The organism is Aequorivita aquimaris, assembly GCF_001573155.1.
In the GTDB taxonomy this organism is placed as follows: Bacteria; Bacteroidota; Bacteroidia; order Flavobacteriales; family Flavobacteriaceae; genus Aequorivita; species Aequorivita aquimaris.
In genome coordinates this window covers 288,358-403,700 of the sequence record NZ_JRWG01000003.1, presented here as the reverse complement: position 1 = coordinate 403,700, position 115,343 = coordinate 288,358, and the positions used below count along the sequence as shown (strand labels likewise).

Genomic DNA, 115,343 nt, shown 5'->3' with positions numbered 1-115,343 from the left:
TTCCGAAGTAAACATTTGGGAACGCCAAAATGATGTGAAGATGCTTTGAAAAGTATAAATAATTCAGAAAAACAAGTATTCCCAAAATGTGAAGCCACCATGCTCCGCGCTCAATGGCAATTAGCGTTGCTTCAGAAAAACTATCCAAAAATGGAACTATAAATTGGCTTACAGGATAGGAACCCGCCTCTACATAATGGGCCGCGCCCAATGTTTGCAATTGCTGATCTGCCGCGTTCATGGTCAAAAACAGAATCATTAGGACCATTTCAAAATAAAGAATATAATTGGCGTCATTTTTGGGCCAACCCTTCATTTCATTTGCCCAAAACCTTCGTAATTTTTGAAGATTTCTTCGAGTCCAAAAAAGTATGACACCCACCAAAACTAAAAGTGCCAAAATTTCAAAAGAAGCGATTAAAAAGTTATACAGCCCAATGGGCAGGACGGTTGAAAGTACTCTATGGGTTCCGAAAATACCGTCGATAATAATTTCAAGTACTTCGATATTGATTATAATAAAACCTACATAAACAATTATATGAAGAAGCCCTGGGATGGGGCGTACAACCATTTTTGACTGCCCCAGCGCAATGCGCACTACATTGCCCCATCTTTCCGAAGTATGGTCTGAAGCATCTACTTGATGGCCAAGTTTTATGTTACGGATTATCTTGCGAATGTTAAGGGTGAAATACCCGATACCTGCCGCAAGGGCAATAATAAAAAGTATATTCGGAATGTACTGCATGGTTTATTATTCGTCTGGGTTGGCTGGTGGTTCGTATTCTTTATTCTTCTTTCCAAAAACTGAAATGTGCACATAACGTTTCGGGTTTAGTTTAACGTCTTGCAACAGCTGCTCTAGCTGCCTGGAAGCACCTTCTAAATTTTGGTAAAGTTTATCGTCCTTTAAAAGTTTGCCGATGGAACCCTCGCCGTTATCGACGCCTGCAACAATTTTGTCCATTTTATCAACCACATTTTGCAGATCTGAAACCAATTTACCAGTTTCCAATTGTGCCAAGGAATCTGTTAATTTAGAAAGGTTTCCAGCAGTTTTGTCTAGGTTGGTAAATGTATTGTCCAGTTTACCGGTGTTGTTGGAAAGTATGGTATTCAAATTTTCTGAAACCCCGGCGAATGAATTAAGTGTAGTATTTAGATTTTTTATAGCCTCCTTTAAATTTTGACGGGTTTGCTCGTCTATTATGGCATTCACGCTCAACAATAATGTGTCAACGGTGGCTAAGGTGTTGTTCACTTTTTTCTCCAAAGGACCAAGAGCTTTCGTAACGGCCGTAAGCATTCCATCTTCAACATCGCCTCTAAGGGTATCGCCACTTTTTGCGATATTGCCAGCATCATACTGTGGAAAGATTCCCAACGATTTTCCACCAATGAGCCCAGTACTGTAAATTCTGACAATACTGTTTTTTGAAAAATCGAAATCTTTTTCAACAGTGAATTTTACCACGAGTCCTCCCTTGGAATTAGCAAAGGAAATATTCTGCACCTTGCCAACGGTAAGTCCATTTATGGTAACGGGTGCGGCTTGGGCCAAACCTTCCACATTGTCATATTTTACATAGAATTCTCTGTTTTTGTCGAGCAAATTAGTGCCCTTTAAAAAACTGTAACCAAAGATTAACAGCAATATAGCCCCTATGGCGAGGATTCCGGTTTTAACTTCTTTCGATAGTCTCAAGAGTATAGTTTTAGTTTGTGAACAAATTTAAATGATAAATATAAAGAATGCACACTAATTGGCTTTCGATTTTAACACTTCAGGTAGATTAACTTTTTTTCCTTTTTTAAAAGCGACAATATATGCTGAAGGATATCCTTTTTGCTGCACATAGGTTTTCATAACCTGGATTTTGTTATAGTCTGAGGTTTCACCATAGTAATACTTAAAAAGTCCGCTTTCCTTTTCGCGGGCTATATCTTTGAGTCCCTTGAAGTTGTTGGGCTTTGGGTCTATTTTTTTACTGGTTGCGGCTAGTTGAACTTTAAATATTATGCCTTCGTAAATGTCTTCTTTTGTTACCTCTATTGCTTTTTCAACCTCGAGCTCCTTTACTTCGGGATCCTTTATCTTTTCAGTTGAAACCGAAAGACTGTTGATGTAAGATTTTATGGCATTGCTAATTTCCCGGGCCATTTCAGACTGTCCCTTGGCTGAATTTAGATAAGCGCCTTCGCTTTTATTGGTAAGAAACCCCGTTTCAATCAAAACACTGGGCATATACGTATTGTGAAGTACCCAAAAACCAGCTTGTTTCACACTTCTATCCTTTCGTTTTAAATTATTGATAACGTTGTTCTGTACCAAACTTGCCAGCAGTATGCTTTGGTCCAAATATTCCTCTTGCATCAGCACCATACCTATCAATGATTCCGGCGCATTTGGATCAAAGCCGCCGTATTTTTCCTGATAATTTTCCTCCAGATAGATTACCTCGTTTTCCTTTTTTGCAACCTCAAAATTTGCTTGACTTTTATGAAGTCCCAAAACAAAGGTCTCGGCACCATATGCGTCTGAATTATGGGCGTTGCAGTGGACAGACACAAAAAGATCGGCATCTGCTTTGTTTGCTATTGCCGCCCGTTCGCGGAGCTCAATAAACACATCGGTTTTTCGTGTATAAATTACTTTTACATTAGGCAACTTTTCCAGTTCCGCTCCCACTTTTAAGACGATATTTAAAGATATTTCAGATTCCTTGTAGCCATTGCCCTTGTTTCCGTGGTCGTGCCCACCGTGACCAGCATCAAGTACAACAACAAATGGTTTTGTAGGGTTTTCGGCAGCTGAAGCTGCAAAAGGGAAACATGAAATTGCAATAATTAATACGAAAGAAGAAAAAAGTTTCGTTTTCATCTGTACAAGAATAATTGATAAAATGGAAGATGGAATGCCTAGCTTATTCATTTTTATTGTTCTGCAAATAGTTAATGGGCATTTCATATAGCTGTTAACGATTAAGAATATTTGATATTTTAAAAAAATGATTTAAAAAAACGTACCCGAAAAAATATGTTTATTTTTGACCGTTTCAAATACTAAGCCAAATCTACAAAATAATAGCATCTAAGCATTGCAGACAAACAGGCATTACTTAACAATCTTCTTAACATTTCTGCTACTTTGCAGCGCTCTTCTGCATGCACAGGATATTCCGCCAAAGAATGAAACAAATCTGCCAAAAACTACTCAGGATGATACGCTTACGGTAATTTTAAAACCCGTTATTGACGAGGTAAATGAAAAAGCACAGGATACCGTAAAAACTGACACCATTAAACCTGAAAAGGAGACTTTAACGGATGTTGTGGACTATTATGGTGAAGATTATGTGTTGCTAAACCGAAAGGAAAACAAGGTGTATATGTATAACAAAGCCTACATTATCTATGGCGATATGCGGATAGATGCAGGTTTGATAATCCTTGATTACAATAAAAACGAAGTATATGCCAAAGGAATAGACAGCGCGGGGGTTTATAGCCAACGCCCTGTTTTTGTACAGGCGAACAATAAAGTTGAGCCAGATTCCATCCGTTATAATTTTGATACCGAAAAGGCCTTGGTTTACAACAGCCGGACCGAGCAAAACGGATTTAGGGTAATTGCAGATGTTACGAAAAAAGTAAACGACTCAGTGGTATATCTGCGCAACGTAAAGTTCACCACTTCAAAAAATATTGATGACCCCGAATATTATTTCTATACCAGAAAGGCCAAATTTGTTCCTAAAAAGAAAGTGGTTACAGGTTTAACAAATATGTACATTGCCGACGTTCCCACGCCTGTAGGTTTACCGTTTGCATATTTTCCGTTGACTGAAGATCGTACTTCGGGATTTATAATCCCTTCATTTGGGGATAACAACAGTCGGGGTTTCTTTTTTCAAAATGGAGGTTACTATTTCGCTATAAGTGAATATCTGGATTTGAGCCTCTTGGGAGATTATTATACCAACGGTAGCTATGCCTTGCGGGGAGAAACATCATATGCGCTTCGGTATAAATTTAAAGGAAATGTAAGTGCAAGATTTGAAAAACTTGTGGAAGAAGAAAGAGGGTTTCCAAATTTTAGCGAGACTAGCATTTACAATATTCGGTGGTCACATTCCCAAGACACTAAAAGTAGTCCCAGCTCTCGTTTTTCAGCTTCGGTAAATATTGGGAGCAGTAAGTATTTTTCACAATCCATCAATCAAACAAACAATGCTAGCGCTCTTGTAAATACCTTAAGTTCTTCTATTTCCTATTCAAAATCTTTTGAAGGTGAACCACAGGTTAATCTTTCTGTAGCGGCAACCCATTCTCAAAACACAAATACCGAAGCCATATCTATGTCGCTTCCCAATCTGAATACAAGCGTTTCCAGAATTTATCCCTTTGCACCAAAAGATGGCGTTAAAAAAGGTATTATCCAGAATATAAATTTTCAATACGACCTTTCTGCAGAAAATCGAATCCAAACTACCGATTCGCTTTTCTTTAAGTCGGAAATGTTCAACAGCGCACAAATTGGCGCCCAACACAATATTCCCGTTACTACAAATTTCAAAATTTTAAAATACCTGAGCGCTTCCGCAGGAACCAATTTTCGTGAAACCTGGGTGCTCAAAAGTACGCGACAGCGTTATGACCAAGCCATAAACAATGGTTTGGGAGGTATTGTAAAAGATACGGTTTCGGGTTTTGAAAGTTACCGGACGTATAATTTTTCCACAAGTTTGGGAACCACGCTTTACGGACTTTTCAACTTTGGAAAAAATAACAAGATACAAGCGGTACGCCATGTGGTTCGTCCATCGATCAGTTATAATATAAACCCTGCTTTTGATAGGTATTATGATGAATTTATCATTCCTGAAACTGCAAATGAGGCTGCTGGCGAAGTTGTAGAATATTCCCGTTTTGAAAACACTCTCTACGGCCCACCCAATAAAGTGTATTCCAGCAGCATCGGGATGTCGCTCAGTAATACATTTGAGGCAAAGGTGCGCGATCGCGATACAACTGCTGTGGAACCCAAAAAAGTTACGCTGCTTAACAATTTGAATTTTTCAACTGCTTATAATCTTGCAGGCGATTCTTTGAATTGGAGCCCATTGCAATTTACGGGAAGTATTCCTATAGTGCCAAAGCTCGATTTCAATTTTAGCGGAAGCTTGGATCCGTATGCATTGGACAACAACAATCAAAAAATTGATGTTTTCAATATTGATAACGGCGGAAGCCTTTTTAGGCTTACAAATGCCAATGTGAGTATCAATTATTCCTTTTCCAGCAAAGATTTTGATGGTAGCGGCAAAAAGGATTTGGATAGAACAGAAAATGAAACCTTCCGAAATGGAGGTCGCCCAGATGATCTTTTTGGGGATGCTACTGATATTTATGACGGACAAATTTATAAAGAAGACGATGAAGATGTAGATAAAACAAATATAGCTTGGTACAACTACAAAATACCTTGGGATATGCGCTTGGCCTACACTATAACGTATGGCAACAGCCAGCGGCAGAATGAAATTTCCAGCCAATCACTTATGGTTAGCACTAATATGGAGCTTGCACCACGATGGACCGTTGGTGTATCCTCAGGTTATGATTTTAAGAACAAAGGCGTTACCCTTACGCAGTTCCGCTTCCAGCGTGATTTGGAAAGTTGGCAAATGAGTTTTAATTGGACACCCATAGGCAGTATAAATACAGCTTGGTATTTCTTTATCGGAATAAAATCCTCAGTACTTAGTGATATCAAATACGATAAGCGAAGAGAAAGTGACAAACAGTTGTAGCGTGTCGCTGGATAATAAAAAAGAATCATATACATATATTTTATGAAAAAAATTATCACAACCTCCAATGCCCCAGCCCCAATTGGCCCTTATAATCAAGCGGTTTTAAAAGGAAATATGCTTTATACTTCTGGGCAAATAGCCATAGACCCAAAAACGGGTAATTTGGTAATTGACGATATAAAGACCGAAACTAAACTGGTTATGGAAAACCTAAAAGCAATTCTAACCGAAGCGGGAATGACTTTTGAGAATGTACTGAAAACAAGCATTTTTATAAGTGATATGCATAATTTTTCAGCTATTAATGAGGTATATGCTGCTTATTTTAATGAGGCCACTGCCCCTGCCCGCGAAACTGTGGAAGTTGCAAATTTACCTAAGTTTGTAAATGTTGAAATTTCTGTAATTGCTTCACTTTAAAAAGAAATATTTGCAAAAACTTCGCTTAACTTATAGTTCCATATTTTAAAACGCTAGCAAATGAAAACTTCATCTCAACTAGCCGAAAGATTTAGAGAGGTTCTTTTGGACGGAAAATGGATTGCGAATACAAATTTTAAAGAATCTCTTTCAAATATCAATTGGCAACAGGCTACACAAAAAACGGGTTCGTTAAATACAATTGCGGCTTTAACCTTTCACGTTAATTATTATATTGCCGGTTTATGTAATTTCTTCGAAAGTGGTAAACTGGAGATCCACGATAAATATAGCTTCACTTTTGCGCCCATTAACTCAGCTGAGGCTTGGGACGTACTTAGGGAAAGCTTGTTTGAAAATTCAGAAAAATTCGCAAAATTCATTGAATCCTTTTCAGATGAAAAACTAAATGAAATATTTGCAGATGAAAAATACGGCACCTATCAGCGCAATATTGAAGGAATGATAGAACATTGTTACTATCATTTAGGACAAATTTCATTGTTAAAAAAACTTACTGCAGATTATTAATAGCTACTCCCCTTCCTCTTCGGTTTGCGTTCCCTTGGGGTTAAAGTCAACAGGGAAGCTATTATCATCCGGAATTACGGGTAGCTCTGTGTCAATGATCACTTTCTTGTTGAAAAGCTTTCTGTAAAGCTCTTGAAAGGTATTAAAATCTACGGAATATGAAATTCCCGTACCCTGTTCAAAAATCTGATCTTCACCTATGAACTGTAAATCTGCTTGTCGGTTGAAGAATTTCATCCGTAAGCTTCCGTCTTCATTTATTAGCCATTGCACTTCCACATCGCCGGCCACTGCCGTTTCGTTAGCACCGCCTACTGGCACCCCCACCTTTCCATTTATAAGAATACGTTCATTTATTTGTGTAGAAAGCGTAATGCCAAAACGATCAGAGGTTTCTTGATTGGGCGTTCTATTGCCAATTGAATAATCCAGACCTACACGAAATTTGCCATCTTGATCAGCAAAAAGGTTGTTTACTAAACCAGAAACCCTATCGGCCACGGTTCCTGCAAAAGCGTTTGAACCTGCGTAATTATCGTTCACAAAAGAATTGGAAGCCAATAAAAACAGCGCTTGGTTCTGCATTTGTTCCTGATTCTGAAGTTTGTATTGCAACTCACTTTTTAAAGTAGAACTAACCCTCGGAAAATCTATATTGAAGCTAAGTTCAGGTTGGGCCAGTTCGCCATTTAAGTCAACATAAACTTCAACTGGTATTTTTGTATTGATAGAAGGATTATCCAATAAAACCGATGGGTTTGCTTGGGTTTTATAAACAGCGCTCAAATCTAAATTGGCCTTTTCGGGAGCGCCATCCCAAGTGATGTTTCCTCCAGGAACTACACCAATTTTTCGCTGGATGATGCCACCGTACCTAAAATCAAATTCTCCTTCGTAAACTTGAAAATCTCCATACATCTGGAACTTCCCGTTAGTATTTATTTCAATAAGAAGAATCCCCGCACCGCGCCCTTTTAGTGTTGAATTATTTTCTTGATCCACCACAACTTCTACTTCAGCATTTTTGTTAATGTCCAATTCAAAGTTTAACGATAAACCTTTCACGTCTTCATTAACAAGAGTTTCTCCATTAATACGTGCTTCTTTCTCTTTGGGTGAAAGGAAATGCACAAATGAGTCATCACCAATTGATTCTGTATCGCTAATTGGAATTTTAAAGGTGGTTCCTTCTTGTGTTGTAGCTTCCACGTCAATCACAAGTTCATCTATAGGTCCTGTAATATCGGCTCTTCCGCTTATAAATGCAGTGCCGTAATACAGCGCGTCTTCTTCTGGCGGTTTGTCTAGAACTACTAATCTTTCAGGAGCTTCGATATGTAAATCCAATTCCCAGTCACTAAAATTATTGTGGGTGGCATTTCCATACAATACACCTACTGTTTCATACTTGGTATCGGTTATCTGGGTACCGTCAATTTCAAATTTATTTTTTGTTACAATTATTTGCGCACCTGTTTCAATGTCAAAATCGGTGTTTAAATAAGGTATTTTTAATCCGCTGTTTTCCAAAGTAAAACGCCCTAAAATATCTGGTGATTTATAATTGCCCGAAACCTTTGCATTTCCAGTTATCAATCCCCTGATATCGGTAATCACATCGGCCCCAAATGGACTGAACGCCTGCATATTAAACTGATTTAAATCAACGTTGAGCTGTATTTGTGGGTTTTGTGCCGAAACATCTATTTCGCCCACAGCATTTATTGATTTTACATTGTTGTTTGTTAATGAAGTATTGATACGGTATTTGGTAAGGTCTTCGTTACCGTCAATTTTCAAATTCAAATCTCCGAAAGGAATTTCATTGATTTCCACATTGTCTATTGTAACAGAGCTGTTGGGGTAATACGCTCCATTTTTCTGAAGAAAATCAAACTTACCGTTCATATTTCCTTTAAGCCGCAAGCTGTCTATTTCTGGAGTAATGTTACCAATGTTTACGTCTTTAAAACGAACTTTCAAATCTTTATATGTAGAATCCCGAAGAACGCCCGCCATTTGTATCAATTCGTCATTATGGCTAAGCTCTAAGGAATCGATACGAACTTCTCTGAAATTATCATCAAAAACTACTTTATTCAAGCGGTTGTTATCTTCATTCAAGTACCAAACGTTGTCTTTGTAAGTAATATCTGATTTTTTAACGCCAATCACAGACTTGCCGGAGGGATTAATTGTGTGGTAAAGTGAAAGATTAAAAATATCTTCCTTTTTTGGGCCACCTGCAAACTCTGAACGCACGTACATAGTATCATTCAAGGTTTTATTAATTACATTTAAATTTTTAATGTTATAAAACCCAGTGTATACCGAATCTGCTGCTATGTATATGTTATACAATGGGTTATCATTATCTACTTGAACATTTAGTTTTCCTATATAATTGTCGAAAAGAAGAATTTCGGGAGAGCGAAAATCGAGTTCAAACTTTGATTCGTCAGAAGAAACCGAACCTTTCACACGGGTATTGTCTCCTAATTTCAACTGTGGCACAAAAACATCCACTATTTTATTATATACTACAAATTCATAATCTATGTATTGATTAGTCGTGACTTCCTGCGGGATATAATTGGTATAAATACTTGCAATCCCATTTTGAAAGAGATTGGGTATATCTTGAATTAAGAACTCTCCAGAAATCTTTCCGTTTAAAATATCGGGGGAGTTTATTTCTATAGTCCTAACTGGCCCCTCAAAAGAAGAAGTGATTGTGAAATCATCAAAGTAAAAATCATCCCGTTCGTTTTGATAAAAAGTTTGACTGAAATTAATGGTTCCCACAACATCATCAATGGTTTTTCCTTCCATATCAACTACTACTTTTCCTGTAAAAACGGCAATGCTATCACGTGTTATCAAATTTAATTTGTTCAATTCTGCATATTCTACATCTGCTTCAAAATCAAGTTGGTTTGTTTCTGAAGATGCATCTATCAGTCCTTTAAAACCTAACTTAAGGTTTGGATCGTTAATTGAAAGTTCTCCATTAAAAAGTGGGTTTTTAAGATTTCCTGAAACTGTAATGTTTTTATAATTATACCCTTCAAAATTAAAAGAAGAAACCGTGCCCGAAACTTCGGTGTTTACGGTATTTTTATTAAACCCGCGCCCATCAAAATCTAAGTCGGCGGTCATTTTTCCGAGGGAAGTGGTCTTGGCTATTTTTCCAAGGTCAAAGTTATTCAATACCACATTGCCTTTATAATATGCATTATCAATATTGGTAATATTTCCTATTTTTAAGTCAAGGGTCGCTTGACCTATGCCGCTCTGTAAATTACTTTTTGTGTTGAGCTCATCACCTACTATTGAAGTATTTCCGCTAAGATTAAAGCTTTTAAGTTCTTTCAATTCAGCAGGAACAACATCTCCCAAAATTCTGGGCATGAACCTTCTTAAATCGTAGTAATTGGTGGCAATATAATGGTTGGTCGCGATTATGGAATAACCATTTTCAGAATTTAGGATATTCTGAAAAGCGTAGTCCCCCTGTATGTTTGTATCACCCGTCTGAAATTTTAAATTGGTAGCGGTGAAATCATTTAAAGTACCTTTCATTTCGGTATCCAGTAAAATCAACTGGTCGGGGCCAAATTCATTATAAAAATCATTTAAATCGTTTGTTGCGATTTTGGAATCTTTTAAAGTTGCTGTAATAATTACATCATTAACAAAATCTGCAAATCCGTTTTTGGAATAATCCAAATCTACATTTCCCAAAATGTGGGATTCAGTAGTTTTTAAATTGAGATTATTTAAAGTGATATTTGTTTCAGTATAAGAAAAGTCCGTCTGCATATCTTCAATCACAAAACCACGTTCGGCAATCAATGAAAGATTCTCAATATTGACTTTTACCTCAGGACCGTTGATTTTTAAGTTATTTGCAGTAACATTTACATTATCTAAAACAAATATTTCCGGATTTTCTAAATTTTCATCAATAATCTTAACGCGACTATTTGTCAAACTCACATCGTTACTGAAAAGTGAAAAAGGCGAAGTACTCGGTTTGCCGGTATCAAACTTTTTCGCAAAAATGGAAAGGTTGTCGGTTTCTTCATCTTTATAAGTTTTTACGTATAGTTTTGCTTGGTCAAGTGCAATATCTCCAAAGCCAAGATCACCCTTTATTAAGTTTTGAAAACTAATAATATTAGTTTGCACTTCCTTGCTATAAATAAGCGTATCGTTGTGGTGGTCTGCAATATATACTTCCCGAATATCTACTTCCCCTTTCCAGTTAAGGCCTAACCTTTTAATGTTTATATCGGTCCCGTAAGTTTCATTAAGATTGGTGGTTACCTTTTTGGCTACCCAAGTTTGCACCGAAGGAATAGAAAAAATAATCACTATAAGCACGAGCAGCAATACAATGATTACAAAGGTGCGAACTATTATTTTTCGAAATTTTTTGATACGTTTTTAATGTTTAATTTTACAACCCAATAAATATACCCTTTTCACTTTGATACAGAAAAATTGCTATATCCTCGGTATTGAATCTTCGTGCGACGACACTGCTGCTGCCGTAATCAACAACGGAAAAATACTCAGCAATGTTGTTGCCACACAGGCAATTCATGAACAATACGGTGGCGTGGTACCTGAACTTGCCTCACGAGCGCATCAACAAAATATTGTTCCTGTAGTCCATCAGGCTTTACACAAAGCAAATATCGATAAAAATCAGTTATCTGCCATCGCTTTTACACGCGGACCTGGCTTGATGGGTTCCTTGCTCGTAGGCACCTCATTTTCAAAATCATTGGCGCTTGGCTTAGGCATTCCGCTAATAGACGTGAACCATATGCAAGCCCATATTTTGGCACATTTCATCAAGGCCGAAGGGCAAACGGCTCCCAACTTTCCATTTTTGGCTATGACAATTAGCGGCGGCCATACGCAAATTGTAAAAGTGACCGATTATTTTGAAATGGAAATAATTGGGCAAACCATTGATGATGCAGTGGGTGAAGCTTTTGACAAAAGTGCAAAAATACTCGGTCTGCCCTATCCCGGTGGCCCTTTGGTTGACAAATATGCCCAACAGGGAAATCTAAAAGCGTTCCAATTTCCAAAACCTAAAGTTGGCCCGATGGATTTTAGCTTTAGTGGTTTGAAGACCTCTGTGCTGTATTTCGTTGAAAAAGAAGTGAGCCGAAACCCCGATTTTATTTCTGAAAACATAGAAGACATCTGTGCCAGTGTTCAATTTACAATTGTTGATTACTTAATGGATAAGCTGAAAAATGCTGTGAAGAAAACAGGTATTAGGGAAGTTGCAATCGGTGGCGGTGTTTCTGCCAATAGCGGTATTCGCAAGGCTTTGAAGGAAGCAGAAAAAAAATACGGTTGGAAAACCCACATCCCCAAATTTGAGTTTTGTACAGACAATGCTGCGATGATTGCCATTGTGGGCGAGTTGAAATATAAATCCCAGAATTTTGCTGAAAATAATGTTGTAGCTTCGGCACGGATGAAATTTTAAAACTATAAATGAATCCCAATTCCGAAGAAATATTAAAACGAATTAGAGTCGCGCTCCAGCCTTGGGGAAAAGACATTGAAGAAAAACGTATGTTTGGTGGCACCTGTTTTCTTTTTAAAGGAAAAATGTGTGTGGGCGAAACCAAAGAACGGCTTATGGTAAGGATTCCGGCGGTAAGAATGACAGAGACAACACAGAGTCGTTTTGTAAAACCAATGGGTTTTACGGGCAAGCCGATGAAGGAATTTATTTTTGTAACTACCGAAGGTTTCAAAACGGAAGAAAAACTTCAACTATGGGCCGAAATGGGCGTTGCGCACGCAAAAACAAAATTGAAATAAATGCAACTCTTTTACAACCCAAATATTTCTGATGGTGCAAAAGAAATAACTTTTGAAAAAGAGGAAAGCCGTCATATTGTAAAAGTATTGCGAATGAAGGAAGGTGATTCTTTCAAAATTACAAATGGCAAAGGCTCCTTTTTTTCAGCTGAAATTATAAGTGCAAGCCCAAAGAGTTGCGTGGTGAAGATAATTTCTAAAGAAAAACAGCCTCCACTGCCCTATCAACTTCACTTGGCAGTTGCGCCTACAAAATTGAATGATCGTTATGAATGGTTTCTGGAAAAGGCTACAGAGATTGGTATTTCAGAAATAACTCCAATAATCTGTGACCACAGTGAACGAAAAACAATAAAGCCAGAACGTTACGAAAAAATTCTGCAAAGCGCTATGAAACAATCCTTAAAAGCTTACCTGCCAATATTAAACGATACTATTTCATTTAAGGATTTCATGGGTTTTGAAAAGACTTTTGATGGTTCAAAATACATAGCACATTGTGAGGAAGACGATAAAAAATCCTTGAAATCTGTACTGCTTCCGAAGGAAAAGGTATTGATTCTCATAGGTCCAGAAGGCGATTTTTCTACTGAAGAAATTGAACTTGCAAAGGCTAATGGGTTTATTCCTGTCACTTTAGGGGAAAGTCGTTTACGCACTGAAACTGCTGCAATTGTTGCTTGCCATAGCGTTGCTTTTAGCAATGAAATATAATACCTATTAGGTTTATCTCTCCTATTTCGTACTTTTGAAAACTATGCAAATAAAACTTTTCACCTTCTTCTTTTTAGTTTTCCTCGGAAATATTTCTGCACAGGAAATTGCACTATTACAATACGGCGGCGGTGGCGATTGGTATGCCAATCCAACTGCCCTGCCCAATTTGGTAAAATATTGTAATCAAAATATAAACACAGCAATAAAGGAAAAACCCCAGACCGTAACTCCCGGAAGTGTAGATATCTTTGATTTCCCTTTTGTACACATGACTGGTCACGGGAATGTTTTTTTCTCTGCCGAAGAAGCCCAAAACCTCAGAAATTATTTAATGAGCGGCGGTTTTCTATACATTGATGACAATTATGGAATGAATGAATACATCCGAAAAGAAATCATTAAAATATTCCCCAACAAAGAACTGAAAGAACTCCCCGCTAATTTTCCAATGTTTAGCTACGTATATAAATTTCCGCAGGGAATGCCTAAAATTCACGAACACGATGGTGGACGCCCTCAAGCCTTTGGAATTTTTGTGGAAGACAGATTAGTGCTACTTTATACTTTTGAAACAGATTTGGGCGATGGTTGGGAAAATCCCGAAGTGCACAACGACCCGCAGGAAGTAAGGCTAAAAGCTTTGCAAATGGGTGCCAATATTATTAAATATGTTTTTGAAAATTGATTTCATAACGCACTCATCTTTCATGCGTCATCTAGCAACTAGCACCCTTAACAAAACTTTGATTTTTTCTACTTTGGAATATAGTATATTTACGAAGTGAAAAAAACTGCAAAAGCTATAACCCTTGGTATTTTAAGAGCACTGGCGGTATTGGTGGGCATAATAATTTTGCTCTGGATCCTGTACCAAATTCAGGCCCTTATCCTTTATATTGGTCTGGCATTGGTATTATCACTAATTGGCCGACCCGTAGTTCTCTTTTTTAAAAAAAAGCTCAAGTTCGGAAATACCCTTGCATCTGTAATTACCTTATTACTTATTATTGGCTCCATAGGAATGGTGCTCAGTATATTTGTTCCAATAATTATTGAGCAGGGCAAGCATATTTCACAAATAGATTTTGAACAAGTAAAGCGTGATTTAAATGAGCTGAACATTCAAGCCAGCGATTATCTTGGCGTAGATCATTTTCAATTGGTAGAAGCCATAAAACGCACCACTTACGTTCAAAACCTCGATGTTGAAATTATTCCCAGCTTTATAGATATTTTCTTCGGAAATATTGCCGGTACTATTATTGGTATTTTTTCAGTATTATTTATTTCCTTTTTTCTTTTGAAGGATGAAAGCCTCATTGCCCGCTCTGTCTTGGTTTTTGCAAAAAGTGGCGACGAACAAAAGTTTAAAAGAATTCTAATAAAAATCAAGGAACTGCTTTCAAGATATTTCATAGGGCTATTGCTTCAAATTTTTATTCTCGCGCTGTTTTATTCTGTACTACTGCTTTACCTGGATATTCGTGATGCTGTTGCGGTAGCCTTAATTTGTGCTTTTTTAAATATTGTACCCTATTTGGGCCCCATCATTGGCTGGGGTTTAATGTTGCTCGTAATAGTATCTAATAATCTTGGCGCCGATTTTTCATCCGGTCTATTGCCACTGCTCTTTATTGCAACCGGCGGATATGCCGTAGCACAAATTTTCGATAATTTTATATCACAACCTGTTATTTTTGGGCACAGTGTACGCTCCCATCCATTAGAGATTTTTATTGTTATACTTACCGCTGGTTTTGTTTTCGGTATCCCGGGTATGATACTTGCCGTGCCTACCTATACTACCTTAAAAGTGGTTGCAAAGGAATTTCTTTCAGAATATAAAATCGTAAAACGTCTTACACATAACCTATAACCCTTGCTTATACCTCCGCTTTTAAATAAAGAAGTACAGCAATTTATACGAAATTTTGAGGGTGATATATCCAAACTCGCTTTTGCGGGAAGTCCCTTTGAAAGCATTTCCGTCCAAGAGCTTATCCAACAAATTGAAAGCCGAAGAAGAATAGAAAAAAAACTACCCACTTGGTTTGGTACTTCAAATATTATATTCCCACCCAAGTTGAATTTGGAGCAGACCTCTTCGGAAATTACCGCAAAATACAAGGCGTCGCTGGTCAAAGGAACAACGATAGCGGATATTACTGGCGGTTTTGGGGTAGATAGTTTTTTCTTCGCTGAAAAATTTGAAACCGTCCACCATTTCGAGACCAATGCAAATCTCGCAGAATTAGCGAAAAACAATTTTAGGGTTTTCGGCAAGGAAAACATCCTTTGCCACGCCGCGGATGGATTGCAAGCTGCTTTGAACAATAAATATGACGTGATATATGCAGACCCCTCCCGCCGCCACGATAGCAAGGGCAAGGTTTTTTTCTTAAATGATTGTGAGCCAAATATACCCGAAAATATTTCAGAGATATTAAACCATTGCAATCAGTTCCTTGTTAAAACTTCACCAATGCTCGATATTACTGTTGGCTTAAATGAATTGCAGCACGTTTCAGAAATTCATATTGTAGCTGTGGATAATGAAGTGAAAGAATTACTATGGTTACTACAAAAAGACGTTTACGACGAACCAAAGATAAAAACCGTAAATTTCACCAAATCTGGCCTTGAATCATTTGATTTTAATTGGGATGAACTTTCATCGGCAAATTACAGTTTGCTTCAAAAATATCTATACGAACCCAATGCTGCAATCCTAAAAAGTGGCGCGTTTGATTTGGTTTCCGAAAAATTAAAAGTGAACAAGCTTCATAAAAATACCCATCTTTACACCAGCAAAAACTTAATTGATTTTCCCGGAAGACGTTTTTCAATTGAGCAAACAGTGCCCTATTCAAAAAAGCAAATGCGTACGGCTTTGAATTTTGGGAAAGCCAATATTGCTACTAGAAACTTTCCGGAAAGTGTGGAAACACTTCGTAAAAAGTGGAAAATTGCAGATGGCGGGGATGTGTATTTGTTTTTTGTGACGAATCTAGAAGAAAAAAAAGAGATGATTCGTTGTTCTAAAATTTAGAGCTCTTTTTTTAAATCAATTTAATCAGCATATACTTGATTTAAACCGCTTTAAAATTTAACTTTAAAAAAGGCTATTTTTTGTTTGCGTTATTACAATTGAAGGCTTACATTTGCAACCGCATTTTAGGATGACACGTTCATAAAAAACTGGAGAGGTGCCGGAGTGGTAACGGAGCAGATTGCTAATCTGTCGACGGGCAACCGTCGCCAGGGTTCGAGTCCCTGTCTCTCCGCATTATAGAGTTTAGACAAAAAAACTCCAAAATTACAGTGAACAATATAATTGCTGTTCACGGGGTGTAGCGTAGCCCGGTTATCGCGCCTGCTTTGGGAGCAGGAGGCCGCAGGTTCGAATCCTGCCACCCCGACAAAAACCGGACACACAGTTCGGTTTTTTTGTTTAACAATGGTCGCGTAGCTCAGCTGGATAGAGCATCTGCCTTCTAAGCAGACGGTCACAGGTTCGAATCCTGTCGCGATCACTGAAACCTCCATTTACTGGAGGTTTTTTGTTTTATAAATATTATTATTCTGGATATTCTACCCGAAGGTGATAAATATTGTTCAGTTTCTTCTTGAGTACCTTTTTTATAGTCTCAATTTCCTTAAAAGTAATGTTTGCGTTTAAAAACTGTCCCTGGGCCATTTGATTGTTGATTATTTTTTCAACAAACTCATCTATAATTGTGGAAGAAGGCTCCTTTAAGCTCTTGCTGGCAGCCTCCACACTGTCGGCCATCATTAAAATAGCCGTTTCCTTTGAAAAAGGAATAGGTCCAGGATAGATGAAATCTTCCTTATTTGCTGAACCTTGCTGCTCCCGCTCCTTTCTGTAAAAAAAGTACACCAAACTCGTTCCGTGGTGGGTCCTGATAAAATCAATCACCCTATCGGGAAGATTATTCTTTCTGGCTATTTCAATGCCCTTAATTACGTGATCTATTATTATTTGCGCACTTTCTTTCGGGTCTAATTCGTTATGCGAATTGATAGAATTTACTTGATTTTCTGTAAACATCGTTGGGTTTAGCATTTTTCCGATATCGTGGTATAGCGCTCCTACCCTAACCAGCATGCTGTTAGCTCCAATTTCGTTGGCCGAGGCTTCAGCCAGATTTGCAACATTCAATGAATGGTGAAATGTTCCCGGAGCCTTATTTGAAAGCTCTTTCAGCAATTTTGAATTGGTATCGCTCAGTTCCAGCAACGACACATCGGAAACCAATCCGAATATCTTTTCGTAAAAATAAATCAGCGGATGGGCAAACAGTGTAGCCAAACCACAAAGAATAAAATACTGGAAATTTTGCCACTGCATCGTTTGAATATTTCCTTCCTGGATTACGAAAAATGCGAAATATCCCAAAATATAAATTAAGGTAATCTGCCCTACGGAAATAAAAAGATTTGCACGTTTATATAGTTCCGAAACGGTAAGAATGGTAACGATTCCCGCTATAAACTGAAGAAACATATATTCAAAACTGTTTGGTACAATAAACCCGAGCAACAGTATGGTTAAAACATGAACAAACAAACCTACGCGTGGGTCAAAGAACGCTTTGAGAATAAGCGGTAAAATACAAATGGGTACCACGTAAACATAATCGGCATGCACCTTTACCACGAGCGTGGTAAGAAAAACCATTAAAAGGACATTGAAAAAGATAAAAGTAACCTTGGTGTTGTTATTATAGATTACGGGCCTGTAATTCTTCAGAAATAGAAAAAGCATTAAAAATACCAAGGAAACCAACATGGAATAACCAACCAACAACCACAGGAAGTTGTTCTTGCTCCAGATCTGGCTATCAAATTCGGCTTTTAGGGAATTTAAAATCTGAAACTTATCGCCTTCAACAACTTCGCCCTTGGCAATGATTCGCCCTCCTTTTTCAATGATTCCACGATTTGGGTTTAACGCCGCAATCTCTGCCTCAATAGCTGCATTTGTCAATCTGGTATTTAGCGATACATTGGGCTCAAGCACTTCATTTAAAAGATTGTAAAGCAGTACTTGTACATCTTCCGTGTTGCTCTTTTCAATCAACTCCCTGACTTTTTTGTTCAAATTTTCTTTCTTGAACAATTGTGAATAGGTTCGTTCCTCTATTTCGTTACCGTTCTTTAAATATATGAGCCTATCGCCTTCATAATTATGTATTTCATCAGTAACACCATTTTTATATACCTCTGAAATTAGGGAACCGCCCAATCTTTCCACGGTTTTATATGGTGTGCTGTAAAGGCTGTCCACATATTTTATTTCGAGATTTTCATTAAAAGTCTCAACAACTCTTAGCTCTGTTTCATCGTTGTATTCAAAATATGGTATTACATTACCTCTAATTTCTTCCCGCTCTTTTTTAAGCGTGTCTTCGTCTTTTTTTATGGTAAAACTAAAGGGTGCGTACAGATTTTCATACTGCCAAGGCTTTCCTTTTTGGAAATTATATTTAAACTGCCCACCTTTCGGAAGAAAATAAATTACTAAAAGCGTTGAGGCTATAAATAGAAAAACCTTATAAATAAGAGACTGGTTTTTCGCAAACAAGGAAAAAAGGTTCTTCATATAATAATAACTTAAAGTAAAGGTATAAATAAGGAATGAGTTATCCCAAAACCAATACTTGCAAAGATTGATATTTAAGTTAGAAATCCGTAATTTCGCAGTCCTTATTTCAAATTAAAAAACAGTAGCATGAACAATAAAGTAGTTATAGTATCTGCAGCCAGAACACCAATAGGAAGTTTTATGGGAAGCCTATCTTCATTAACCGCAACCCAATTGGGTTCAGCGGCCATTAAAGGCGCATTGAATAAAATAAATCTTGATCCTTCTGCCGTTCAGGAAGTATATATGGGCAATGTGGTTCAGGCGGGTGTGGGTCAAGCCCCAGCGCGCCAAGCTGCTTTGGGTGCCGGAATTCCAGATACTGTACCTGCAACCACAGTTAATAAAGTATGTGCATCGGGAATGAAAGCTGTAATGCAAGCCGCACAAGCCATCGCACTTGGTGATGCCGATGTAATAGTGGCCGGCGGAATGGAAAGTATGAGCAATATACCTCATTATGTACATATGCGCAGTGGAACAAAATTTGGCCCCGCTACTTTGATTGACGGAATGCAAAAAGACGGTTTGGTAGATGCTTACGACCACAACGCAATGGGAACCTGTGCAGATCTATGTGCTACCGAATATAATTTCTCTCGGGAAGATCAGGATGCTTTCGCCATCAAATCGTACGAACGCTCCGCAAAAGCTTGGGCCGAAGGAAAATTTAAGAATGAAGTTGTTTCTGTGGAAGTGCCTCAGCGTCGTGGCGAATCGGTAGTTGTTTCCGAGGATGAAGAATTCAAAAACGTAAAGATGGACAAGATTGCTTCTTTACGGCCTGCATTTTCAAAAGACGGAACCGTTACTGCCGCAAACGCATCTACCATTAATGACGGTGCTGGCGCAATGATTTTGATGAGTGAGGTCAAAGCGAAAGAATTAGGTTTAACTCCTCTGGCTTTTATTAAAAGTTACGCAGATGCCGCACAGGAACCAAAATGGTTTACCACCGCTCCCGCAAAAGCACTTCCAAAAGCGATTGCAAAAGCAGGGATTGATATTAAAGATGTAGATTATTTTGAATTTAATGAAGCATTCGCAGTTGTGGGATTAGCGAATATGAAAATTTTAGGATTAAACGATAGCAATGTGAATGTTAACGGTGGCGCCGTATCTCTTGGTCATCCGCTGGGTTGTAGTGGCGTCCGTATCTTGATTACGCTTTTGAATGTGCTTAAGCAAAATGATGCCAAAATTGGTGCAGCAGCTATCTGCAATGGCGGCGGTGGCGCTTCTGCAATGGTAATTGAAAGAATCTAAAAAAAACCGTAACTATCTTCAATAAATTCTGAATGGATTACGGTATCTGTAATTTAAGTGTGGTCCCACTTCGAGCCGAAGCTTCCGATGCGAGTGAAATGGTGACGCAAGTACTTTACGGCGAACATTTCAAAATATTGGAAACCCGTAAAAAGTGGAGTCGAATCCGCTTGGCTTTTGACAAATATGAAGGTTGGATAGACAACAAGCAATTTTTTAATATAGCCGAAGAAGATTATTCCGATTTTGAAAAGAAACCGGTGGGGCTTTCATCAGATTTGGTAGATTTTGTTACCGCGCCGGATAATCAGTTGTTTTCCATTTGTTTGGGAAGTAATATTTCCGCAGCTGCTTATTTAAAACATCATTTCGAAGGAAAATCAGTTTCGGCAAAACATCCGAAGGAACATTTGGTCGAAACTGCTCTACTCTATTTAAATACCCCATATCTATGGGGCGGCAAAACGCCTTTTGGTATTGATTGCAGTGGTTTTACGCAAATGGTCTATAAACTTAATGGCTATAAATTGCTCCGCGATGCAAGCCAGCAGGCAACCCAAGGAGAAGCTTTGAGTTTTATTGAGGAAAGTGAGCCGGGCGATTTGGCATTTTTTGATAATGACGAAGGGAAAATTACCCATGTAGGAATTATTATGAAGGATAACTACATTATCCACGCCCACGGAAAAGTACGCATTGATAGATTGGATCATAGTGGTATTTTCAACTATGAAATGCGCAACCACACCCACAAACTTAGAGTAATAAAAAGAATTATATAAAAAGAAAAACCCCTGATATTTCAGGGGTTTTTGATTATATAGTTATGAAGCTTTTATCCTTGAGCTTCCAATGCTTCAAGTTTGGCCTTAGTTTCTTTGTATTTTGCATCTTCCCCAATCTGACTATAAATATTCATTAAATATTTAAGTACATTTTGGTTGGAAGGATTGATTGCTCTGGCCTTCTCTAAATATGGCAACGCCTCTTTGTATGATTGCTCGCGTTGTTTTTTAAGCTCATCGTATCTTTTATTGTCTGCGGCAGAATTTCCTAAGCTATTCATTTCCTCAACAATTTTATCTTCTCCAGATAGCTTCAAAGCAGCAAGATTAATTAACGCTGCCTCATAATCGGGTCTCAGCTCTAATGCCTTATTGTAATATTCCAAAGCTTTTTCTTGGTTGCCCAATTGGTCGTTGCTAATACCTAGGTTAAAATAAAGCTCAGGATTTTCAGGATCAGAAGCTACAATTTTTTCCATCAATTCGTTATATCTTGCATTATCGCCCATTTTATAACTCATATCAGCATCAGCTCTCATAAGGAAAACATCATCAGGGTTTTCTGCTCTTGCAGTTTTAATTAATGCTTTTGCTTTTTCGGTATCACCTCTTTCAATATAAATAAGTGTCATATTGCGAAGTATTTCTCCTTTTCTGGATTCGGTAACACGAGATTCAGGTTTAATAAATTCACCAGACTTTACTGCAATGTTTCGAATGTTCTCATTTTCAAAAGCTTCTACTTGACCTGTTTCTTTACTTGTAGCTACAAACTCTTTTGTAGCGCCCGTATAGCCAAGATCCAATAGCATTTGGTAGTATTTAATAGCGGTATCATAATCCTGACCATTCACAGCATTTCCGGCTGCAAAATATAAATCAGAAGTATCTTTCTTTGTAACCATATAACTGGTATACAATTTATCAGTTGCCATTTTATATTGTTGCGCATTTTGGTCTTTTATTGCGCTATTGATTAGTGTGGCTCTTAAGTTTTGCAATTGCTCACTTATTTCAGACTCAATTTTTGGGTTTAGGGAAATAGAAGTACTGAACGCTTCAGCAGCACCCTTTAATTTCTTGAAATCACTTCCAGCTGAGCCTAAAAGAGCTTCTCCCTTCACGGCATAAAATTCCGCTTTCATGTCATTATCTGCACTCCCTAGCATAGCTTCTGCTTCTCCCAAATATGTTAATGCTTCACTATACTCATTAGATTTTACGGCTTTCTCGGCTTTTTTGATTTCTTTTTTTTGTCCAAATGAAATAGCAGATACAAAAGCCAGTCCTGTTATTAAAATTCGTGTTTTCATGTGTTAAAGTTTATTCGTTATTTTCGGTTTGAGTTTCGTTATTATCAAGAGTGGTGCCATCATTGGGTTCTTCTAAGATTTCTACATCGTCATCGTCGTCTTTCATAGCTTTTGCTACTGCTGCAATGGCATCATCTTCTCTAACTTTTATCAATCGCACCCCTTGAGTGGCACGACCCATAACTCGAAGATCTGCTACGGCCATTCTAATGGCAATCCCAGATTTGTTGATAATCATTAAGTCATCATCATCGGTTACATTCTTGATAGCTACTAATTTACCGGTTTTTTCGGTAATATTAATAGTTTTTACTCCTTTTCCGCCTCGGTTGGTGATTCGATAATCCTCAATAGAAGATCTTTTTCCGTAACCATTTTCTGAAACAACCAAGATTTCAGAATCGCCATCATCTACTGCAATCATGCCTACAACTTCGTCCTTTTCATTGCCGAGTGTAATTCCACGAACTCCAGAGGCATTTCTACCCATTGGTCTGGTTTTTTCCTCTTCAAAACGAATGGCTTTCCCAGATTTTACAGCTAACATTACTTGGCTGTTTCCAGTGGTCAATTTTGCTTCAAGCAATTCATCGTCTTCTCGAATGGTTATCGCATTGATACCGTTAGTTCTTGGCCTTGAATATTGCTCCAATGGGGTTTTCTTAACCTGTCCTTTTTTGGTGGCCATAATTACATAATGGCTATTTATATACGCTTCATCTTTTAAATCCTGAGTACAGATGAAAGCTTTCACTTTATCATCCGGCTCAATATTTATAAGGTTTTGAATAGCCCTTCCTTTTGAAGTTCGTGTTCCTTCGGGAATTTCAAAAACGCGCATCCAGAAACATTTTCCTTTTTGGGTAAAGAAAAGCATGTATTGGTGGTTAGTTCCTACAAATAAATGCTCCAAGAAATCTTCATTTCGTGTAGCCGAAGCCTTTTGCCCAACCCCTCCTCTATTCTGTGTTTTGTATTCTGAGAGGGAAGTACGCTTAATATAGCCTGCGTGCGAGATAGTTAAAACCACCTGCTCATCTGCAATCAAATCTGTAATACTTACATCCCCTCCTGCATATTCAATTGTAGAGCGGCGCTCATCGCCATATTTATCGCGAATTTCCTCGAGTTCTTCTTTGATAATTTGCATTCTACGCTCTTTACTGGCTAGAATCTCCTTGTAGTCGCCAATGGTTTTCATCAGTTCGTCATACTCACTGCGCAATTTATCCTGTTCCAGACCTGTTAATTGGCGAAGTCGCATTTCAACAATAGCCTTGGCCTGAATTTCTGTAAGTTTGAAGGATTCCATCAACCGCTCCCTTGCTTCATCGGCATTGGAAGAAGCGCGGATCAATCTAATTACTTCATCAATATTATCAGAGGCAATAATTAAACCTTCCAAAATATGCGCCCGTTCTTCGGCTTTGCGAAGCAAATACTCTGTACGACGCACAACAACCTCGTGGCGGTGCTCCACAAAGTAGTGAATCAATTCCTTTAAGTTTAATAATTGCGGCCTTCCGTTCACCAATGCAATATTGTTTACACTGAAACTTGATTGCAATGCAGTATACTTGAAGAGCATATTAAGAACGATATTCGGAATTGCGTCGCGCTTTAATATATAAACAATGCGCATACCCTTTCTATCACTCTCATCGCGGATATTGGAAATACCCTCGATTTTTTTATCATTTACTAGATCGGCAGTTTTTTTAATCATATCTGCCTTGTTCACTTGATATGGAATTTCAGAAACCACAATACACTCCCTTCCGTTTACCTCTTCAAAACTCGCCTTGGCACGCATTACCACGCGACCGCGACCTGTGTGAAAAGCTTCGCGAACCCCTTCATATCCGTAAATTATTCCACCGGTAGGAAAATCAGGAGCTTTAATGTGCTGCATCAGCTCATCAATTTCAATATCGTTATTTTCAATATATGCTATCGTTCCGTTTACAACTTCGGTTAGGTTGTGCGGCGGCATATTTGTAGCCATCCCCACTGCAATACCTGAAGCTCCATTGATCAAAAGCCCCGGAACGCGGGTTGGAAGTACGGTTGGCTCTTTTAAGGTATCATCAAAATTTAATTGATGGTCAACGGTTTCCTTATCAATATCAGCAAGCATTTCTTCAGAAATTTTCTGCATCCTAGCTTCTGTATATCTCATTGCTGCTGGGCTATCGCCATCAACGGAACCAAAGTTTCCTTGGCCATCAACCAACAAATAGCGCAAGCTCCACTCTTGGGCCATACGCACCATGGCATCATAAACCGAGGTATCACCGTGCGGGTGATATTTACCGAGAACTTCTCCCACAATTCTCGCAGATTTTTTATGTGCGCCCGTAGCTCTAATGCCCAGTTCGTGCATTCCGAACAAAACTCTTCGGTGAACGGGTTTCATTCCATCGCGAACATCTGGCAGCGCACGTGACACTATGACCGACATCGAATAATCGATGTAGGCAGATTTCATTTCATCTTCAATGTTAATAGGGATTATTTTATCACCTTCAGCCATAAAAAATAGGTTTAATTATCGTTGTTGAACTAATGGAGCAAGATACACTTTTTCCTAGGTTTAACAGGGGTTTTTGACAGCTGTTATTCACGAATTTATTAACAAATTTAGGGGGTGAAATCGTTAATAAGTATCCTGGAATATCCTTTGAATTCCACTATATATTTTGTCCTTTTACTAAAATGATATCAAAGAGGAACAGTTTTTGTCCTATTTTGGTTAATTTAGTACTTATATTAAGAAGAGAGGATTTTAAATATGGATGATAATTTTTCCCCAAGAGTAAAAGATGTAATTGCCTATAGCAAAGAAGAAGCCCTTCGCCTAGGCCACGATTTTATTGGCACAGAGCACTTAATGCTCGGGCTTTTAAGAGATGGTAACGGTAAGGCTGTAACCATTCTCAACGCATTGGCCATTGACTTGAACCACTTAAGAAGAAAAGTGGAAATTCTAAGTCCTGCCAACCCCGGCATTACTACAAATACAAACGATAAGAAGAACCTACATTTAACCCGTCAAGCGGAAAGGGCGCTGAAGACTACCTTTTTGGAGGCAAAGCTTTTCCAGAGCAATTCCATTAACACGGCGCATTTGCTGTTGTGTATTCTTCGGAACGAAAACGATCCGACGACAAAACTGTTGAACAAAATGAAGGTGGACTATGATGTGGTTAAGGATCAATTTAAACTTATGATTACAAACGACGACGATTATATAGACACCCCGAGTGCAGAATCATTTCCAAATGATGATGATACTTCGGCTGAGGATGCCAACAAGGAAAACTTATTTTCCGGAACTACTGCAAAAACAAACAAAAAGTCCAAAACCCCTGTTTTGGATAATTTCGGAAGAGATTTGACTGCTTTGGCCGAAGAAGGCAAGCTAGACCCCGTTGTGGGTCGAGAAAGTGAAATACAACGTGTTTCCCAAATTTTAAGTAGAAGAAAGAAAAACAATCCGTTGCTAATCGGTGAGCCTGGTGTAGGAAAATCAGCAATTGCAGAAGGTTTGGCATTACGAATAATTCAACGTAAAGTTTCTCGTATTCTTTATGACAAAAGAGTGGTAACGCTAGACTTGGCAAGCCTAGTGGCTGGCACCAAATACCGCGGACAGTTTGAAGAGCGTATGAAAGCCGTAATGAACGAACTTGAAAAGAATGACGACATTATTCTTTTTATCGATGAAATTCACACAATCGTTGGTGCTGGTGGCGCTACGGGTTCTTTGGATGCTTCAAATATGTTCAAACCTGCACTTGCCAGAGGCGAAATTCAATGCATCGGTGCCACTACCCTCGATGAATACCGTCAATATATTGAAAAAGATGGCGCTCTTGAAAGACGTTTTCAAAAAGTATTGGTGGAACCCACAACCGTTGAAGAAACCATCGAGATCCTTAAAAATATAAAAGATAAGTACGAAGCACACCACAATGTAATATATACAGATGAAGCTATTGAGGCTTGCGTGAAACTTACAAATAGATATATGACTGAGCGTTTTCTTCCAGACAAGGCTATTGACGCTATGGATGAAGCTGGTTCTCGTGTGCATATTACAAACATCCATGTTCCAGATAAAATTCTGAAAATTGAAAAACAATTGGAGGAAGTCCGCGAACTGAAAAATACCGTAGTTAAAAAGCAGAAATATGAAGAAGCGGCAAAACTTCGAGATGATGAAAAGAATCTTGAAAAAGAGCTTGCTGTAGAACAAGAAAAATGGGAAGCCGATTCAAAACTTCACAAGGAAACTGTTGATGAGGAAAATGTGGCGGAAGTAGTTTCCATGATGACCGGTGTTCCCGTAAACAGAATTGCACAGACCGAAACCACAAAACTCGCTGCACTCCCCGACCGAATTAAAGGAAAAGTAATTGGTCAGGATGAAGCAGTTGCTAAAGTGGTTAAAGCAATTCAAAGAAACCGTGCCGGATTGAAAGATCCAAATAAACCTATAGGTTCCTTTATTTTCTTAGGACAAACGGGTGTTGGTAAAACACAATTGGCAAAAGTATTGGCCCGTGAATTGTTTGACTCTGAGAATGCGTTGATTCGCATTGATATGAGCGAGTATATGGAAAAATTCGCTATTTCCCGCTTAGTGGGAGCTCCTCCAGGGTATGTGGGTTATGAAGAAGGTGGACAACTTACCGAGAAAATTAGAAGAAAACCTTATGCAGTTGTTCTTTTAGATGAAATTGAAAAAGCGCATCCAGATGTGTTTAATATGTTGCTTCAAGTTTTGGATGATGGTTATTTAACAGACAGCCTTGGAAGAAAAATTGATTTTAGAAATACTATTATCATTATGACTTCCAACATTGGAGCCCGTCAAATAAAAGACTTCGGTCAAGGCGTTGGTTTTGGTACCGCTGCAAAAAAGAGCCAGGAGGAATCGCACACCAAAAGTGTTATTGAAAATGCCCTAAAGAAAACTTTCGCACCAGAGTTTTTGAATCGTATTGATGACGTTATGGTATTCAATGCCTTGGAAAGAGAAGATATCCATAAAATTATTGATATTGAATTGAATAAACTATATGCCCGCATTTCAGATATAGGGTATGAATTAAAGCTAACCGAAAAAGCGAAGGATTTTATTGCCGATAAAGGTTTTGACAAACAATACGGTGCACGACCGCTAAACAGGGCCATTCAGAAATATATTGAAGATGCCCTAGCAGAAGAGATCATAAAAAGCAACCTGCAGGAAGGTGATACAATAACTATGGATCTTGACGAAAAGTCCAATGAACTCACCATAAAAATCAAGAAGCAAAAGAAACCAACGGAATCGTAGGTTCTTTTCCTTTTTAAGGACAACAGATTTTCAAAACAATAATGACTCCCTAAAATTTTGTATTTTAGGGAGTAATATTTTTATTTATGATTAAAGCATTATTTTATGAGTTTGGTGAAATTAATGTCTTCAAAAATTTCGTTATTGCCATAATGAAAGAAGGCACCACAGTTAAACCTGAATACAATGATCATCTTGTTGAAATTGCCCATACTTATTTTCACAATAGACCATTTGCATATATTACTTACCGTAAAAACAGCTATGCGGTAGACCCAATGGTTTATTTGAAAACTTCACAAATTGAAAATCTAGTCGCTTTTGCAATAGTTTCAAATGAGGAACATAAAATAAAGAATGCTGAGATTGAAAGGCTTTTTCTTAAAAAACCATTAGAAGTCTTTTCGAATCTTGATGATGCCAAAAATTGGGTCAATCAACTTATTGAGAATGAGGATTTTTAGTGGTCTAGGCTCTTATTTTATTACCTTAAAAGTTCTTTTTGTATCCGCTATTGAACGTATAACTACAATATACATTCCTGGGCTATAGCCAGATAGATCAATAGCCATCGTCTTATTAAAGCTATTTTGAAGGGTTATCAATTTCTTACCTCTTAAATCATACACATTAGCATCTTTCACGCTCATTGTATTGTTCAACAAATAAACACCGCTATTAGTGGATTTTGAAACAATCACCTCCTCCAGCGGATTCTCCTTCACATTCATATAAACTGGCACACAATCGTCAATAGAATCTAAATTTGCATAAAAAACCTCAGTGTTTTTAAAATAGCAACTCAAAGCACCCACGCCGTTAAGATTAGGATATCCTCCCGGAGCATTAATGAGTGAAAGTGAGCCTGCTCCTTCCACCCAAACTGCATTCTCTGTACTTATAGGGTTTGAAGGTGTTGGTGAAAAGTAGAAATAATCGTAATCTAGGCCATCTACCAATGGTCTTGGCACAATTGAATCTAACCTAAAGTAACCTCCGTCTTGAGGAAATGGCGTTATTGGGTTTTGCATATTTATTGTATCCCCCACTTCAAGAGTAAAATCGTATAACAAATATTCCTCAAGGCCACCACTGGGGCGTATCCTCAAAAAGTATAATTTTCTTTCTGAAACATCTTCCCGTAACAAAAAAGTTCTGGATATAAAATGGTACCCTTCAAGTATTTTATACATCTTTCCATCAACCAAGGTATCTCCATCAGTATAATATTTATCGGTATAACAACCAAAATTACAAGTAGTGAAATGCCATTCGTTTCGGTAATCTAAAATGGGCTTATAGTCTTGTGCAAAAATTGGTTGACAACTTAAAAAAAGTAAAACTATTACTAAGAAAGATTTCATAACATACCATATTTGGTTCAAATGGTTAAGATACCGCTTTTATCCAAAAAGTATTTCCCCATCCACATCCATTGACTGTATATATGCTATACTTGCGTGAATATCATCGGCAAGCAACCTATCGTCTTCAATAAATGGAACAATAGACCTATATGGTTTTAAAAATGATTCTATAAAAGGTGAAGATTTCTTCGGCTCCCTAAATTTTAATGCCTGTGAGGCATTCATTAATTCAATGGAAAGAATAGTTTCTAGGTTTTCAATAATGCGCAAACATTTGGTAGCGCCATTGGCTCCCATACTCACGTGGTCTTCCTGTCCATTTGATGATACTATAGAGTCTACGGAAGCTGGCGTGGCCAATTGTTTGTTCTGACTCACAATACTGGCGGCAGTATATTGCGGAATCATAAAGCCACTGTTTAAACCAGGATTGTTCACTAAAAATGCCGGTAATTCCCGAAGCCCAGAAACCAATTGATAGGTTCTTCTTTCTGAAATATTACCCAATTCTGCCATTGCGATTGCTAAATAATCCAAAGCTAGTGCCAATGGTTGTCCGTGAAAATTTCCACCGGAAATAATAACGTCTTCTTTCACGAAAATATTCGGATTGTCGGTTACCGAATTAATTTCAGTCTTAAAGGTTTTGTGAACAAAATGTATAGTATCTTTTGTTGCTCCATGAACCTGTGGAATGCACCGGAAAGAATAGGGATCCTGCACATTTTTCTTCTCAGAAAGTCCCAGTTCACTACCTTCCAAAAACTCTAATATTTGCTCGGCAGTTTTTACCTGCCCTCGGTGTGGCCGCACCAGATGAACCAAAGCATTAAAAGGACTCATATTACAATCAAAGGCATCAATGGATACGGAGCTTATTAAATCTGCCAAATAGGATAGTTTGTAACTTTTTAAAAGACAATACACGCCATAGGCGCTCATAAATTGAGTTCCATTTAGCAAAGCCAACCCCTCTTTTGCCTGTAGGGTTATGGGTTCCCAATTGAATTTATTCAGCACTTTATCAGCTTGCATACGCTCGCCGCCGTAATATACTTCGCCCTTGCCCAACAGGGGCAATGAAAGGTGGGCCAAGGGCGCCAAATCGCCAGAGGCACCCAAACTTCCCTGCGAGTAAATTACAGGCAATATATCATTATTGAAAAAATCAATCAATCGTTCTACGGTTTCAATCTGAACTCCACTGTAACCATAACTTAATGATTGTATTTTTAGCAAAAGCATCAATTTTATAATTGGTTTTGGAACAAATTCCCCAGTGCCGCAGGCGTGGGACATCACCAAATTTTCCTGCAGTTTTGATAGATTTTCTGAGGAAATCTTCACATTGCACAAAGAGCCGAAACCCGTGTTTATACCATAAACCGGAGTTTGGTTGTCTTTCATTTTATTGATAAGATATTCTCTGGACTTTTTTATATTTAGTTGGGCTTCCTCGGAAAGGGCAAGGTTGGTATGATTTTCAATAATATCCTTGATTGTGGACAAATCGAGGATTTCTGAACTAATATAATGTGTTTTCATTGGGAAGGTATTCTTTCGGCAAAAATAATGTTTTTTAATTGCTATGCCACCTTTCCTCGTTTCAAAAGCTAGGTAGAAGTTCTATATATTAATATGCAGTTACTAAAATTAACTGTCATTGTTAATGGAAATGTAGTTTCTATATGTAATTTTACGGTGAAATTATAAAAAATACAGTAAATGAAAAAAATAGGCTTATTCTTTTTGGTACTTCTAGTAATTGCCTGTGAGCAGGAAGAAAAACCACAATACTCCATACTCAGCGGTACTGTTGAAAATAATACTGCAGAAACCGTATTTGTGCGCGGAAACGATTTTGAACAAAGAACACAAATAGGTGAAAACGGCTCCTTTTTAGATACACTTCATATAAAAACGGACGGTTTTTATGAAATGTATGTAGGCCGTGAACGTACCGGAATTTATTTGGAAAAAGGGAAAACACTTTCAGTAACACTGAACGCTAATGAATTTGATGAAACGCTAAAATATACTGGCGATTTGGGCAACATCAATAACTTTTTAGCTGCAAAATATCTTTGGAACGAGCAAAATCTAGACTATAAAGAAATTTTTTCAATGGATGAAGCTGACTTTTTTAAGCAATTGGACAAGAATCAGAAAAGCTTTGATAGTCTCTACACCGCCAATAGTATAACTAATGAAAATTTCAAAGAAAAACTTTCCGTGGAGGATAAATACGCACGGGCCATAATGTTGGAGAATTACCAAGAGGCACATCGCTATTACAACGGTAATACAGATTTTAAAGTTTCTGATAGTTTTTACGATGAATTGAAAAATGTAAACTATACGGACACCCTTGCGTATCGTAATTCAGTGGCCTACCAGAGCTTACTCGATGCACATTTTAACAGATTGGCAGCTGAGGCAGCCGCTGAAAATGGCAATGTTGATCAAGCCATTCTTTATTTAAAAAAAGTGGATGAAAATCTTCCAGATGGGTATGCCAAAGAACGAATTATGAGTTCTTATCTACAGTTCGGCCTTAAACCCAATGAAAGGTTAGAAGAGGTTTTCAATATTTACAAAAACAGTAATCCAGGTTCTGAAAATTTAGCGGCGCTTACGGAGCGCTACAACAAACTTAAAACTATTACAAAGGGGAACCCTTCGCCTACTTTTAATTTTGAAAATCACAAAGGTGGTTATACCTCGCTTGAGAACCTAAAGGGAAAGTATGTTTATATTGATGTTTGGGCAACTTGGTGTGGCCCCTGCCTCCGCGAAATTCCTTCCTTAAAGGAAGTTGAAAAAGAATACCATAACAATAATATTGAATTTGTGAGTATTTCTATTGACGAACCAAAAGATTACGATAAGTGGAAACAAATGGTTTCTGCTAAGGAATTGGGCGGCATTCAACTTATGGCAGATAATAATTGGAACTCCAAATTTGTAAAGGATTATGCAATATTAGGAATCCCTAGGTTTATTTTAATTGATCCACAGGGAAATATCGTATCAGCCGATGCTCCCCGTCCATCTGACCCAGAACTGAGAAAATTAATTGACGGACTGATGTAAAAATATTTCCCGAAATTTTAGGCCATGAATTCACGGATTACATGTAAAAATTATTCGCGTATTCATGGCTTTCATTTTTCAGCAGATTCTTCTGAAGACAATTCTTCGCGAACAAACAAATCCAGATAGGCTTCCGAAAGATTATCTATAACATCACCAGCCATCACTGCTTCATATCCCAGTTGTCCCGCAGCAATATCACCCGCACGACCGTGAAGATATACCCCAAATACGGAAGCGAGCAAAGCATCATAACCCTGTGAAAGCAAGCCCGTAATCACACCACTCAATGCATCGCCACTGCCAGCGGTTCCCATTCCGGGGTTGCCAGTGGTATTTATATATAGCTTATCTCCATAAACAGTGATTGTATAAGCGCCTTTTATTATTACTACAACTTCATATTTTTCTGAAAATTTCTTTGTTTTTTCAAGTTTCTCATAATCATTTTTCCATTCGCCAATTAGTCGTTTTAATTCCCCAGGGTGTGGTGTTAATATTGAATTCTTCGGAAGAAGTTTTAACATAGCTTTATTTTCCGAAAGAATATTCAATGCATCAGCGTCAATAACAAAAGGAATATCCTTATTCTGCAATATTTTTTTAAAAGCAGCTACAGTAGTATCATTTTTCCCGATGCCCATGCCTATTCCAATTGCTGAAGGTTCAAAATCAAAAGAAATATTACTTAAATAATCATCTTCTTTATCGGTAATTACCATGGCCTCGGGAATCGTGGTCTGAATAATAGCATAACCACATTTAGGTACAAATGCAGTTACCATACCAGCACCAATTCTATAGGCTGAAGTAGTTGAGAGCACCGCCGCTCCCATCTTTCCGTAGCTTCCCGAAACTATTAGGGTGTGGCCATAGGTGCCTTTGTGGTCAAATTTTTCTCGGGGTTTGTAAAAACGCTGTGCTTCCAATTTTGAAATCAGTTGGCCTATGGGTTCGGTTGTTTGTAGAAATTCAATATCCAAGCCTATTTCCAAAACATCAAAATTTGAAACAAAAGAAGCCGTTTCCGGTAAAAAAAAGGAAAGCTTTGGGGTTTGGAAAGTCAAGGTATGGTTGGCTTTCAATACAGCTTCGGTATCTTCCAACGGCAAATTGGAATACAACCCACTGGGTATATCAATAGCAAGTTTAAAAGCCTTGCTTTCATTCAAATACTGGATTAATTTCTTCACCCATCCACCGGGGCAACGATTTAAACCGATTCCAAAAATGGCGTCCACAATAATATCTTCTGGATTTATTTCAGGAAAATCACTTTCGCCCTTCATCAATAGGGGCCATTTTTTTGTTACGTTTTTTATTTTGTCGTAATTGATCAAAAAGTTTTTGGAACGCTTGTCGCTGCAGTTTACTACATATACAATAACATTGTAGCCGTGTTCAATAAGCATCCGCCCTACTACCAGTCCATCTCCACCATTATTGCCAATACCGCAGAATATGCGAATGGGCACGGGCGTTCCATTTAACCGTTGGTGCAACCAATTAAAAATCTGCGTACCGGCGCGCTCCATCAACGCTTCTGAAGTAATCTGTTGTTTTTCAATCGTGATTTTATCTGCTTCGTATAACTGTTCTGCTGAAAATATTTTCATTCGTATAATCGTTTTGTTGATTCAGGAAATTTTTAACCGCCACTTTTATTACGGTCAATTCCAAAGATAACATTCCTTCGCATTGTTGAAAAGAACGTTTATAACTAATTGCACTTCCTTCCAAAAAGCCTTTGATTATTTCTAATTTTAGAAAAAACCATATATGGAAACACGAGATAGTTTACTGCTCCGTATGCGCCCCGAAATTTCCTCTGCTAAAATCAACGCTAACATGTCTGCCGACGAATTTTTTCAAAACAAGACGCTGCGTCCTGTGGCAAAGCTTCAAAATGAACTTTTATTGGCAGTTTTCAGGAATTATGCGGCAAAGCATAAAAACGTTTTTTACGATCTTACTATCGAAAAGAGACTGGACTATATAGAAAACGCCATCCATAAGGATATGAAATTCCGAAATTCATTGAAAGGTATTATCATTGGTCAATTTACACTTGAAGAATTTGAGATTTATATTAAAAATTCCTCAGCACTGAACAAACGGATGATGGATATAGTAAAGGAACGCTTGAAAAGCAACATACAGCTTTTGGAATACGATTTTGCATGATTTAATAAGAATTGGCAAAAACAGACCAGCAAATAGTTGGATTGTTTTGGCAGTCCTAATTCTATAACAAAGATTCCCCGTTTAAATCCGTCGTCAGCACATCGCTCATATAATTGAAGAATGGGCGGAGCAATTGGTAATGGTTAATTAAATTGTCTTTAAAATCTGCTGCAAATACTTCTTCGTCGGAAAAGCTATGGGTTACGAAAAAGCTTTTCAGCCTAATTAAATCAATGTTTTTATCGTCTTTATCAAAACCTTTGGGTGCTGTCTTAACGGCATATTCCTGATTGAAATCTCCGAAGGCATTTTTAAAATCCTTCGTTGCCAAAACCTTCCGTATTTCAGTACTGTCCATTTCAAACTCTTTTCGGATCCGCAACAAATCTGCTGGATTGGGATCAAAAAAACCCCCGGCCATAAAACTGTTTCCGGGTTCCAACCGCAAATAATAACCTCCGCGTCGTTGTGCCCCTGCCCTACTGAAACTAACACTTCGGTGCACATTATAGGGTGTTTTGTCATTACTGAAACGGATGTCGCGATTTATGCGGAATATTTTTGTCTTGGCAATTTCATCGGTGGTATTTAGGCCTCTTTCCACAGCTGCATAAAATTCTTTTAATGCTTTCTCGTTGGCCATATATTCCTTTTTATGTTCCTGCATCCACTCGCGGTTGTTGTTCTTCTTCAGTTGTAACAGGAAATCGAAAGCGGTTTTGGAAATGGTTGGGATCATGTTTTTTGTTTTTGTTTTGGAAAGATAGGGAATATTTGGGTTTGTGGTTTGTTTTGTGTAAAACGTTCAAATCCCCATAACCACTTCACAAAAAATTTTCCTACATTTATACGAACAACCTTAAAACCAATTTATTATGAATGCAACTACAAAACCAAACACGGCCTTTTGGATCATTGCCGTGCTCGCGCTTTTATGGAACTTAATAGGTGTTTATTTTTGGCTTTATGAATATTTCCTGATGACAGAAGAAATAAGAGCCACTCTTCCGCCTGAGCAAGTGGAGATTATGGCAAGTGCTCCCTCATGGAGTATGTATGTTTACGGCTTAGCTGTTTTTAGTGGATTATTGGCCAGCGTATTGTTATTGATGCGCAAAAATATGGCAGTAGGTGTATTTTTACTTTCCCTAATTGCAGTACTTATACTTCAACTGTACTGGATGTTTGGTATGGACATAATAGATAAGATGGGCCCACAATCGTTGATTATGCCACTTATCGTTATAGCTCTAGCAATTTTTGAATATTTTTATAGCAAGGGTGCGGCGCGTAATGGATGGCTTACCTAAGTTTAAAATAAAAGCAAAATATAAAAAAGCTGTAGACTGCCTGATAACCTTATAAGCGAATAAAGTCCAACAATGAATGCTTGTATGATAATTTTTTGAAACGTAGTAAGGGTTTGCTATATACTCAAATTTTGTAAAAGTGACGATCTATGGATTGTAACAGTCATGAAAATAAGGCCGTTTTTTTTCTATTGATCACAATAAATAGTATACTATTCCAAAAATAACAAGTGTGATCAAAATGCTTAGGCAGACAGTTAGTATACGTACCCTTGTTTCTGAACGAACTATACCCTCAACTTTCTTTTTTAGATCTGCCCTTTGTATTTTTGTTAGTTGTTGTTGGTGATTTTCAGGCTTGTTCTTTATAAGTTTGCTATGCTCCTCTCCATTAATAGTTTTAATTCTTTCAAAGGGAGGCCTTGCCTTTCTAGTAATAACGGAAAATTTATTCCCCGCTCCTATATAAGCAGAGGCTGCCATTGGTTTATTTCGTCTTTCTCTAGTCATTTTTCAAGTATGCTAACCAATTTTTTTGTCAATCTGTAAACAGGGAAAATAATGTTAAATTACTATATATAGTGAATTTTGATAAAATGTTTTTTAGTTCAGTTTTTTATTATGCAATGTTTTTTTAAGTTTTCTCTTCATAAATTTTCCCGTTTATACCACATTAATATTCCCGTAACGAGAAGACTTACAGCGAGAAGGCTAACAATAAAAGCTGAGATATTATCGGCTATGCCAACTTATGGGTGCTTGAATTATTTTTTATTTGAAAACTAGATTTGTTTTCAAATTTGATGAATAATAAGATTTATACCATAACTTTTTTAAACCAATCCGTGTTGTGAAGCAAATTTGTAAAGCGCAATGGTATTTCCCTCTATATTAAGCTTCTTAAAAATGTTACGGCGGTGAGTTTGTACTGTAAAACTGGAAAGAAACAATTTATCAGCTATCTCTTGTGAACTGTATCCTTTACAAACCATTTGTATTACCTCTACTTCACGTTTGGTAAGATTATACTTCTTCAAAAAATCATCTAAATAGCTAAAATCATTTACGTATTCTTCTGTCTTTTCACTAAAATTAGGCATCACCGTCTTGCCGTCCAGCACTTCCAAAATGGTGTCCGCAAGCTTATCCAAATTGTCCGACTTCAATATATATCCTTTGGCGCCAGCAGCATGGCATTGCTCTGCCAATTGTTTGGAAAAATAGGAAGTCAACACCAGTATTTGGAGCTTGAGATGCATCGCTTTGATTTTTTCCAATACCTGCAGGCCATCCTTGCCGGGCATATTCAAATCCAGCAAGAGCACATCTGCATCGGGTAAGGATGTGGATTGCATTAGGGTATGGCCGTTATTATAGGTATTAACGATGGTAAACCGTGGGTATTTTTCCAGTATCTCGGTAATTCCTTTTATTATTAATGGATGGTCGTCGGCTATAATTACTTTTATATGCTTTTCTGAAAAGTTGGGGACTTCTTGCATTAGGTCTTTCTTTATAATTAAAGCTCTTAGGGTTTACACACTATTTTGTCTTCTTTGTTATTTCAATGGGCAGTTCAGCCAAGATAAAGGTGCCATTGTTTGAATTGCCGTTAATTTCGATGGTTCCATTTAGGTATGCCACATTGTTTTTTAGCATTTTTAAGCCTATGCCATCTTTTCGTAAGTTGCTGTCTATTCCCTTGCCGTTATCTTCAATATAAACGGTTACGGAATCTTCCAATTCTACCAATTGTAAAAGTACGTGGGTTGCTTGGGCGTGCTTTATTATGTTGTTCATAGCCTCCTGTACTATACGATATACGGTAAGGCAATATTCCTCGCTCCAGCTGCTTGTGTCATCCAGTCCCTCAATTATCTCTTCAACTGTAAGCTTTTGGGATGTGTTTACGGCGTTAACAATATCGTGAATAGCGGCTTTTAAACCATATTTTTCCAAAGCTACCGGCATTAGGGTGTGGCTGATGTTTCTTACGCTTTCGCTTATATCTCCCAACAATTTTTGGGTAGTTTCCAGCTTTTCCTGTGTTTTCCTTTCTCTTTTAAAAACATCAGCTTGTATTTGTTTTAAGTTTAAAATGGCAATGGACAAAATAGAACCCGCTTCATCGTGCAGTTTGTGGGCTATCTTTTTACGCTCTTGCTGTTCTGCGTTTTTTAAAGATTTTGCAAGATATAAGCGGTGTTCCTGTTCAATATTTATTAGCTGTGCTTGATGATGCTCTTTCAGTTGTTTACGGCGAAGCCAAAGAGAAAGCGAGGTTAGAAATAAAATGAGCAATACACTTCCGCCAATCAATAGCAATCGCTGCCTTTCCAGTTCCTGTTTTTGTTTTTGAAGCGACATTTCCATATCGCGTTTTTCCATCTCATACGTGGTCTCGGTCTTTAAGGCATTTATCTTTTCATTTTCAGTGAAAATTGATTTTTCAAGTTCAAGCTCCTGGGTTTGATAATATAGTGCCCTTTCAAAATTTTCCTTTTCGGTATAAAGTGTTTTTAAATAGCCATAAAGTTCTTTTAAATTTCTGTTCTCACGTGCTTTTCCCTTATAAATTGGTTCCGCGGCCAAAAGATATTCTTCGGCTTTTTTCCAATTTTTTTGTTCCATTGCTGATTTCCCCAAAACAGAAAGAGAACTCGCCGCCGCCAGCTCTGCCCCTATTTGTTTACGCAATTTGTAGGCCTTTTCCAGCCGTTTATCTGCTTCGGTATAATTCTTAGAAATTACCAAGAAATTACCATAATTATGGTTGGCAAAAGCAATACCTCCAATGTCTGATGCTTTTTCAAAATACTCAATACCCTGTCGATAAAGGGTGTCCATAGCTTCCAACTGTCCCTTCTCACTGTAAACGGTCGCCAAGTTAACATAATTTAAGCCCAGGGACTTATAATTGGCTGCATCTTTAGCAAGAGCGATGCTTTTTTTGTAATAAGTAATGGCCTTATCAAACTCGCCACCATTTCGGAAAGCAATCCCAAGATTGTTGTAGACGCGCAACAGGCCGGTGGTATCCTTCATTTTTTCACAAAGCCTTATTACCCTAAAATGGGCTTTCACTGCCTCATCAAATTTGGAAAGCCGCGAGAGGGTATTTGCATAATTGGAATATATAAGCGAAACCTGTTTATCGTTCTTGCTGCCTTTGGAAAGTGCTATAGCTTTTTCTATTAGCGACAATCCTTCCAAATAATTTCCTTTAGCGCTTACAATAATGTTATAGCGGTTATATAATTCCGCAAGTCGGTCTTTGTCCAGCGGCTTAAAAGTTTCTTCTATCGCAATGGCTTCCTTAATAAGTGTTTCAGCTTTGTTAAGGTCGCCAAGGTTTATAAACTCCCTGCCCAAGTTACCAATGGCCACAGCCCTGCCTTTTTTATACTGAATGTTTTTGGCCAATTGCATAGCAAGAGAGTCGTAACGTGCAGCCTCATGTGGTTCTCCATAAATAAAATGAAGGTTTCCAAAAGCTATATAGCTATCGGTTTCGCCTTGATCATCACCCTTTTCACTAAAAAAAATAAGTGCCTGTTCAAGATCATCAAAGCCTTTTTGACGTTCGTTCTTACTGAACAAAACCCCACGCTTTAGCAGTAACCCTGCCTTTTGGGATGGATTTGCTTCATCATTGATGAGTTGTGAAAGGCTGTCAATTTCTGATTGGGCGATGCTAGTGGCAAATAGCAATAATGCAGTTGGAAAAAGAAGTGATTTTAAAAGGTTGGCGAAAGGAGTTGAATTTAAAAAGGCAGAATTGGTTTTGGTTAATATCACAATTAGTTGAAGGTTTTTAAATAAATTATTGAGGAATCATAACTATTTTAAGAACATAAATATATACAATTCACTTAAACCCCAAAAGCTTGAAAGCGAATGAAAATCACACTATTTATCTATCAAAACCTATGTGCTTCTTTTTTAAGATGATAGGTTTCAGAAAATAGTTAATTGAATACATCATTCTGTATTTATTTCATTTCATTAAAAACCCGTAAAGACATCCACACCTATATGAGTTATGATTAAATTGATATAAGCTAAGGAAGCTGCAACTTAAAAACTAACTTCACTCAACTAACATTTAAACAACAAAACTATGGGTAACATTTTATGGATTATTGTAGTCCTTCTAGTAATTGGCTGGATATTTGGCTTTTTAGTATTTCCTGCCATAGGCGGAATTATTCACATTTTGCTTGTTATTGCGGTTATAATGATAATTTATCAACTGCTTACGGGAAGGAAAGCGTAATATTTAACAATCAAATTTAAAGAGCGCTTTTTTATATTTTATTCAGAAACGCTCTTTAATATTATATTTCAAAATGCTGCACCCCATGCTCCCAACTTTTTCAAAGTTGCTTCAAAACAATTAAAACTTACCGTTCTTTTTTACTTTACCAGAAAATCTTGGTACCGTAACCGTTGTCTTGGTAGTATTAATGAAGTACACTCCCGTTAAAAGCACGGCGGCGGCGATGATGGATTGGGTGGTGATTTCTTCGTTTAAAATATACCACCCCAAGATTAGGGCGATAATAGGATTTACATAAGTGGAAGTAGCAACTTTATCTGGTGATACAACTTTAAGCAAAAAGTTAAAAGATGTAAAGGCTACAATGCTTCCAAAAACAATCAACAATACCATGCTCCATTGTACGGGGGCTCCCCATTGGCCCGGTGCAATCCATTGTTCCCCAAATAGCAAACTGGCTAATGCTAGCGTAATTCCGGCTGTAAACATTTGGTATCCCGTATTTACAAAAAAGTTTTTAGGAAGGTCTGCTTTACCCACAAAAAGACTGCCGTAGGCCCAACTGAGCATACAGGCAAATATCATCACCATTCCCAATACCGTTCCCTCTTGGGCAATGAGTTGTTTTTGTGCAACGAGCAGAAAAATTCCTACAATTCCCAGGCCCACACCCACCAAGGACATTGGCTTGATGCGCTTGCCCTGCAGTAGCCACATAAGTAGCAAAACCACCAAAGGCTGCGCAGAAATCTCTAAGGCAGCGAAACCACTGTCAACATATTTTAATGCCCACACAATAATACCGTTGCCGAACGATAGAAACAGTACACCCACTATAAAAGCATTCTGAAATTGTTTTCGAGTAATGGCAAGGCTTTTACCCAGTAATTTAGCTATGATAAATATGAGAAGCCCAGCCGATGTAAAACGAATGGACGCCAAAAAGAAAGGTGGCAATTCCGCAACGGCAACCTTATTGAGCATATATGTAGAACCCCAAATAACATAAATGGAGAAAAAGGCAAGGACTATTAAAAGGGTGCTTTGTGCTTTCAGAGTAGTTGGAATGGTTGAAATGTTAGATTTTTCAGATGCTTGGATTAATAAATGGTTACATAAAACTTACTTTCTTTTATTACGCTTGTTGTAATTTTTATCGCCTCTTGTTTTGGGTTTTTTGTATTTCTGTTTTATGATTCGTTTATAGGAACCGCCTTGGTTTTCCTTTCGGTTTTTTTCTTTCTTTTCATGAAAAGCGGGACCTACTTCTTCCACGTTATTAGGGTTGTTGATTTCAACAACTTGTGGTTTTTCCTCATAAGTTAGTTGTTTTGAGATTTCAACTTCTTTTGGAAAATCAAGTTCCTCAATTTGTAAATCCATCAAGCTTTCGATAGCCGCCTTTGCATCCTCTTCCTTTTCGGTGTAGAGCAAAATGGAAGTTCCCTCCTGCTCTGCCCTTCCGGTACGGCCTATGCGGTGCATATAGTTTTCGGGGAAGTTGGGCGCGTCAAAGTTGATAACGTGGCTTATCTGGTCCAAATCCAAACCGCGCGCCATAACATCTGTTGTTACAAGAATACGCGTTTTTTCGGCGTTGAAGTTTTCTATGGAACGGATTCTGTAATTCTGTGTTTTGTTGCTGTGGATTACGGCAACTTCACTTCCGAAGAATTCATCCAAAATATCAAAAAGCAAATCGGCACTTTTTTTATTCGGAACAAAGACGAGTACTTTGGTAAAATCGTTTTCATTCTGAAGCAAATGTTTCAGCAGATTGGCTTTTGTATAAAAATTCTCAACCTTGTAAGCGTATTGCGAAATATTCTCCAATGGCGTTCCGCTAACGGCCACCGATACCGTAGTAGGCACAATAAAGAAATCGTGGATAAACACATTTACATCATCGGTCATCGTTGCCGAGAACATAATGTTTTGGCGCTTGTTGGGAAGCAGCTCCAAAATATTGGTAAGCTGAAACCGGAAGCCCAGATCGAGCATTACATCTACTTCATCAATCACCACTTTCTTTACAGCCTTTAGCTGAAGGGCACGGCTTACCACCAAATCATACAATCGTCCCGGAGTGGCAACGATTATGTCGGCTCCTTCGGCAACGGCTTCCTTTTGACGGTTGATGTTTGTGCCTCCAAAAACGCCAATTACCCGAATGGAAGAATATTTCCCAAACTTTTCAATTTCCTCTACTATTTGCAATACCAGTTCCCTTGTGGGAACCATTACCAAAACCCTCGGATTTATTTCCTTTGAAAACTTTAAGTCCTGCAAAATGGGAAGCATGTAGGCAAAGGTTTTTCCTGTTCCCGTCTGTGCAATTCCAACCATATCGGTCCCCGACATAATTACCGAAAACGATTGCGCCTGTATGGGCGTGGGTTTTTCAAAACCAAGATCAGCAATGGCATACTGCAGTTGCTTGGAAATGTTAAGCTCATTGAATGATTCCATAGAGGATTGTTTGGTGCAAATATAATGCTTTGTAAATTGGGGATTCGTAAAATAGGGCTTCGAGCTTCGTTGATTAAAATTTGTCTATTACATAAATCCTAACAACAAAAACCTAAAACTTGCAACCTGAAACCTGAAACCTGAAATCAACAATCCTATTCCTCCGGTGGATGCCCGTGGATTTCCTCAAAAACAGTATCAAAATTATCCCGAAGATAACTGCGTAATTTTAGACGATAATCGTCTTTTAGCCAACTTATAAAGTTATGTGTACTCTTGCTGATACACTGTGAGTACTTCTCAATACGGTGGTCTATATCATCGCCAAGCATTTTTGCAAGGCCAAGCGCATCATAAACGTCTTCGCTGTTTTCTATGCAAATATAGGCGTGTTGGGCAATAGAGCGCTCCAATACTACTTTTGAGGATTCGCCTTTAAAAGTAGCTTCTTGGTAGGTTTCCTTTATATCGAAATAAACCTCTTTGCTATTGGCAAATTCGTTGCGAAGCTCATCGGGCATTTCGTACCTAAAATGGCTTTCCAGCTCCTCATCGCTGAGCAAACGATCCATATAATAATCTGGCGAACGGAAAATTGCCTGCCAATCCAAAGGTGCTTCCCAAGGACCAAAACGTTGGTAATTGTTTCCCAAATCAATAACGGAAAACTTCGACTTATTGTTCAAAATACGCGAACCGCGGCCAATCATTTGGAAATACAACGTCAACGAACGTGTAGCCCTATTCAAAATAATAGTTTCAATCGTAGGTTCATCAAAACCTGTAGTCAATATACTTACCGAAGTCAAAATAGCATCGGGCGTTTCGTGGAACCACTTTAAAATCTGCTTGCGTTGTTTTTTGGTAGCAGTATTGTCCAAGTGCATAATGGGCAAACCTTCCGCTTTCAAATGGTAATATACCTGTATGGAAGTATTGATTCCGTTGTTAAAGATCAAAGTCTTTTTCCCTTTGGAATGGTTCAAATATGCCTGATAAAGCTGGTCAAGCATTCCAACGGCGGAATAAAGGTCATCCGAGGATTTTACCGTATAATCTCCATTGGAGCCAATCTCCAGTGAAGTAAGCCCCATATTGTATTGAAAGACTTCCACTTCAGCCAAAAACTCATTTTCGATCAAGGATTGAATACTTTCGCCCACAATGAGTTCGTCATAATTATCCTTCATAGGAAGGTTACGATTGGAACTTAAAGGAGTAGCTGTAACGCCAAGTATAAAGGACTTTTCAAAAAATTTGAAAAGTTTTGTAAATGAGTTATAGTGCGCTTCGTCAATGATAACAAGGCCTATATCCGAAATGTCCAATTTATTATCGTTCAAACGGTTGTTCAGCGTTTCCACCATCGCGACAAAACAACTGTATTTTTCTTGATCATCGAGATTTGCAGTGCTGTTCACCACTTTGTTTACCACACCGAAACTGGTAAGCATTTCTGAAGTTTGCTTGCAAAGCTCCACACGGTGGGTCATTACAAGAACTTTTTTGTTGTGGTTTTTTAAATATTGACGGACAATTTCAGAAAATATTACCGTTTTTCCACCACCTGTAGGCAATTGGTATAGCAAATGATAATCATCTGGCGCGGTCTCAAACTTTTCAAAAATCTTGTCTATAGCGCCTTTTTGGTAGCTATACAGTTCTTTATCAGTTTTTTTTTCTTGAATCGCGTCTTTAATCTCAGCCATAAAAATCCTCATTTTGCGGGATTGCAAAACTACATCCTTTTATAGGTTTTGAAAGAAGAAATACCAGATTTATTACGAACGAATTTTCTGATATTCTATTTCTGCTTAGTCTTTAAATAAAGTTGCTCAACTTTTTCCCGTGCCCACGGTGTTTTCCGAAGAAATTTCAAACTCGATTTAATGGACGGATTGTTGTTGAAGGAATTGATCTTTATCTTTTCACCCAAAACCTCCCAGCCATAATATTCCACAAGGTATTCAAGAATATCCGCAAGTTTAATTTTGTGCAAAGGGTTATTGGGTTGTTGGTTATCCATAGTTTATTTTTTACCAGTCAATCGGCCTATAATCTTTTAAAAACTTTCCGCTCCAGTGTTTCCCAGTGTTTATACCATCAATCAGTGGATCCATTACACGGGCGGCGCCATCAACAATATCAAGCGGTGGCTGAAAGTCATGCAGTTCCATTTTTCGTTTTGCCAATTCTACCGGGTCTTCATCTGTAACCCAGCCTGTATCTACGGCATTGATGTAAATTCCTTCTTTGGCAAGACTTCCAGCTGCGGTATGTGTGAGCATATTGAGCGCAGCCTTGGCCATATTGGTATGTGGATGACGATCTTCTTTGAAGAATCTGTGGAATTTCCCCTCCATTGCCGAAACGTTTATAATGTGCTTTTTTCCCGTGTTTTTCTTCTTCATAATTTCGCCCAAACGGTTGCAAAGCACAAAAGGAGCAATAGAGTTTACAAGCTGAACCTCAATCATTTCAGTAGTCTCAATTTCACCAAGCCTTAAACGCCAACTATTTGTTTTCCGAAGATCAACTTGCTGTAAATCTGCATCCAATTTTCCTTCGGGAAAAACTTCTTTTGCGCTTAAAGAATTGTCAAAACTATACGGTATCTGCGAAAGCTTTGCAGAAGCGCGAATACCAATTCCCGGTTCAGCACCGTGCCATGTTACAGGAAGGTTTTTGTTTTTACCAATGTCTGCAGTAAGTGTTTTCAATTCTTGCAAACAATTAATATGATCGTGCAATAAGTTCTTTACGAACTGTGGATGTTCTTCAAAAGGCATTTCCTCCTTCGCCATTAAATGTTGGTAAAAGCCTGCCGGTCTACGTACCGTTTGTGCCGCGTTGTTTATTAGAATATCGAGGTTTTCATATTTCTGCTCAATGTAATTGCAGAAAATTTCAACACTCGGAATATGTCGAAGATCCAAACCGTGAATCTTTAAACGGTCTGCCCATTGATGAAAATCATCTTCCTGTGCAAAGCGATATGCAGAGTCTGCCGGAAATCTTGTAGTAGCCACAACAGTCGCTCCAGCCCTAAGAAGCATTAATGAAATATGATACCCAATTTTTAAGCGGGAACCGGTCATAACAGCTACCTGTCCAGTTAAATCTGTAGTCTGAAAGCGTTTTGCGTAATTGAAATCGCCACATTCGGTACACATCGTATCGTAAAAGTGATGCAATTTTGTGTAGAGCGTTTTACAGACGTAGCAGTTGCGTGGGGTTTCAAGCTCAAGTTCTTTTTTGGAAGCTAAATCTGCAGCCTGCAATAGTTTTGGAGCTATAAAAACCACGTTTTCGCGAGCGCTTCGTATTCCCGTTTCCCTTCGGGCGGTTCGGTCTTTATTGGCTTGTTTACGTTTTTCTGCCTTCTTTGCGTCTTTCTTTCTTCGGGAAAACTCATCGCGATTGGGTCGTGATAGTTGTCCGGATGCTTTTATTAAAGCGGTGCGTTGCTCTTTTGGAATCTCAAAAATTTGATCTGTATTGCTGTTTAAATATTCAAGAATGGCGATGCATTTCGCTATTTCTTCGGTATTTATTTCTCTCTTTACTGAATTTTCGCCAACGGATTTGTTTAAATGCTCCATTTCTTCCTTTATGGAAGTTTCCGTTTCAAAAACCTGCTCTGGCATATATTAATTTTTCGGCAAATATAGTCACAGTTTGAATGTGCAAAACATTTTATTTCAAATAGTAAAAACAAAATATTAATGGCTTACCAATTCCTTTTGAACATTTGTTGGTACAGGTTGATAGGATGAAAACGAAGATTTAAAAGTTGCTCTGCCCTGCGTGAGTGAACGCAAATCTGTAGAGAAACCATGCATTTCGGCTTCCGGGGTCAAACATTTTAAAACTTGGTAGTTATTGTTGTTTTCAATTCCTTGAATCATGGAGCGCCGCGCTTGCAGATCAGTCATTACATTACCCACCATTTCTTCTGGAACCTTTACAATGAGTTCCAAAACTGGTTCCAAAAGTTTGGGATTGGCATTCATAAAAGCTTCTTTGAAGGCATGCGCTCCAGCAATTTTAAAGGAAATATCATTTGAGTCAACAGAATGCATCTTCCCGTCATAAACCATTACACGCACATCGCGAATATATGAACCCGTTAACGGGCCTTCTTCCATTACCTCCAAAACGCCTTTCATAATTGATGGTAAGTACCGTAGGTCAATAACTCCGCCAACAATGCAGTTATAAAAAACCAATTTTCCGCCCCAAGACAGATCTATTTCTTCTTTGCCACGAATATTAAAACCTTGCGGCTCCTCCATATTTTCATCCCAAGGCTCAATCTTTAAGTGAACTTCCGCAAACTGCCCCGAACCGCCAGATTGTTTTTTGTGTCGATAGTTTGAGGCAGATGAACGTTGAATGGTCTCCCGGAAAGCTATTTTAGGTTTTTCAAACCGCGCCTCTACGCCGTAAATATTTTTAAGCGTCCAATCTATAGTTGCCAAATGCAGTTCGCCTTGGCAAGCCAAAATAAGTTGTTTCGCTTCCGAAGAAAAGGAAATGTTTACGGTAGGATCCTGATTGTGAATTTTCTTTAACGCCTCACTGAGTTTTTCTTCATCCTTCGTATTTACTGCAAACACAGCTTTTTTGATACGGGCTTGTGGAAATTTAATGGGCTTAATGGTAAGAGGAAGTTTTGGCGAAGCTAAAGTATCGTTGGTTTCTGTATATTTTAATTTTAGCGTTGCACCAATATCGCCCACCGTAAGTCTATTTACGGGTTGTCTTTCTTTTCCATCCATGATAAAAAGCTGGTTTATTACTTCAGTTTCATCGTTTCTGGAATTTATAAGTTTATCGTTTAAACGTACTTCGCCGCTCATAACCTTAAAAAAAGTGATTTGCCCCAAATTGGGTTGATAAACTGTTTTAAAGATGAAAAGCGCTGTAGGACTCTCTTTTAAAGCCTTTACTTCTTTGCCGTCCATGCTTTGTTCAGGTTTGAGGTCTGCCGCAGCAGGCGCAACGTTGTCAATAAAGCCCATCAATCTTCCCGTGCCCATATCATTCAAAGCTGAAACACAGAATACCGGAAACAGTTCATGGTTCAACATTCCTGCTTTTATTCCTTGCCGCATTTCATCTTCGTTTAAGGTGCCTTTTTCAAAAAAAAGCTCCAATAATGTTTCATCATTTTCTGCAGCTTTCTCTATTAATTCGTTATTTAATTCCTTGGCCCATTCCTTTTGGTCATCGGGAATTTCTAACTTTTCGGGCTTTCCTCCTTCTGGCGAAAATTTATACATTTTCATCTTAAGCACATCTACAATACACTGTGAACCATCTATAACTACAGGATACTGAATTTGCACGGCATTATTGCCTACCAGATTTTTTATGCTTTTGAAGCTTTCTTCAAATTTAGCATTGATATGGTCTATTTGGTTTATTACAAACAAAGTTGGTTTGTGATATTTATCTATGTAGTTCCAGATAATTTCAGCACCAACTTCCACACCGTGCTGAGCATTTAAGACAGTAACAATAGTATCTGCAACGCGGATAGAGGAAATAATTTCACCGATAAAATCATCCAGTCCGGGTGTGTCTATAATGTTGATCTTGTAATTGCGCCATTCTGTGTGGAGTGGTGTAGCGAAGATAGAGTTGCCCCGTTCGTGCTCAATGTCGTGATAGTCAGATACGGTATTTTTATTTTCAACTGTACCGCGGCGATTGATTAGGCCTGCTTCAAAAAGCATGGTTTCTGCAAGTGTAGTTTTTCCACTATTGTGGGCGCCCACGAAGACTACGTTTTTAATGTGTTTGTCGTCATATATTTTCATCTATATAAATATTTTGGTTAATATGTTTTAAGATGCAATGCGCCAAACACTTATGATTGTGCCTGGTCTTGCTTATTTATTGTAAATCATATATTATGTGTTGATTCTTTTGATTCTTAAATTTAAGAAATTAATTCATTAATACTTTTAGACTGGTGTTTTTGGTTTCAGAATTTAAAGTAATAAAATATAGTCCTGATGTAAATTTTACTCCATTCGTACTTCTGCCGTCCCAAATTATTCTTTTAGTCCCCACCACTTCATCATTTAAAAGTGTGATTAGTTTTCTACCTCTTATATCGAATACTTCTATCAACACTTTTTCTGGCTTTTCTAGTTTAAATTGAAGGGTTGTTTCATCAGTAAAGGGATTTGGGTAAGAAATGAATTGAAAGCTATCTGTAGTAAAATCTTCCACATTCAAAATACCAGCTGGCGATATGCGCGTATAATAAACGTCTTGCCCCCCGTTGATTGTATTTGCCCAGGCTAAGTGGGCATAGTCGTTAGTGCTAACCATATCAAAATAATCTCCCATTTTACCTTGGTTGGGATAACCAACAGATGGGTCAAATGGCTCTGATATGGGGTCATTTACCGACCAAGTTTCACCTTGATCTTCTGAAAATGAATAATAAAGAACAGAGTCAATTCCATTAGTGGCATCTCTAGTGTCCAGCCAAATTATATCAATACGTCCATTGGGAGCCACTGACATTGTTCCGAACCATTGGTAAGAATTAGTTCCTGTATCGGTATTTATTCGTATTGGAGGTTCAAATGTATTTCCACCATCGGTACTTTTTGCAAACATAACGTCCCCCGGATCATTGTTAGAATGACGCAATACTGATGCAGCCACATATACATTATCCTTTCCTGGGCCGTTCGAAATATCCACATCTACCCATGCCTGCCCCATTAAACCGGCTGGATTTACAGCTACTTGTACATCTAAATCACCATCTAGATCGACTTGGGTTAAACTTTCCCAAATAACATCTTCTGCAGGATTCTTTGCCGAGGTAGATTTTATTAAAACAATTCCAGAATTTGATGTTCCCGTGATATATAAAGTGCCTTGAGAATCTACAGCCAAGGTACCCCAAACTGGAGCGCCATCAATCAATATACACTCTTCAAAGGTGTTGCTGCCATCGGTAGATCGGGTAAAAGCACCATTACAATTGGAAAAAGCTGCATTCCAATAAGAATAATTATTTCCCTCTCCTATGCCCGAAGTACGATCTATCCGCATCCATTGTTTATCACCACCCCTAGCCGGAACAGGCAATCCCCAATCATTGCCCCCATCGGTAATTCTGTATACGTCACAATCAAAACCGCTTGCAAGGCTGTTGTAATAAAAATTTCCTTCACTATCAAAATCTAGAACAGGGTCGGAACGAAAAACACCCGGGTCCAAAACTCCGGGGAATGTCCAGGTCAATCCTCCATCAAGAGAAAATCCATTTCCCGCTTGCCTAAAATTACTGTTTACGGTATCAAACTGGCGCCATCCAATTACAATTCTATTTGGGTTTAACGGATCTATTGCTATGGAAGTTTCGTTTGCTGCGTCTCCAATAATGTTATTTCCATTTTCGTCTACATTAACCTGCCGGGTGAAATAATTGGGAGTAGTTATATTATACGCAGGACTCCGTTCCATCATAGAACGGGAAACAGGAATATAGGGGTCATCTGGTATTTCTCTATGGCTTTCGAAAAATTCTTGCCGGGAAATTTGGCAATAAATTGATGAACAGGAAGGAAGAAATAAAATGAAGACAACCAAGTGAACAAAGCTGTATTGTAAAGATAAAATTTTCATTTCTAAAGTGATTTTGTGAAGTGTTATTAAATTTACAACAATTTGATTAGAAATAAGATATGTTATAAATTTTACAATTCAAGAGCAATGAATTAAAATGACTTATGAATATCCTAAGAAGTTAAAGTAGATTGTATTAAATATATATTAAAGTCGGTTTAGAATTATGTTTGGGCGGCTTAAAATCGTACCTTCACCTTAATAAAAAAAAACAAACAACATGAACAATAAAGGAAAAGGAATATTGGCTCTGCTAGGAGTAGCAGCTGGTGCATTTGCATTTTGGAAATACAAAAACATGTCGCCAGAAGAAAAACAAAGACTTAAAGACAAAGCCAACGAAACTGGCAGAAAGATTAGAGAAAAAGTTGAAGATGTTGAGGAAACAATTTCTGAAAAATACGATCAACTTAAGAGCTCTGCAAAAAAAGAAGCAAAAGACCTTACAAATTAGTGTAACAATTTTGATGAATGAAAAAATCCCGCCAAGTGCGGGATTTTTTTAGGTTGTAGGTAATGTTAAATTAGTTTTTTGTGACTTTTACAGCATTCATTCCACGTTGACCTTTTTCTAGTTCAAACGAAACACTGTCATTTTCAGAAATTTCATCAATTATACCACTTACATGTGTAAAATATTTTTCGTTATTTTCATCATCAATGATAAATCCGAAGCCTTTGGAAGAATCGTAAAAGGAAACTGTCCCTTTTCGCACTGGATCAAAAGCCTCTCGCTCTCCTTCTTCTTTAGGTGGAATACCAAGCACAATATCTTCAGCTTCAATCTCGGGTTTTAGGGATGGATCTGGTGGCGTATCGGTCAAGTTACCATTGTGATCCACATACACAAAATCTATCCCAGGTGTTTTTTCAGCCTTACGGGCTTCTTTCTTTTTTTGTTTTTCTTCCCGCTTTTTCAGCTTTGCTTTTTCTTTTTCTTTCTTACTGTATGTTTGTTGTGATTTTGCCATTTATTTTTTTTAATAAAAAAAGCCATCCACGGAAAGTAGATGACTTTTAAATTAGTTGTATGTAATATTATTTTTTATTGTTTTACCTAGATGGGTTTTAATAGTCTATCATCCTAACGTTTCCAAAGATACGGTAAATGAAGGTATAAAAATCATAAAAAGGTTAAAAGAGGAAAGTTCTAAGATTACTTATTCAATGCCTTCCCAAGTTTCTGGATTTTAAATTCCAATAATTAGTTCTCTAAAGTCCAGTATATTATTTTATAGAAAAATTATCATAAGAGTTTTGAGAAGAATAAGTTTTAAAAAAACAATTAAAAAGGTTTCAATTTCTCGGAATGCATTTCTCTAAGCCTTACAAGTTTGGGTGAAATGACTGCCGTACAGTAGCCCTGTGATTGATTTTTAGCATAGTAATCCTGATGATTATCTTCTGCTGGGTGAAATTTATCCAAAGGACTCAACTCTGTAACAATTGGATTTTCGTAATAAGGTGCCATCTCTTTTAAAACTGTTTGAGCAACCTCTTTTTGTTTTTCACTGTGGTAAAAAATAACCGAACGATACTGTGTGCCCCTATCCGCACCTTGTCTATTTAAGGTTGTTGGATCGTGGGTGGTCATAAAGATGATTAGTAAATCTTCATATGAAACAATCTTGGAATCAAAGGTAATCTGGATTACCTCCGCATGGCCCGTGAGCCCACTACATACTTCACGATAGGTCGGTACTCCCGGAACTTTTCCGCCAGAATAGCCGGAAACTACTTTTTCTACTCCCTTTACTTGATTGAAGACGGCTTCTGTACACCAAAAACATCCACCACCAACGGTCATTTGTTCTAAATTTTTATCTACCATACTTTAATTTTTATTGCTTTTCCAAAGATAGATACTGAAGTATGTGTTGTGCCTAAAGTAATGTTAAACCTGTTAATTCATTAATGTGAAATTTATTCTTTCGATTTATAATGTAATTTATATCTTAGAAAAAAATATAAAACAATCCTCAATGTTTAAAAAATTACTTTTCGTACTACTATTCTCAGCGAGTTGCACTCTCCTGTTTTCACAAGAAAGACCTATAGAAATTATCGAAGAAGCAAAGGCAAACCGTTTGTTTCTGTATGCCCTAAACAAAAACGAGAAAGATCTAGACGTTTTAATTACGGTTGAGGGAACCAATTTTCGCCAAAGCAAAAGCGTACCAAGACCCGTGCGCGTACCGGCTGCTTCAAAAGTACTGCTGACCAATTTAATTGTGGAAAGAAATAAAAGAGCTAATTACACCTATAAACTGCAAGTAAGCGATAGCCTTTCAAGGCGTGCTTTGCAAAGAGAATTTGAATCAATAAAGATTGAACCTAAAAAAAAGGTTATTGTTTACATTCCCGAAAACTGCTCAAGCTGCGATACTTTAGTTTCAAATCTAGATAAGAGTAATTATTTATATACTTCACTTCACTTTTCAGAGAAACCCGAATTAAAAGAACAATTGGCTCCAGCCTTTGCTAATTCTACAGTAAAAATAGATTCCATTAGTACCCCAATCATAAGCCTTGGAGGTGTATTACACGTAAAAATTGAGGATTACGAACAGTTATTGGAAGAGCTTAATAAATAATATCTCCTATTTCTTATCATACATCAATGCTGAATTTTATGTGGGCAAATATCTTTGTCTTGTAAAATTTTAATAACTAAATTCAGTAAATCTGAACGATAGGAAAAAACAATTTGGAAGATTGTCACAGCACATTCCGAAATCAATTTTAAGGTAAAACATATGATGATTTCTACAGTGACAGGAAGTTTTGAAAAATTCGATGGCAATCTAAATCGAAAAGATTTTGGGTTAACTTGGAGCGCCGTGACTGAAGCGGGAAATGTAGTAGTAAGCGACAAAGTTAAGCTTAGTGCATCTCTACAGTTTACCAAACAATAATTTATTATAATCTACTGTACCCTTTTTATCAATCGAGAGTTTTATTTCTTATGAATAAAGCTCTCGAATTTCAAATAAAAACGTTAATACCAACCACTTTAGCTTCTTAACATATATCAATAGATTACAGCTTTTTAGAATGTAATTTTACATTATAATCTTAAAGATAAAAAAATGAAAACACGAAAATTAGAACGCGTATTAACACCTCCCCGACCCCATATGGTTGGCGATGGGTTTAGGGTTCACCAATATATACCTTCCGCTTTGGGCGCAGGTTTTGAAAGAATGGATCCTTTTATAATGATGGATTACAACAGCAAGTTCTACTTTCCACCTACGGATAAGCCACGCGGCGTAGACGTGCACCCACACCGTGGATTTGAAACCGTTACCATTGCCTATAAAGGAAGCGTTGCCCATCACGACAGTGCCGGCAATAGTGGTGTAATTGGGGAAGGTGATGTACAGTGGATGACTGCCGCTTCGGGAATACTTCATAAAGAATATCACGAAGAGAATTTCAGCAAAGCGGGCGGCGATTTCCAAATGGTTCAATTGTGGGTGAACCTTCCGGCTAAGGACAAAATGAGCGCTCCAAAATATCAAGGCATTACCAATGGCCAAATGAAAAAAGTAGCGCTTCCCGATGATGCGGGAACAGTGGAAGTAATCGCCGGAGAATATCAGGGTGAAAAGGGACCGGCATTTACATTTACTCCTGTACATATGCTAAATGCAAAGTTGAACAAAGGTGGAAAAGCAACTTTCAGCTTTCCCCAAAACTTCAACACCGCGATTTTAGTAGTGGAAGGAAATATAAAAGTGAACAACCAAGAAGAAATACATACCGATGGATTGGGGCTTTTCGAAAACAATGGCGACACCTTTATCATTAAAGCGCTTGACAATGCAACGGTTTTGGTGTTAAGCGGTGAACCTATAAACGAACCAATTGCAGCCCAAGGCCCATTTGTTATGAACACGCGTAGCGAAATAGTACAGGCTATAAGCGATTTCAATATGGGGAAATTTGGGTATTTGGAATAATTTACAAATAAATAATCCTTTTAAAACTGTTGAATATTGATTTGACAGGCTTTTATATTGAATATTTTAGGTTGATTTAAAATTTTTATGTGCCAATTCCTTACGCACACGACTTAAACTTTCGGGCGTAATGCCCAAATAGGACGCTATCATCCACTGAGGTACACGTAACAATAGGTCGGGATACATTTCAATAAAACTTAAATAGCGTACTTCCGCAGTGGCGCCCAACAATAGGTTAATTCTATTCTGCATATGCCTAATGTGGTTGTGCAACAGTTTATCATTAAATCTTCTGAAAGCGGGGCTGGTTTCATTCGCCTTGCAAATAAAATCCTCGCCTATCAGAACCACTTCTGTGTCTTCAATTGCTTCAATATAACTTTCTGAAGCATCGTTAAAATACACACTGCTCCTATCAACAATAAACCAGTTTTCGGGGGCAAACTGTATTACGTGCTCCTTCCCCGCTTCATCAAGCATATAGGAACGCAACAGCCCCTTTTCAACAAAAAAAGAATAATTGCAAATGGCGCCTTTGGCCAATAAAAGACTGCCTTTTTCAATTTTTGAACGTTTTAAATCTGCTGAAACGCGCAGTATTTCGTCGTCGCTCATACCCGCGGTTTTCTTGAGATAGGTATAAAATGGAGCGGATTCTAATTGGCTTTTCTCTGAAATCATATTGCCCAAAATTTCTTGGATTTTAAAATTACGATATTCTTCGCAAAGGGCTACTTCCTTACCAAAAATACTTGTGGCACTTTTTTTGTTTTCTGAAGTAGGGAACACTAAACCACTTTCAATTATGAGAAATTCCACCACGCCCTCCGTAAATGCAGGCAGCATGGCCGACATTGCCTTTTTACTTTTGATTTTCTTTTTGGTAACCTCTATGATTCCGAATGACAAGGGAATAGCCCGGAATCTCCCACAGGCCTGCCCTCCCGGTGCCGACTGTAACATTCCCATTAAAAAAAATAATCTTTTCACCATACGCGTTAATGAAGCTGGTGCTATTATGGCAAATGAAACTCGAACAACAATTGTACAATTAAAAGAGGAATTAAAAAAATTTATTGATAATAACGCCGATAAAACTTGTATTTACTGTAAGGGTGAACAGTTTGCAGAAGCATCAGACAACCCCCAAAAAGCTTCCATTTCACTATCAATACATCGCGAAGCACCCTACCAAAGTTTTATTACGGTTCAGGACGAAATCGCAAAAGCGTATTTTGAATTAAGGGAAACCTACGTTTCTGAAGTTTTGAAAAAAGATGTTTCTACAATTACCGATGCCGAATTAAAAAAAGTACAGGAGGCCTATCCTTTCCGTATTATTGAGCCATCGCAGCAGCAGTAATAAATTATCCTTTCATTGCATGATAAAATTTTATTCTAAATTTATATCTACAATACGCATTGTGATGAACTGGACCTTTGAAAACTTTAAGCCCAAACTCGAAAACCTGACGCCCGAAGTTCGCGAAAAAGCATTGGATATTGCTCGCGAAATGATGGAAAAAGGTGGAATTTCAGAGGAAAAAGCTATTAAGGAAGCAATCATCCGTGCCGAAGAATGGTTTTATGATTGTGAGGGTTAAACTAAAAAAAATGAAAAAATTACTGCTCTTGATGTTTTTGGCTTCATTAAATTCCATTGGTCAAAATACAATAGAATATTTTACCCTTTCAGATGCTGCTATTAGCCTCACAAAACAAGATGTAATTTATGACCCTAGCTATTTTTCCATAGACTACCCAAATGGTGATGTGCCGAGCGATAAAGGTGTTTGTACAGATGTTATTATTAGGGCTTATAGAAAAATTGGCATTGATCTTCAAAAAGAAGTTCACGAAGATATGAAGGCAAATTTCAGTTTATATCCAAAAAACTGGGGGCTGCGAACTACCGATAAAAACATTGACCACCGTCGTGTTCCAAACCTTATGACTTTTTTTAAAAGAAAGGGTGCCGAAAAGCCGATTACCGCCCAACCAATGAGCTATTTACCGGGCGATGTGGTTTGTTGGAGCTTGAGCAATGGTCTTACCCACACTGGAATAGTTGTCAATAAAAAATCACAAGATGGGAAACGCAACTTAATTGTCCATAACATTGGAGCGGGACAGGTTTTGGAAGATTGTCTTTTTAAATTTGAAATTATTGGGCATTACCGCTACCCTTTATAGGGTTCAAACCATTAATTTTATATCTTTTTGAATTTAAAATAATAATCTACATTAAATTTTCAACTGATGACAAAAAAGAATAAGCAATTAACAGCGCAACAAAGTGAGGAAATTCTCAAAACCTTAAAAACCCGTTTTGAGAAAAACAAGAATCGCCATACAGCTATTGAGTGGACAAACGTGCGGGAAAAATTGGAAGCCAATCCAGAAAAACTTTGGTCGCTTCACCAAATGGAAGAAACGGGCGGCGAGCCGGATGTCGTTGATTTTGATAAAGAAACGGGAGAATATATTTTTTACGATTGCTCCGCTGAAAGCCCGAAAGGCCGCAGAAGCTTTTGTTACGATAATGATGCTCTGGAAGCAAGAAAAGAACACAAGCCAAAAAACAGTGCCGTAGGCTTGGCTTCCCAAATGGGCATCGACCTTTTAACCGAAGCGCAATACCGCGAATTACAACAATTGGGAAAATTTGACACCAAAACTTCAAGTTGGCTAAAAACCCCAGAGAAAATCAGGAAACTTGGCGGCGCAATTTTTGGCGACTTTCGCTTTGACACTGTGTTTGTTTACCACAACGGGGTACAATCATATTACGCGGGCCGTGGCTTTCGGGGAGTCTTGCGGGTGTAGTGTTACTGTTTTTCATGCTCCTCCAAATCTTTCCTTAAATCCAGTTTTCGAAGTTTCGGAAAGAAAAATCCGGTGCCCAACACTGTCAATATTGTCATTCCACCACCAAAAACTACTGCGGTAACCGTTCCCATCAACTTAGCGGTGAGCCCGCTTTCAAAAGCACCCAATTCATTGGACGACCCCACAAACATAGAATTCACCGAAGCCACTCGGCCACGCATGGCATCCGGGGTTCGCAATTGAAGAATTGTTTGTCTAATAATCATAGAAATTCCATCCGTTACACCACTTAGGAAAAGTGCAATTACAGAAACCCAAAACCAAGTGGAAAGCCCAAATACAATTATACAAACCCCAAAGCCGAATATGGCTGCCAGCAATTTCATACCTGCATTTTTATTAAGTGGAAAATGTGCAGATGTAAACATAATCAACAGTGCGCCCACAGCAGGTGCGGCTCGAAGAATTCCGAAACCTTCGGGACCAACTTTCAAAATATCCTGTGCATAAATAGGCAGCAGTGCCACTGCCCCGCCAAAAAGCACGGCAAACATATCTAAAGTAAGAGCGCCCAGGATTACCCGTGTATTTTTTACGAACTTAATCCCTTCTTTAAGGCTTTTCATAATAGGTTCGCCAATGTTTGGGTTTAAAATTGGTTTCTTCGGTATTTGAAGCAATAACATCAATGCCATCAAAGAAAACGCAAAAACAAAACACATAGACCAATGCACGCCAATCCAATGGATAAAAAACCCTCCGGCAGCGGGACCTACCACTGCACCCATTTGCCAAACCGAACTGCTCCACGTGGCTGCATTGGGATATATTTTTTTTGGAACCAATAGAGAAAAAAGGGAAAAGATTGTTGGCCCAAGAAAGGCGCGCACAATACCGCCGAGGAAAACCAAAAAGTAAACCAAATAGAGGACCAAATCGGTAGAAAGGCCAGCAACAATTCGAGGCCAAGTCAATAGGAATAACCCGAGGCTTACGACAGAAAAACCAAAAATACATTTTATAAGGAGTCCCCTTTTTTCGCTTTGGTCAACAATATGGCCGGCAAAAAGCGCCATGGCAACTGCCGGAATCACTTCCATCAAACCTATTATACCAAGAGAAAGCGGATCCTTTGTCAAACTGTAAACCTCCCATTCAATCACGACGAATTGCATAGTCCACGCAAACACCATCGCAAAACGGACCAAAAGAAAAATATTAAACTCCCGAAATCGTAACGCAGCGTAGGGATCGGTTTTCTTCATTTAAAAGAAATGGATTTTTTTAAGAATGAAAAACTTTCACGAAGAAGCTACTCCGCTCTTTCAAAAGTACTACACCAAACTGAATATGGCAATGGCATACAGATAAAACCGCACAAAACGAAGCAAGCCAAACAAAAGATAATTTCTGAACTTGTAGTGAATCATTCCGGCAGCCATACTTGTCATTGAAAAAGGAATAGGCAACAAAGCGCCAACAACAATCAGGAAACCTCCCCATTTGCGGATGTGCTTTAAATGTTTTTTCATCTTTCCCTCCATATAATTATATACGCGGGGAAGTGTAAAAACCCATTTTCCGATAAAGTATGAAATGATACCGCCAATGTAGGAAAGGGTTGCGAGTAATGTTAAGTAAAGTATTGGTTGCGGCATTTTGTCGCTCCAAGCAATAAATATTTCTGGCGGAACAAGCCCCAAAAGCGATTCAGAAGCAAGGAACACAAGCAGTATGTTTATAGGCGCATAGGTTTCCGTAATATAAGTGAAAAGATTGCTGAAGTCAACCACGTAAAGGTCTACAACAATTAATGCAGCAACTACCAAAAGAATCGGTACGATTGCTTTTTTAAGGCTTTGCCCTACAAAGGAATAAAAGCCTGTGTATTTATAGTAAAGATGGGTACGCTTTAATTTATTTGTTTCAGTTTTTTTTATGGTATTCATTTTAATTTGGGATAATTCTTTGGTGTTTTAATAAAATAAACTTCAATATAAACAATTGCAGTTTCCTAAGGTGCAAATATATAGCTAAAGCCCCTACCCCGCAAGCATTTGTCAATTGTTTGGCGGTTAATGGAATGTTAAACATTTAGAATTCAATTCACTATAAAAAACAACGTTAAAAGTTAATATTTCGTTAAATCATTACTTTGTATAACATAGTACTGTAACAATACTTCGATACTTGCGTCTTTTAGATATAACCCAATAAAACTATTTATTATGAGAACTTTAGACAGCAATCAGTTAACAGCAAAAATGAAAACTTCAAAAGCCTATTCCTGGAATTCAAAAAGAAGATTTCACTAAAAATTTAAACAATTAAAATTTTAAAATCATGAGAACATTGGACAGTAACGAAAAACAACACAGACCCATAAATTCCAAATCACATCTTTGGAATTCGAAAAGACGTTTTAAGTAACGCATTTCAAAAAACCAATAAGACAATTAACTATGAAAACCCTACGAAACATTCAAAAGAGAATTAAATGCGGATCGCAAAAACAGCATACGTTGAACTATTTAAACGCCAACAAGCATCTGTTTGAGGATCCCACAATCAGAAAAACATGCAGATACATTTATTGAGACATATAAAATCGAAAACTGACTAAAGCTGGATTGAAGAAATTTAATTCAGCTTTTTTCTTTCCCGCTATTTACATTGGATTTTGGTACAGGCTTTTTCTTTTCGGGCATGGGGCCTCTTAAATGAATAACCAGCCCATTCAAAAAATTCCGAAGAAATTGATCGCCACACTCCATATATTTTGGATGCTTCTCATTTCTGAAAATGGCACCCAATTCACTTTTTGTAACGGCAAAATCTACCAACGAACATATTTTTACTATATCCTCATCACGCAGTTTGTGGGCTACGCGCAGTTTTTTCATGATATCGTTATTTGAAAGCGCCATTATTTTTTAAGTTGAAAGGTTATTTTGCGAAGGTATCAAACTTATGCGGTAAAACTTAAATAGCTGTTATATTTTATTTAATATGTGTTAAATGGATGGCGGGTTTTCTTCATTTAAAATATCTTTAAAAGAAAAACCATGAAAATTACCAAAAAAGAGACAATCAAAAATAAAGATGAAAAACTTCCCTACAATCCAAATGTAACTGAACACGATAGGGATATACTTTCGCAAAAGAACATCCACGGCGATGGTGGCGATGACCAGCAGCTAAAAGACCGAAAGGAAAAAGTAGATTTTGCAGGAAAAGATTTAGACGTGCCAGGCCGTGAGCAAGCTAAGAAAAATAAAGGCAATGGCCTTCGCGATGAAGAGAACAAGCTGTTCAGTCAAGGCAGCGAAGACAATGAAAATTTGGAACAGGACAAACCTCTATAATTTTTTTACTTCCCGGTTGGCACCATATACACCGGGATTTTTGTTTTTTCCAACACGCTGGAAGCTACGGTACCCAGAAATATTTTTTCCAATGTTCCGTGGCTATGGGTTCCCATTACAATTACATCTGCCTTCCACTCTTCGGCATATTCCAAAATACTTTTTGCGGTATCACCTTCTGCTAAATGTGTGGTAATATCTTTCTTCCCTAAATGCGTTGCGGTTTTGTCAAGATAATCCTGCGCCACTTTTACAAATTCTTCCTGTATCCTGAAATCTACTGGAAAAGCATAGCCCTCATAGCCCATAAAGGGTTCGTATTGCATTCCGTAATAGCGTACATCGGCAAGCACGTGCAACAAGCAGATTTCAGCATCCATTAATTGCGCAAGCTCTTTTCCCTTATTTACAACTTTTTCGGAATTGGGATTATAATCCAAGGTTATAAGTACTTTTTTCATAAATTAAATATTTACTATAAAGTTAAAGCACTTTGTGTGAAATTCTAAATCTTTAATAAAATAATTATAAATATAAAATGTGTCAGGATGTTAACTTGCAGCTAAAACATAAGTTTTAACTCTGAATTCCCAAAAAACATTATTGTTTTACCACAATGGCCGTAGCCTTATTGCCGGTCAAAAGGTTCCACTCGTAAGATGCGAGCAGATTGCCGATTTCATCGTAGATATTTAACTGTGCGGTATTGGGCCCGGAAGAACCTTGGTTGAGCGCCTCAAAATCTATTTTATTAAATCCATCCTGCAAGGGTAAGTCAAAACCACGAAAACTACCTTCCAGTCTGGCCTGTGGTATGGCTATTTCGCCGTTCACATAAATACGTATCATATCGCCATCCACAAACTCGTGGTCACGATACATAAAGGTAGCTTTTTTGGCAGTGGTTTTAAAATCGCCCAAATATTGGTCTTTTCCGTACTCGGGCTTTTCCTCTTTATCTTTGGTGAAGTATTTTGGAGCTTTGTTAGTCCCGGAATACTCAATCAAACCATCGCCGTTTTGCATATCTATCTGCTTTTCTTTTTCTTTCCCTATATCAGAATTATCAGGGCTATTCGGACTTTTTGTATTGGAAAGTGAAGGCGCCTTAACTGATGGAATTTCAAAGCCTGTAGGACTGTTTAAATTTGTATCAGTAGCATCAAAACGTGCCGAACTACCAGGAAGATCTATTTGGGCAAAAGAGGCCCAACTCATTAAGATAGATGTGAAAAAAAAGATTTTTTTTACCATAACACTAAGCTTTGAATGTTGTAAACAACAATTGCACCAAAAATAGTATTCCCCTATGCATAATTAGGTCAAAGTTTAAAATTTATTTTTTCTGGTTTTTTAGTTTTCCTCTCCAAATAAAGAATAACACAATGGCACAGAGCGGAAGTACTATATATATAATTACATCTGCCGGATTTGATAAGTCTATTGGTTCTTCACTTGGTTTTGGAACTTCTGTGGGTTTTTGGGCATACAAAATAGTACCCAAAAAAAATAGGCCTGCTAAAAGAGTTTTTTTAAGTGTCATAGAAATTTTCTTTTAAAATAAATAAAAAAATTCATAGAGAAATTTTAACAACTTCTGTTAACTATTTGGAAATTACCCTAAAATGTCTTACTATGCCGTGTTATTATTAAAAACAGAGAGAATATATGAGACAACTTAAAATCACGAAGCAGGTAACCAACCGAGAAACTAAATCTTTAAACAGTTATTTACAAGACGTTAGTAAAATAGATTTAATAACAGCTGAAGAGGAAGTAGAGTTGGCACAGCGCATTCGTGAAGGAGATCAAGCTGCTTTAAACAAATTGAGCAGAGCAAATTTAAGATTTGTGATTTCCGTGGCGAAACAATATCAAAATCAGGGATTGAGCCTTCCCGATCTTATAAATGAAGGGAATGTTGGCTTAGTAAAAGCAGCAAAGCGGTTTGATGAAACCCGTGGTTTTAAATTTATTTCCTATGCCGTGTGGTGGATTCGCCAGGCTATTTTGCAAGCTATTGCAGAACAATCACGTGTTGTTCGTTTACCGTTAAATAAAATTGGCGATATCAATAAAATAAAGAAGGCCTCCATTCACCTTGAACAAAAATTTCAGCGTATTCCCACTGCAGCCGAAATAGCTAAAGAGCTTGATTTCACTGAGTCTAAAGTGAAAAGCTCACTTAAAAACTCAACGAGAAGTTTGTCCATGGACGCACCTTTTCAGGAAGGTGAGAATGATAACAACCTTTACGATGTGCTCAGCTCTGGCGAAAGCCCGAACCCAGACAAAAATTTGTTGCATGAATCGCTTCGCATAGAGATTAACCGTGCACTCGATACTTTAGCGCCCCGGGAGGCTGATGTGGTAAAACTTAATTTTGGACTTTGCGGCCAGCCACCAATGACCTTACAGGAAATTGGCGACACTTTCGATTTAAGCCGTGAGCGCGTACGCCAAATACGTGAAAAAGCAATAAGAAGATTACGACAGACTTCAAAGAGCCATATCTTGAAAAAGTATTTAGGCTAAACATAAATGTTAAAAATATTGGTACTGCCAATATTTTATGAAATTCTTAGGAACGAGTTTTATTTCTGCGGTTATCTTTATAAGACTAACCATCAAAACCAATGACCACAGAAATAATACTCGTTTTTTCTATTCTGTTAGTTACCATTATTCTCTTTGCTTTTGAAGTTTTTTCAGTAGACAAGATTGCAATGTTTGTTATTGCTTCCCTTGCGCTAACAGGTTTGGTAAAACCAGAAGAAGCTATTTCTGGTTTTTCGAATACTGCTACTATTACTGTTCTTTCCTTGATGATTATTGCTCTAGCGCTGGAAGACAATGGCGTTATAGCTTCACTGGCACGTTTTCTAAAAAACCTTCACGTGCTTCCACTCTTTCTTTTGTTGCCCGTTTTTATGTTTATTACGGGTGGAATTTCAGCCTTTATAAACACTACGGCGGTAGTTATTGTTTTCATTAAAATTATTTCAGAATTGGCCAAGCGGTTTAACGTACCGCAATCAAAATTACTCCTTCCTATTTCCTTTGCAGGTATTTTAGGAGGTAGCTGTACGTTAATGGGAACTTCAACCAACCTTATAGTAAATTCCGTTGCACGCGATTTGGGAGCGGAAAGATTTAGCTTTTTTGAATTTTCATTCTTTGGATTAATATTTCTGCTCGTCGGGATAATTGTAGTTACCATAGCGTCACGATGGCTACCGAAAGATTCAAAAGAGAATTTACGCGATATTTATGATCTGGAAAATTATGTGACCACGGTTGTAATCAACAAAAATTCAAATTTAATAGATAAAAAAATCGAGGATACTTTTCTGTTTGCCAATCCTGAAATTTCTATTCTCAAACTTACCCGGCGCAAACAGATAACCAATGCTCCCGGGCGCTACATTACTTTAAAAGCAAATGATAAGCTTTTGCTTATGTGCGACTTGGAAAATTTGGCCAAACTAAACGAAGCAGAAGGCTTAAGTGTTCACAAAACACAGGAAAGGACCAAAAAGAGAGAGACGTTAAAAAATGAGGATGAAGCCGAAAGCATAAAAAAACAAGACGACCTTGGATTTGTGGAACTGTTAATCTTGCCGGGTTCTATTTTGATTGGAAAAACATTAAAACAGCTCAGAAAACAGACTTTTCAAAGTGCGTTGCCTATTGCTATTAAAAAACGTAGAAATATACGTAATACCAAGGAGCGTTTGGTGAGAAAGGATATTGAACAAATAACTTTAAAACCTGGGGATAGATTGTTGGTGGAAATTCCAAAAAACGAAATAAACCAGCTCTATGAAATGGAGAATGTGGCGATTCTTAGAGAACATAAAACCAAACCATCTGTAAATAACAAAAAGCGAATGCTCTCTTTCGCCATTTTGGTTCTTGTTGTGGGTTTGGCAGCAAGTGGTATTTTATCAATTTTAGTAAGTGCGATTACAGGTGTAAGTCTATTACTATTAACCAGGTGTCTTGACCTTAACGACGTGTACCACCGAGTTAACTGGCAAGTAATTTTTTTATTGGCCGGAATGATACCTTTGGGCATTGCCATGAACAACACGGGGGCAGATAAATGGATTTCTGACCATTTATTGGATATTCTTAGCGGCCAGTCCAATATTGTAATTATTGGCCTTATATTTTTAATAACAATGCTAATGAGTAGTGTGGTAAGCAACAATGCAACTGCAATTATTATGACACCAATAGCAATAGCCGTGGCGGTAGGTCTCGATCTAACCATGAAACCATTTATTCTTGCAGTTTTATTTGGCGCCAATTTCAGTTTTTTTACCCCTATGGGCTACCAAACCAATACCCTTATTTATGGAATGGGTATTTATAAATTCAAACATTTTTTTATAATTGGAGGCATACTTTCCCTAATTTTATGGGTTTTAGGTACATTTATGCTTTCAACACTTTTTTAAATATATATTATGTCACAAAAATTTTCAATAAATGATTCAATTTCTAATCTATGGGACAAGCTTGATGGATGGCTTGACGCCATAATCCTTAAACTTCCCAACTTTGCATTAGCCATTTTGGTAATGGTAGCTTTCTACTTTATAGCCAAAGGCATGCGAAAGTTTTCATATAGAGTACTATTCCGTAAGATTACGGAGGAATCCATAAAACAGATGCTTTCGCGCATTATGTACGGAATCGTTTTAATTATTGGTTTCTTTATAGCCCTTGGTGTAATGCAACTGGATAAAGTACTTACCTCAGTCTTAGCTGGGGCGGGTGTAGTTGGTCTTGCAATAGGTTTGGCCCTACAAGGTACTTTGAGCAATACTTTTTCTGGATTGATGCTTTCCTTTTTGCCAAAAGTGCGCATTGGAGATTTTATTGAGGCCCAAGACAAGAGTGGTTATGTAGATGAAATAAATCTTCGGAATATTACGCTTCGGCAAACGGACAATGAGTATGTAATTATACCCAATTCAATTTTTATAGAAAACCCCTTTACCAATTATTCTTTATCAAACCGATCGCGAATAGATGTAAGCTGTGGCGTGGGCTATGAAAGTAACCTTCAAAAAGTTGAAGACTTAGTAAACAAAATTATTACTGAAAATTTTGAGCAAAAGGAAAACGAGGGCGTAGAATTCTTTTTTACCGAATTTGGCGATAGCTCAATCAATTTTGTTACCCGATTTTGGATATCCAGTACAAAGCCCAAGCCAAAACTGGAAGCAAAACATAAAGCAATTAAGCTAATCAAAAAGAATTTTGACGAAGCTGGCATCAACATTCCGTTCCCTATCCGTACCTTGGACTTTGGAAAAAATAAATTGCAAATGGCGCCCAATAAAGATGAATAGTTTCCTTTTATAAACATAATTTGATAAAATGTATCTACTATGAAAAAATTGCTAAGAATATTGCTCGCCGGTTGGGGTGCCAAGAAGATAGGCGGAGGCAAGTGCGGCTGCATAGGCACCATCGTTGTCTTCCTGATCCTTTATTGGTTGTTAGGCTTCGTTTTTGATGTTTTCTGATCATCCCAATCGTCGCCGTACTTAAGTATCGGTAAATTTTCCTATTAAGAAACGCTCCTAGAAATGGGAGCGTTTCTGTTATTTCAACATTTCCTTCGCTAAAAAAGAACGTAACGCAAGTATGGGGAATTTTTGGAGAAAACCAGGGACGTTTTCATTCCCGCCCAAGGTTCTATAAAATATTGCGCTATATTTATTCAATCAATAACTACAAAGCAATATCAATATGGCTATCGGGTACCGCATTGTTCGCAGGAAGAATCCTCAGAATTCCGCAGAAACGCAATATATTATGCAGCATATTTCCAAAGGAATTGTTGACCTAGACCAGATGGCAGCAGAGATAACAAAGGAAACCGCCTTTTCCGAAGCCGATGTAATTGGCGTGGTAACGGCACTATCCAGCAAACTCCAGCAGCATTTGGAACGGGGCAATAGTGTGGATATAGGCCCTCTGGGAAGGTATAAAATTGGGTTCAGCGCCAAACCCCTCCCTAACTCCCAGGCAACTTCCGTCCCCAAAGCAGAGCGCTTCTACATAAACTTCCAGCCCGGCAGCCGAATAAAAAGATGGTTAAAAACTGGGCTGACACTTCAATTGGAGAAATAATCAATACGCTTGGAGGCTAATATTCCAATTTTTTGCGGAGTGTCTTTTAACAAAACAATAGCATGCCTTAACTAATTTTTTGGTGGAAGGTGCATTTATATTTGCATTACAAACCTTTAAAACTTAAGTATTATGAAAAAAGCTATTGCACTAACCATGCTGGCAACAGCAATTTTTGCTACCTCCTGTGTATCAAAAAAGAAGTATGTAGAATTGGAGAACCAGTATAATGATACGCGTTCTACCCTAGCAAAGACCCAGCTTGAAAAAGAAGAAATTGAAGCCAAGTACGCCAAGATTGAAGAGCGCGTGGCTAGTTACAATTCTAAAATCCAGTCGTTGACCGATAGTAACAACAACCGCCTACAGCAGATTGAAGGGGTTGTGGTTTCAGAAAATGACAAGGAAAAAATGAGAAAAGCCCTCGCCAATGTAGATCCCCAAGAATTGGCACAGGCAAAGACCTTAAAGGATTCAATGAACCTTATTGTTTCCTACAATCTTAAAAAGAACCTTGACAACAGTTTAGTTGGCGAAGGTGAAGAAGATGATATCAAGATTGATATTGACGAAACAGTGGTAATGATTACCATTTCAGATAAATTGTTGTTCAATTCGGGAAGTGCCCGTGTAAATTCAAAGGCAAATCCATTATTGGAGCGATTGGCAAATGTTATTAACAGCGAGCCCGCCCTTGAGGTAATGGTAGAAGGCCATACCGATAGCCAAACCGTAAAGCCAGGGGCTTACATAAAGGACAATTGGGAATTGAGCGTGGACCGTTCTACAGCGGTTATCCGCAAGTTGCAGGATGACTACGGTGTAGCTCCCGAAAAATTGATTGCTGCAGGACGTAGCAGCTATCACCCACTTACCGAAAACGAAACCAAGGAAGGCCGCGCCAAGAACAGAAGAACGCGCATTGTAATCCTGCCAAACCTTGATAAATTCTTGGCCCTGCTTTCTGCCAACTAAAAAAGAAAGTAAATAACTATGGTAAAGGCGATCTATTGAAAAGTAGATCGCCTTTTTTATTCCTCCAAATAATCCTTTCTACTTTTTGCTCTGTTGAAAGTGGATTAGTTTAAAGTCTTCGGAAAAAGAACAGTTTTGTTAAAGCAATCACAAAAATATTTATCTTTAATCAATATATCAGATTTTAGAAAAATATGGAAAAGAAACTACTTTCCGACTTCTGTGAACTATATCTATACGATACCTATTCCATACTGCGTGTCTTTGAAAACCAGCATATTGACATAGAAAAAAATGATTGGATCCGGGCCAACTACAAAGCACATTTCGGCAAGAGACCGTTTGTGGTCATTGCCGATAGGAGATATCCACATACACTAGATTTGGACATTTATAAAAATGGAAAGATGCGGAACAAAAAGGGAATGGCCATCGTCTCAACCCGGGAAGCAGAAAAGGAAAGAGCTCTTGTAGAACAAAAACTCTTCCCTCATAGTTTTGCTTTTTTTGAGCATTTGGAAAACGCCCGCGCCTGGGCCCAATCATTTTCTTTCAAATAGACTATTTTGAAGGTGGCATAGAAGGCCGTACCTCAACCTTGCTCGGTAAGGTGCGGGGGTTCATTTTTAAGAGATCCACAACCAGCTGCCCCATATCTTCAATCTGTATTTTCCACGCATCTTCTTCATCGGGTTCATTACCATTAAAATGTGTAGAAACCGACCCGGGCATAATAGTGCTGATCTTCACCCCTTGGTCCCGTAGATCGAGCATCGCGGCTTGGGTAAAACCCGTAACGCCAAATTTACTTGCATTGTAGGCACTTCCGCCCTTAAAAAAATTGGTTCCCGCCAAACTGGAGATACTTATGTAATACCCTTTGTTCTTTTTCAATTGGTCCACGCTTGCCTTTAAAGAGTAGAACGGCCCCGAGAGGTTGGTATCAATGGTTTCCTTCCACTGCTCGATGGTGAGGTCTTCCACAGACCCAAAATGGCCAAGGCCCGCATTGGCAATCACAATATCCAAGCTGCCGAATTGTGCAACTACTTCCTTCACGGCGCGTTCTTGACTCTTATAGTCGCGCACATCGGCTTCCAGCCCTATGGCCTGTGCCCTGTCGTTGCCGTGCGAGTTTAGTTTTTTTGCGGCTTCTTCCGCAGTTTTTTTGGTTCTTCCGGTTATGGCCACGTTTATGCCCTGCTTGAGCAGTGCTTCGGCTATTCCGTAGCCTATTCCTTTTGTACCGCCTGTAATAAGTGCGGATTTGTTTTGTAAATCATTCATAATATTTCGTTTTTTCCAAAGTTACCAATTGTCAAGGCGAATGTTATTAAATTCTGCTTAAATTTGGAATATGAAGTTTCTGTCCCTTGCCCTTATCACCTTTCTATTCTTCAGTTTTTCTTCAGAAGAAAAGTTTCAGGAACCCTTAGTAAACCTGAAGGACCTTTCTACGGAATTTGTTTATGAAATACGCTATGCCACGCCAAACAATTTTATAGGAGAAACCCTTTACGACTGCGCCGAATGTTTGCTACGCCCCGAAGTAGCCGAGGCTCTTTTGCATGCCAACCAATACTTTTGTGAAAAAGGTTACCGCATAAAAATTTACGATTGCTACCGCCCGTTGGACGTACAGAAAAAAATGTGGGCCAAGGTGCCGCGCCCCACTTATGTGGGCAACCCCTATGGCAATGGTTCGGTTCACAATAAGGGCGCAGCGGTGGATATTACTTTGGAAACCTTGGAAGGCTGCTATGTGGAAATGGGCAGCGACTATGATTACTTTGGAAGGGAAGCGCATATTGACCACTATAATTTTTCAAAGGAAATTCTCGCCAATCGGAAACTGCTTATTGACGGTATGCGCATGTTCGGCTTCAATACCATCCGCACGGAATGGTGGCACTTCAGCTATAAAAGAAATTGGAGCTACAAAACCTTAAACATTCCCCTGCCCTGCGATTGATTTAATATTTCATTAGTACACTTTCCCCCGGTGAACCTGTAACTTTATAAAAAACAAAATATTATGAAGAACAAAACAGTAATAGTAACCGGAGCAGGTTCCGGTCTAGGAAGGGCAATCGCCCATAAATTTGCTGAAAATGGAGCAAATGTGGTAGTTTCAGATATTGCCGAAGATGACGCAAAGAAGGTGGTAGAAGAGATTACGGATAAAAAGGGAACGGCTTTTTTTATAAAAGCCGATACTTCCAAAGCCAAGGAATGTGAGCAATTGGTAAAACAAGCCGTAGCAAAATATGGCAAGTTGCACTATGCGGTGAACAATGCCGGTATAGGCGGGGAAATGGCCAAGACCGCGGAATATCCTCTGGACAGTTGGGAAAAGGTAATAGGCGTAAACCTGAATGGCGTTTTCTTTGGCACGAAATATCAGGTACCTGAAATAATTAAAGCCGGCGGTGGCGCCATCGTGAACATGGCTTCTATCTTGGGAAGTGTGGGCTCGCCAAATTCCGTGGCCTATGTTGCCGCAAAACACGGCGTGGTAGGCTTAACGAAAACCGCAGCCCTTGAATATGCTAAAGACAAGGTGCGCATCAATTCCGTTGGGCCGGGATATATTAAAACCCCCTTGCTCGATCAAATTGATGAAGAACAGCAGGAGCAACTGGTACAAATGCACCCTATTGGCCGATTGGGAAAACCCGAAGAGGTCGCCAATCTCGTATATTGGCTCTGCAGTGATGAGGCCAGTTTTGTAACAGGTGCCTATTATCTCGTGGACGGTGGGTACACCGCGCAATAGTTTTTAATCTCTGTGTGCTCCGTGTCTTTGTTGCAATTAAACCTCAGAGACACCGGAGTGAGGAGTTTTATTTCTCTCCCTCTTTAAGAAATTCTGGATTGTTCCTGAACTTAATAGGAATGGCATCCTCGGTTCCATAGATTTTAAGTTCCTTAATATCTGCAGGCAAATTGAAGCCCTTCTTAAACAGTTCCTCTTTCACTTCGCGGATAACCATACCCCGTAGCACTCTTGAAGCCCTTCTATAATCCACGGTATCTACCCAAAAGAAAACCTTTAGGTTTACAGTGCTGGCTGCGAGTTCATCTTCTATAACAAAGTTCTCGTGGGTTTCGTCGCTTATTATTTCAGTGTTTTTATCCAGAATTTCTTGGATAACTTGTTTAGCAGCCACAATATCGTCTTCATACCCAATGCCTACGGTGAAATCGACCCTATAGAAACCATCGGCCGTAAAATTTTCAACAGGTTTGGTGAGTACATCGCTATTCGGTATATAAATATCGCGGCCATCAAAAGTTTTTATGTGTGAATAGCGAAAACTCAGAGCCTTTACTTTTCCGAAAATGTTATCTACTTTTATCGTATCGTTAATATTGAATGGTCTGTTGAAGGCCAATATGACGCCTGCGAGAAAGTTCTTTCCTATATCCTGAAAGGCAAATCCAAGGATTATCGCCCCTCCCCCAACTGCAGTTAACAGTCCGGTTGCAATGCCATCCAGCCCTGCTACCTTCAGTGCAAGCATTATGGCAATTATGATCAGAACAATCTTTACGGCCTGGGCCAGGAATTTGGCCATTAGGGGATCCTCAGATTTTTGCTGAAATCGGCGCTTATAGAAATTTGTGAGCAATTGGGCCAACAACACCCCTAAGATGATTACCAATATGGCCAGCGCAATGCGTGGAAGCACTCTTAGGAATTCTTCGTAATAGTTTTGTAGGGAATTTTGGATCGTTTCGCCGGGCGATTGTAAAAGTGGGAGCATCTATTTTTTCTTTTAAAGATAGTAATTCTCCACAAAACAATTCTTCCCATAAAAAAATCTAAAAGTGTAGCGGAACAGACTGCAACATGTATCTTTGCAAAAAATAAAAACCTGTGGAACTTTCAGTAAAATCTTTCAAATTAATCAGCACCTTGGAAGCCATCTCTTTCCTAGTACTTTTGGGAATCGCAATGCCCTTGAAATATATTTGGCATATGCCTGAAATGGTACAAGTAGTTGGAATGGCACACGGTGTATTGTTCGTGCTCTATGTGGGCGGTGCCCTGTATATGTATAAAAAATTAAAGTGGTCAATTTCAGATTTGTTCATAGTTGTAATGTGCTCGGTACTGCCTTTCGGCCCTTTTTATGTGGAACGTAAATATCTATAATGAACAAGGAAGCAATTCAGGATTATAGTTGTCTATTTCAGAACTATCTTGTAAATCAAGGTATGGCTGTGGAATGGGCTATTTTTTTGAATGTGCTTTTAAACTGTATTATCGTTTTAACAGTAGTATTGATTCTTGATGTTATTTTCAGAAAATTTATTATTGAAACTTTTAAGGCTTTTAGCAACAAGACAAAAACCACCTTTGACGACTATTTGGTAAAAAGTAATTTTCCAAGATTCATTGCACATACTTTACCACTGGCAATAATTTGGTATCTCATCCCTATTATTTTTATTGAATCGCCGTTTATGACCAACCTTTTGCAGATTGCCGCAAAGGTATATCTGGTCATTCTCTGCGTGCTAATTTTTAGAAGTATTCTTCGGACCACGCGAAATTATCTGGAAGAAAATGAGCATTACCGAGACAAGCCCATGGAAAGCTATGTTCAGGTATTGATGATTTTTGCCTGGGGAATTGGGATCTTCTGGATTATCCAGCTTCTTACTGGGTTTTCAGTTGTTAGTCTTACCACTTTGGGTGCGGCTTCAGCTGTAATTCTTTTAATTTTTAAAGATACCATTTTAGGCTTTGTTGCAAGCATTCAGGTTTCGGTAAATGACATTGTGCGCATCGGCGATTGGATTACCTTCAGTAAATTTGGAGCAGACGGCTACGTAACCGAAATTAACCTCGCCACCGTGAGGGTACAGAACTGGGACAATACCTATACCACCATCCCAACCTACAGCCTAATTGCCGACTCCTTTCAAAACTGGCGTGGAATGCAGGAAAGCGATGGTCGAAGAATAAAACGTTCTATCTACATAAAACAATCTTCAATCAAATTCCTGTCTGTAAAAGATGTGGAGCGACTTAAAAAAATTCAGTTGATAAAACCCTATTTGGAGCATCGCCAACGGGATGTGGACAGATATAACGAGCGAAACGAAATCAATAAAGAATTATTGATAAACGGGAGAAACCAAACCAACCTCGGGGTGTTTCGCTATTATGCCGATGCTTTTCTTAATGAAAATTCAGCCATCAATAAAGACCTTTTTTTAATGGTGCGCCATTTGGCACCTACGGATAAAGGAATACCTATTGAAATATTTTGTTTCAGCAAAGACAAGCGCTGGGTAAATTATGAACATATACAGGCCGATATTTTTGACCATCTGCTGGCCGCCATTCCTTATTTCGACCTTGAAATTTTTGAACTGCCAACGGGTAAGGACATTTCTACCGTCAATAAGGCATCTTTTGAAAATTAAAAGTATCTTTAATCCAAAAACCTTTTGGATTTAAATAACTTTAAGACCTACCTGTACATTTTTGGAATGCTGGCTGTTGTCTTAACCATTTTTCCCTTCGTTGCAGTGGATTATTGGTGGATTCGCATATTCGATTTTCCACATATACAGCTTACTATCCTAACATTTGTTGCATTTGTGGTTTTCTTTATGAGGCTTGACTTGAAGCGGCTAAACGCTTATTTATTTGTAACCGTTATGGCTGCCTGCCTCATTATTCAAGTGTGGAAAATAATACCCTACACGCCTTTGGCAGATAAAGACATTAACGACAGCCAAGAAAAAAATTCTGGAACTACTATTTCATTGTACGCTGTCAATGTGCTTCAATCCAACAAAAAACCTGAACTTTTAATCTCGGATTTCAAAAAAATGGATCCAGATATAATGTTACTTGTAGAAACCAATAAAAGATGGAGGGATTATATTTTTGAAAATTTACCCGAAACATATAAATATAAAGTTGAGGTACCTCAAGACAATACCTATGGTATGCTATTGTATTCAAAATATAAATTGATTAATCCACAAGTGAAATTTTTGGTAGATAAAAATATACCTTCAATTCATACAAAACTTGTGCTAACTAGCAATAATACTGTTCAACTTTACAGCATCCATCCTACCCCGCCAATGCCCCAGCACAACTCCCGCTCAACAGACAGGGATTCTGAAATGATGAAAATTGCAAATTTAAGCAGAACATCTACTTACCCCGTAATTGTTTTAGGTGACTTTAATGACGTGGCTTGATCCAATACAACAACGTTGTTCCAGAATGTAGGAGAATTGTTGGATATCCGCAAAGGCAGGGGGATATACAATACATACAACGCCAAAAGTTTTTTAATGCGCTGGCCATTGGACCATATATTTGTATCAGCAGAATTTAGACTTATTGCTATAAAACTTGGGCAAGATATCAATTCAGATCATTTGCCCACTTATGCAAAACTCAGCTTTGAGCCTGAAAAAGCAGCCGAGCAACAACCCGAAAAACCTTCTGAAAAACAATTGAAAAATGCAAAAGAGCAGGCAGAGCGGGTTCAGCTTTAAATTTCAAAATATTAAAATAAAGTATCTGGTTTGTCCATATTGGGTATATTGAGATTAGTTCCAAACCGCTCATTCGCCTTTTTAATAAAATGTGCCGAAAGTAAGGGTGAAGCCTTTTCAATATTTTGGTGCACAAAAAAGTAAATGTTTTGCAAACCTTGCTCAATCCAGGTTTCCAGGCGGTCTATCCAATCATCAAGCCGTGTAGAATCGCTTTCGTGGTTAGCGCCATTATAACGAATAAAGGCTGTGGGCGTGGTAAGCCGCATGTGTAGTAAATCGCGCCTTCCTGCAGTATCAACAATAGCGTTAGTGATGTTGTGTTTTTCTAAAATATTATAGAGTCCTCCGGCTACATCTTCATCGTTAAACCAATCAGTGTGTCTAAACTCTATCGCTGGTTTGATATCTTTTGGCAGCATTTTGAAAAACGGTTCCAATCTATCCATATTTTTTGGCCCGAAATTATCAGGGAGTTGCACAAAAGACATTTCAAGCTTTTCTTTCAAGTTTGATGCATTCAAAATATATTCATTCAAAGTTTCCTCACAATCCTGAAGTCTTTTCCAATGTGAAACTCCCTGGAAAAATTTTGGAAAAAACCTGAAATCATCCGGTGTCTTTTCATACCAACCCGCAAAAGTATCTGCCGGAAAAATTCTGTAAAAGGTAGCATTCAGTTCAATACTGTTAAACTGGGTTGAATAATATGCAAGCTCGTCTTTTGTACCCCGAGGATAAAAACCCTTTAAATCTGCCTTGTTCCATTTTGCACAACCTACATACAAATTTGGAGGGTTGGATTTTTTATGCTTAGTAAGAACTTTTTTAGTTCCCGGATGGTCTTTTGGCAAGGTAAAGTCTATATTTTCAGGGTCGTCAACTTTTCCGAATTTCATGATTTTCAGTTTTTAGTAAAGATACTTTTTAAATCAAATTTCAAAAAAATATTAACCTGTAACTTTTTATAAAGCTGTTAGTCTTATATTTACTGAAACTTAAAAAATCATTTATGAAAATCATTAAAACACTTACCATTGCCTTTTTAATAACCGTCATGGTTCCAGTATCTGCGCAAACTGCCGACGAAATAATCAATAATTATTTCGAAAATACCGGTGGAAAAGCGGCTTGGGAAAATTTAAAAAGCTCAAAAATGACAGCAACCGCCCAAGCACAAGGAATGGAAATTCCAGTAGAGGTTTATCAAACCAAGGATGGTAAACAATTGATAAAAATTAATTTTCAAGGTCAGGATATAACGCAATTAGCCTTTGATGGCGAAACCATGTGGAGCACTAACTTTATGACCATGCAACCTGAAAAAAGTGATGCCGAAGCTACTGCCAACATGAAAAAGCAATCAAAAGATTTCCCCTCACCTTTTTTAAATTATAAAGATAAAGGCTTTACGGCTGAGCTGATGGGTAAAGAAACAAAAGATGGTACCGAAACTTATAAAATAAAACTCACTCAGTCCCCTATTATGGTTGACGGTGTTGAGCAGCAAAATATAAGTTATCACTATTTTGACACTGAAACTTTTGTGCCGATTGTGGTTGAAAATGAAATCTTTCAAGGCCCCATGAAAGGCCAAATGAATATAAGCACCATGAGCGATTATCAAGAAGTTGATGGCTTATATTTTCCATTTTCGCTTAGCATGGGTGGACAGGCAATTCAACTAAAGGAAATTGTTATAAATCCTGAAATTGATGATGCAATGTTTGTATTTCCTGCTACAGCAACAGAAGCTGTTGAAAAGGAATAACAATTCTTTCTTATAAAAAATCCCTGCTAGTCGGGGATTTTTTTTTCCGCATTATTAAAAACTAAAACTCTCCAAAATGAAATATTTCATCTTTACGTTTCTCCTGATACTTTCAGGTTTAATAGCCCCAGCACAAGAAACAGCTTTAAAAGGAAAAGAGCTTTTCGGCAATATGAAAGCTAGGCATATTGGTCCCGCACTTATGAGTGGTCGTATAAACGATCTTGAAAACCATCCTACCAACGCACGAATTATCTATGCAGGCGCAGCCGGTGGCGGAGTCTGGAAATCTGGCGATGGTGGTGCAACCTTCGCCCCTATCTTTGACGAACACGCCCAATCTATTGGGGTTATTACCTTAGATCCCAAAAATCCCGATGAGGTTATTTGGGTGGGCACTGGGGAAACCTGGACCCGAAACTCCGTTTCCGTAGGAAATGGTCTCTTTAAATCTACCGATGGCGGCAATAACTGGAAGGAAATCGCTGGTTTTGAAAATTCCGAACGCATTGCTTCCATCGTTATAAATCCAAACAATACCGATGAGGTTTATGTAGGCGTATTGGGCGCACTTTGGAGCGATAGCGAAGATCGCGGCGTCTATAAAACTACGGACGGCGGAAAAACTTGGGACAAAATATTATACGTTGGTCCATCAACGGGAGTCTCTGATGTTTTGATGGATCCCAACAATCCAAATGTGCTCTTTGCCTCCATGTGGCAATTCCGAAGAACCGCTTGGGGGTTCAATTCTGGTGGCGAAAACAGTGCAATCTACAAATCAATGGATGGTGGAAAAACCTGGAACAAATTAACGAATGACCTTCCATCAGGAAAACTTGGAAGAATAGGCATCGCAATGGCGCCGAGCGATAGCAAAGTTATTTATGCGGTTATTGAAACTGGCGAAAAAGAAACCAACGGGCTGTGGAGATCCAACGACAGCGGCAATTCTTGGGAACATTTAAACAACGATTTCGGCCTTACTGTTCGGCCATTTTACTTTTCGCGTATAACCGTAGATCCCAAAAATCCCGATATTGTGGTGAAAGGTGGTTTAACGGGCTCCATAAGTCGCGATGGCGGAAAGACCTTCAAGAATCTCGGTAATATGCACGCAGACATTCACGACGTAACATTCGATATAAACAATAGCGACATAATCTATTCCGGCACAGATGGCGGAGTGTACCGTTCGTGGAATGGTGGCTCTACTTTTGAGATCGTTGAAAATCTTCCGCTTTCGCAATTCTATCACATAAGTGTTGACGATGCCGAACCGTACAATGTGTACGGCGGTTTGCAGGATAACGGTTCCTGGTATGGCCCCTCCTCTGCTCCCGGCGGTGTTTCTGCACGCCATTGGAACAGCGTGGGTTATGGCGATGGATTTCGGGTTTTGAAACATCCTACAAAAAACATTATTTATTCAGAAATGCAAGGTGCGGCCAATGTGTGGCGCTATGATGTGGACCGAAACAGGACCACCACAGTACAACCGCAACCTAAAAAAGGTGATCCAGAGCTTCGTTTTAATTGGAATGCGCCAATGGCCGTGAGCAATTTCGCTCCGGATAGGTTCTATATGGGGAGCCAATTTTTGCACCGTTCCGAAGATATGGGCGACAGCTGGACAATCATTTCCCCAGATTTAACAACCAACGATAAAACCAAACAAGACCAGGCCAACTCGGGCGGACTGTCCGTTGACAACAGCGGCGCTGAAAAGCACACTACAATTTTCACGATTGCGGAATCGCCACTGGACCAAAATATTATTTGGGTGGGCACAGATGACGGTAATGTGCAGCTCACCACCGACGGCGGAAAAACGTGGACAAACCTTACCGAAAATCTTGTAGGTATTCCCAAAAATACTTGGGTGTACCATATAGAAGCCAGCGTTCACGGTAAAGGAACCGCCTACGCCGTTTTTGAAGGCCACACTACCGGCGATATGAAGCCCTACGCGCTGAAAACGACCGATTACGGCAAAACTTGGAAATCTATCATTTCAGATGATATTGATAAAAAAGCCTTCGTCAGAAATATTCAGGAAGATTATGTGAATGAGGATTTACTTTTTCTAGGAACTGAATTTGGGCTGTACGTAACCATAGACGGCGGCAAAAACTGGTCGCAGTTTACAAATAACATGCCTCCGGTAGCCGTTCATTTTATTGATCTCCAAAAAAGGACGAATGATTTGGTGATGGGCACCCACGGTCGCGGCGTAATAATTATTGACGATATTAGCCCCTTGCGCGAATTAAGTTCCGAAATTCTAAATAAAGAGGTTCATTTCTTTAAAACAGAACCTTTCACAATGACCGAAGATAGTGGCTTTAGCGGCAGTTTTGGCATAGAGACCCAATTTGTGGGCGATAACAAAAATACCAATGCCCGAATTGTTTATTACTTAAAAAAACGCCACACCTTCGGAAAAATGGAAATGGAAATCCAAGATATGGAGGGAAACCGAATAACCACAATCGCTCCCGGCAAATCCAAGGGAATCAACACTGTTTTTTGGAATTTCACTGGAACCAATCCCAAAGTGGCACAGGCCAAAACCCTTGCTTACGGCGGTTTTGCAGCACCAAGGGTACCAGCCGGAAAATACAAGGTGGTATTGACGAAGGGCAATGAAAACTATATCCAGGAAATTGAATTAAAATACGACGACAAGTCCGTAACTACCTTAGAGCAACGCAAAGAGCAGGAAGCGCTAACCCAAACCTTGTACGAAATGGTAGAGGATTTGGCTTTTATGGTGTACGAAATAAACGAAACCCAAGCCAAAGCTTTGGAAGTAATCGCCAACAATCCAAAAGGGAAAAAAGATGCGCAGAAATTATTTGACGCTTTGGAAAACCTACGCAAGGATTTGGTGATTACAACTGGGGATAATTACGTGGCATCCGCAGACCCGGAGCTTCGCGAAAAAATGGCGGATCTTTACAGCAATGTTGCTACAAATTTCAACAAGGTTTCGGGAGCTTCAAAAGCCAATTATGATTTGATTTCCGATGAATTTTCAAAAGCGAAGAAGCGCTATCAGGAAATTATGTCGAAAGAAGGAAAAAGGTTTTATTCCTTTTTGGAAAAGAACAACATACCAAAACCTGAACTTCAAAACAAGGAAGAATTCTTGAAGAAAGGATAATCTCTATTTTTGCCACGGATGCACGAATTTTATAAAAAATCCGTGCATCCGTGGTTTTTTATTCTCTATTTATTGATAAACACCGTTTTTCGGTTCACAAATTCCCGAATGCCGTGCTCGCTGAGCTCGCGGCCATAACCGCTCTGCTTAATTCCCCCGAAAGGCAATCGCGGATCGCTCTTGACCAATTCATTTATAAAGACCGCACCTTCATCAAACTGGAACGCAAGTTTTTCAGCTTCTTCAATATTTTTGGTAAAAATGGAAACGCCCAAACCAAATTTTGAGGAATTTGATAGTGAAATTGCTTCTTCCACAGTTTTGAAAGTTGTCACCGAAAGAGCCGGCCCAAAAGTCTCTTCTTTAAACACAGCCATTTCTTCGGTAACGTTTGTAAGCACCGTGGGTTCAAAATACGCGCCTTGCCGCTTACCTCCTATCACAATTTTAGCCCCCGCTTTTACCGATTCATTTACCTGCTTTTCCAAATCCTTAGCGAGATCTTCCCTTGCCAAAGTTCCAACATAGGATTCCTCGTCCATAGGGTCGCCACTTTTCAGTTCGCGCACTTTTATCAGCATTTTTTCAATAAATTCCTCGGCAATTGATTCATCAATCAACAGTCGTTTTCCGGCAATGCAACTCTGCCCGGTATTTTGGAAGCGGGCCTGCACGCAAGTGTCTATTGTTTTGTCCATGTCGCAATCTTTCATAACAATCAAAGCATTGCTACCGCCCAGCTCCAAAACCGTTTTTTTAATATTTTTCCCCGCAATGGAAGCTACTGAAGAACCCGCGGGACCGCTACCCGTGAGCGTTACGGCCTTTACTTTTTCGTTTTCGATAATCTCTTCCACGGCTTCACTTCCCACTAAAAGAGTAGTAAAACAATTTTCAGGAAAACCGGCTCTTTTAAACACTTTTTCAATGTTCAGTGCACTTCCAAAAACGTTTGAGGCGTGTTTTAAAATTCCAATATTTCCAGCCATCAACGCAGGTGCCGTAAAACGAAAAACCTGCCAAAACGGATAATTCCACGGCATAATTGCAAGCACGACACCAAGTGGTTCATAGCTTACGTAGCTTTTGTGGGCATCTGTCTTTATTACTTCATTTTCAAGTTGCTTTTCGGCATTTTCGGCGTAATATTCACACACCCACGCACACTTTTCAATCTCCGCAATGGCCTGCGAAATAGGTTTCCCCATTTCCAAAGTCATTGTTTCGGCATATTCCCTTTTGTTCCTTTTCAATTCTGCAGCTGCTGCCAACATCAGCTTTTTTCTTTCGGCAAAAGATGTTTCACGCCAACTGTAAAAACGTTTGTCGGCTTTATCGATAATTTCGGAAATTTCATTTTTTGTGTGGTTTTTATACGATTTCAATTCCTTTCCGTTATAAGGATTGATGGAAGTGGTTGTGGCCATGGTTTTTCTTTTAAAAGTATTGAAAACATTGGGAACCCTGCATCCGATTAAGATGATTTTAACGCGTCGATTGTTAAAAATAAACCTGTGAAACCCTCGTTACCTTTTAAGGATTGTGATACATTTGCGTAAATTGAAATTTTAATTAATTACCAAAAACAACCCGCCTTTGCGGGAAAGATTATGAAAAACACAGCACTTTCACACATACACGAGCAATTGGGCGCTAAAATGGTGCCGTTTGCGGGTTACAATATGCCCGTTTCATACGAAGGCGTAAATGCAGAACACGAAACCGTACGCAAAAATGTGGGCGTTTTTGACGTTTCGCATATGGGTGAATTTTTAATTACTGGCCCCAACGCGTTGGATTTACTCCAAAAAGTATGTAGCAACGACATTTCAAAAATTGTGGATGGCCAGGCCCAATACAATTGTATGCCCAACGAAACGGGCGGTATTGTGGACGATTTGATTGTTTACAAATTTGAGGACGGAAAATATTTATTGGTGGTGAACGCTTCAAACATTGACAAGGATTGGGAGTGGATTTCAAAACACAATACCATGGGCGCCGAAATGCGCAACCTTTCCGATGATTATTCGCTGTTGGCCATTCAAGGGCCAAAAGCTGTGGAAGCTATGCAATCACTTACATCTGAAGATTTGAGTGCCATAAAATTTTATCATTTTAAGGTAGCCGATTTTGCAGGCATAGCGCACGTAATTATAAGCGCAACGGGTTATACCGGAAGTGGCGGTTTTGAGATTTATTGCAAGAATTCTGAAGTAGAACAAGTCTGGAACAAAGTGATGGAAGCCGGAAAGAATTTCGGGATAAGGCCGATTGGACTTGCCGCCCGCGACACGCTTAGGCTTGAAATGGGTTTCTGCCTTTACGGAAATGATATTAACGATACCACTTCACCATTGGAAGCAGGGTTGGGTTGGATTACGAAATTCACAAAAGACTTTATCAATTCCGAAAATCTTAAAAAGCAGAAAGAAGAAGGCGTTAAAAGAAAACTTATAGGTTTTGAGCTGAAGGAACGCGGCATCCCCCGCCACGATTATGAAATTGTTGATAAAGACGGAAAAAATATCGGCATAGTTACCAGTGGCACGATGGCACCTTCGTTAAACAAAGGTATCGGACTGGGTTATGTAACTACTGAAAATAGTGCGCCCGGTAGCGAAATATTTATTCAAATTAGAAACAAACCAGTTGCAGCAACAGTTGTAAAAACCCCATTTTATAAAGGTTAATGTTGAATTATCAAGCCATTTTAGAAGAAATACACACCTCCCTCAAAAAAACCAAAAATACGGGTGAAATTGCAAGTTATATTCCTGAATTGGCAAATGTTCCAAAGAATAAACTCGGAATTCATCTGCAATTAATTACCGGTGAAAACTATTCGGTAGGCGATGCCTCTGAGAAATTTTCGATCCAAAGTATTTCAAAAGTGCTTTCGCTTGCCAAAGCATTTCAATTGGTAGGAAATGATCTGTGGAAACGTGTGGATGTGGAACCTTCCGGCAACCCGTTCAACCATCTTTCGCTTTTGGAGCTTGAGGATGGCATTCCAAGAAATCCGTTAATCAATTCGGGAGCTATCGTAATTGCTGACGTGCTGCTTTCGCACTTAAAAAACCCAAAGGAGGATTTTCTGAATTTTGTTCGGGAATTGACCCACGATGAAACCATTTCATATAACGAAGAAATAGCCGAATCGGAACGTGTAACGGGTTTCAACAATTACGCAGCCGCCAATCTTTTGAAAGCCTACGGAAATCTTCATAATAAAGTTGAGGACGTTTTAGATTTTTATTTCCACCAATGTTCCATAATGATGGATTGTAGGCAACTTACCAATGCCTTTTTCGTCTTTGCACATAAAGGCAAATGTTTAAAGGATGTGCAGCATTTAACTTCCAGCCAAGTAAAGCGAATCAATGCCATTATGCTTACCTGCGGTTTTTATGACGAAGCTGGTGAGTTTGCCTTTGAAGTGGGTTTGCCAGGCAAAAGTGGCGTGGGCGGTGGAATCGTTGCACTTTTACCACACTGTTTTACCATTGCAACCTGGGCGCCAGCATTGAACCCGAAAGGGAACTCATATCTGGGAATGCAGGCGTTGGAGCAATTTACAACTAAAACGAAACTGTCTATATTTTAAAGTGAAGAAAGAATTTTAATGAGGAAGAAAGAAGAAAGGCAACGCATTTTAATTTTAGGGGGTAGCGGCTTTATTGGCAACTCGCTTTACAAGGAGCTTCTCTCCTATTTTGAGGTGCATTGCACTTATTGTCAACAACACGGTGCTTTTTCGGAAAATCAGGTATTCCATAATTTTTGTGTGGAGGAGGATTCCATGTTTTTATTGCTGAATAGCATTGAGCCAACCGTTATCATTTCAGCAATTAACGGCGATTTCCAAAATCAGCTGGCGGCCCACAGGGAAATTGCAAACTATGCCTTGCTCAACGCAGATTGTGCCGTTCTGTATGTTTCTTCCGCTGAAGTTTTCGACGGAAAATTTGCACATCCTTCCTATGAAAATGACGTTACCATTTCGCAAACCGAGAAGGGAAAACTGAAAATTTCAATTGAAAAATTGCTTTTGGAAACCATTCCGCTGCAAACAACCATTCTAAGGTTGCCGCTGGTCCTCGGAATCAATTCGCCCGAGGTGTTGCATCTTCGCCAATGCATTCGTCACCAGGCCGCCTTTGAGGTGTATCCAAATTTGGTAATAACCGCAACCACGGTAAACAAAGTTTGCCAACAAGTGCATTATATCATCAACCAATCCCTGCGCGGAGTTTTTCACTTGGCGAGCAACGATATGGTGCACCATGAGGATCTTTTTAGGGAAATCACTTCAAAAATAGGCGATAAAATGCCTATCTTCAAAAGTGTATTCAGCAGTAATGAGGACCAATACAATGCGCTTCTTCCAAAGCACAACAAACTGCCGAAAACACATCAAATTACGGTTGCCGAGGTAATTGAGGAGTGCAGCCTAAACGAAGAAATAATGTCAATTAAGTGAAGCCGCAATTTATCGTGGCTCCTATAAGTAAAGCTATCATATATCGTGGCTCAACAACTAAAATAATACCTATGAAAGCACTATCAGAAAAACAGATCAACGAGAAACTAAAGGAATTTGAAGGTTGGGATTACCACGAAGGTGCCCTGCATACCATTTTTGAGTTTGAGGATTTTAAGGAAGCCTTTTCGGCCATGACGCGCATTGCCTTTGAAGCCGAAAAACTACAGCACCACCCCGAATGGAGCAATGTTTACAATTCTTTGGAAATTTATCTTTCCACACACGATGCCGATGGTGTTACCGAAAAGGATTTTGAACTGGCCAAAATTATTGACAATCTAATCGGTTAAAAATTTCAAATTACAGATACCAAATTCCAAAGGTTTTGCAATTTGGTTTTTGGATTTTTTTATATTTGAATCTTTTTTAAGAATAGAGAATAAAAAATAATAATAGATAATAATTTATGGGAAGAGCTTTTGAGTTTAGAAAAGCAAGAAAAATGAAGCGATGGTCTGCAATGTCCAAAGCTTTTACGCGTATCGGAAAAGATATAGTAATGGCTGTGAAGGAAGGCGGTCCAGATCCGGATGCCAACTCCAGGTTACGCGCGGTAATTCAAAACGCAAAGGCGGTGAACATGCCCAAGGAAAACGTGGAGCGCGCCATAAAACGTGCGAGCGATAAAAGTTTGGGCGATTATAAGGAAGTGCTTTTTGAAGGCTACGCCCCTCACGGAATCGCAATTTTGATTGAAACTGCAACCGATAACAATACCCGCACGGTTGCAAACATCCGTAGTTATTTTAATAAATGTGATGGTAGTTTGGGAACTTCAGGCTCTGTGTCGTTTATGTTTGACCATACCTGTAACTTCAGAATTAACCCAGAAGGTCTTGATATTGAGGAATTGGAACTTGAGCTAATAGACCACGGAGTCGAGGAAATTTTTGAGGACGAAGATGGAATTATGATCTATGCGCCCTTCGAAAGTTTTGGCGCAATCCAGTCTTATTTGGAGGAAAACAAAATAGAAATCCTTTCCTCTGGCTTTGAACGTATTCCCCAAGTAACAAAAAAATTATCTGATGAACAGGCTGCGGACGTAGAAAAACTACTTGAAAAAATTGAAGAAGATGATGACGTTCAAAACGTTTATCATACTATGGAAGAATCTTCTGAGGAATAATATTTACTATAGAGCATAAAAAAGCCACCTTTTGGGTGGCTTTTTTTACTAATTGATATATACTATCTATCTATAAAATATAAAGAAGATGCTCCAGGAAATGGAGAACTTAAATTTGGAACTAGGTTTCCTCCTGCTCCAATTTCGTTGAAAAATAATATTTTTCCACCATCATTAGCTCTTTCGGCTATAAAAACAGTTTGGCTCGGACTATCATATTCAACAGCTACTGGGTTTCCTAAACCTGTAAGCGTACCCGAGACCCTAACTTGATTTCCACTAACACTTAGTGTACCGCCATCTGGCGTCGCGTCAAATTTTGAAACAAATCCACTAATAAAGTGGAAGCCTCCATCGTTTTCATTAGCTGCATCACCAATATCTGTTAGTATTACAAAACCTCCATCTTCGGTAATTCCGTGAGTACGTGTAATGCCTTCAATAGTAATCTGCTTATCAGGAGTAGCTGTAACATCAGTAGTATAGGTTGAAATGAAATTTTTCAAAACAGCTATATCTGCTGTTTTATCAACTACAGTATAGAGGTCGTTTCCTATTAATTGAATTCCCCATACCGCATAGTTTACGGTTACGATATTTCGCAAAGTAAATGCCATGGTGTCTTTTGTAAAAACAAAAAATCTCCCTTCTTCAGTGTTTGGATCGCCATCTGTATCGGCATTGTCAGATACGATATAGAAATTATCTTTAACAGCAAGATCTCTTGGACTATCAAGAACCACATCGCTCGATGCCAATAGATTTAATGTTCCGTTGGCAGGTGTTTGGTCAATATTCTGAAATGTGTTAATTACTTTTTGTTCCCTGGAAAGTATCGTTAATTCATTTGCCGCCTCATCGTAAAAAATTCCTTCATTATCATTAGAACTGATATTAAATGGACGAAGCGCTATACCATTTGGCGTAAAGTCATAAGAATAGATAGCGTTACTAGTGTTGCTTGTAGCATAAAGATTAGCTAAAACTGGGGTTGGTGGCGTATCACCTCCTCCACTGGTATCATCATTGCTACAAGAAATGACTGTTAACGCTAATGCTAAAATTGGAAATAGATATTTTATTTTTTTCATATTTTATTTAAAAGTTTAAGATTGAATTGAATAAGATACTGATGCACCTACTCCGCATAAATAATACTTAGAATTTATATATGGAAAGATTTTTAGACTGCTTAACTATTTTTTAACAACAATTTACTGATTATCAATAATTTATATATTTTTTCCAAAGACATTATTTTAACATTTTTGTTTTATGAGTACGCTTTGTTTTTCCCTACTATACCCTTATAAAAAGAACGGAGTTTTAGAGTATCTTCATCTATATTGCCCGTGGGATAAAATGGTTCGTTTATTATAACTTTCTTTGTTAGATAATCAAAGGCTACCGCGATGATTGGTACATTTGCAGCTAAGGCAATATAATAATATCCTGTTCTCCAAACGGCTACTTTTTTACGTGTGCCTTCTGGCGATAAGGCCAAGCGAAATTCATCTTTTGTTTTAATTATTTCAGCAATGGCCTCAACTTGGTTTTGTCCCGGGCTTCTATCTAAAGGCGCGCCACCCATCCATCGGAAGTACCATCCAAAGGGCCATTTGAACAATTCCTTCTTCGCTATATAATTGATTTCGGTTTTGAGAATTTTTCTGGTAAAGGCACCAATGTAGAAATCGTGCCAACTAGTGTGAGGCACAACAATCACGACTGCTTTCTTAATTGAGGGATCAAAGGATCCTTCAATCTTCCAGCCCATTACTTTTTCAAAAATGAATTTTGTTAGCCCCATTGAAATGGTATTCTTATTACATTCTCAGGTATAATTCCTTAAGCTTTTCTGGGGTAATTATTGCTTCCCAATTGCTTCCAAGGGCATTTTCCCACAACGGAACCATTCCCAAGGCCACGGTAATCATCGTTTCCATTTGTTCCCTTGATAGGTTTTTACAAATGCCTTGTGGAATTTCAATGTTGTGTTTCTCAACCATTTTCTTAAACAGCGCTACGTCTTTTGGATAGAATTCCTCCAAATGCTGAAACACGATACAATTTCCCACGCCGTGCTTGGTTCCCAAAACGTAGCCCAGACCGTAACTCATGGCGTGTGCCACCCCAACCTGCGAATAGGCAATGCTCATTCCGCCGTGCCAAGATGCCATCATTAATTTAGCTCGTGATTCTTCTTCGGAAAGCGAATCGCCCAAGAAAATTTCCAAACAAAGATCGTACGCCTTTTCGCCATAGCTCTGGCTAAAGGCATTTAAAAAGGTTCCGTTCAGCGATTCCACGCAATGAATAAAGCAATCCATACCGGTATAAAACCATTGGTTTTTTGGAACGCCGATGGTTAAGTCCGGATCGAGAATAACTTGGTCAAACGGTGTGAAATCACTATTGATGCCCAATTTACGTACGGGGCCAGTAAGCACGGTAGTACGGGAAACTTCTGCACCGGTCCCAGAAATGGTTGGAATGCCAACGTGGTAAACGGCCTTCTGTTTTACCAAATCCCAACCTTGGTAATCGGCAGCGCTTCCCTTGTTTATTAACATAATAGAGACTGCTTTTGCTAGGTCCATTACTGTTCCACCGCCAATGCCAATTATTCCTGAAGGGGCATAGGTAAATTCTGCTTTTATATCTTTCACCAAATCATCAACTTGTGATGTCTTTGGCTCTTCTTCAGCTGAAATGAAAATCAATTTGTCATTAAAACGAAGGTTGATCCTATCCAAAAACTCAGTGTTTTTTTCAAAAACATCATCCACCAAAAATATAAAAGGCGCCTTTTCTTTTTTATGGGAAGATAAAATTGAAGTAAGTTGATCAAAACAGCCTTCTCCAAAAACCACTTTGGGCACCATTGGAAAATTTCGAAACTTATTGTTCACGGCGTCTGGCTTACTTTCTTTCAGAAGTTTGTTCGCCCTTACCAAATCTTCGGGAGTGTCAATTTCAACGCCGGTTGTATTTGAAACTGCCATTTTTATATTTTTTCCGTATTCCAAATAACGAATGCATTCTATCTTCTCCACCGCTTCCAGGGAACGCATTGGCAAGCGATAAAAATCCATGATGGCCTGTTTGCGGAAGGCGTATATGCCCTTGTGCTTGTAATATTGAATTTCTACGTTTTTGTCACGGGGATAGGGAATCGGCGACCGTGAAAAATAAAGCGCAAAGTTGTCTTTATCTACGATCACCTTTACGGTATTGGGATCGTTTATTTCCTTCCAATCATGAATTTCGGTCATTAAAGAAGCCAGGTCAATTTTATCCGCATCGGGTTCATTGAACACTGCCAAAACCTTTTCCAAACCCTCACGGCTCGTAAAGGGTTCGTCGCCCTGCACGTTTACCACTATGTCAATGTCCATATTTTCCACGGCCTCGGCAATACGGTCGCTTCCGCAATCGTGTTCCTTTTGGCTCATAATGGCCTTGCCACCATTGGCCTCAATTTCCTGAAAAATCACCTCACTGTCCGTAACCACGTAAACTTCATCAAAGAGATTGGTTGCTTTTGCAGCCTCATAGGTTCTAACTATTACGGGCTTGCCAGCTAAGTCCTGCATCAGTTTTCCGGGGAATCGCGACGCACCGTATCGTGCGGGGATCATTGCTATTATTTTCAAGTCGAAGTTTTTAAAAATGATTTCAAAAATAAGAAGTTTAAGCGGGTGGCAATCTTTTTTTGCGAAGCTTTTTATAAAATCTGAATATTAGAAAAAACAAAAGCACAACAAGGATAAAGGCCAAAATAGGAATAAATATGGAAGCAAAGGCCAAAACGGTTGCAATGGCCGTTTCTACCGTGGCGAGAATGGGGTTCGCGGTGCCGGCCGTGGTGGCGGTTGACGTCAACCGTGCGGCCGAAGCATTACCTTTAATTGCCGCAGCCGTGCCCCCGCCCGCAATGATAGCCAAAGTCCACGTAACCACGGGACTTAAATCTGTTATGGTTGCCACTAACACTAAGGTTCCTGCCAATGTGGCCAAGGGCAGGGCAATTGTATCCAATAAATTATCTAACCAAGGAATATAGTATCCGAAAATTTCAACAGCGGTAGCAACTCCCATCGTTATAACTGCGGTAAGGCTTCCCAGCCATTGCCAGCTTTCATTTAAAGTAATAACCTCACAATAGCCCGCCAAACTTAACACGAGCAAAGGCAGAAAAACGCGGAAACCTACGGCGGCCGCCAAGCCAATGCCCAAAAATAAGCTGATGAGGATTTCCAGATTTTCCATGAGCCACTAATCTACAAAAAATTCATCTTTGAAACCTATTAAATACAATTTTTCACGCGCACGGGTCACGGCTGTGTAAAGCCAGCGCAGGTATTCCTTATCGATGCCATTTGGAAGATAGGGCTGCTCCACAAAAACCGTATTCCACTGCCCCCCTTGCGATTTATGGCAGGTTATGGCGTAACTGAACTTTACCTGAAGCGCATTGAAATACTTATTATTCTTAACCGCCAAAAACTTTTTGTATTTGGATTTTTCCGTCGCGTAATCCTTCATCACTTCTTGATAGAGTTTGTTTGATTCATCATAGGTGAGCGATGGGCTTTCTGAAGTAAGCGTATCGAGTAATAGCACTGTTTCCAAAGGTTTCATGTGTGGGTAATCCACCATTCGCATTTTCACTTCGGCAAAACGGAAGCCGTACAATTCCTTGAAAGCGAAAATTTCCAAAACCTCCACAATGTCGCCGTTGGCAATAAATCCTGCCTCGCTGGTATTATCCACCCAAAAATAATTGTTTTTCACCACCATTAAATAATCGCCTGCCGAGAGCTCAGATTCCTGAAAGAGAATCCGTTCGCGGATGCTTTGATTGTATAGGTTTGCTCTTTTATTTGAACGTACAATTATTACGGTGTCCTCGTTTCCCAAGGCAGCATAACTATCGTTTATGGCGTCCATAATTTCCTGCCCGTCAACGGGGCGGATTACATCGGCGAAATTTGCTCCCGAAAACTTAAATGCCTCGTAAAGTTCGTCGTCCAAACGCTCACGGATTCGGGTAGCATTTTCCAAAATACCACTATCCTTTTGTTGGCGCACCACTTCATCCAGTTCGAGTTTTATTACTTCGCGGTTGTATTGGTTCTCGAGCAGAAGCGGATCCAGCGCGGGACTGATATCCAAATGCACCGGTGGCAATTGTGCCGAATCGCCAATGAGCAGTAGCTTACAATTATTGCCGCTATATACATATTGCATCAAATCGTCCAGCAGGGAGCCATTTTCAAAAAGTTTTGAATCTTGGTTAATATCGGGAATCATCGAGGCCTCATCTACTATAAAAATAGTATCGCGATGTTTATTCTGCTGTAATGTGAAGGAAACGGAACCTTTTTCGCTTTTCGGAAAATATATTTTTTTGTGGATGGTAAAAGCTTGCTTATTTGAATAATTGCTAATAACCTTTGCCGCCCGTCCCGTTGGTGCCAATAGCACCGAACGCTTTTTTATTTTGGAAAGATTTTTCACCAAGGAACCCACAATCGTAGTCTTTCCGGTTCCCGCATATCCTTTTAACAAAAAGGTTTCATTTTTGTTTGTGCCCAACACAAATTTTGCCAATAATTGAAGTGCAATATCCTGCTTTGCGGTTGTGTTATGTGGAAAATCATTTTGTAAATAACTGTAAAATTCTGATACATTCATCATTCGCTGCTGTCAATGAGGGTTTAAAGATAGGTATGATTTTTTCGGAATATACTTTTGTGAACAAAAAAAAATTGTAGATTTGCGATAGACCTTTTAGTAAAATCAACACTTAAATAATATCAATAATGAAATTAGTAATTCAGATTGTTCTTTGGATTGTCATCATCTTTTTGGGCTGGAAATTATGGAACTCGGTTATGGGCCCGGTGGAATTCAACAAAATTAAGGAAGCACGTTATGTTAAAGTAATTCAGAATTTGAAAGACATTCAGGCCGCAGAACTTGCCCACAAAGAGATCACGGGAAGTTTTACTGGCGATTGGGACAGTTTGATCAATTTTATTGACACCGCAAAGTTTGCCATTACCCAAAGACGTGATACCAGTTATGCCGATGTTGCAAAGAACAAGGCTTTTGGAATTAGCGAAGGTTATTTTATTGAAGAATCTCTTATAGATACTTTAGGATTCACTCCCGTTAAAGATTCCCTTTACGGAAGTACAAACAGATACAAAACAATGATGAATGTGCCCGTGGAAGGTGTTGACGCCAAATTTGACCTAAAAGCCGGGAAAATCACTAAAAACGACGCCACGTATTCCGTTTTTGAGGCAAAGGTTTCAAAAAAGGTAGTATTGGGAGACCTTGACAAAGATCTTTTAGCCCAGGAAATGCAGGTACAATCTGTTGATGGCGTTAATGGACCGGATATTAAAGTAGGTTCGCTGGAAGATGTTAATACTTCTGGAAACTGGCCAAAAATCTATGATGCAGCAAAAGAAAACTAACATACAAAATACAATTAATAATAGACTGTCCGTTCAAATCTCTTTGAACGGGCTTTCTTTTTTGGTGACAAATCCAGCAAGCGAAGAGCCTGTTTTCTTTTTGGAAAACGTGCTGGACCACAGCACTACACCTGAGGAGCTGTTAATGGAAATAGAAACCATTATGTTCAAAAATGAGATTTTGAATACTGCATTCGCTGAAGTTTCCGTCGTTTACTCCACTCCCGTTTATAGTTTGGTTCCCGCACCATTATTTGATGAAACCAAGGCCAGCGAATATTTAAAGTTCAATTCAAAAATATTGGCCAATGATTATATGGCGCACGATTTGGTAGAAAACCAAAACATCGTGGTGGTTTATGTGCCATTTATGAATATCAACAATTTCTTTTTTGAAAAGTACGGCTCTTTCAGCTATTACCATTCCGTTACCGTAATGCTAAAAACAATTTTAGAGAAGGAAAATTACTCACTTCCTAAAATATTCCTCCACTTTCAGAAAAACAGTTTTGATTGTATCGTTTTGAAAAACGGCGAACTTCAGCTTTGCAACAGCTATACCTATAAAACGCCCGAAGATTTTATCTATTATACGCTTTTCTGTATGGAACAGTTGCACTTGGATTCAGATAATATCCCGGTAATTCTTTGTGGCGAAATTGAAAAGGAGGATGACAACTTCAAAATTGCGTATACCTACATCCGCAATCTAGAATTTATGGATTCAAATTATACTGCAACAAGAAGCTTGGATAACGATAGGCCACACAACCATTTCATTCTAAAAAACGTAATTTAATGCGGATCATTTCGGGAACATATAAAGGAAGAAGATTAACGGCCCCTAAGAACTTGCCCGTGCGTCCCACGACCGATTTTGCGAAAGAGGCGCTTTTCAATATTTTGCGTGTTCGGTATTATTTTGATGAAATTGCTGTTTTGGATTTATATGCAGGAACGGGCAACATATGCTTTGAGTTTGCCTCTCGCGGCGTCCCCGCTATTACGGCGGTTGATGGGCATTTAGGATGCATCCAGTATATCAACAAGATTTCAGAAGAATTTGAATTTCCCATAAATACCGTAAAATCTGATGTAAGCAAATATTTGGAGAAAGCTTCGGGCAACTATGATGTTATCTTTGCAGACCCTCCCTATGACTTTACAACCGAAGCATTAAAGAAGCTGGTGGAAGTAATTATGGCCAAATCTTTGTTGAATTCGGAAGGAATGCTTATTATTGAACACGCAAAACAAAATGATCTTTCCTCATTTCCCCATTTTGTAGAAGCTCGAAAATACGGAAGTTCCGTATTCAGTTTTTTTAATTAAAACATACACTTTTGTCGTTCACAAGCAAAACTATTGATTTAGGCTTTATTGTCATGGAACTAACCGAACACTGTGTTACTGCCACTGTGAAGGAAGGTGTTTTAATTGAATTAGAGCATATCGCTGCGCTCCACGAAGTATTTGCCGAATATTACTCCGAAAGAAGTTTTGGTTATATTGACAACCGAATAAACCAATACGCCATAAATCTAAATCCCGAGCTCTACAATATTCGTTATGCCAAAATGGTGGGAATAGCCATTGTATGCTATACCGACAACTGTATCAAAAATGCAAATTTTGAAAAAACTTTCTACAATTGGCCCTTTGGTGTTTTTAAAGATTTGGATGAAGCAAAACTGTGGATTGAGAAATTAATTGCCGAAGAAAAATAAAAAAATGCAGGCCTATAAGCCGGGTTCTGTCCCCGATTTAACATCGGGGCCTTATCATTTATCTAGACGTATGGTTACCCATACGCTCAATCTGCCTACCCTCCTGCATCGGGCGGGTACCCTCTAGCACAGGTTTACGTGGCATTTCACCGCATAGAGTTTACCTGATTTCACTACAGCATTACCTGTACATCCTTTCTGTTGCACTTGTCCTGAAATCCCCGCGAAGGCGGGGATCCCGACGGCCGTTAGCCGCTATGCTTCCCTTTGGTGTCCGGACTTTCCTCTCTCGAATTAACTTCGGCAGCGATAAGGCGGCCTGCTGCGCAAAAATACGCCAATGTTAATAAATATAGGAAAATACAAACAGCTATTTTTTAAAAACCCGTTGTACATCTTTATATTTGTTTCCGCACTATGGAACACTTCATCGTATCAGCCCGAAAGTACCGCCCCGCCGTTTTTAAAGACGTTGTGGGGCAACAGGCCATTACCAATACCTTGGAGAATGCCATAGAGAACAACCACCTCGCGCAGGCATTGCTTTTTACGGGACCACGTGGCGTGGGAAAAACTACCTGTGCCCGAATTCTCGCAAAAAAAATAAATTCTGACGGCACCGAAAAGGAAGGCGAGGATTTCGCTTTCAATATTTTTGAACTGGATGCCGCTTCAAACAATTCAGTGGATGATATTCGGAATTTGATAGACCAGGTTCGAATTCCACCGCAGGTTGGGAAATACAAGGTTTATATTATTGACGAGGTCCATATGCTTTCCTCTGCGGCTTTCAACGCATTTTTAAAAACCTTGGAAGAACCGCCGAAGCACGCCATTTTTATCCTTGCTACTACTGAAAAGCACAAAATAATTCCCACGATTCTATCGCGCTGCCAGATTTTTGATTTTAGACGTATCGGCGTTCGCGATATTAAGGAACATTTGGCGGAAGTAGCAAAGGCAGAAAACATAGAAGCGGAAGACGACGCGCTGCACATCATCGCCCAAAAAGCGGATGGCGCCTTGCGTGACGCACTTTCCATTTTTGATAGGGTTGTTAGTTTCGCAGGAAAAAACCTTACCCGCGAGGCAGTTACCGAAAATCTGAATGTACTTGATTATACGTGGTATTTCCAAATAACCGATTTGCTTTTGGAAAACAACATTCCACAGGTTTTGGTTACATATAACGATATTCTTTCGAAAGGATTTGACGGCCATCATTTCATTATGGGCCTTGCCTCCCACTTCCGTGATTTGTTGGTTTGCAAGAACCAAGAAACCATTGAGCTTTTGGAAGTTGGCGAACAGGTAAAAACAATGTATTTTGAGCAATCGCAAAAAACATCGCCACGGTTTTTAATTGAGGCCATAGACATCGCGAACACCTGCGATCTAAAATATAAAAACAGCCAAAACCAACGATTGCTCGTTGAGCTTTGTTTAATGCAGCTTGCTTCCCTGACCTTTCAGGGCGAAAAAAAAAACTCCAATAGCGGCCAGCGTTTCGTAATACCTCCCTCCTATTTTAAATCTGAAAAATTTACTTCGGAAAAAATAACTTCTGCCGGGAGTGTTGTGCCCAAACCTACGAAGAAAATCGAAACAGATCCCGATAGCTATCGGGACGAAGCCGAAAAAGAAATAGTGCGCGAACCTTTAGAGGAAATTGCTTCAAAGAATAAAATTTCCGAAGAGATTATTTCCGAAGAAAAAGTAACGCAAAAACCAAATGGGGGCCAACCCGAAAAGGTAATCGAACGGCCACAGATCCTCGCGGAGCGCAATGCCAAAAAAGTTTCGGCCCTTTCGCTGAAAAGCATTCAAAAAAAGCAGGAAATAAAGCAGGAACTGGTTGCAAACCAACCCGATGCCGAAAACCTGCCAGTAACTGAATTTTCCGAAGAAGAAATGCAGGCGGCTTGGGACGAATATACCACAAACGTTGAAAGCAACGGCAAATACAACCTGCTTTCGCATTTAACCATGGGCGTGCCAAAACTGGATGGGTCCGTAATCCATCTTGAATTTCCCAACCAAACCATTAAAACTGAAGTGGAGCGTGCCAAGTATGAATTGCTCGGCTTTTTGCGCGAAAAACTTCAGAATTATGAAATAGATCTGGACATAACCGTAAACGAAACTGCCGAAAAACGGTATGCCTACACCACCCGCGAAAAATTTGAAAAAATGAAGGAGAAAAATCCGTTGATAGAAAAATTGCGGAGGGAATTTGATTTGGATATATAAGTCCCTAACCCCCGAAGGTGGAACTAATCACTCGGCAACAAAATCGTAAATCGACAATCGTATATCGTAAATTATAAATCAAAATGCTTGGCTTAAAACTTCCCACAGACCCGCGCTGGGTAAATATTGTTGAAAAAAACATAGAAGACATTCTTACCGACCACGCTTGGTGCGAGCAGAAAGCAGCTTCCACGGCGGTTTCCTTGATTGTGAGCTTTCCGGAATATACTGAACTTATTCAGGAAATGATTGCTTTGGTAAAAGAAGAAATAAGCCACTTCAAAATGGTGCACGACAAAATCCTGGAGCGCGGCTGGGTTTTGGGCCGCGACAGAAAGGACGAATATGTGCTGCAGATTGTCCAATTCTTCCCAAAAGGCGGAAGCAGAACCACACAATTAGTCCACAGATTACTTTATGCAGCCTTGATTGAAGCCCGAAGTTGTGAACGCTTTCGGCTTTTAAGCGAGGAATTGGAAGATAAAGAATTGGCGGAATTTTACCGAAAACTGATGGTAAGTGAAGCAAACCACTACACGATGTTCCTCGGCTTTGCCCGCCAATACGGCGACCGGAAAGAAGTGGACCAAAAATGGAACGACCTGCTTTCCTTTGAAGCCGAAGTTATGAAGGACCTTGGCAAGCATCAATCAATACACGGGTAATTCCTTTTAAAGTTTTCGAAATGAAATTGAAAAGAAGAAGAAAACTGGTGAAATACGCTGATATTCTGGATAGGCCCATTCGGTTCAACCCGTTTGTTTTTAGCCGAATGTTCCTTCTTTGGGCAGTTTTAGGCCTTTTCGGCGGATTGATTTCGGGCACTTATTGGGTAGTTCTAATGTTTCTTACCGATTTTCTGGGAGGCTATCAAGGATGGCTCGTTATTCCCATAATGGCCATTTGCGGACTATTGGCCGGATTGATTATCTACTTCATCGGGGATCCGGGTGAAATGCAGCTTATTGTGAACAATATCCGTTTCAACAAAGGGAAACTGGACCCAAAAAACAATCCTTCCATGATTTTATCTTCCCTGCTCTGTGTAGCTTCGGGCGGAAGTTTGGGGCCTGAAGCGCCCCTGGTACAAGTTACGGGTTCCACCGGCAGCTGGCTGGGAAAAATCTTCAGATTAAAAGGCGAGGAATTGCGCTCGCTTAGCATTGCCGGGATGGCATCGGGCTTTACGGCCTTGTTTGGCGCCCCACTTGGTGGAAGTCTCTTCGCTTTGGAAATACTGCACCATAAACACGCCGTGGAATATTACCAAGCCATCATTCCCGCGCTCGTGGCCAGTGGGTTCAGTTATATCGTATTTGCCCTTATCGTCCATTTGGGGTTGGGGCCTACGTGGCATTTACCGGCTTATGAGATGGCAACGGTTTTCGACTTTGCCTGGGCAATCTTTTTTGCGGTAATCGCAACTTTTGTAGGCTGGGGTTTTATATTCTGTACCAAATTCTTTAAAAATCTCTTTGGAAAACTTAAAACACCCATATACGTAAAAACCCTAATGGGAGGGCTACTGCTGGGAACGATTGCCTTTTATCTACCCATTACCCGATATTTCAGCCATTTCGAAATCGAGACCTTGCTCGTGGGCGATTTTACCATAAAATTTCTCGTGGCAGTGCTAATCTTTAAAATCATTGCCATCGCTATTACCGTAACCTCCGGGTGGCGCGGCGGGTTTATCATTCCGTTATTTTTCTGTGGTACCGCCCTCGGGTTGTTGATTCATACCATTTTTCCGTCCATCAATCTTTCGCTTACCATTGTAAGTTGTATGGCGGCCATAAACGCCTGCGTTACGCGAACGCCTATGAGCACCACCATTCTTTTGGCAACCTTAACCGGGTTTACCTACTTTATACCTATACTATTCGCAAGTTTGACCGGTTATTTCTTGGCGCCCCGCATTCCTTTTATTGGAGCACAGATGGAGGAGAAGGAAAAAAAGGCTTTAAAAAATAGATAATTCAAAAAATATTCGAGATGGACAAAAAGACCCATTGGGAAACCGTCTATAAAACCAAAACCCCCAACCAGATAAGCTGGACACAGGATGTGCCGCAACCTTCCTTGGATTTTATCGAATCTTTAAACCTGGAGAAAAATGCCAAAATAATAGATGTGGGCGGCGGCGATAGCAAGCTTGTGGACCATTTGCTACATTACGGTTTTGAGAACGTGAGCGTACTGGATATTTCTGCCAAGGCGCTGGAACGGGCAAAAGAAAGATTGGGCGAGAAAGCGGAAAAAGTAACTTGGATTGTCGGTGATATTAGCGACTTTAAACCCACCGAAACCTATGACCTATGGCACGACAGGGCCACCTTTCATTTTTTAACCGAAGCGGAAGACATCGAGAAATACAGAAATATGGTACAAAATCACGTGGGTGGTTATTTGATTATTGGCACATTTTCTGAAAACGGACCCCAAAAATGCAGTGGACTTGAGATTTCACAATATACTGAAGAAAAATTGAGCGCAGTGATTGGCGAAGCATTCCAAAAAATCAACTGTTTGACGATAGACCATAAAACCCCGTTTGATACTTTTCAGAACTTTCTGTTTTGTTCATTTCGAAAGAGATAAAAATGCTTTGGTGAAGGCGTATTCCTTGGCTTTGTTCCTTTATCATTCTAATATTTTGTATTCTTGTAAGTTGAAATATAGGCCATGGTTGAACAGAAAGAGAACGGAAATTTTGAAAATGACGATCCTGCTTTAGCTCGGGCAGGTTCCACTTCCCAAGAATCTTCTACTGATAAGGAGCCTTCCCCCAAAGCCAAACCCGAAATAGAAAAAGAGTCATTTTCCGAAAGATGGAGCAACAGTAGATTTTGGTTGGTTCGTGGGTCTTATGTTGTTTTGCGGGCGGTCTGGACGGTGGTAATGGTCATCGGGGGCTTTATTGCCTGGTTAATCTCTCTTCTATTTATATGATTCGGCGGCTTCCGTTAAAATGGTTGCATCTGTATGTGCTGCTGTCGCTGGGTGTATTCTTATATGTGCAAGGATTAAAATATGTTTCGGGCATAGACAACAGTTGGGTTTTTCATCACTTAAATGATTTTTTAACAATCCCCATAGTAGCAACCCTTTGTTTGTGGGGTGTTTGGCTTGTTAAAAAAGACTTCGGCATTTGCCTGAATATTTTTACCATCCTCAGTTTGGTGGCGCTGTTTTCCATTTTTTTTGAATATTACCTGCCGCAGCAATCGCACCGCTATACTAGCGATATTTGGGACGTAGTCTGCTATTTTTTGGGAGGGTTTATTTTTTGGAGTTTGCAGAAATTGGGATAGGCTCTTTGGATTACCGAATGGTTTGGGAACCCTTAGAAATATGAAATTTTATTTAAATAGATTACAGGCTTTGTATATATTTGGTTGACTGTGTTGAAGCCACCGGGTATGAAGGTTGGAAAATTTCGTATATATTTATGGTGTAATTTTTTTAAAAAAAGACGAGTCCATTAAAACAAATATCAGAGAAAGCAATTGAATTAGCTGATATTGAGTTTACTCAAAAGCAGACTAATCTTAAATGTTTAGGAACAAAACGTATGTCCGTAATATGAGAAAATCACTATACATTTTAATAATGTTTTTAAATATTGGAATCGTAAAAGCTGAATTACCAATTACTGCCCAATATCCTGACAAGATTACCTATAACGGTACTGAATACAGTTTAAATTCAAATCCGTTGGAGCCTTATTTTGAGAAAAATCCTGAGAATAGACCAGATATGGTATCGACTGCGCTCTGGCGCGGCTACGTTGGTCACTTCGAGATAATCGATAGCGAATTATACCTTATTGATATGACCAGACCAATTGGTTTCTATAAAGACGAAGAAGGGAATTCAAAGCAACGATGGATTTCAATCTATAAAAGGTACTTTCCAAGACAAGATAAGGTTAAAATAGACTGGTTTACTGGGATTCTAATTCTTCCATACGGCGACTTAGTTGAATACGTTCACCAAGGTTATGCATCACTTTATAGCCATTATTTGTTACTCGAAATTGAAAACGGTAGCTTTAATGAATCACGAGAATACGGTTTCGAAGACTTTATTGAATTCAAACGACGTCAATTTAATGAATATAGAAAGACGAAAGAATACCAAAAATTATACGCTGATTTAAAAAAAAGTGATGAATCCATTGATGAATCATTTATTCAACAATTTATGCTTGACTTTGTGATAAATTATACATCAAAATTTCTGACGGAATAAATCTGTGGACAACAATAGTAACCCTTTCCCCACCGAATAATTCAAAAAAAATTTCGTGCATTCGTTACAAAAAAATTCACCTTCCACTAAAACTTTTAGCAGCCCACTTTAGGAATTAACCTCCACCTCTGCAGCCAGTTTTTCATTATAAAGGCTTTTTACAATGCCATCGCTTAGCCCAATCTTGGGGACATATACGTTTTTTGCCTTGCTCCATTTCATTGCCGAAAGATAGATGCGTGTGGCGGGGATTACCACATCGGCGCGGTCTGGGTTCATATCCAGTTCGGTAATGCGCTCTTCATAGGTAAGCGATTTCATCAGTTCATAATAGGAAGAGAGATATAAATAGCTAAGTGGCTTGCCTATCTTCTTACCGCTCTTTTTGAAAATGGTATTGATATTTCCGCCGCTGCCTATCATGGCAACTTTTTTAAAACCTTTCGTTTCCCTTTTAATCCAAGCTTCCATCTCGTCCCAAATGCGTTCATCTACTTGGCCTTCCAGCATACGCACCGTGCCCAGTTTAAAACTCTTGGACGATACATTGGCGCCATTGGCAAAGACGGTAAGCTCGGTACTGCCACCGCCCACGTCCACATACAGAAAGACCTTATCATCCTGTATCAGGTTCTTTAAATCGGTAGAAGCTATTATAGCGGCCTCGTCCTTTCCATCAATGATGTTTATGGATATACCGCTTTTTTGTTCGATTGTTTGCGCTATTTCACTTCCGTTGGATGCTTCCCGCATTGCCGAGGTGGCACAGGCCCGAAACCGTTTTACGTTATGCGTTTTCATCAGGAGCCGGAACGCTTGCATGGCGTCTATCATTCTGTGGGCGCTGTTTTCAGAAATTTTTCCCTCCAAGAAAACCTCTGCTCCCAACCGTATGGGCACCCGGACCAGAGATGTTTTTTTGAAAATGGTGTCTCTTTCTTTTTGCTCAATCACGGTTACCACCAGCAAACGGATGGCATTACTGCCAATATCTACTGCACCGTATTTTTCTATTTTTAACAAAGCTATTTTACTTCAAGTTTCTTTAAATAATAATCATACATTTTAAACTGCGACCGTACGGGCGGCTTGTTGTTCTTTACGTAAGCATTGTCGTTCTTAATACTTATTACGCGCGCCTTTACGTTATCGCGCCAGCCTATTTCGAAATTTTCGAGAATTTCCTTCTTTATACCTTCATCGTAAATGGGGCAGGAAATTTCCACCCTATTATCTAAGTTTCTTCCCATAAAATCGGCCGAAGAAATATATACTTTCGGATTGCCGCCATTCTCAAAAATAAACAACCGTGGATGCTCCAGAAATTTTCCTACAATACTGATGGCCTCTATATTTTCGCTCATGCCTTCCACACCGGGAATCAAACAACAAATGCCGCGCACTATCATTTTAATCTTTACCCCTGCCCGGCTCGCTTCATAAAGCTTGTCGATCATTTTGTAATCTGATAGACTGTTAAGCTTCAACTTAATTCCGCTGGGGAGTCCTGCTTTTTTGTTCTTTATTTCGGTATCTATCAAATGATAGATGGCCTTGCGGGTATAATGGGGCGAAACAATTAAATGATTGTATTTGCGCACTAGATAATTCACTTCAAAAAACTCAAACACCTTGTTTATTTCCTTGCAAATTCTCTGGTCTGCGGTAAATAGGGTGTAATCGGTATAAATCCGGGCTGTAGATTCATTGAAGTTTCCAGTACTTAAAATTCCGTAGCGAATGGTTTTGTTGTTTTCTACCCTTTCCACCAAACACGCCTTGCAGTGCACCTTCAATCCTTTTACTCCAAAAATAAGACGAATGTCCTCGCTTTGGAGCAGTTCAGCATATTCTATATTTGCTTCTTCGTCAAAACGCGCCTGCAATTCTATTTGAACGGTTACATCTTTCCCGTTTTTCCTCGCATTTATAAGCGAGCTGGCAATGTGCGAAACTTCCGCCAGACGGTAAATGGTAATCTTGATGGATTTCACCTTTGGATCCAGCGCCGCCTCCCGCAAGAACTTAATTACGTACATAAAGGTTTGATAGGGTGCGTGCAAGAGGTAATCTTTTTCGGCAATTTTATCAAACAAGCTTCCTTGCAGGCTTAGTCCCGGAATGGGTAATGGTTCTTTATGTTCGTATTGCAGATCGGGCCTTCCCAAACGGGGAAAATTCATATAGTCACGACGGTTATGGTACCGCCCTCCGGGAATAATACTGTCGGTTTTGTCGATGCCCATCTTATTCAGTAAAAACTGAAGTGTTTTCTTATCGATGCTTTTATCATAGACAAAACGCACGGGATCGCCCACGCTCCTATTTTTTACACTTTTTGAAATCTTATCAATAAAGCTGCGGCTTAGGTCGCTATCAATGTCCAGTTCGGCATCCCGAGTAATCTTAATCATATGTGCCGAAATGGTTTCATATTTAAAAATGCTGAAAATATTGTGAAGGCAATGGCGAATAAGATCGTCAAGAATGATTACATATTGCTTTTCCCCTTGCGGTGGAAGCACTACGAAACGGTCAATGGTGCGGGGGATTTCTATAAGTGCATAATTGTGTTTTGCCTCAAAAGTATCATCCTCCTTGCTCATCACCATTGTTACGGCAAGATAGGCGGCACTATCGCGCAGACTGGGGAATTCATCGAGTTCGCCAATCATAATCGTCATCATTGCTGGACTCACATAGCGCACAAAATATTCAGAAATAAACTTGCTTTGGTCTGGGGTAATTTCTCTTTCGTTTATAATGAAGATATTCTCCTTTCGCAGTTCCTTTTGGATATTGCTAAGAATATTCAAACTGTGTGCCTGCTGGTCTATAACCGTAAGGGTTATTTCCTCCAAAAGATCTTTTGCGGAAATACCACCCAAAAAGCTCCTGCCCGTTTTTCCGGCCTCCACAATTCTTCTGATGGTGGCGTAGCGCACCTTAAAGAACTCATCGAGATTGTTAGAAAAAATACCCAAAAACCGAAGTCTTTCCAATAGTGGCAGTTTCTTATCGTTCGCTTCCTGCAAAACCCGGGCATTAAACTGTAACCAGCTTAACTCCCTGTTGTTGTATTGATTGCCAACTTGGGTATGTGTATCAATTTTTTCGGTCATTATTTGAGATCCCTTGGGAAAATAGTTTTAACGGTTTCACCCGTAGTTATATCGCTCCACTTTTTTTCGTCAAACTGCAACATCACAAAACCACAGGTTGGAACATTGTCAATATAGCGGTTTCCGAGCATATTTGCAACGGATGTAAAAGCGTGATTGTGGCCAACAATCATTATTTTATCGAGACTATCCGGCAGTGATTTTATAATTCTCATTACATTTTGCCCGCTAAAATCATAGAGGTCGTGATTGGTTTCAAAGTTAGTTTCGTCTATTTCCAGTGCGTCCTTAAAAAAATGGGCGGTGGAAAGCGCGCGTGTGGCATCGCTAGTGATAATCCGTTGGGGCGGGTCAATTTCCTTTGCTACTTTTTTGGAAACCAATTTGCCGTCACGTTCACCCCTACCCTTCAACGGGCGCTTGTGGTCTTCCACATCGTGCTTCCAGGATGATTTTGCGTGGCGGACTAAGTATAATGTCTTCATAAAATTGTTTCTATTTTTTGTTTCTGGTTTCAAGTTTCTCGTTTCAGGTGTAGTAGGTGTACTTGGAATTTGATATTTGATATTTGGATTTTGGAATTTGGAATTTTTAAACCTAGGGTGCCAAACGTTCAATCACCCAATCGTCGCCCTTCAAAGTATAACGAATCCTGTCGTGAAGCCGATTGGGTCTGCCCTGCCAAAATTCTATGGAAATAGGTTTCACCAAAAAACCGCCCCAATCCTCAGGTTTTGGAACTTCTTTGTTTATGTGTTTTCTTTCAAGTTCTGCGAGATTTTCTTCCAAAATTTTACGCGATTCCACAACTTCGCTTTGGTGCGAAACCGCTGCGCCCAATTGGCTTCCCTTGGGCCTTGAATGAAAATAATTGGTTGAATCTGCTTCGGAGGTTTTTTCCGCAGTTCCTTTTATGATGACCTGCCGCTCCATATTTGGCCAAAAAAAGGAAAGCGAGACCCTGTTGTTATTGGCTATGGATTTACCTTTTTCGCTGTTGTAATTGGTGTAAAAATAGAAGCCGTATTCGTCATATTTTTTTAACAGCACTACGCGCCCCTTTGGAAAACCATCGGTGCCGATTGTGGAAATTGTCATAGCATTTACTTCATCCACCCCCCCGCTATCTTTCACCTCAAAAAACCAAGTTCGGAACTGTTGCATCGGGTTTTCGTCAACGGTTTCTTCGGAAAGGATTCCTTTTTCGTAGGATTTTCGGTAATCGTGAAGCTTTTCCGCCATTGTTCTAGTTTTAACGCAAGTTAAGAGTTTTAACGAAGCTATAAAACAGTGGCTTATTAAATATGTATTAAAATTTTTGAAGCGGGGTGCTCGATGGGAGGTGCTGTGGATGCGGTGGATGCTATTGTTTCTGTTGTTTCTGTTGTTTCTGTTGTTTCTGTTGTTGTGATAAAAAATCAACTTTGAAGCAACTTCGATTTCGTCCCCATAGCTATTGGGATCGATTTAAAAAGTAAATACCTTTCCGTCCTCTGCCAACTCCACATAATCAAATACCTCCTGCGCCTCTCTTCGGAAAAGCTCCAAATTGCCGTAACGCCCGGAATAGTGCCCAAGGATTAAAGTGCCAACCTTTGCCTTTCGCGCAATTACGCCCGCTTCCTTTGCGGTGCTGTGCTTGGTTTTTTCGCAGAGATGGTGGTGTTCTTCCAAAAAGGTGGATTCGTGGTACAGAACCGTCGCGTTTTCAATTTGTGGCACTATTTCAGGACAATAGGCCGTATCGCTGCAATAGGCGTAACTTTTTGGCGGTGGCGGGTCAAAAGTTATTTCTTTATTGGGAATGAGCTTTCCTTCCCTATTCTCAACATCATAGCCCTGTTTTATTTTATTGTAATAACTTAAATCGATATTGAGTTTTCGGGCTTTTTCTATATCTAATTTTCGGTCATCAGGTTTTTCCTTGAAAAGAAATCCGTTGGTATAAACTCTGTGGTCCAACGGGATGGTTTCCACAGAAACTTTATCATCCTCAAAAATGAGCTGTGGCGTTGTTCCTTCCAATTCGTGAAAATACAGTGGATAGTTGGTATAAGCTTTCCCCAGTTTAAGCAGCAGCAATATTGCCTGTTTTATTCCCTTTGGCCCGTAAATGTGCAACTCTGCTTCCCTTCCCAAAAGCAGAAAAGTGGAAATAAGCCCCACCAAACCATAAAAATGGTCGCCGTGCAAATGTGAAATGAAAATATGCCGAATCCGTGAGAATTTCACCCTGTATTTCCGAAGCTGCATTTGGGTGCCCTCGCCGCAATCAATCAAAAACAAATGCCCCTTTATCTCCAACACCTGCGCCGTTGGGTGCGCGGAGGCTGTGGGCGTGGCAGAATGGCATCCGAGGATTGTTAGTTTCATTTACGATTTGCGATTTACGATTTACGATTTACGATTTTGGAATTTGGAATTTGCATTTTGGAATTTGAAAACAATCTAAAATCAGCTTCCAATAGCTATCGGAACGTAGATCTAAAATCCCAGATCTCTTTCAATTTCTTCCATTTCAATAATATCGCCCGCTTCCTGTAGGGTTGGTACCACTATCATTTCAAAAGGAACGTCGTCAAAATCGATAGCGTCGTTCACAATTACAAAGGATTGCTTGGTTTTGCGATGAAGGTTGGATGTTTTAAGAAACTGCAATAATTGCGGAAGCTCCAAATCTTCGTATTTCAAAAGATTCAAAACTACATTTTGCCCTTTGTATTTGGAAGGCACTTGGCTCTCAATGAACGAGGCAAAGTCAATAATATCGTCCTTTTCATCTTCAAGGACCACGAAATTTGGGTGATTCTCAATCTTCATGATGTTTTATTTTTGAAGCCAATAAATAGATTACCGCCATACGTATGGCAACGCCGTTCTGTACCTGTTCCAAAATAATGGATTGTTTGCTGTCGGCCACATCGCTGGTAATTTCCACGCCGCGGTTTATTGGGCCTGGGTGCATCACAACAATTTCTTTATTTAGTGAATCGAGTAGTTGCTTGTTTAGCCCAAATTGCTGGGTATATTCCCTCGTAGTCGGGAAATAGCTGATGTCCATCCGCTCGTTCTGCACGCGGAGCATATTCGCCACATCGCACCATTCCAACGCGTTGCGAAGGTTCGTTTCAACGCCAACGTCAAGTTTTTCCATATATTTAGGAATAAGCGTTTTAGGGCCACATACCTTAACGGTCGCTCCAAGTTTTTGTAGAGCGAAAATATTCGACAACGCAACCCGTGAATGAAGAATATCTCCTACAATTACAACCTTTTTTCCAGCCACATCGCCCAGCTTTTCACGAATGGAATAGCTGTCCAACAATGCTTGGGTGGGATGTTCGTGGGCACCGTCGCCAGCGTTGATAATACTTGCGTTTACATGCTTTGAAAGAAATACGCCCGCGCCCGGATTGGGGTGGCGCATCACCACCATATCCACTTTCATTGAAAGGATGTTGTTTACGGTATCAATTAGCGTTTCGCCTTTGGTAACGGAGGAACTCGAAGAAGCGAAGTTTATAACGTCTGCGGAAAGCCTTTTCTCTGCAAGTTCAAAGGAAAGTTTGGTTCGCGTACTGTTTTCAAAAAAGAGATTGGCAATGGTAATGTCGCGAAGCGAGGGAACTTTTTTGATGGGCCGATTGATTACTTCCTTAAAATGGTCTGCCGTTTCGAAGATGAGTTGGATATCGGCTTCGGTGATGTATTTTATTCCCAGTAAGTGGTTTACACTTAGTTCCATTTCTTGGTTTCAGGTTTCAGGTTTCAGGTTTCAGGTTTCAGGTTTCTGAAACACTACTATTTTTATTATATTTTCGTTTTCAAATTCTTTTCCGGCGTTGCCCTTCGGGGGTTAGCGGGCTACTAAATATACAGCGTCTTCCCCATCGTTCTCCTTCCAGCACACTTTTACTTTTTCACCGTTGATAGCATCTACCTGTCTTCCACGATAATCGGGTTGTATGGGCAAATGGCGGCTAAAACGGCGGTCTATCAATGTTAACAACTCTATTTCCAAAGGTCTTCCGAAAGATTGTACCGCGGTCAATGCCGAACGGATGCTTCTTCCGGTAAAAAGTACGTCGTCAACAAAGACCACGTTTTTGTCCTCAACTATAAAATCTATTTTGGTTTTGTTGGCTTCCAGCGGTTTTTCCCCTCTTCGGAAATCGTCGCGGAAAAAGGTGATGTCCAAATATCCAAGCTTGATGTTCTTGATTTTGTATTCGGTTTCTAGGAGGGTTTTTAACCTTTCGGCTAAAAAAACGCCCCGTGGCTGTATGCCGATAAGTACTGTTTTGGAAAAATCGTCGTGTTTTTCGATCAATTGGCAAGCCAAACGGTTAAGCGCAATGTTTATCTCGGTTGCGTTCAGTAACAATTTTTGGCTCATAGGAAGTTCTGAATTGTATTCAGGAAGCAAAAATACATTTTTTTTGGCTTTTTAAAGTGAAGTATTTGAAATTGATTAAATCCCGAAAATAAAAAAGCCTTTCGGTAACGAAAGGCTCTTCATTATTTATAAATGCAACGATTATTTTTTACCGTCCATTTTGTCTTTAAGCTCTTGCAATTTTGCATTGGCATCACCAAGGGTTGGTTTTGCTTCCTCAGATTCCTGAGCTTGCTTTTTTGCTGCGGCTTTTACAATCTTCGCTTCTTCCTCTTTGTGGATTACCATATGTGAAGCAACCACTTTCTTGAATTCCTTGTTGAACTCAATAATTTGGAATTCGGCCTCATCACCTTTCTTCAACATAGAACCATCTTCTTTTTCAAGGTGACGGCTGGGTACGAAAGCTACGATATCATCGTTGAATTTTACGGTGGCGCCTTTGTCAACTACCTCGTCAATAGTGGCAGTGTGCTTGGTTCCAACGGCAAATTCGTCTTCGTATTTATCCCAAGGATTCTCTTCAGTCTGTTTGTGACCTAAACTAAGTTTACGGCCTTCAACGTCCAATTCCAATACAACCACTTCTAGTTCATCACCAATGTTAGTGAATTCACTTGGGTGCTTGATTTTCTTGGTCCAAGAAAGATCGCTAATGTAGATAAGACCGTCAATACCTTCTTCAAGTTCAACAAAAACACCGAAATTGGTGAAGTTGCGAACAATACCTTTGTGGCGTGAACCAACTGGGTATTTTTTAGTAATATCGGTCCATGGATCTGGCGTCATTTGCTTGATACCAAGGCTCATTTTGCGCTCTTCCTTATCCATTGTAAGGATTACCGCTTCCACCTCATCACCAACATTTACGAAATCCTGAGCGCTGCGCAAGTGCGTGCTCCAAGACATTTCGCTAACGTGGATAAGACCTTCAACACCTTCAGCAACTTCAATAAATGCACCGTAGTCTGCAATAACAACTACTTTACCTTTTACTTTGTCACCAACCTTCAACTCTTCTCCAAGAGCTTCCCATGGGTGCGGGTTCAATTGCTTAAGACCTAATTGGATACGTGTTTTATCTTCATCGAAATCAAGAATTACAACGTTCAATTTCTGATCAAGTTCAACGATCTCGTTCGGGTGGTTGATACGTGACCAAGAAAGGTCTGTAATGTGAACAAGTCCATCAACACCACCAAGGTCAACAAATACTCCATAAGAAGTGATGTTTTTAACAACACCTTCAAGTACCTGTCCTTTTTCAAGTTGGCCGATGATTTCTTTTTTCTGCTCTTCAATATCCGCTTCAATAAGCGCTTTGTGTGAAACAACAACGTTTTTGAATTCGTGGTTAATTTTTACCACTTTGAATTCCATTGTTTTGCCAACATATACGTCGTAATCACGAATTGGCTTCACATCTATTTGCGAACCTGGCAAGAAAGCCTCGATACCGAAAACATCCACGATCATACCACCTTTTGTGCGGCATTTTACGTAACCGTTTACGATGGTACCTTGGTCGTGGGCAGCATTTACGCGGTCCCAAGCCTTAATGGTTCTTGCTTTACGGTGGCTAAGGATCAATTGACCGGTGCTGTCCTCACGAACGTCGATCAATACTTCTACCTTGTCACCAACTTTTAAATCTGGATTGTAACGGAATTCGTTCAACGAAACAACACCTTCACTCTTCGCGTTAATGTCGATGATTGCGTCACGATCTGTGATGTAAACCACTTTTCCTTCCACAACCTCGTCGTCAAGGGTGTCAACGAAATTCTCTGCTACCAGTTTTTCGAATTCCTCAAGCTTGCCGTCGTCGATTGGGTCAATTCCCTCTTCGTAGTTGTGCCAGTCGAATTCCTTTAGAAATTTTTCAGGATTGCTTTCCTTTAGGGAAACTTCCCTTTGAGGTTTTGTAGTTTCCTCGGTTTGTGCTACGGCAGTATCTTCTACCTGCACTTCTTCTTTGTTTGCTTTATCAGCCATTTGTTTGTAAAATTGATCTTTGAGATTTCCGCCTTCGCGGAAATGAAAAAACCAATGCTTTGTATTCTGCGCTGTTACAAGATTTTACTGCGACTATCCCACAGAAGGGTTTGTTTTGTTTTGTTTCAATTCCTCTTATTCTTGACTCGTCGCTAAGAGGGGCGCAAAAATAAGGTTTTTCTTTTGGAAATCAAAAGGTTTGTAGGCTGAAACTTGATATTATTTGAAGAAATAATTTTAAGAAACAGAAAAATCAAAATTTTTAAAACAACCGCCCCTGCCCATCCTCATCGGTAATGGATTCATCATTTTCGTTCTCCTCTTCGGAAGCATGCGTTTCCTCTTTTAAATCCTCTTCATCCACAACATCCATTTCTTCCGGTTCCACGGGCGCTGGCGGTTCGTACAACAAAGGTTCCATTGTGTTTATTTCCAAAACCTTTTCTTTTGTCAATTGGTTGCCCATTGCAGTTATTCCTTTCACGGCAATAAATTCATCCAAATTCAGCTCCATATTCTCCTCGCGCTCCTGCCCTCTTTTTTTGGCGAAGACCACTTCGGCCATGGGGCGGTAATCGGTAAATATTTTTTCCAAATACGAATTAGGATGATCGGTAATAATGGTTTCTTCCTTGTCCGGATTTTCAATCAAGAAACGCTTCACATAAAACAATTCTTTTTCACCTTCCCAATAAATGGCACTCAACGGTTTTTTGGGGTCCCATTTTTCAAGAATTATCATATCGTCATCAAAACGAAGCTGAATATCGGGGATTACCGTTTTTACAACCCCGCTCTGTTTCACGATCAGCAACCTATCCTCTTTTCTGAATTCGCCCAAAAGTTCCCCGCGCTCATCCACGTTCAATCGCTGTACCGAATCGTCAAACCAGATTTTACGCGGCTTTAGCGTTGAAAGGCCTTTTTCTTTCAACTCAATTTTTTTGATGGAATATTTGGTGACGATATTTCCTTTGGAATTTCTTCCCTTCACCAGCTGATCTGCAAAATCCAAATCGAATTTCAGCTTTTTGATACTTCCACTTTGGCGCAGATAAATGGTTACAACTTCTGCCTCGCCATTCGGATTGGCCGTAAAATAAAGCACTTTGGAACCTTTGGTTCCGTTGGTCATATCGTATTCCTTATCACGGGTGATGGAGGTTACGGCAAAACGTTTTACGTAATTCGCACCGCGGGTGCCATCGCGGTAAATCATATTGTAAATAGTGCGTTTGTCCTTCTTTTTGAAAACCGCAACGTGGATTATATTTTTTCCCACAAAAGTTTTGGCGTCAACCTTTGTGACCATCATTGTTCCGTCCTCAGTGAAAACGATAATGTCGTCAATATCGCTGCAGTCGGTAACGTATTCGTCGCGTTTTAGGCTGGTGCCCACAAAACCTTCCTCGCGGTTTACGTAGAGTTTTGTGTTTCTGATTACCACCTTTGTAGCCTCAATATCATCAAAAGTCCTGATTTCGGTTTTGCGCTCTTTTCCTGCACCGTAATCCTTTTTCAGCCTTTTGAAATAATCTATGGCATAATCAATCAGATGCGCTAAGTGATGCTTTATTTGAGCTATGCTATCTTCCAATGCCTCAATCTTTTGCTGCGCTTTATCAATATCGAATTTTGAAATTCTTTTGATTCGAATTTCAGTCAAACGCACAATATCCTCTTCGGTTACGGCGCGCTTCAAATGCTGAATATGCGGCTGCAAACCTCTATCGATTGCTGAAATTACGCCTTCCCAAGTTTCCTCTTCCTCAATATCGCGATAGATTCTGTTTTCGATGAAAATTCTTTCGAGTGAAGCAAAATGCCACTGCTCCTCCAATTCCTCCAATTGGATTTCGAGTTCCTGTTTCAGCAATTCCACCGTGCGGTCGGTACTGCGGCGAAGCATTTCGGAAACACCAATAAAAAGCGGTTTGTTGTCCTCAATCACACAGCCCAATGGCGAAACGGAAGTCTCGCAGCCCGTGAAAGCATACAGCGCATCAATGGTCTTGTCGGGCGAAATGCCGCTGGGCAAATGGATCTGGATTTCCACTTGGGCAGCGGTGTTATCCTCTATCTTTTTGATTTTTATTTTTCCTTTGTCATTTGCTTTCAGAATAGTGTCAATCAGCGAGGAAGTGTTGGTGCCAAAGGGAATTTCAGTAATTACCAGCGTATTTTTATCGAGTTGGTTTATGCGCGCTCGACTGCGAATTTTTCCGCCGCGCATCCCATCGTTGTAATCGGCCACATCCATCAATCCGCCCGTTGGGAAATCTGGATAGATCGTAAACTTTTTGCCCTGCAAATGCTTGATGGAGGCATCAATAAGTTCAATAAAATTATGAGGGAGGATTTTGGTGGAAAGGCCCACGGCAATTCCCTCTCCGCCTTGGTTCAACAGCAACGGAAATTTAACCGGAAGGTTGATTGGCTCTTTTCTACGTCCGTCGTACGAAGCTTGCCAGCGGGTAACTTTTGGATTGTAAACCACATCCAAGGCAAACTTTGAAAGTCGCGCCTCAATATAACGCGAAGCGGCGGCGCTATCGCCCGTTAAAATATTTCCCCAGTTTCCTTGGGTGTCAATGAGCAAATCTTTTTGGCCTATCTGCACCATTGCATCGGCAATACTCGCGTCCCCGTGCGGGTGGTACTGCATGGTATGCCCAACGATGTTCGCGACCTTGTTGTATCGCCCATCGTCCAAATCTTTCATGGACTGCATAATACGGCGCTGCACGGGCTTAAAACCGTCCTCAATGGCGGGCACGGCACGTTCCAGGATTACGTAGCTGGCGTAATCCAAAAACCAGTCGCGGTACATCCCGGTTACCTTTTTTATGGTGTCGCCAGAGGTATCGTCGTTTACGCCCAAATAGTCGGGGCCTGTTTGTTCTTCTTCGTTATTGTCGAGTTCGTCACTCATATTAATTTCCCGCGAAAGCGGGAATCTTTTTTGTTATTCCTTATTTTTTATTCTTTGCGTCCTCTGCGTCTTCGCGGTAATCTTTCACAGCAGAGACGCAGAGGTTTTTTGTAATGCACGCGATAAATCGCGAGCCTACTGCCGACTGCGACTGAACACTTTTTTACTCCTCCACCCTATCAAGCTCCACCTTCAAATTATCAATAATAAACTCCTGCCGGTCCGGCGTGTTTTTTCCCATATAAAAGGAAAGCAATTCCTCAATACTCATCGATTTATCAAGCATCACAGGATCCAACCGAATGTCGTTGCCAATAAAATGCACAAATTCGTCCGGCGAAATTTCACCCAAACCTTTAAAGCGGGTGATTTCCGGTTTTGGTTTTAGCTTTTCTATGGCGTTTATCCTTTCTTCTTCGGAATAGCAATAAATGGTTTCCTTTTTATTTCTTACTCGGAAAAGCGGCGTTTGCAAAATATATAAATGCCCTTCCTTTATCAATTCAGGGAAAAACTGAAGGAAAAACGTAATGAGCAACAACCGAATGTGCATCCCGTCCACATCGGCATCCGTGGCGATTACGATGTTGTTGTAACGCAAATCCTCCATCGAATCCTCGATATTCAGCGCGGCCTGCAACAGGTTGAATTCCTCGTTTTCGTAAACGATTTTTTTGGTCATTCCGTAGGTGTTCAACGGTTTCCCACGCAGTGAAAAAACGGCCTGCGTATTTACATCGCGGCTTTTTGTGATGCTTCCGCTCGCCGAATCTCCCTCGGTGATAAACAGCGTTGATTCCAAATTGCGTTCGTTTTTCACGTCGCCCAAATGCACGCGGCAATCGCGCAATTTTTTATTGTGAAGACTGGCTTTTTTCGCGCGGTCCTTCGCAAGTTTTCGGATGCCGCTCAACTCCTTTCGTTCGCGTTCGGCCTGTACTATTTTGCGTTGAATGGCGTCAGCCGTCTCAGGATTTTTATGCAGGTAATTGTCGAGCTGGGTTTTTACGAAATCGTTTATAAACGTCCTCACCGTGGGCAAATCCCCACCCATATCGGTTGAGCCGAGCTTGGTTTTTGTCTGGCTTTCAAAAACCGGCTCCATTACTTTGATGCTGATTGCCGAAACGATGGATTTCCGCACATCGCTGGCATCGTAATTTTTATTGTAGAATTCGCGTACAGTTTTAACCAAAGCTTCGCGAAATGCCGCCAAATGCGTTCCGCCCTGGGTTGTGTTCTGTCCGTTTACAAAACTGTGGTATTCCTCGCTATATTGGGTCTTGCTGTGGGTAAGTGCTATTTCAATATCATCGCCGCGCAGGTGGATTATCGGGTACGCGCTGTCTTCTTCGGAAATGGTCTCCATCAAAAGATCTTTCAATCCATTTTCCGAATAAAACTTTTCGCCGTTAAAATCTATCGTCAGTCCCGGGTTGAGATAGACGTAGTTTTTCAGCATTTTTTGAACGTATTCCGTACGGTACTTGAAATTTTTGAAAATACTCTCGTCGGGAATAAAAACCACTTTGGTTCCCTTTCGCTTGGTGGTTTCCTCAACGGCGACATCATTGGTCAATTCGCCCAAGGAAAATTCCGCGGCCTTCATTTGGTTATCACGAACGGATTCCACTTTAAAAAACGCCGAAAGTGCATTCACGGCTTTGGTACCAACCCCGTTCAAACCAACGGATTTCTTAAAGGCGCGGCTGTCGTACTTTCCGCCCGTATTCATTTTTGAAACCACGTCAATCACTTTCCCAAGCGGAATGCCACGACCGTAATCGCGCACTTTTACTTCTTTGTCTTTTATTCGAACCTCGATGGTCTTTCCAGCACCCATGACAAATTCATCGATACAGTTATCGATTACCTCTTTCAAAAGAATATAGATACCGTCATCGGGCGAGGAACCGTCACCCAGCTTCCCGATGTACATCCCCGGGCGCATGCGGATATGTTCCTTCCAGTCGAGCGAGCGTATGTTGTCTTCGGTATATTGTGTTTCGGCCATAAGATTTGGTGTAGGGCTGCTAATATAAATATACGGGAGCACTTGTGAAACCAATACCTCGGAAAGTAATTAACAATAAAACGGGTGATATTGTTAGTAATTATTTTTCGAGTTGAATTACTAAATATTTGCAAAGAAATCCGCTTTCCATTGATTGGTTGTAATTCTTTTTATAATTTCATCACACAAACTAGAGAACTCAATGGAATTTATAGATTATTACAAAATTCTTGGACTGGACAAAAGCGCTACAGCTTCAGAAATAAAGAAAGCATATAGAAAACTTGCACGCAAATACCATCCAGATTTAAACCCAAATGACGCTTCGGCACAGCAAAAATTTCAGCAGATAAACGAAGCGCACGAAGTTTTGATTGACCCTGAAAAGCGTAAAAAATACGACCAATACGGCAAGGATTGGCAGCACGCTGATGCCTTTGAGGAAGCCAAACGGAAACAAGGTTCGCAAGGTTTCGGCGGTGGTTTTGGCGGGCAGCGAACGTATTCGGGCAGCGCACAGGGTTTTGACGAAAGCCAGTTTTCAGACTTTTTTGAATCGATGTTTGGCGGCAGCGGTTTCAACAGTGGTGCTGGACGCAGACAGACTGCACAATTTAAAGGGCAGGACTTGAACGCTACGCTTCGGCTAAATCTGACTGATATTCTGAAAAGCCAGAAACAAACCATCAATCTTGGAGAGAAAAAAATCCGGCTTACCATTCCCGCAGGCGTTGAGGACGGGCAGACCATCAAGATAAAGGGCTACGGCGGCGAAGGGATGAACGGCGGCCCCAAAGGCGATCTGTACATTACTTTTGAAATTTTCAACAATACGGCTTTTAAACGCGTGGGCAACGATCTTTATAAAACCGAAAACATCAGTCTCTACAAGGCTATTTTGGGCGGCGATATTACTATTGATACCTTGGATGGAGCCGTAAAATTGAAAGTAAAGCCCGAAACCCAAAACGACACCAAAGTCAAACTGAAAGGCAAAGGACTTCCCAAATACAAAAAAGAAGACCAGCACGGCGATCTATATATTACTTATAAAATTGATTTGCCCACAAACCTTTCAGAAAAGGAAAAGGAATTATTTAACGAACTTTCAAAATTGAGATAATGGCACGAGAGAAATATATATTGGTAAGTCATTTTTGCAAACAGACGCAAATAGAGATTTCCTTTGTGGAAAATCTGCAGGAATACGGCTTGGTGACTTTTGAGGAAAAGGAAAACCAACTTTTTATGGACGAAAAGGATATTTCTGAAATAGAAAAAATGTTTCGCCTCCATAACGATCTGGGAATTAATTTTGAAGGACTGGACGCTCTTAACCAGCTCCTGAAACGTTTGCGAAAGATGGAAAAGGAAATGGACCTGCTTCAAAAAAGACTGCGATTGTATGAATGAGCATTTCCAAAAAGAACGGTAAATTCTAATTAATGAAATGTTAAATGAAATTTCTGGAAAAACTCAATCCCATATCTTTATCCTCTATGAGAAAAATAACCATCCTATTCGCATTGTTGGTGCAAGTAAGCATCTTCGCACAGCAGACCAATTTCAATTCAACCAATTCTTTCAACAACCAAACAGTATCTTTAAATGATCAGGAAACAGATTCTGATGATTTGAATACTGACGACCAA

109 protein-coding genes, 3 tRNA genes and 1 other RNA gene (2 of these 113 only partly in view) are annotated in these 115,343 nt (G+C 39.3%); 62 read left to right on the top strand and 51 right to left on the bottom strand.

Annotated features, from left to right (window positions below):
• The 3 genes in view from LS48_RS07155 to LS48_RS07145 are tightly spaced (at most 54 nt apart) and all read right to left on the bottom strand, a layout consistent with a single transcriptional unit that may run on beyond the window.
• On the bottom strand, positions 1–751 hold the 5' portion of the coding sequence (locus LS48_RS07155) for a 4Fe-4S dicluster domain-containing protein (RefSeq protein WP_062621425.1). 581 nt of this gene lie to the left of the window's left edge; only the first 751 of its 1,332 coding nucleotides appear in the window; its start codon is at positions 749–751; the stop codon falls past the left edge of the window.
• A gap of 6 nt (positions 752–757) precedes the next feature.
• Positions 758–1,708, bottom strand: coding sequence for an MlaD family protein (locus LS48_RS07150; RefSeq protein WP_062621423.1), 951 nt, complete (start codon positions 1,706–1,708; stop codon positions 758–760).
• A 54-nt stretch (positions 1,709–1,762) separates the two neighbouring features.
• Entirely contained in the window at positions 1,763–2,884 is a 1,122-nt protein-coding gene (locus LS48_RS07145) for an N-acetylmuramoyl-L-alanine amidase family protein (RefSeq protein ID WP_062621536.1), read from the bottom strand.
• Between the two features lie 217 nt (positions 2,885–3,101).
• On the opposite strand from LS48_RS07145, the gene LS48_RS07140 reads away from it, so the two are divergent.
• The 3 genes from LS48_RS07140 to LS48_RS07130 are packed head-to-tail and all read left to right on the top strand — an operon-like array spanning position 3,102 to position 6,770.
• Entirely contained in the window at positions 3,102–5,816 is a 2,715-nt protein-coding gene (locus tag LS48_RS07140) for a putative LPS assembly protein LptD (RefSeq protein ID WP_062621421.1), read from the top strand.
• 42 nt (positions 5,817–5,858) lie between these two features.
• Positions 5,859–6,239, top strand: a complete 381-nt coding sequence (locus LS48_RS07135) for a Rid family detoxifying hydrolase (protein WP_062621419.1) — start codon at positions 5,859–5,861, stop codon at positions 6,237–6,239.
• Between the two features lie 60 nt (positions 6,240–6,299).
• Positions 6,300–6,770, top strand: coding sequence for a DinB family protein (locus LS48_RS07130; RefSeq protein WP_062621416.1), 471 nt, complete (start codon positions 6,300–6,302; stop codon positions 6,768–6,770).
• Between the two features lie 3 nt (positions 6,771–6,773).
• Here LS48_RS07130 and LS48_RS07125 read toward each other — a convergent pair whose 3' ends face one another.
• Complete coding sequence (locus LS48_RS07125) at positions 6,774–11,156, bottom strand: translocation/assembly module TamB domain-containing protein (RefSeq protein ID WP_235811014.1); 4,383 nt, start codon at positions 11,154–11,156, stop codon at positions 6,774–6,776.
• A gap of 106 nt (positions 11,157–11,262) precedes the next feature.
• Between LS48_RS07125 and tsaD the strand changes: the two genes are divergently transcribed.
• From tsaD to LS48_RS07080, 9 genes are all read left to right on the top strand, one after another.
• Complete coding sequence (gene tsaD, locus LS48_RS07120) at positions 11,263–12,285, top strand: tRNA (adenosine(37)-N6)-threonylcarbamoyltransferase complex transferase subunit TsaD (RefSeq protein WP_062621411.1); 1,023 nt, start codon at positions 11,263–11,265, stop codon at positions 12,283–12,285.
• Positions 12,286–12,293: 8 nt separating this feature from the next.
• Positions 12,294–12,626: a TfoX/Sxy family protein gene (locus LS48_RS07115; RefSeq protein WP_062621409.1), complete on the top strand. Its 333-nt coding sequence runs from the start codon at positions 12,294–12,296 to the stop codon at positions 12,624–12,626.
• A complete protein-coding gene (locus LS48_RS07110) occupies positions 12,627–13,340 on the top strand; it encodes a 16S rRNA (uracil(1498)-N(3))-methyltransferase (protein ID WP_062621407.1) in 714 nt (237 codons plus the stop codon).
• Between the two features lie 43 nt (positions 13,341–13,383).
• Positions 13,384–14,028, top strand: coding sequence for a DUF4159 domain-containing protein (locus LS48_RS07105; protein ID WP_062621405.1), 645 nt, complete (start codon positions 13,384–13,386; stop codon positions 14,026–14,028).
• A gap of 96 nt (positions 14,029–14,124) precedes the next feature.
• Entirely contained in the window at positions 14,125–15,219 is a 1,095-nt protein-coding gene (locus LS48_RS07100) for an AI-2E family transporter (protein ID WP_062621403.1), read from the top strand.
• Between the two features lie 3 nt (positions 15,220–15,222).
• A complete protein-coding gene (locus LS48_RS07095) occupies positions 15,223–16,392 on the top strand; it encodes a THUMP-like domain-containing protein (RefSeq protein ID WP_062621401.1) in 1,170 nt (389 codons plus the stop codon).
• Between the two features lie 151 nt (positions 16,393–16,543).
• Positions 16,544–16,627, top strand: a tRNA-Ser gene (locus LS48_RS07090).
• Positions 16,628–16,687: 60 nt separating this feature from the next.
• Positions 16,688–16,762 (top strand) — tRNA-Pro (locus LS48_RS07085).
• A gap of 40 nt (positions 16,763–16,802) precedes the next feature.
• Positions 16,803–16,876 (top strand) — tRNA-Arg (locus tag LS48_RS07080).
• Between the two features lie 44 nt (positions 16,877–16,920).
• On the opposite strand, the gene LS48_RS07075 is transcribed toward LS48_RS07080, so the two are convergent.
• Positions 16,921–18,966, bottom strand: a complete 2,046-nt coding sequence (locus tag LS48_RS07075) for an HD family phosphohydrolase (protein WP_062621400.1) — start codon at positions 18,964–18,966, stop codon at positions 16,921–16,923.
• 129 nt (positions 18,967–19,095) lie between these two features.
• Between LS48_RS07075 and LS48_RS07070 the strand changes: the two genes are divergently transcribed.
• A complete protein-coding gene (locus LS48_RS07070; protein ID WP_062621398.1) occupies positions 19,096–20,274 on the top strand; it encodes an acetyl-CoA C-acyltransferase in 1,179 nt (392 codons plus the stop codon).
• A gap of 32 nt (positions 20,275–20,306) precedes the next feature.
• Entirely contained in the window at positions 20,307–21,056 is a 750-nt protein-coding gene (locus LS48_RS07065) for a C40 family peptidase (protein ID WP_062621397.1), read from the top strand.
• Between the two features lie 53 nt (positions 21,057–21,109).
• On the opposite strand, the gene LS48_RS07060 is transcribed toward LS48_RS07065, so the two are convergent.
• Positions 21,110–22,372 (bottom strand): tetratricopeptide repeat protein, encoded by a 1,263-nt coding sequence (locus LS48_RS07060; protein WP_062621396.1) that lies wholly within the window; start codon positions 22,370–22,372, stop codon positions 21,110–21,112.
• 10 nt (positions 22,373–22,382) lie between these two features.
• On the bottom strand, positions 22,383–24,905 hold the full coding sequence (gene gyrA / locus LS48_RS07055) for a DNA gyrase subunit A (RefSeq protein ID WP_062621395.1): 2,523 nt from the start codon (positions 24,903–24,905) through the stop codon (positions 22,383–22,385).
• Positions 24,906–25,163: 258 nt separating this feature from the next.
• Here gyrA and LS48_RS07050 point away from each other — a divergent pair, with 258 nt between their 5' ends.
• The gene (locus LS48_RS07050; protein WP_062621394.1) at positions 25,164–27,716 is read left to right on the top strand and encodes an ATP-dependent Clp protease ATP-binding subunit; all 2,553 of its coding nucleotides are present in this window, start codon (positions 25,164–25,166) and stop codon (positions 27,714–27,716) included.
• A gap of 86 nt (positions 27,717–27,802) precedes the next feature.
• Entirely contained in the window at positions 27,803–28,180 is a 378-nt protein-coding gene (locus LS48_RS07045; RefSeq protein WP_062621393.1) for a hypothetical protein, read from the top strand.
• Positions 28,181–28,192: 12 nt separating this feature from the next.
• Here the strand turns inward: LS48_RS07045 and LS48_RS07040 are convergent, their stop codons facing one another.
• Both LS48_RS07040 and hutH read right to left on the bottom strand, forming a co-directional pair.
• Positions 28,193–29,080 carry a T9SS type A sorting domain-containing protein gene (locus LS48_RS07040; protein WP_062621391.1) on the bottom strand — a complete coding sequence of 296 codons (888 nt, stop codon included), beginning with the start codon at positions 29,078–29,080 and terminating at the stop codon, positions 28,193–28,195.
• 39 nt (positions 29,081–29,119) lie between these two features.
• Positions 29,120–30,628: a histidine ammonia-lyase gene (hutH, locus tag LS48_RS07035; protein ID WP_062621389.1), complete on the bottom strand. Its 1,509-nt coding sequence runs from the start codon at positions 30,626–30,628 to the stop codon at positions 29,120–29,122.
• Between the two features lie 180 nt (positions 30,629–30,808).
• Here hutH and LS48_RS07030 point away from each other — a divergent pair, with 180 nt between their 5' ends.
• Positions 30,809–32,176, top strand: a complete 1,368-nt coding sequence (locus LS48_RS07030) for a TlpA family protein disulfide reductase (RefSeq protein ID WP_062621387.1) — start codon at positions 30,809–30,811, stop codon at positions 32,174–32,176.
• 71 nt (positions 32,177–32,247) lie between these two features.
• On the opposite strand, the gene LS48_RS07025 is transcribed toward LS48_RS07030, so the two are convergent.
• Positions 32,248–33,792, bottom strand: coding sequence for a bifunctional ADP-dependent NAD(P)H-hydrate dehydratase/NAD(P)H-hydrate epimerase (locus tag LS48_RS07025; protein ID WP_062621385.1), 1,545 nt, complete (start codon positions 33,790–33,792; stop codon positions 32,248–32,250).
• A 163-nt stretch (positions 33,793–33,955) separates the two neighbouring features.
• Here LS48_RS07025 and LS48_RS07020 point away from each other — a divergent pair, with 163 nt between their 5' ends.
• The gene (locus tag LS48_RS07020; RefSeq protein ID WP_062621384.1) at positions 33,956–34,360 is read left to right on the top strand and encodes a hypothetical protein; all 405 of its coding nucleotides are present in this window, start codon (positions 33,956–33,958) and stop codon (positions 34,358–34,360) included.
• 61 nt (positions 34,361–34,421) lie between these two features.
• On the opposite strand, the gene LS48_RS07015 is transcribed toward LS48_RS07020, so the two are convergent.
• Positions 34,422–35,099 (bottom strand): DUF2461 domain-containing protein, encoded by a 678-nt coding sequence (locus LS48_RS07015; RefSeq protein WP_062621382.1) that lies wholly within the window; start codon positions 35,097–35,099, stop codon positions 34,422–34,424.
• A 136-nt stretch (positions 35,100–35,235) separates the two neighbouring features.
• Between LS48_RS07015 and LS48_RS07010 the strand changes: the two genes are divergently transcribed.
• Entirely contained in the window at positions 35,236–35,670 is a 435-nt protein-coding gene (locus LS48_RS07010) for a hypothetical protein (RefSeq protein ID WP_062621380.1), read from the top strand.
• A gap of 195 nt (positions 35,671–35,865) precedes the next feature.
• Here LS48_RS07010 and LS48_RS07005 read toward each other — a convergent pair whose 3' ends face one another.
• The 3 genes from LS48_RS07005 to LS48_RS06995 all read right to left on the bottom strand — a co-directional run bounded on the left by LS48_RS07005 (position 35,866) and on the right by LS48_RS06995 (position 39,468).
• A complete protein-coding gene (locus LS48_RS07005) occupies positions 35,866–36,180 on the bottom strand; it encodes a hypothetical protein (RefSeq protein ID WP_062621378.1) in 315 nt (104 codons plus the stop codon).
• Positions 36,181–36,503: 323 nt separating this feature from the next.
• The gene (locus LS48_RS07000; RefSeq protein ID WP_062621375.1) at positions 36,504–37,172 is read right to left on the bottom strand and encodes a response regulator; all 669 of its coding nucleotides are present in this window, start codon (positions 37,170–37,172) and stop codon (positions 36,504–36,506) included.
• Between the two features lie 40 nt (positions 37,173–37,212).
• Positions 37,213–39,468 (bottom strand): ATP-binding protein, encoded by a 2,256-nt coding sequence (locus tag LS48_RS06995; protein WP_062621374.1) that lies wholly within the window; start codon positions 39,466–39,468, stop codon positions 37,213–37,215.
• A gap of 322 nt (positions 39,469–39,790) precedes the next feature.
• Here LS48_RS06995 and LS48_RS15180 point away from each other — a divergent pair, with 322 nt between their 5' ends.
• Entirely contained in the window at positions 39,791–39,946 is a 156-nt protein-coding gene (locus LS48_RS15180) for a lmo0937 family membrane protein (protein ID WP_117590215.1), read from the top strand.
• A 120-nt stretch (positions 39,947–40,066) separates the two neighbouring features.
• On the opposite strand, the gene LS48_RS06990 is transcribed toward LS48_RS15180, so the two are convergent.
• The 7 genes from LS48_RS06990 to LS48_RS06960 form a co-directional block, all read right to left on the bottom strand.
• Positions 40,067–41,005 carry an EamA family transporter gene (locus LS48_RS06990; protein WP_062621373.1) on the bottom strand — a complete coding sequence of 313 codons (939 nt, stop codon included), beginning with the start codon at positions 41,003–41,005 and terminating at the stop codon, positions 40,067–40,069.
• A gap of 66 nt (positions 41,006–41,071) precedes the next feature.
• Positions 41,072–42,418 carry a DEAD/DEAH box helicase gene (locus LS48_RS06985; protein ID WP_062621372.1) on the bottom strand — a complete coding sequence of 449 codons (1,347 nt, stop codon included), beginning with the start codon at positions 42,416–42,418 and terminating at the stop codon, positions 41,072–41,074.
• A gap of 155 nt (positions 42,419–42,573) precedes the next feature.
• Positions 42,574–44,127, bottom strand: a complete 1,554-nt coding sequence (locus LS48_RS06980) for a DEAD/DEAH box helicase (protein WP_062621371.1) — start codon at positions 44,125–44,127, stop codon at positions 42,574–42,576.
• A 95-nt stretch (positions 44,128–44,222) separates the two neighbouring features.
• On the bottom strand, positions 44,223–44,444 hold the full coding sequence (locus LS48_RS06975) for a VF530 family protein (RefSeq protein ID WP_062621370.1): 222 nt from the start codon (positions 44,442–44,444) through the stop codon (positions 44,223–44,225).
• A gap of 10 nt (positions 44,445–44,454) precedes the next feature.
• Complete coding sequence (locus tag LS48_RS06970; protein ID WP_062621533.1) at positions 44,455–46,020, bottom strand: SDR family NAD(P)-dependent oxidoreductase; 1,566 nt, start codon at positions 46,018–46,020, stop codon at positions 44,455–44,457.
• A 120-nt stretch (positions 46,021–46,140) separates the two neighbouring features.
• A complete protein-coding gene (locus LS48_RS06965) occupies positions 46,141–48,243 on the bottom strand; it encodes an elongation factor G (protein ID WP_062621369.1) in 2,103 nt (700 codons plus the stop codon).
• A 130-nt stretch (positions 48,244–48,373) separates the two neighbouring features.
• On the bottom strand, positions 48,374–50,077 hold the full coding sequence (locus tag LS48_RS06960) for a T9SS type A sorting domain-containing protein (RefSeq protein ID WP_062621367.1): 1,704 nt from the start codon (positions 50,075–50,077) through the stop codon (positions 48,374–48,376).
• Between the two features lie 220 nt (positions 50,078–50,297).
• Here LS48_RS06960 and LS48_RS06955 point away from each other — a divergent pair, with 220 nt between their 5' ends.
• The gene (locus LS48_RS06955; RefSeq protein WP_062621365.1) at positions 50,298–50,531 is read left to right on the top strand and encodes a YtxH domain-containing protein; all 234 of its coding nucleotides are present in this window, start codon (positions 50,298–50,300) and stop codon (positions 50,529–50,531) included.
• Positions 50,532–50,601: 70 nt separating this feature from the next.
• On the opposite strand, the gene LS48_RS06950 is transcribed toward LS48_RS06955, so the two are convergent.
• Together LS48_RS06950 and msrA are read right to left on the bottom strand one after the other, a co-directional pair.
• Positions 50,602–51,048, bottom strand: coding sequence for a cold-shock protein (locus LS48_RS06950; protein ID WP_062621362.1), 447 nt, complete (start codon positions 51,046–51,048; stop codon positions 50,602–50,604).
• 314 nt (positions 51,049–51,362) lie between these two features.
• Entirely contained in the window at positions 51,363–51,908 is a 546-nt protein-coding gene (msrA, locus tag LS48_RS06945) for a peptide-methionine (S)-S-oxide reductase MsrA (RefSeq protein WP_062621361.1), read from the bottom strand.
• 151 nt (positions 51,909–52,059) lie between these two features.
• Between msrA and LS48_RS06940 the strand changes: the two genes are divergently transcribed.
• The 3 genes from LS48_RS06940 (at position 52,060) to LS48_RS06935 (ending at position 54,042) form a co-directional block, all read left to right on the top strand.
• Entirely contained in the window at positions 52,060–52,671 is a 612-nt protein-coding gene (locus LS48_RS06940) for a hypothetical protein (RefSeq protein WP_062621359.1), read from the top strand.
• A gap of 111 nt (positions 52,672–52,782) precedes the next feature.
• On the top strand, positions 52,783–52,992 hold the full coding sequence (locus LS48_RS15075; protein ID WP_078056382.1) for a YceI family protein: 210 nt from the start codon (positions 52,783–52,785) through the stop codon (positions 52,990–52,992).
• Between the two features lie 174 nt (positions 52,993–53,166).
• Positions 53,167–54,042, top strand: coding sequence for a pirin family protein (locus LS48_RS06935; RefSeq protein ID WP_062621357.1), 876 nt, complete (start codon positions 53,167–53,169; stop codon positions 54,040–54,042).
• Positions 54,043–54,108: 66 nt separating this feature from the next.
• Here LS48_RS06935 and LS48_RS06930 read toward each other — a convergent pair whose 3' ends face one another.
• Positions 54,109–54,660: a Crp/Fnr family transcriptional regulator gene (locus LS48_RS06930; RefSeq protein ID WP_062621530.1), complete on the bottom strand. Its 552-nt coding sequence runs from the start codon at positions 54,658–54,660 to the stop codon at positions 54,109–54,111.
• Between the two features lie 190 nt (positions 54,661–54,850).
• Between LS48_RS06930 and LS48_RS06925 the strand changes: the two genes are divergently transcribed.
• From LS48_RS06925 to LS48_RS06915, 4 genes are all read left to right on the top strand, one after another.
• A complete protein-coding gene (locus LS48_RS06925; RefSeq protein ID WP_062621355.1) occupies positions 54,851–55,408 on the top strand; it encodes an ExbD/TolR family protein in 558 nt (185 codons plus the stop codon).
• Positions 55,409–55,427: 19 nt separating this feature from the next.
• The gene (locus tag LS48_RS15245; RefSeq protein WP_131807704.1) at positions 55,428–55,649 is read left to right on the top strand and encodes a hypothetical protein; all 222 of its coding nucleotides are present in this window, start codon (positions 55,428–55,430) and stop codon (positions 55,647–55,649) included.
• A 10-nt stretch (positions 55,650–55,659) separates the two neighbouring features.
• The gene (locus tag LS48_RS06920; RefSeq protein ID WP_078056381.1) at positions 55,660–56,238 is read left to right on the top strand and encodes a DUF1287 domain-containing protein; all 579 of its coding nucleotides are present in this window, start codon (positions 55,660–55,662) and stop codon (positions 56,236–56,238) included.
• Between the two features lie 66 nt (positions 56,239–56,304).
• Positions 56,305–56,871, top strand: coding sequence for a DUF4256 domain-containing protein (locus LS48_RS06915; RefSeq protein WP_062621351.1), 567 nt, complete (start codon positions 56,305–56,307; stop codon positions 56,869–56,871).
• 2 nt (positions 56,872–56,873) lie between these two features.
• Here LS48_RS06915 and LS48_RS06910 read toward each other — a convergent pair whose 3' ends face one another.
• The 3 genes from LS48_RS06910 to LS48_RS06900 all read right to left on the bottom strand — a co-directional run bounded on the left by LS48_RS06910 (position 56,874) and on the right by LS48_RS06900 (position 59,801).
• Positions 56,874–58,139, bottom strand: coding sequence for an MFS transporter (locus LS48_RS06910; RefSeq protein ID WP_062621349.1), 1,266 nt, complete (start codon positions 58,137–58,139; stop codon positions 56,874–56,876).
• Between the two features lie 69 nt (positions 58,140–58,208).
• A complete protein-coding gene (locus LS48_RS06905; RefSeq protein WP_062621347.1) occupies positions 58,209–58,823 on the bottom strand; it encodes a YqaA family protein in 615 nt (204 codons plus the stop codon).
• Positions 58,824–59,519: 696 nt separating this feature from the next.
• Positions 59,520–59,801 carry a DUF1456 family protein gene (locus LS48_RS06900; protein WP_062621345.1) on the bottom strand — a complete coding sequence of 94 codons (282 nt, stop codon included), beginning with the start codon at positions 59,799–59,801 and terminating at the stop codon, positions 59,520–59,522.
• A gap of 138 nt (positions 59,802–59,939) precedes the next feature.
• Between LS48_RS06900 and LS48_RS06895 the strand changes: the two genes are divergently transcribed.
• Positions 59,940–60,239 carry a hypothetical protein gene (locus LS48_RS06895; protein WP_062621343.1) on the top strand — a complete coding sequence of 100 codons (300 nt, stop codon included), beginning with the start codon at positions 59,940–59,942 and terminating at the stop codon, positions 60,237–60,239.
• 5 nt (positions 60,240–60,244) lie between these two features.
• Here LS48_RS06895 and LS48_RS06890 read toward each other — a convergent pair whose 3' ends face one another.
• The 3 genes from LS48_RS06890 to LS48_RS06880 form a co-directional block, all read right to left on the bottom strand.
• Positions 60,245–60,700 (bottom strand): universal stress protein, encoded by a 456-nt coding sequence (locus tag LS48_RS06890; RefSeq protein WP_062621341.1) that lies wholly within the window; start codon positions 60,698–60,700, stop codon positions 60,245–60,247.
• Between the two features lie 139 nt (positions 60,701–60,839).
• Positions 60,840–61,493, bottom strand: a complete 654-nt coding sequence (locus LS48_RS06885) for a hypothetical protein (RefSeq protein ID WP_062621339.1) — start codon at positions 61,491–61,493, stop codon at positions 60,840–60,842.
• Between the two features lie 82 nt (positions 61,494–61,575).
• The gene (locus LS48_RS06880) at positions 61,576–61,782 is read right to left on the bottom strand and encodes a hypothetical protein (RefSeq protein ID WP_062621337.1); all 207 of its coding nucleotides are present in this window, start codon (positions 61,780–61,782) and stop codon (positions 61,576–61,578) included.
• A gap of 125 nt (positions 61,783–61,907) precedes the next feature.
• On the opposite strand from LS48_RS06880, the gene LS48_RS06875 reads away from it, so the two are divergent.
• The 6 genes from LS48_RS06875 (at position 61,908) to LS48_RS06850 (ending at position 67,924) form a co-directional block, all read left to right on the top strand.
• Positions 61,908–62,774 (top strand): sigma-70 family RNA polymerase sigma factor, encoded by an 867-nt coding sequence (locus LS48_RS06875; RefSeq protein WP_062621335.1) that lies wholly within the window; start codon positions 61,908–61,910, stop codon positions 62,772–62,774.
• A gap of 101 nt (positions 62,775–62,875) precedes the next feature.
• The gene (locus LS48_RS06870; RefSeq protein WP_062621327.1) at positions 62,876–64,702 is read left to right on the top strand and encodes an SLC13 family permease; all 1,827 of its coding nucleotides are present in this window, start codon (positions 62,876–62,878) and stop codon (positions 64,700–64,702) included.
• Between the two features lie 9 nt (positions 64,703–64,711).
• A complete protein-coding gene (locus LS48_RS06865; RefSeq protein WP_062621326.1) occupies positions 64,712–65,602 on the top strand; it encodes a mechanosensitive ion channel family protein in 891 nt (296 codons plus the stop codon).
• Between the two features lie 403 nt (positions 65,603–66,005).
• Complete coding sequence (locus LS48_RS06860) at positions 66,006–66,389, top strand: HU family DNA-binding protein (protein WP_062621325.1); 384 nt, start codon at positions 66,006–66,008, stop codon at positions 66,387–66,389.
• Between the two features lie 132 nt (positions 66,390–66,521).
• Positions 66,522–67,364 carry an OmpA/MotB family protein gene (locus LS48_RS06855; RefSeq protein ID WP_062621323.1) on the top strand — a complete coding sequence of 281 codons (843 nt, stop codon included), beginning with the start codon at positions 66,522–66,524 and terminating at the stop codon, positions 67,362–67,364.
• Positions 67,365–67,558: 194 nt separating this feature from the next.
• Complete coding sequence (locus LS48_RS06850) at positions 67,559–67,924, top strand: hypothetical protein (RefSeq protein ID WP_062621319.1); 366 nt, start codon at positions 67,559–67,561, stop codon at positions 67,922–67,924.
• A gap of 1 nt (position 67,925) precedes the next feature.
• Here the strand turns inward: LS48_RS06850 and LS48_RS06845 are convergent, their stop codons facing one another.
• Positions 67,926–68,651: an SDR family oxidoreductase gene (locus LS48_RS06845; RefSeq protein WP_062621317.1), complete on the bottom strand. Its 726-nt coding sequence runs from the start codon at positions 68,649–68,651 to the stop codon at positions 67,926–67,928.
• 70 nt (positions 68,652–68,721) lie between these two features.
• Here LS48_RS06845 and LS48_RS06840 point away from each other — a divergent pair, with 70 nt between their 5' ends.
• The gene (locus LS48_RS06840) at positions 68,722–69,336 is read left to right on the top strand and encodes a M15 family metallopeptidase (protein ID WP_062621315.1); all 615 of its coding nucleotides are present in this window, start codon (positions 68,722–68,724) and stop codon (positions 69,334–69,336) included.
• Between the two features lie 63 nt (positions 69,337–69,399).
• On the top strand, positions 69,400–70,140 hold the full coding sequence (locus tag LS48_RS06835; RefSeq protein WP_062621313.1) for an SDR family NAD(P)-dependent oxidoreductase: 741 nt from the start codon (positions 69,400–69,402) through the stop codon (positions 70,138–70,140).
• Between the two features lie 67 nt (positions 70,141–70,207).
• Here LS48_RS06835 and LS48_RS06830 read toward each other — a convergent pair whose 3' ends face one another.
• Complete coding sequence (locus tag LS48_RS06830; RefSeq protein WP_045080962.1) at positions 70,208–71,131, bottom strand: mechanosensitive ion channel family protein; 924 nt, start codon at positions 71,129–71,131, stop codon at positions 70,208–70,210.
• Between the two features lie 113 nt (positions 71,132–71,244).
• Between LS48_RS06830 and LS48_RS06825 the strand changes: the two genes are divergently transcribed.
• From LS48_RS06825 to LS48_RS15575, 4 genes are read left to right on the top strand one after another with little or no spacing between them, the layout of a single operon-like run.
• Positions 71,245–71,523, top strand: a complete 279-nt coding sequence (locus LS48_RS06825) for a DUF3817 domain-containing protein (protein ID WP_062621310.1) — start codon at positions 71,245–71,247, stop codon at positions 71,521–71,523.
• The gene (locus tag LS48_RS06820; RefSeq protein WP_062621308.1) at positions 71,523–72,803 is read left to right on the top strand and encodes a mechanosensitive ion channel family protein; all 1,281 of its coding nucleotides are present in this window, start codon (positions 71,523–71,525) and stop codon (positions 72,801–72,803) included. Before LS48_RS06825 ends, LS48_RS06820 begins: the two co-directional genes overlap by 1 nt.
• Before the next feature lie 24 nt (positions 72,804–72,827).
• Positions 72,828–73,595, top strand: coding sequence for an endonuclease/exonuclease/phosphatase family protein (locus LS48_RS06815; protein WP_235811013.1), 768 nt, complete (start codon positions 72,828–72,830; stop codon positions 73,593–73,595).
• A 15-nt stretch (positions 73,596–73,610) separates the two neighbouring features.
• Entirely contained in the window at positions 73,611–73,898 is a 288-nt protein-coding gene (locus LS48_RS15575; protein WP_235811012.1) for an endonuclease/exonuclease/phosphatase family protein, read from the top strand.
• An 11-nt stretch (positions 73,899–73,909) separates the two neighbouring features.
• Here the strand turns inward: LS48_RS15575 and LS48_RS06810 are convergent, their stop codons facing one another.
• On the bottom strand, positions 73,910–74,797 hold the full coding sequence (locus tag LS48_RS06810; RefSeq protein ID WP_062621306.1) for a DUF72 domain-containing protein: 888 nt from the start codon (positions 74,795–74,797) through the stop codon (positions 73,910–73,912).
• A gap of 113 nt (positions 74,798–74,910) precedes the next feature.
• Between LS48_RS06810 and LS48_RS06805 the strand changes: the two genes are divergently transcribed.
• Positions 74,911–75,669 (top strand): hypothetical protein, encoded by a 759-nt coding sequence (locus tag LS48_RS06805; protein ID WP_062621304.1) that lies wholly within the window; start codon positions 74,911–74,913, stop codon positions 75,667–75,669.
• Between the two features lie 76 nt (positions 75,670–75,745).
• Positions 75,746–78,835 (top strand): WD40/YVTN/BNR-like repeat-containing protein, encoded by a 3,090-nt coding sequence (locus LS48_RS06800; protein ID WP_062621302.1) that lies wholly within the window; start codon positions 75,746–75,748, stop codon positions 78,833–78,835.
• 65 nt (positions 78,836–78,900) lie between these two features.
• Here the strand turns inward: LS48_RS06800 and LS48_RS06795 are convergent, their stop codons facing one another.
• Positions 78,901–80,262, bottom strand: a complete 1,362-nt coding sequence (locus LS48_RS06795) for an NAD-dependent succinate-semialdehyde dehydrogenase (protein ID WP_062621299.1) — start codon at positions 80,260–80,262, stop codon at positions 78,901–78,903.
• 183 nt (positions 80,263–80,445) lie between these two features.
• Here LS48_RS06795 and gcvT point away from each other — a divergent pair, with 183 nt between their 5' ends.
• The 5 genes from gcvT to LS48_RS06770 all read left to right on the top strand — a co-directional run bounded on the left by gcvT (position 80,446) and on the right by LS48_RS06770 (position 84,510).
• Entirely contained in the window at positions 80,446–81,528 is a 1,083-nt protein-coding gene (gene gcvT, locus LS48_RS06790; protein WP_062621297.1) for a glycine cleavage system aminomethyltransferase GcvT, read from the top strand.
• Positions 81,528–82,442: a glutaminase gene (locus LS48_RS06785; RefSeq protein WP_062621294.1), complete on the top strand. Its 915-nt coding sequence runs from the start codon at positions 81,528–81,530 to the stop codon at positions 82,440–82,442. The genes gcvT and LS48_RS06785 overlap by 1 nt, the downstream gene beginning before the upstream one ends.
• 18 nt (positions 82,443–82,460) lie before the next feature.
• Positions 82,461–83,318: a sugar nucleotide-binding protein gene (locus tag LS48_RS06780; RefSeq protein WP_062621293.1), complete on the top strand. Its 858-nt coding sequence runs from the start codon at positions 82,461–82,463 to the stop codon at positions 83,316–83,318.
• Positions 83,319–83,389: 71 nt separating this feature from the next.
• A complete protein-coding gene (locus LS48_RS06775) occupies positions 83,390–83,671 on the top strand; it encodes a 4a-hydroxytetrahydrobiopterin dehydratase (protein ID WP_045080972.1) in 282 nt (93 codons plus the stop codon).
• 116 nt (positions 83,672–83,787) lie between these two features.
• Positions 83,788–84,510, top strand: a complete 723-nt coding sequence (locus tag LS48_RS06770) for a YebC/PmpR family DNA-binding transcriptional regulator (protein ID WP_062621291.1) — start codon at positions 83,788–83,790, stop codon at positions 84,508–84,510.
• A gap of 62 nt (positions 84,511–84,572) precedes the next feature.
• On the opposite strand, the gene LS48_RS06765 is transcribed toward LS48_RS06770, so the two are convergent.
• From LS48_RS06765 to LS48_RS06745, 5 genes are all read right to left on the bottom strand, one after another.
• A complete protein-coding gene (locus LS48_RS06765) occupies positions 84,573–85,601 on the bottom strand; it encodes a hypothetical protein (protein ID WP_062621289.1) in 1,029 nt (342 codons plus the stop codon).
• A 182-nt stretch (positions 85,602–85,783) separates the two neighbouring features.
• A complete protein-coding gene (locus LS48_RS06760; RefSeq protein WP_062621286.1) occupies positions 85,784–86,320 on the bottom strand; it encodes a 1-acyl-sn-glycerol-3-phosphate acyltransferase in 537 nt (178 codons plus the stop codon).
• A 16-nt stretch (positions 86,321–86,336) separates the two neighbouring features.
• Complete coding sequence (kdsB, locus tag LS48_RS15765; RefSeq protein WP_076692424.1) at positions 86,337–88,151, bottom strand: 3-deoxy-manno-octulosonate cytidylyltransferase; 1,815 nt, start codon at positions 88,149–88,151, stop codon at positions 86,337–86,339.
• A 52-nt stretch (positions 88,152–88,203) separates the two neighbouring features.
• Positions 88,204–88,782, bottom strand: coding sequence for a DUF4126 domain-containing protein (locus LS48_RS06750; RefSeq protein WP_062621285.1), 579 nt, complete (start codon positions 88,780–88,782; stop codon positions 88,204–88,206).
• 6 nt (positions 88,783–88,788) lie between these two features.
• On the bottom strand, positions 88,789–90,210 hold the full coding sequence (locus LS48_RS06745; protein WP_062621284.1) for an ATP-dependent DNA helicase: 1,422 nt from the start codon (positions 90,208–90,210) through the stop codon (positions 88,789–88,791).
• Between the two features lie 128 nt (positions 90,211–90,338).
• Between LS48_RS06745 and LS48_RS06740 the strand changes: the two genes are divergently transcribed.
• From LS48_RS06740 to LS48_RS06725, 4 genes are read left to right on the top strand one after another with little or no spacing between them, the layout of a single operon-like run.
• Positions 90,339–91,001 (top strand): hypothetical protein, encoded by a 663-nt coding sequence (locus tag LS48_RS06740; protein ID WP_045080977.1) that lies wholly within the window; start codon positions 90,339–90,341, stop codon positions 90,999–91,001.
• Positions 90,946–91,800 carry a DUF3822 family protein gene (locus LS48_RS06735; RefSeq protein ID WP_078056380.1) on the top strand — a complete coding sequence of 285 codons (855 nt, stop codon included), beginning with the start codon at positions 90,946–90,948 and terminating at the stop codon, positions 91,798–91,800. The genes LS48_RS06740 and LS48_RS06735 overlap by 56 nt, the downstream gene beginning before the upstream one ends.
• Complete coding sequence (locus LS48_RS06730) at positions 91,800–92,333, top strand: RsmD family RNA methyltransferase (protein ID WP_062621282.1); 534 nt, start codon at positions 91,800–91,802, stop codon at positions 92,331–92,333. Before LS48_RS06735 ends, LS48_RS06730 begins: the two co-directional genes overlap by 1 nt.
• 53 nt (positions 92,334–92,386) lie before the next feature.
• Positions 92,387–92,728, top strand: a complete 342-nt coding sequence (locus LS48_RS06725; protein ID WP_131807703.1) for a hypothetical protein — start codon at positions 92,387–92,389, stop codon at positions 92,726–92,728.
• On the opposite strand, the gene rnpB is transcribed toward LS48_RS06725, so the two are convergent.
• Positions 92,728–93,054, bottom strand: an RNA gene (rnpB, locus tag LS48_RS06720) — RNase P RNA component class A. The two genes, LS48_RS06725 and rnpB, sit on opposite strands and share 1 nt — an antisense overlap.
• A gap of 91 nt (positions 93,055–93,145) precedes the next feature.
• Between rnpB and LS48_RS06715 the strand changes: the two genes are divergently transcribed.
• The 7 genes from LS48_RS06715 (at position 93,146) to LS48_RS06685 (ending at position 99,232) form a co-directional block, all read left to right on the top strand.
• Positions 93,146–94,978, top strand: coding sequence for a DNA polymerase III subunit gamma/tau (locus tag LS48_RS06715; protein ID WP_062621270.1), 1,833 nt, complete (start codon positions 93,146–93,148; stop codon positions 94,976–94,978).
• An 83-nt stretch (positions 94,979–95,061) separates the two neighbouring features.
• On the top strand, positions 95,062–95,643 hold the full coding sequence (locus LS48_RS06710; RefSeq protein WP_045080980.1) for a MiaE family protein: 582 nt from the start codon (positions 95,062–95,064) through the stop codon (positions 95,641–95,643).
• 20 nt (positions 95,644–95,663) lie between these two features.
• Complete coding sequence (locus LS48_RS06705) at positions 95,664–96,956, top strand: chloride channel protein (RefSeq protein WP_062621268.1); 1,293 nt, start codon at positions 95,664–95,666, stop codon at positions 96,954–96,956.
• Positions 96,957–96,973: 17 nt separating this feature from the next.
• On the top strand, positions 96,974–97,579 hold the full coding sequence (locus LS48_RS06700) for a class I SAM-dependent methyltransferase (RefSeq protein WP_193392793.1): 606 nt from the start codon (positions 96,974–96,976) through the stop codon (positions 97,577–97,579).
• Positions 97,580–97,663: 84 nt separating this feature from the next.
• Positions 97,664–97,930, top strand: coding sequence for a hypothetical protein (locus tag LS48_RS06695; protein WP_062621266.1), 267 nt, complete (start codon positions 97,664–97,666; stop codon positions 97,928–97,930).
• Positions 97,927–98,292 (top strand): hypothetical protein, encoded by a 366-nt coding sequence (locus LS48_RS06690; protein WP_062621265.1) that lies wholly within the window; start codon positions 97,927–97,929, stop codon positions 98,290–98,292. The genes LS48_RS06695 and LS48_RS06690 overlap by 4 nt, the downstream gene beginning before the upstream one ends.
• Before the next feature lie 271 nt (positions 98,293–98,563).
• A complete protein-coding gene (locus LS48_RS06685) occupies positions 98,564–99,232 on the top strand; it encodes a hypothetical protein (RefSeq protein ID WP_076692423.1) in 669 nt (222 codons plus the stop codon).
• Between the two features lie 108 nt (positions 99,233–99,340).
• On the opposite strand, the gene LS48_RS06680 is transcribed toward LS48_RS06685, so the two are convergent.
• The 11 genes from LS48_RS06680 to LS48_RS06630 form a co-directional block, all read right to left on the bottom strand.
• Entirely contained in the window at positions 99,341–100,255 is a 915-nt protein-coding gene (locus LS48_RS06680) for a Ppx/GppA phosphatase family protein (RefSeq protein WP_045080984.1), read from the bottom strand.
• Positions 100,256–100,257: 2 nt separating this feature from the next.
• Positions 100,258–102,354: a polyphosphate kinase 1 gene (gene ppk1, locus LS48_RS06675; RefSeq protein ID WP_062621263.1), complete on the bottom strand. Its 2,097-nt coding sequence runs from the start codon at positions 102,352–102,354 to the stop codon at positions 100,258–100,260.
• Positions 102,354–102,839 (bottom strand): SixA phosphatase family protein, encoded by a 486-nt coding sequence (locus LS48_RS06670; protein WP_045080986.1) that lies wholly within the window; start codon positions 102,837–102,839, stop codon positions 102,354–102,356. The genes ppk1 and LS48_RS06670 overlap by 1 nt, the downstream gene beginning before the upstream one ends.
• 112 nt (positions 102,840–102,951) lie before the next feature.
• Positions 102,952–103,596 carry a pyridoxamine 5'-phosphate oxidase gene (pdxH, locus tag LS48_RS06665; protein WP_062621259.1) on the bottom strand — a complete coding sequence of 215 codons (645 nt, stop codon included), beginning with the start codon at positions 103,594–103,596 and terminating at the stop codon, positions 102,952–102,954.
• A 225-nt stretch (positions 103,597–103,821) separates the two neighbouring features.
• Complete coding sequence (locus LS48_RS06660; protein WP_062621257.1) at positions 103,822–104,727, bottom strand: ribonuclease Z; 906 nt, start codon at positions 104,725–104,727, stop codon at positions 103,822–103,824.
• 111 nt (positions 104,728–104,838) lie between these two features.
• Positions 104,839–105,174 (bottom strand): hypothetical protein, encoded by a 336-nt coding sequence (locus LS48_RS06655; protein ID WP_045080989.1) that lies wholly within the window; start codon positions 105,172–105,174, stop codon positions 104,839–104,841.
• Positions 105,164–106,099 carry an aspartate carbamoyltransferase catalytic subunit gene (locus tag LS48_RS06650; protein ID WP_062621255.1) on the bottom strand — a complete coding sequence of 312 codons (936 nt, stop codon included), beginning with the start codon at positions 106,097–106,099 and terminating at the stop codon, positions 105,164–105,166. Before LS48_RS06650 ends, LS48_RS06655 begins: the two co-directional genes overlap by 11 nt.
• 111 nt (positions 106,100–106,210) lie before the next feature.
• Positions 106,211–106,750 (bottom strand): bifunctional pyr operon transcriptional regulator/uracil phosphoribosyltransferase PyrR, encoded by a 540-nt coding sequence (gene pyrR / locus LS48_RS06645; protein ID WP_062621525.1) that lies wholly within the window; start codon positions 106,748–106,750, stop codon positions 106,211–106,213.
• A 141-nt stretch (positions 106,751–106,891) separates the two neighbouring features.
• The gene (rpsA, locus tag LS48_RS06640; RefSeq protein WP_062621253.1) at positions 106,892–108,745 is read right to left on the bottom strand and encodes a 30S ribosomal protein S1; all 1,854 of its coding nucleotides are present in this window, start codon (positions 108,743–108,745) and stop codon (positions 106,892–106,894) included.
• A gap of 262 nt (positions 108,746–109,007) precedes the next feature.
• Positions 109,008–111,677: a DNA gyrase/topoisomerase IV subunit A gene (locus tag LS48_RS06635; protein WP_062621251.1), complete on the bottom strand. Its 2,670-nt coding sequence runs from the start codon at positions 111,675–111,677 to the stop codon at positions 109,008–109,010.
• A gap of 163 nt (positions 111,678–111,840) precedes the next feature.
• The gene (locus LS48_RS06630; RefSeq protein WP_062621249.1) at positions 111,841–113,691 is read right to left on the bottom strand and encodes a DNA topoisomerase IV subunit B; all 1,851 of its coding nucleotides are present in this window, start codon (positions 113,689–113,691) and stop codon (positions 111,841–111,843) included.
• A 202-nt stretch (positions 113,692–113,893) separates the two neighbouring features.
• On the opposite strand from LS48_RS06630, the gene LS48_RS06625 reads away from it, so the two are divergent.
• From LS48_RS06625 to LS48_RS06615, 3 genes are all read left to right on the top strand, one after another.
• Positions 113,894–114,814 (top strand): DnaJ C-terminal domain-containing protein, encoded by a 921-nt coding sequence (locus LS48_RS06625; RefSeq protein WP_062621246.1) that lies wholly within the window; start codon positions 113,894–113,896, stop codon positions 114,812–114,814.
• The gene (locus tag LS48_RS06620) at positions 114,814–115,104 is read left to right on the top strand and encodes a chaperone modulator CbpM (protein ID WP_062621244.1); all 291 of its coding nucleotides are present in this window, start codon (positions 114,814–114,816) and stop codon (positions 115,102–115,104) included. The genes LS48_RS06625 and LS48_RS06620 overlap by 1 nt, the downstream gene beginning before the upstream one ends.
• An 86-nt stretch (positions 115,105–115,190) precedes the next feature.
• Positions 115,191–115,343, top strand: the 5' portion of a protein-coding gene (locus LS48_RS06615) for a phosphatase PAP2 family protein (protein WP_062621522.1). The gene runs 852 nt beyond the window's last position; only the first 153 of its 1,005 coding nucleotides appear in the window; its start codon is at positions 115,191–115,193; its stop codon lies off the right edge, out of view.

Excerpts from the sequence above, each read along its gene's own strand:
- LS48_RS07145 (WP_062621536.1), bottom strand. The coding sequence starts at position 2,884 with ATGAAAACGAAACTTTTTTCTTCTTTCGTATTAATTATTGCAATTTCA.
- LS48_RS07135 (WP_062621419.1), top strand. The coding sequence starts at position 5,859 with ATGAAAAAAATTATCACAACCTCCAATGCCCCAGCCCCAATTGGCCCT.
- LS48_RS07130 (WP_062621416.1), top strand. The coding sequence starts at position 6,300 with ATGAAAACTTCATCTCAACTAGCCGAAAGATTTAGAGAGGTTCTTTTG.
- LS48_RS07115 (WP_062621409.1), top strand. The coding sequence starts at position 12,294 with ATGAATCCCAATTCCGAAGAAATATTAAAACGAATTAGAGTCGCGCTC.
- LS48_RS07110 (WP_062621407.1), top strand. The coding sequence starts at position 12,627 with ATGCAACTCTTTTACAACCCAAATATTTCTGATGGTGCAAAAGAAATA.
- LS48_RS07105 (WP_062621405.1), top strand. The coding sequence starts at position 13,384 with ATGCAAATAAAACTTTTCACCTTCTTCTTTTTAGTTTTCCTCGGAAAT.
- LS48_RS07075 (WP_062621400.1), bottom strand. The coding sequence starts at position 18,966 with ATGAAGAACCTTTTTTCCTTGTTTGCGAAAAACCAGTCTCTTATTTAT.
- LS48_RS07070 (WP_062621398.1), top strand. The coding sequence starts at position 19,096 with ATGAACAATAAAGTAGTTATAGTATCTGCAGCCAGAACACCAATAGGA.
- LS48_RS07065 (WP_062621397.1), top strand. The coding sequence starts at position 20,307 with ATGGATTACGGTATCTGTAATTTAAGTGTGGTCCCACTTCGAGCCGAA.
- LS48_RS07060 (WP_062621396.1), bottom strand. The coding sequence starts at position 22,372 with ATGAAAACACGAATTTTAATAACAGGACTGGCTTTTGTATCTGCTATT.
- gyrA (WP_062621395.1), bottom strand. The coding sequence starts at position 24,905 with ATGGCTGAAGGTGATAAAATAATCCCTATTAACATTGAAGATGAAATG.
- LS48_RS07050 (WP_062621394.1), top strand. The coding sequence starts at position 25,164 with ATGGATGATAATTTTTCCCCAAGAGTAAAAGATGTAATTGCCTATAGC.
- LS48_RS07045 (WP_062621393.1), top strand. The coding sequence starts at position 27,803 with ATGATTAAAGCATTATTTTATGAGTTTGGTGAAATTAATGTCTTCAAA.
- LS48_RS07040 (WP_062621391.1), bottom strand. The coding sequence starts at position 29,080 with ATGAAATCTTTCTTAGTAATAGTTTTACTTTTTTTAAGTTGTCAACCA.
- hutH (WP_062621389.1), bottom strand. The coding sequence starts at position 30,628 with ATGAAAACACATTATATTAGTTCAGAAATCCTCGATTTGTCCACAATC.
- LS48_RS07030 (WP_062621387.1), top strand. The coding sequence starts at position 30,809 with ATGAAAAAAATAGGCTTATTCTTTTTGGTACTTCTAGTAATTGCCTGT.
- LS48_RS07025 (WP_062621385.1), bottom strand. The coding sequence starts at position 33,792 with ATGAAAATATTTTCAGCAGAACAGTTATACGAAGCAGATAAAATCACG.
- LS48_RS07020 (WP_062621384.1), top strand. The coding sequence starts at position 33,956 with ATGGAAACACGAGATAGTTTACTGCTCCGTATGCGCCCCGAAATTTCC.
- LS48_RS07015 (WP_062621382.1), bottom strand. The coding sequence starts at position 35,099 with ATGATCCCAACCATTTCCAAAACCGCTTTCGATTTCCTGTTACAACTG.
- LS48_RS07010 (WP_062621380.1), top strand. The coding sequence starts at position 35,236 with ATGAATGCAACTACAAAACCAAACACGGCCTTTTGGATCATTGCCGTG.
- LS48_RS07005 (WP_062621378.1), bottom strand. The coding sequence starts at position 36,180 with ATGACTAGAGAAAGACGAAATAAACCAATGGCAGCCTCTGCTTATATA.
- LS48_RS07000 (WP_062621375.1), bottom strand. The coding sequence starts at position 37,172 with ATGCAAGAAGTCCCCAACTTTTCAGAAAAGCATATAAAAGTAATTATA.
- LS48_RS15180 (WP_117590215.1), top strand. The coding sequence starts at position 39,791 with ATGGGTAACATTTTATGGATTATTGTAGTCCTTCTAGTAATTGGCTGG.
- LS48_RS06985 (WP_062621372.1), bottom strand. The coding sequence starts at position 42,418 with ATGGAATCATTCAATGAGCTTAACATTTCCAAGCAACTGCAGTATGCC.
- LS48_RS06980 (WP_062621371.1), bottom strand. The coding sequence starts at position 44,127 with ATGGCTGAGATTAAAGACGCGATTCAAGAAAAAAAAACTGATAAAGAA.
- LS48_RS06975 (WP_062621370.1), bottom strand. The coding sequence starts at position 44,444 with ATGGATAACCAACAACCCAATAACCCTTTGCACAAAATTAAACTTGCG.
- LS48_RS06970 (WP_062621533.1), bottom strand. The coding sequence starts at position 46,020 with ATGGAGCATTTAAACAAATCCGTTGGCGAAAATTCAGTAAAGAGAGAA.
- LS48_RS06965 (WP_062621369.1), bottom strand. The coding sequence starts at position 48,243 with ATGAAAATATATGACGACAAACACATTAAAAACGTAGTCTTCGTGGGC.
- LS48_RS06960 (WP_062621367.1), bottom strand. The coding sequence starts at position 50,077 with ATGAAAATTTTATCTTTACAATACAGCTTTGTTCACTTGGTTGTCTTC.
- LS48_RS06955 (WP_062621365.1), top strand. The coding sequence starts at position 50,298 with ATGAACAATAAAGGAAAAGGAATATTGGCTCTGCTAGGAGTAGCAGCT.
- LS48_RS06950 (WP_062621362.1), bottom strand. The coding sequence starts at position 51,048 with ATGGCAAAATCACAACAAACATACAGTAAGAAAGAAAAAGAAAAAGCA.
- msrA (WP_062621361.1), bottom strand. The coding sequence starts at position 51,908 with ATGGTAGATAAAAATTTAGAACAAATGACCGTTGGTGGTGGATGTTTT.
- LS48_RS06940 (WP_062621359.1), top strand. The coding sequence starts at position 52,060 with ATGTTTAAAAAATTACTTTTCGTACTACTATTCTCAGCGAGTTGCACT.
- LS48_RS06935 (WP_062621357.1), top strand. The coding sequence starts at position 53,167 with ATGAAAACACGAAAATTAGAACGCGTATTAACACCTCCCCGACCCCAT.
- LS48_RS06930 (WP_062621530.1), bottom strand. The coding sequence starts at position 54,660 with ATGAGCGACGACGAAATACTGCGCGTTTCAGCAGATTTAAAACGTTCA.
- LS48_RS06925 (WP_062621355.1), top strand. The coding sequence starts at position 54,851 with ATGAGAAATTCCACCACGCCCTCCGTAAATGCAGGCAGCATGGCCGAC.
- LS48_RS15245 (WP_131807704.1), top strand. The coding sequence starts at position 55,428 with ATGATAAAATTTTATTCTAAATTTATATCTACAATACGCATTGTGATG.
- LS48_RS06920 (WP_078056381.1), top strand. The coding sequence starts at position 55,660 with ATGAAAAAATTACTGCTCTTGATGTTTTTGGCTTCATTAAATTCCATT.
- LS48_RS06915 (WP_062621351.1), top strand. The coding sequence starts at position 56,305 with ATGACAAAAAAGAATAAGCAATTAACAGCGCAACAAAGTGAGGAAATT.
- LS48_RS06910 (WP_062621349.1), bottom strand. The coding sequence starts at position 58,139 with ATGAAGAAAACCGATCCCTACGCTGCGTTACGATTTCGGGAGTTTAAT.
- LS48_RS06905 (WP_062621347.1), bottom strand. The coding sequence starts at position 58,823 with ATGAATACCATAAAAAAAACTGAAACAAATAAATTAAAGCGTACCCAT.
- LS48_RS06900 (WP_062621345.1), bottom strand. The coding sequence starts at position 59,801 with ATGGCGCTTTCAAATAACGATATCATGAAAAAACTGCGCGTAGCCCAC.
- LS48_RS06895 (WP_062621343.1), top strand. The coding sequence starts at position 59,940 with ATGAAAATTACCAAAAAAGAGACAATCAAAAATAAAGATGAAAAACTT.
- LS48_RS06890 (WP_062621341.1), bottom strand. The coding sequence starts at position 60,700 with ATGAAAAAAGTACTTATAACCTTGGATTATAATCCCAATTCCGAAAAA.
- LS48_RS06885 (WP_062621339.1), bottom strand. The coding sequence starts at position 61,493 with ATGGTAAAAAAAATCTTTTTTTTCACATCTATCTTAATGAGTTGGGCC.
- LS48_RS06880 (WP_062621337.1), bottom strand. The coding sequence starts at position 61,782 with ATGACACTTAAAAAAACTCTTTTAGCAGGCCTATTTTTTTTGGGTACT.
- LS48_RS06875 (WP_062621335.1), top strand. The coding sequence starts at position 61,908 with ATGAGACAACTTAAAATCACGAAGCAGGTAACCAACCGAGAAACTAAA.
- LS48_RS06870 (WP_062621327.1), top strand. The coding sequence starts at position 62,876 with ATGACCACAGAAATAATACTCGTTTTTTCTATTCTGTTAGTTACCATT.
- LS48_RS06865 (WP_062621326.1), top strand. The coding sequence starts at position 64,712 with ATGTCACAAAAATTTTCAATAAATGATTCAATTTCTAATCTATGGGAC.
- LS48_RS06860 (WP_062621325.1), top strand. The coding sequence starts at position 66,006 with ATGGCTATCGGGTACCGCATTGTTCGCAGGAAGAATCCTCAGAATTCC.
- LS48_RS06855 (WP_062621323.1), top strand. The coding sequence starts at position 66,522 with ATGAAAAAAGCTATTGCACTAACCATGCTGGCAACAGCAATTTTTGCT.
- LS48_RS06850 (WP_062621319.1), top strand. The coding sequence starts at position 67,559 with ATGGAAAAGAAACTACTTTCCGACTTCTGTGAACTATATCTATACGAT.
- LS48_RS06845 (WP_062621317.1), bottom strand. The coding sequence starts at position 68,651 with ATGAATGATTTACAAAACAAATCCGCACTTATTACAGGCGGTACAAAA.
- LS48_RS06840 (WP_062621315.1), top strand. The coding sequence starts at position 68,722 with ATGAAGTTTCTGTCCCTTGCCCTTATCACCTTTCTATTCTTCAGTTTT.
- LS48_RS06835 (WP_062621313.1), top strand. The coding sequence starts at position 69,400 with ATGAAGAACAAAACAGTAATAGTAACCGGAGCAGGTTCCGGTCTAGGA.
- LS48_RS06830 (WP_045080962.1), bottom strand. The coding sequence starts at position 71,131 with ATGCTCCCACTTTTACAATCGCCCGGCGAAACGATCCAAAATTCCCTA.
- LS48_RS06820 (WP_062621308.1), top strand. The coding sequence starts at position 71,523 with ATGAACAAGGAAGCAATTCAGGATTATAGTTGTCTATTTCAGAACTAT.
- LS48_RS06810 (WP_062621306.1), bottom strand. The coding sequence starts at position 74,797 with ATGAAATTCGGAAAAGTTGACGACCCTGAAAATATAGACTTTACCTTG.
- LS48_RS06805 (WP_062621304.1), top strand. The coding sequence starts at position 74,911 with ATGAAAATCATTAAAACACTTACCATTGCCTTTTTAATAACCGTCATG.
- LS48_RS06800 (WP_062621302.1), top strand. The coding sequence starts at position 75,746 with ATGAAATATTTCATCTTTACGTTTCTCCTGATACTTTCAGGTTTAATA.
- LS48_RS06795 (WP_062621299.1), bottom strand. The coding sequence starts at position 80,262 with ATGGCCACAACCACTTCCATCAATCCTTATAACGGAAAGGAATTGAAA.
- gcvT (WP_062621297.1), top strand. The coding sequence starts at position 80,446 with ATGAAAAACACAGCACTTTCACACATACACGAGCAATTGGGCGCTAAA.
- LS48_RS06785 (WP_062621294.1), top strand. The coding sequence starts at position 81,528 with ATGTTGAATTATCAAGCCATTTTAGAAGAAATACACACCTCCCTCAAA.
- LS48_RS06780 (WP_062621293.1), top strand. The coding sequence starts at position 82,461 with ATGAGGAAGAAAGAAGAAAGGCAACGCATTTTAATTTTAGGGGGTAGC.
- LS48_RS06775 (WP_045080972.1), top strand. The coding sequence starts at position 83,390 with ATGAAAGCACTATCAGAAAAACAGATCAACGAGAAACTAAAGGAATTT.
- LS48_RS06770 (WP_062621291.1), top strand. The coding sequence starts at position 83,788 with ATGGGAAGAGCTTTTGAGTTTAGAAAAGCAAGAAAAATGAAGCGATGG.
- LS48_RS06765 (WP_062621289.1), bottom strand. The coding sequence starts at position 85,601 with ATGAAAAAAATAAAATATCTATTTCCAATTTTAGCATTAGCGTTAACA.
- LS48_RS06760 (WP_062621286.1), bottom strand. The coding sequence starts at position 86,320 with ATGGGGCTAACAAAATTCATTTTTGAAAAAGTAATGGGCTGGAAGATT.
- kdsB (WP_076692424.1), bottom strand. The coding sequence starts at position 88,151 with ATGATCCCCGCACGATACGGTGCGTCGCGATTCCCCGGAAAACTGATG.
- LS48_RS06750 (WP_062621285.1), bottom strand. The coding sequence starts at position 88,782 with ATGGAAAATCTGGAAATCCTCATCAGCTTATTTTTGGGCATTGGCTTG.
- LS48_RS06745 (WP_062621284.1), bottom strand. The coding sequence starts at position 90,210 with ATGAATGTATCAGAATTTTACAGTTATTTACAAAATGATTTTCCACAT.
- LS48_RS06740 (WP_045080977.1), top strand. The coding sequence starts at position 90,339 with ATGAAATTAGTAATTCAGATTGTTCTTTGGATTGTCATCATCTTTTTG.
- LS48_RS06735 (WP_078056380.1), top strand. The coding sequence starts at position 90,946 with ATGTTAATACTTCTGGAAACTGGCCAAAAATCTATGATGCAGCAAAAG.
- LS48_RS06730 (WP_062621282.1), top strand. The coding sequence starts at position 91,800 with ATGCGGATCATTTCGGGAACATATAAAGGAAGAAGATTAACGGCCCCT.
- LS48_RS06725 (WP_131807703.1), top strand. The coding sequence starts at position 92,387 with ATGGAACTAACCGAACACTGTGTTACTGCCACTGTGAAGGAAGGTGTT.
- LS48_RS06715 (WP_062621270.1), top strand. The coding sequence starts at position 93,146 with ATGGAACACTTCATCGTATCAGCCCGAAAGTACCGCCCCGCCGTTTTT.
- LS48_RS06710 (WP_045080980.1), top strand. The coding sequence starts at position 95,062 with ATGCTTGGCTTAAAACTTCCCACAGACCCGCGCTGGGTAAATATTGTT.
- LS48_RS06705 (WP_062621268.1), top strand. The coding sequence starts at position 95,664 with ATGAAATTGAAAAGAAGAAGAAAACTGGTGAAATACGCTGATATTCTG.
- LS48_RS06700 (WP_193392793.1), top strand. The coding sequence starts at position 96,974 with ATGGACAAAAAGACCCATTGGGAAACCGTCTATAAAACCAAAACCCCC.
- LS48_RS06695 (WP_062621266.1), top strand. The coding sequence starts at position 97,664 with ATGGTTGAACAGAAAGAGAACGGAAATTTTGAAAATGACGATCCTGCT.
- LS48_RS06690 (WP_062621265.1), top strand. The coding sequence starts at position 97,927 with ATGATTCGGCGGCTTCCGTTAAAATGGTTGCATCTGTATGTGCTGCTG.
- LS48_RS06685 (WP_076692423.1), top strand. The coding sequence starts at position 98,564 with ATGAGAAAATCACTATACATTTTAATAATGTTTTTAAATATTGGAATC.
- ppk1 (WP_062621263.1), bottom strand. The coding sequence starts at position 102,354 with ATGACCGAAAAAATTGATACACATACCCAAGTTGGCAATCAATACAAC.
- LS48_RS06670 (WP_045080986.1), bottom strand. The coding sequence starts at position 102,839 with ATGAAGACATTATACTTAGTCCGCCACGCAAAATCATCCTGGAAGCAC.
- pdxH (WP_062621259.1), bottom strand. The coding sequence starts at position 103,596 with ATGGCGGAAAAGCTTCACGATTACCGAAAATCCTACGAAAAAGGAATC.
- LS48_RS06660 (WP_062621257.1), bottom strand. The coding sequence starts at position 104,727 with ATGAAACTAACAATCCTCGGATGCCATTCTGCCACGCCCACAGCCTCC.
- LS48_RS06655 (WP_045080989.1), bottom strand. The coding sequence starts at position 105,174 with ATGAAGATTGAGAATCACCCAAATTTCGTGGTCCTTGAAGATGAAAAG.
- LS48_RS06650 (WP_062621255.1), bottom strand. The coding sequence starts at position 106,099 with ATGGAACTAAGTGTAAACCACTTACTGGGAATAAAATACATCACCGAA.
- pyrR (WP_062621525.1), bottom strand. The coding sequence starts at position 106,750 with ATGAGCCAAAAATTGTTACTGAACGCAACCGAGATAAACATTGCGCTT.
- rpsA (WP_062621253.1), bottom strand. The coding sequence starts at position 108,745 with ATGGCTGATAAAGCAAACAAAGAAGAAGTGCAGGTAGAAGATACTGCC.
- LS48_RS06635 (WP_062621251.1), bottom strand. The coding sequence starts at position 111,677 with ATGAGTGACGAACTCGACAATAACGAAGAAGAACAAACAGGCCCCGAC.
- LS48_RS06630 (WP_062621249.1), bottom strand. The coding sequence starts at position 113,691 with ATGGCCGAAACACAATATACCGAAGACAACATACGCTCGCTCGACTGG.
- LS48_RS06625 (WP_062621246.1), top strand. The coding sequence starts at position 113,894 with ATGGAATTTATAGATTATTACAAAATTCTTGGACTGGACAAAAGCGCT.
- LS48_RS06620 (WP_062621244.1), top strand. The coding sequence starts at position 114,814 with ATGGCACGAGAGAAATATATATTGGTAAGTCATTTTTGCAAACAGACG.